Genomic DNA, 109,986 nt, shown 5'->3' on the forward strand with positions numbered 1-109,986 from the left:
GGCGGCTGTGTCGCGCCCCGCCAGTTCCGCCAGCGTCTCCAGCATGGCATCGAACACGCCGGTCGTAACCCATCGTCGATAGCGCCGGAAAACGCTGTTCCACTTGCCATACTCATCCGGCAGGTGACGCCACTGCGCTCCGGTCCGCGCGATCCACATCATGCCTTCGAAATAGGGGCGGTTGTCCTGCGCCGGACGGCAGCCACGACCCCGCTCAGGTGGCAGCAGCGGCCCGATCACTTCCCACTCTTCGTCCGTAACGCCAATCCGCTCGCCCAAGGCTGCCTCCAAAAGCCAGCCTTGAATCAAGGTCCGAGTCCACAGTCAAGCTTTGTCCACGAAACCTAGAACAGTGGGATCCCTCAACGAAGGTCTCCTGGCTGGTGGCGGGCGACGCGGTCAAAAGCTACAGATCGCGGCGTTCGGCGTCCTTCGCCTTCGGGCCTGGCGGCGATGCCGAAGCCTTCGACTTCCTGCCATCGACTTTCGGCGATTTCGGCACCGTAGTTCGGTCCGTTTCATCGGTCGTGCTCCAGGAGGGCGCAAAAGACGAGCGCGAGGAGGATGACCGCGACTACGATGCCGATCCGCGCGGACTGCCGCACCTGTACGCCGATGAGGCGGAGGGCATCACCTATCTCGATATCGGCCGCAGTTCGCCCGACGATATTCGTCTGAATCTGGGCGACATGAAGAAACCGCTCGAAGCGTTGAACCTCTGCATGGCCAATCTGGTCGAACATTGGGGCTTCGACGTGGATCGTCAGCGCGAGGTCGTTCGCCCTCCCAATTTCCTCAACCCGAAAAACGTCGTCGATCAGATCCTGCGCAGCTATCCATTGAAAGCGCTTAGTAGCGGTGCGCAAGCCGATTTCCATCTCCGCCTTACCGTTGGCGAGAATGGCAGCGTCGAAAAATGCGCCCTGATCAATCAGACCATAGCGGACAATTTCGACATGAGCCGCCATCCCTGTACAATCTTCAGCCGAAGCGCGCGGTTCGCCCCCGCCACCGATGCCACCGGGACGGCCGTGCCCAGCTATTATGTCACGCGAATCCTCTATCGCATGCCGGGCTGAGGGCGATGCAACGTAAAACGAAAGCTCATGTCATGCGGTCATGCTTCCTGACGCTGCTCTGCGTCGCTCCTCTTGTCGGCACGCCCGCTTCGGCGCAGGAAAGTTTGTCGCTCGCCCCGTCGAGCAAGTGGGTGCTCGAATACGAGAAGGAACGGTGCCGCATCGGGCGCTTCTTCGGCGAAGGCGATGAGCGGACGGTGCTGTTCTTCGAACAATATGCACCCGATTCGCAGCTGCGCTGGATCGTCGCCGGCAAACCGTTGAAGAACTTGCGGAAGAATTCCGAAGCCTCGTGGCGCTACGGCTCGACGGGGGAATGGACGCAGGTTTCGGTCCGTGGGATGTCTCTGGACGGGTATGGCACCGCGCTGACCAGCGATGGCGAAATCGCGGAGGAACGGACCGACCGCCCCCAGCCCGCAGTGGAAGATCGCGCACGCAAGCTCGGGCTCCCGAGCCTCGATCCCGAGCGGGTGGACGGCCTCACCTCGCTCGAAATCGACGCGCCCCGCATTGGCACAATCGCGCTTGAGACCGGCGCGCTCGCTCCGCTTTTCCGGTCGATGAATGCGTGCATGAACGATCTCGTCACCTCCTGGGGTGTCGATCTCGATCGGCATGCGAAACGGGCGGTCGGCCCGCGCCTCACGAACCTGCCGCTGATCGAGCGCATCCTGATCGACCAGTATCCGGATCGGGCGCTTCGCAACGGGGAACAGGCCGATCTGCATCTGCGGGTCATGGTGGATGCAAATGGCGCGGTCACGAATTGCGTGGTCACCAACATGACGGTGGCCCAAAGCTTCGGCGACGCGGCCTGCACGGACATACGGCAGCGCGCGATCTTCGAACCGGCGATCGACGAGGAAGGGCAGCCCATGGCGTCGTTCTACACGACCCGGCTGCGCTACACGATGCGTTCGGGGCCGATGTATACGTGGCCAGGCTGAGACAGACGGCCAAAATCGGTCAGAACAGCCCGCTCACCAGATGGATCGTCACGCCCACCAGCCCGCCGACCAGCGTGCCGTTGATGCGGATGAACTGAAGGTCGCGGCCGACGGCGCCTTCTACGCGATCGGTCAAAGTGCGCGCGTCCCAGCGGCGCACGGTTTCCGACACCAGCTGGACGATCTGATCGCCATAGCGCGTGGCGATGCCCACCGCCGTCCTGCGGGCGAAGCGATTGATCTGCTGCTGCAAACGCGGATCGTCGCGTAGGGCGGCGCCCAGCTCGCCCAGAGTCTGCCCGATATAGCCGCCGCTGCCGCCCGAAGAACGGATGCTGTCGATCAGGCGGGCCCGCACCCGCTCCCACACACCCTGCCACCATTCGCCCACTGCCGGATTGTTGATGAGCTCGGTTTTCATCCGCTCGACTCGTGCCTGCATTTCGGGATCGTGGCGCAGGCCGTGGGCCAGATCCTGCAGGCCTTCCTCGATCTTGTCGCGCAGCGGATGATCGGGATCGACCAGCACTTCGGCCAGAAGCTTGTAGAGGCCGTCGATCACCGAGGTCGCCAGTCTTTCGTCGAGACCGGTGAAGCGCAGCACTGCGTTGGCGCGTTTCGACACCATGTCGCGCACCAATTCCTCATTGTCTTCGAGGACCAGACCCGCCCAGCGAATGATCTTGTCGATCACGAGCTTGTGGCGTCCATCGGCGATCATGGCGTCGAGCATGCCGCCGATCAGCGGCGCGATGTCGAGCTTCTCAAGCTGGGCGGCGAGGCCAGCACGCACCTGCGTGCCCAGGCGTTCGGGATCGAGCGATTCGAGCACTTCCACGAAGAGTTCGCTCGCGCCCGCCCGGATGCGCGAATCGCGGCTCGACGTCGGATCGGACAGATAGCTGCCCACTGCGCCCGCCAGATTCATCGCGCCCATGCGGCGCGCCACGACCTGCGCAGTAAGGAAGTTTTCGCGCAGGAAGCCCGCCATCGTATCGGCGATGCGATCCTTGTTTTCGGGAATGATGGCAGTGTGCGGTATCGGCAGGCCGAGCGGATGGCGGAACAGGGCCGTCACGGCGAACCAGTCTGCAAGGCCGCCCACCATCGCCGCTTCCGAAAAGGCATGGACGAAGCCCCAGGCGGGATGCGCATCGAGATAACGGCCCGACAGCACGAACACGAACGCCATCAGGATAAGCAGCCCAGTCGCGGTCCAGCGCATCCTGCGCGCGCGGTCTTGCGTCACGATCTCGCCGCGCACCACGCGTCGCAGGCCTGAAGGCCCCGTTCGCCCGCCATTGGGGTCACTCGGCAGGAGCAGTCTCCGCCTCGGTTCCGCCGTCTCGCTGATCGTCACCGGGACGATAGGTCAGGAAGCGATTGCGCATCCACGGGCCGAGCCGGCGCTCGATTCCGTCAGCGAGGCTGAAGCCTGCGGGCACGATCAGCAGCGTCAGGAGCGTCGACATAATCAGCCCTCCGATCACCATCGTGCCCATCGGCGCGCGCGATGCTCCGTCGCCAGAGCCGATATAGCCCGACAGCGAAACCGGAACCATGCCCGCCGTCATGGCGACGGTAGTCATCACGATCGGCTGGGCACGCTTATGGCCCGCATCCATGATCGCTTCGAACTTGCGCTGTCCCGCAGCCATCGCTTCGATGGCGAAATCGATCAGCAGGATCGAGTTCTTGGACACGATCCCGAGCAAGAGCAGCGTGCCGATATAGACCGGCATGGATTGCGGCTGGCCGGTAATCCAGACGAGGAAGATGCCGCCCAGCGGTGCCAGCAAGAGCGAGGTCATATTGACCAGCGGGCTCATCACGCGCTTGTAGAGCAGGACCAGCACCGCGAAGACGAGGAAGAACCCGGCCACGATGGCGACGATGAGGCTGCTGATCATCTCTTGCTGCCACTGGTCCTCGCCCACCACGTCGCGGATCACGCCTTGGGGCAGATCCTGAAGGATCGGCAATTCGTCGATCAGTTTCTGCGCATCGCCCTTGATCACGCCCTGGCCGAGATCGGCCCCCACCAGCACGCGGCGATTCTGGTTGTAGCGCTGGATCGTCGTCGGCCCCGAACCGAAGCTGATATCCGCCACGCGCGCCAGCGGCACGCTGCCGCCATTGCGGGTCTGGACGGGCAGATTCTCGATCGTGGTCAGCGATTCGCGCGACTGTTCGGGCAGTTTGACGCGGATCGGAATCTGGCGATCGGACAGCGAGAAGCGCGCCGCGTTCTGCTCGATCTCGCCCAGCGTCGCGATGCGGATCGTCTGGCTGATCGCGGCAGTCGTAACGCCCAGCTCGGCGGCGAGATCGGGGCGCGGCTCGATGATCAGTTCGGGCCGGTTGATATCGGCATTGATACGCGGCGCGACTAGGAGGTCGATCCCCTTCATCTGCTCGACCAGCGTCGCCGCCGTTTGTTCGAGCAGTTCGGGATCGGAGCCCGCCAGCATCACCGTTATGTCGCGCCCGCTGCCGAAACCGCCCGATTGCGAGGCAAAGCGGACGCGCGCATCTGGGATCTGTGCCAAGGTCGGCGCGAGATCGCGTTCGAATTCGACCGACTTCTTCTCGCGATCTTCCTTCAGCGTGATGTAAATCGTCGCCTGGCCTTCGCGCACGCGTTCCAGCGCGATCTCTACCTCGGGCTGTTCGTAAAGCAGTTTTGCGACCCGATCGGCCACGCGCTCGGTCGTCTCCAGCGTGGTGCCGGGCACCATCTCGATTTCGATCCGGCTGTTGTCGCTATCGGTCAGCGGCTGGAATTGCGATGGCGTTATGACGAACAAGAGCCCGGTCAGCAAAAGCGCTACGAAGCCCACGCCCAGCATCCACACACGGTGATCGTGCAGCCGCGCCCAGAGGCGGCGCATCATGAATTTCGACCAGGCGAGAAAACCGGTGCTGGCGCTGCTGAGCGATCCCAATACGGACCCGATTAGCGCCGTCGCCAATAATCCCACGAAGAACGCCAGCGGCACGGCGATCAGCAGCGACAGCATGCCGAACATGAAGTTCAGCACCATGTCCCCGCCGTCCGCCATGAAGAAGGTCGTGATCACGAACCAGGCCGCTGCCAGCGCGGCGACGATCGACAGCGCGTAATAGGCAGGCTGCGCGGCGACATCGGCATAGGTTGCCCGCATCCGCTTGGCCTTGTCATGGTCGAGCGACCAGTTGAGCACGCGCATATAGCGGTCCATCATCGCGCCCTCGCCATGTTCGGCATGGCCGTGCGCTTTCAGGAAATAGGCCGCAAGCATCGGCGTGATCATACGCGCGACCGCGAGCGACATCAGCACCGCGATGACGACGGTGATGCCGAAATTCTTGAAGAACTGGCCTGGAATACCCGGCATCAGGCCGACGGGGAGGAACACCGCGACGATGCAGAAGCTGGTCGCCACCACGGGCAGGCCGATTTCGTCCGCGGCGTCGATACTGGCCTGATAGGCGCTCTTGCCCATGCGCATGTGGCGTACGATGTTCTCGATCTCGACAATGGCATCGTCGACCAGAACGCCCGCCACCAGGCCCAGGGCGAGCAAGGAAAGCGTGTTCAGATTGAATCCGAGGAGATCCATGAACCAGAAGGTCGGGATCGCGGACAGCGGGATCGCCACGGCGGAAATCGCCGTCGCCCGCCAGTCGCGCAGGAAGAAGAACACGACGACCACGGCCAGGATCGCGCCTTCGATCATCGCCCGCATCGAGCTGGTATATTGTTCTTCGGTGTATTCGACCGTGTTGAACAGCGGGATGAAGCGGATGCCGGGATTTTCCGCTTCGATCGCGGCGATTTCCTCTTCTGCGGCGGCGAAGACGGTGACGTCGGAGGCGCCCTTGGCGCGGCTCATGCCGAAATTGACGACCTCGCGATCGCGCACCTTGCTGATCGAGGTCCGCTCCGAATACCCGTCGCGCACGGTGGCGACATCGGCCAGACGCACCGACGTGCCGTTGCCGAGCTGAATCTGGCGCTGGCTCAGTTCATAGGCTGTTTCGGTGCTGCCGAGCACGCGAACCGACTGGCGCGTGCCTCCGACCTCGGTGGCGCCGCCCGCCGCATCGATATTGGTCTGGCGCAGGACCTGATTGATCTGGCTCGCTGTGATTCCGTAGGCCTGCATCCGCGGCAGATCGAGAATCACCTCGATCTCGCGATCAACGCCTGCGAAGCGATTGACCTCCGCCATGCCCTCGACCGAGAGCAGGCGCTTGGCGATCGTGTCGTCGATGAACCAGCTCAACTGCTCGATCGTCATATCGTCGGCTTCGACGGCATAGATCGCCAGGAAGCCGCCGGAAATTTCCTGCTTGGTGACGCGCGGTTCCAGAATGCCGTCCGGCAGGCTGCCGCGGATCGTGTCGATCGCATTCGCGACCTCGACCGCCGCGTCATTGGGATCGGTCCCGATTTCGAATTCGACGAAAGTGTTGGAATTGCCCTCGCTCGCCGTGGAATTGAGCGATTTGACTCCGTTGATCGAGCGGATCGCCGATTCGACGCGCTGGGTGATCTGGTTTTCGATTTCCGTCGGCGCGGCGCCCGGCTGCGAGATCGAGACGCTGACCGCGGGAAATTCGACGTCGGGATTATTCACGACGTCCATCTGCGCGAAGCTGAGGATGCCTGCGAGCAGCAGCGCGGTGAACGCCACCAGCGGGATCACGGGATTGCGGATCGACCAGGCGGAGATGTTGCGAAAGTTCATAACGTTACTCGATCGGGCTCGGTCTTGCCGGGCATCAGCGCGCCAGCTGCGGGCGAACGGTCTCGCCCTCGGTCAGGAAGCCGCCGGCGCGCAGCACGATGCGCTCGCGCCCCGTCAGGCCGCTATCGATGACGATTCCCTGCGGCGTGACCATGCCGGTTTCCACCCGGCGAATCTGCGCGGTATCGTCGGAATCGACGACATAGACATACGGGCCTTCGTCGTCGGACAGGACCGCGCTTTCGGGGAGGACCGGCGCGACCACCGTGCCGCTCTGCAATTCGGCGGTGGCGAAGCCGCCGGGGCGAAGGCCCTCGGCATAGGAAAGGGCGATGCGAACCGTGCCCTGACGGTTCTGGGGGTCGATCACGGGCGAAACCTGCCAGACCCGCCCGGTGAAGGAGCGGTCCGATCCTGTAGGTGTCACAGTCGCGGGTGCACCGACACCGATGCTCGCAAGCTGGGTTTCGCCGACGGAAGCCAGCATTTCCATCTCGCCGCCGCGCGCCAGCACGAACAGGGCGCCCGATCCCGCGCCGACCACGGCGCCGGGTTCGACATTGCGGTCCAGCACCAGGCCCGCTGCGGGCGCGACGATGTTCAACCGGTCGTTGCGCGCCTGCAATTCGCCGACCTGCGCTTCGGCCACGCGGAGCCGCGCGACCGCACTATCGCGCGTCGCAGTCAGCCGATCGACATCCGCTTTCGAGACGAAGCCGCGCTCCACCAGCTGAAGCGCGCGGTCGAGATTGGCCTGGGCCAGATTGGCTTCGGATCGTGCGACCTCGATCTGCGCGCGGCCGCTGCGGACCTGCTGATTCTGCACCGAACGGTCGATGGTTGCGAGGACCTGGCCCTGGCGTACCCAGTCGCCCGCTTCGACCGCGACCGAAACCACCCGACCCCCTTCGCCAACCACGCCGACCGGCGTTTCGCGCCGCGCGGCGAGCGTGCCTGTGGCGGTAATCGTCCCTTCAACGGTAGTCTGGCCGGGGGCGATGACAGTGACGGTCGGCAATTGCGAATTGGGATCCGACGGGGGCGCGCTGTCCGCACCGAAGCTGCGCCAGGCGAAAAAGCCCGCAATGGCGACGGCCACGATGAGAAGGACGATGATCAGGCGGCGACGGCTGCTCCGGCTTTCCGCCGTATCGTCCACATCCATCGCATCGGCTTCGCCGGCCTGGGCGGTCGCATACGGTCGGCTGTCGGAGCCCTTGACGGTGGTTTCGTAATTCATCGGATCGCTCGTCCAGCCTCGCTTCAATGGCGGGTGTGTTATACGGATAAGTCAGCCACCGCAAGCCATCGCCGTGGCTTCGGGAGCCGGGCATGCCGCTGCGTTAGTGCACAATGCCGTACTCCTCGCGCGAAGATAGGGCAATGCGATGCTCGACAGGGGGGCCATTCCTTCCTGCCAACGACAAACGCCCGATACGCGACTGGCACGCGAAAAAGGGCGGCGGTCCGCGAAGACCGCCGCCCTTTCATGAGCCGTATGGCGCGGGTGCGATTAGCGCACGCGACCGCGCTGGATCAGATTGACGATCGCAAGCAGCACGATCGCGCCGACAATGGCGATGATGAGGCCGGTCAGCGAGAATTCCTGAACGCTGCCGCCCACACCCAGAAGCGGACCCGCGATCGCGTTGCCGATGACCGAGCCGATGCAGCCGACGACGATATTCCAGAAGATACCCATCGAAGCATCGCGGTTCATCACCATGCTCGCGAGCCAGCCAGCGACGCCGCCGACGATAAGAGCGATAATCCAACCCATAACAATCCTCCTGTTCAAATCCGCCGCCGGATCGCACCACAATGTGCGTCTCGATCATGCGGTGATCCGCGGGGGAGCGCGGAAGTCATGCTTGAACAGGCTTCGAAACGACGAAAGGTTCCCCGAGCTCTCGCTCCGGAAACCTCTCGGACCGCGAAACGGCGGTTTTCGGTCAGTATTTCAATTGGCGTTCGTAGAGATCGCGATAGTGCTGGATCCGGGTTACTCTGAGGCCCTGCATTCCCGAACGATCGACGGCGCGCTGCCAGGAGGCGAATTCTTCCAGCGTGAGGTCATAGCGTTCGAGCACTTCGTCGATCGTCAGCAGGCCGCCATTGACCGCCGCAACCACTTCGGCCTTTCGCCTTACCACCCAGCGCTTGGTCTTGGGCGAGGGAAGATCCGCCAGCGAAAGCGGCTCGCCGAGCGGGCCGATTACCTGTGCGGGGCGGATATCCTGGTTCTGCATCATGTATCGTCTCTATCGCCAAGCGCCGCGTCGTTTGCGACTGCAACCGGTCTACGCCTGCTGAATTTGCCACGGCTTAAAACATCGTGGTTAACGCCCCGTTTGTCGTCACGATCCTTTCGCCCGGTCTCGCCCGCCGCTGGCTCACCGCACGGCGCTTCACCGAGATGGACGCTGAACGCGGTAAAGTTTGCGGGGCGGGGTCGCGACAATTCGCGTCGCAGCTCGCGAGTCGCTTCCAGCCGCGCGACCAGATCGGTCCAGCGCAGATGGCGGAGAACCGACGATTCCTGGGCTTCGTCCAGCCCGGATGGTTTGATGTGCCCCTCGAACATGGCCTCAGTCTATAGGGCCGCGTGGTAAACGATCCGTGAAACCTTTCTCGGTGCCGCGATTTGGCGTGCGGGCGGTTTCGCAAACCGGCTGCGACGTGTAAGGGCCGCCGGATCATGAACGCCCCGGTTTCCTTCCCTTCCCCAGCCCTCGCGCCTGAGCGCGCAGCCGCCCTGTTCGATCTTCCCCGCGCGCCCGCGGACTGCACGATCGTGGTCGCCATGTCGGGCGGAGTCGACAGTTCGGTCGTCGCTGCGCTGGCCGCCGCGAGCGGTGCACGCGTGATCGGCATCACCTTGCAGCTTTACGATTACGGCGCGGCGACGGGTCGCAAGGGCGCATGCTGCGCGGGCGACGATATCGCCGATGCGCGCGCCGTAGCCGACCGACTCGGCATCGCCCATTACGTCCACGACCATGAAAGCGCCTTCCGCGAGGATGTGGTCGAAACCTTTGCCGACGAATATCTCGCCGGGCGCACGCCGGTGCCCTGCATCCGCTGCAATATAGGCCCGAAATTCACCGATCTGTTCGCGATGGCGCGCGAGCTGGGGGCGGATTGCCTCGCCACCGGCCATTACGTGCGCCGCGTGGATAGCGAGGCCGGACCGGAATTGCACCGCGCACACGATCCGGCGCGCGACCAGTCCTATTTCCTCTATGCGACGACCGAGGATCAGCTCGCCTATCTGCGCTTCCCGCTCGGCGGCCTGCCCAAAAGCGAGGTGCGTGAACTGGCCGAGGCGGCAGGCCTGCGCAACGCGGCCAAGCCCGACAGTCAGGATATCTGCTTCGTGCCCGACGGCGATTATGCCAAGATCGTCAAGAAGATGCGCCCCGAAGGCGGCGTGGCGGGCGCGATCGTCCATGCGGAAACCGGCGAGACGCTGGGCGAGCACAGGGGCGTCGTCCATTACACGGTCGGCCAGCGCCGGGGCCTGGAGATCGGCGGCCAGCCCGAACCGCTCTACGTGGTCGGTATCGATGCGGAGCGGCGCGAGGTCCGCGTAGGCCCCAAACGCCTGCTCGCGGTTGGGTCCGCGCGGATCGTCGAGACGAATCGCATCGGCCCGCTGCCGACGGAGCACTTGACCGCCAAGGTCCGCAGTCTCGCCAAGCCGGTTCCGGTAATGCTCGAAGGCCCGCTGGGCGACGACGCGGCGGTCACGATCCGCTTCGCCAATCCAGAATACGGCGTTGCACCGGGCCAGGCCGCCGTCCTCTATCACGGTGAGCGCGTAGTCGGCGGCGGCTGGATCGATTCGACCGAGCCTGCATGAGCCGACGCGGCGCGCCGCGCGGCAAACCCATGCCGCCGCTTGCGCTGATCCTGCTAGCAGCTTTCATCGCGATACCCTTCGTCCTCTATTTCGTCCCCAATCGCTGGTGGTACGGCGAGTTCGGCCCGCCGCCGCGTTTGGTTGTGGAAATGCTTGTGCCGGGCGTGACGGCGGATGCGCCCCCGACAGTCGGGATGCGCCTGGAGCCTTCGGGATTCGGCACCGTCACCGACGCACCGAGAGTCTTGGCGGAACGTGCCCCTCCCGGCAGCATGATCGGACAGACCTCAGGCGATACCATCGCTCCCGACGTCGCGCGCTTCTTGCGCGGCGTACCTCGGGAGCGGTGGGAGAATGTCCCCGAAAAGCGGATTACGGTCTGTACCCTCGAAGGACCGCCATCCTATTCCGGCCGTATCGTGCTGATCGACGGCTGCCTGCGCTTTCAGGACGCAAGATCCGATCGGCCCGGCCCTTTGGTCCTCGGCATCCCCAGCGTCCACCGCGATCGCGCAGGCTATCTTGCCGTGGGGATGCGCAATGGTGGCGAGGAGTACGAAATGAGGGTCGGCGAACCGGAAGGCGTATATCTCGGCGTCGGCTGCTCCAGGGATCGGCCCGTTCAGGCCCCGCCTGAGATCGCTCGATCATGCGGAGTCGCCACGATGCGCCGCTTACAGACGATAAAGCGCAGGCCGATCTGTTCGGCGGAAGATCGAGCGCAAATCGAGCAATATCGAAGGGAAAGCGGCTTAACCGCGGAACTGAATGAAGCCGCAAAGCGTGCCTGCCGGGAACAAAGAACGCCCGAACGCCTCTGCCCCCTCCGATGCCGCCAATACCTCCGCCGCCGAATCTGTCCGACTGCCGCCTCGAACCGCCTCAGTCCTCCCAGGGGTCCAGCACGCAGCCATAGCCTTCCTTATATCGTGCGGTCGCGCTGGCCATCAGGGGGACGCTGGCCGTGACGCTGCGCGCCTCTTCGTCCTCGCTCAGCGAGATCATCTCCATCCCATCGAGCTTGTCCTTCTCGCAATCCTCAAGGCTGCGGCCTGCGACCTGGCGGCACGAGCAGGCGACGCGCGCGGCATAGGCGGTGCCGGCTTCGGCATTGCCGCTGAAACTGTCGCGCACATACCACCACCCCAGCGCCAGCAGCACGAGCGCTGCCAGAGCGATCCACGGCCAGGCGCGGCGCTTCTGCGTCATGCGGGATTTAGGCGTTGCCAAGCGGGAAATCTCCGTGCGAGTGACGCCGCATGTTCGTGCGGCCCAAGCCCCTTATCGCCTCCCTCGCCCTTGCCACAACCCTCGCCTTCGGCCTGACCGGGTGCGGCCATGCGGAGCCGGTGGGCGAGCCGCCGTTGAGCGAGGAAGCGCTTGGCGCGATCAAGGAAAATCCCGGCGCGCCGACTCGTCAGCTTGCCCGGCAGGTGGACGATCTGTTCACGATGGAGGGGTTGGGGGAAACGCGCGCCGTCGTCCTGATGCATGGCGGCGAAATCGCGGCCGAACGCTATGCGCCGGGTTACGACGCGGACACGCGCTTCGTCAGCTGGTCGATGGCGAAGACCATCACGGCGGTGATGATCGGGATGCTGGTGGCGGACGGGCGGTTGCGACTGGACGAGCCCGCCCCCGTTCCCGGCTGGCAGCGCCCCGGCGATCCGCGCAGCGAGATCACGCTGCGGCACTTGCTCCAGATGCGTTCGGGCCTTGATCATACCGAGGCGGGCCCGGTTCCGAACGAATCGAGCGAAGTCCGGATGCTCTTCCTCGACGGGCGCGACGATATGGCCGGCTGGGCGGAGGAACAGCCGCTCGAGGCCGAGCCGGGCAGCAAGTTCGAGTATTCGAGCAACACCACCGTCATCCTCGCCGATATTGCGGCGCGGGCGCTGACCGATAGCGAGGATCCCGATATCCGCCGCCGGGCAGTGGCGACCTATCTCCAGGCGCGGCTGTTCGAACCGCTGGCGATGACATCCATCGTGCCCGAATTCGACGCAGCGGGCACGCTGATCGGTGGAAGCCTGATGCATGCGACCGCGCGCGATTATGCCCGGTTCGGCGATTTCCTGCGCAACAAGGGCTCCTATCGCGGCACCCAGCTGGTCCCGCGCGCCTGGGTGGAAAAGATGGTGACGCCCAGTCCGGAGAGTCCTCAATACGGTTTCCAGACCTGGCTCAATCGCCCGGTGAAAGGCATGACCGGGGCCGAACACCCGCTCTTCCCCGACCGCGCGCCGCATTCGCTGTTCGCGATGATCGGCCATATGGGCCAATATGTCCTGATCTCGCCGAGCAAGAAGGTGACGATGGTGCGGCTGGGCCATTCCGACGCACCCCAACGCGAAGCGATGCTGCAACAGGCCGCCGATGTGATCGAGCTGTATCCGGAAAGCTGAGCGTTTCCCGTCAGGGTAGCAGGAAGCCCCCCTCCACCACCGTCACGCACTGGCCGCCCAGAATGGCGCGGTCGCCTTCGCGTCGGCATGTCGCATCGCCTCCGCGTCTTGAAGCCTGGTGCGCGGTGAAGCTGTCGCGTCGCAGCCGCTCGGTCCAGAAATGCGTCAGGCAAGCATGGGCGGACCCGGTGAAGCTGTCTTCATCAACACCGCCGCCAGGCACGAACACCCGGCTGACGACATCGGTCCGCTCGCCCGGTGCAGTGCAGATGAACTGATCGTCGCCCAGGCTTCCAAGCCCGCGCAGATCGGGATCGAGGGCACGGACCTGTTCCTCGCTTTCGAACAGGTATACGCCATATCCTTCGGGATTCAGCGATATTTGCCGAGGCTTCGATCCCAACAGGCCCACTGCTTCGGGCCATTCGCCGGGACTGGATTCGATCAGGGGCAGGCCGAGTTCATAGCCCGAATCGCTGCGCGCCACCTCCAGCACGCCCGCTTTGCGGGTGCGAAACGTGATTCTTTCGCCGCCGTCGCGTGCCAGCAGCACATGGCCGCTCGCCAGCGTGGCGTGACCGCACAGGCGGATCTCCATGGTGGGCGTGAACCAGCGCAGTTCCCAGTCCGCTTCCCCCGTCTCGTCCTTCACGAGGAAGGCGGTCTCGGCGAAATTGTTCTCTTCCGCGATCGCCAGCAGGGTCGCGTCGTCGAGCCATTGGTCGAGCGGCATTACCGCCGCCTGATTGCCGGCGAACGGGCGGTCGGCAAAGGCATCGACATGCCAATAGGGCAGGCGGATCATGGGCGCTTCTCCAGTTTCTCGAATTCATTGGCTTCGACGAGCGTGTTGCCCGGCGCATCGATCTGGCCGCGCGGATCGATATGAATGAACAGTTCGAGGCCGGGAAACGTCTGTTCCAGATCGTTCTCGACGCGCTCCAGCATGTCGTGCGCCTCGCGCACGGTCAGGTCCGGGTCCATCTCGATATGGAATTGCGCGATGTCGATATCGCCCGCAGTGCGCGTTCTGAGATCGTGGAGGCGCGAGAACCCGTCATGGCGCGCGACCACCTCGACCAGGCGGCGGCGTTTGTCCTCGGGCCATTCGGCGTCCATCAGATGCTCAATCGCCTCGCTGCCCGCGCGCCACGCGCTGCGCACCAGCCAGACCGCGATCAGCAGGCCGAATATCGGGTCCGCGCCGTTGAGGCCCAGAAGATCGTCGAGCACCAACGCTGCGATCACGGCGAGGTTCAGCAGCAGGTCCGACTGGTAATGCGCGAAATCGGCGCGGATCGCGACAGACCGGGTGCGCGAGATCACGTAACGTTGCCAGGCGAGCAGTCCGAACGTCGCCAGAATCGCGATGACCGAAACCGCGATGCCTTCCCCCGCCGCCTCGACCTCCTGTCCTCCGAGCAGATGTTCGCCCGCTCTCAGCGCGATACCCGCCGCCGACACCGCGATCAGCATAACCTGAACCATCGCGGCCACCGCTTCCGCCTTGCCGTGACCAAAACGGTGATTGTGATCGGCGGGCTTGCTGGCGAACCAGACCGCGAACAGCGTGATCCCGCTGGCGAGGAGGTCGAGAGTCGAATCGGCGAGGCTGCCGAGCATCGCGGTCGATCCCGTCCGCCAGCTCGCCCACGCCTTGAGCGCCACCAGGATCAGCGCGACCGTGATCGAGGCGATCGCGGCGCTGCGCGTCAGGAGCGCGCGATCGGGTGGCGTACTCTGCCTCACGGATAGAGCAGCGTGTCGGTCCAGCTCGCGTCTGCTCCCGCGCGCTCGAACACGCGACGATCGTGCAGGCGATTGGGCCGGTCGAGCCAGAATTCGATCCGGCGCGGGTTCAGACGAAAACCGGTCCAGTGTGCGGGGCGCGGCACATCGCCTTGTGGATATCGCTCCGCCAGATCCTCGATCCGGTCCAGATACGTCTGGCGATCGGGCAGAGGCCGGGACTGGTCGCTCGCCGCCGAACCGATCTGCGAATCGTGCGCGCGCGAATGGAAATAGGCGTCGGCCTCCTCGGCGTTCACTTCGCTCAACGGGCCTTCGATGCGGATCTGGCGACGCAGGCTTTTCCAGTGGAACAGCAATGCGGCCTGCATGTTGGTCCGGATTTCCCGGCCCTTGCGGCTTTCGGCATTGGTGTAGAAGGTGAAGCCGTCTTCCGAGCGATCCTTCAAAAGCACCATGCGTACCGACGGCGCACCATCGGGCGTCGCGGTGGCCAGCGCCATGGCGTTGGGATCGTTCGGCTCGCTCTCCTGCGCTTCGGCGAACCAGTCTTCGAACAGGGCGAAGGGATCGGTCTGCGGAATGGCACTGCGATCTCTATCCATCGCTCGATCCTTTTGCTGCGATGCCCGGCGCCCTAGCGGCAGCTTGCGCCTGTGAAAAGCTCTGGACGCTTGCCCTTGGGGCCCGCCCCACCTAGCTGACACACCATGGCCGATCCCTATTCCACCCTCGGTGTCGCGCGCACCGCCTCCGAAGCGGAGATCAAGAGCGCCTATCGCAAGCTCGCCAAGGAGCTGCATCCAGACCGCAACAAGGACAATCCGAAAGCGGCGGAACGATTCTCCGAAGTCACCAATGCCTATGATCTCCTGTCCGACAAGGACAAACGCGCCCGCTTCGACCGGGGCGAGATCGATGCCGACGGCAATCCCGCCAATCCGTTTGCGGGTATGGGTGGTGGCGGCATGGGAGGAGGCCGGGGCGGCTTCAATCCCGGCGGCCAGCGCGGTTTCCGCGCGGAAGACTTCCAGGGCTTCGGCGGTGGCGAGGAAGTCGATCTCGGCGACATTTTCGACGGGCTGTTCGGCGGTGGCCGTCAGCGGGGCAATCCGAATATGGGCGGCGGAAATCCGTTCGGGCAAGGACGCCGCGCGCCGCCCCAGCAGAAGGGCGCCGACATCGCCTATCGCCTGCGCGTCCCCTTCGTCGATGCCGCGACCTTGAAGCAGCAGCGGATTACTCTGTCCGATGGCAAGACAATCGATCTGAAGCTGCCGAAGGGCGTCGAAAGCGGCACGCAGATGCGCCTCAAGGGCAAGGGCCAGCAAGGCCCCGGCGGCGCGGGCGATGGATTGGTGACGATCGAGATCGAGAGCCACAAGCTCTACCGCCGCGAAGGCGACGATGTGCGCTTCGACCTGCCGATCACGCTCGATGAAGCGGTGAACGGCGGCAAGGTCCGCGTTCCCACGGTGGATGGCCCGGTGATGATGACGATCAAGCCGGGCACGAGCGGCGGCACCAAGCTGCGCCTAAAGGGCAAGGGCTTTACAAACAAATCCGGCACGCGCGGCGATCAGTTGGTCACGCTCGAAATCCAGCTGCCCGAGGATCTCGGCGAGCTGGCGAGCCGCCTCGAAGGATGGAAGGATACTGGCGACCCACGGGCCGGTCTCGGAGCGTAGGACTTGCCGCCCGGAAAACTTCCGCCCCCCGAGCACCGCGAGGTCCGGTCGCTTTCTCCCGAAGCGCGTCGCCAGCATGCCGAAACCCTGCAGGAACGCGTCGTCGACACAATCGGGCCCGGCACGCGCGCCTGGAATGTCGCCAAGCGTGCCGGGATCGGCACCTTCAACGACGGCTTCATCCATGCAGGCAACCTCGCCTATCTGGCGATGTTCTCGATCTTCCCCTTCTTCATTCTCGGCTCTGCGCTGTTTTCCCTGATCGGGGAGGAAAGCGAGCGGGCGGCAAGCATCAACGCGGTGCTCTATGCCCTCCCCCCGGTGGTCGGAAACGTGATCGAGCCGGTGGCGCGCGACGTGATCGAGGCGCGCAGCGGTTGGCTTCTGTGGTTCGGCGCCCTCGTCGCCCTGTGGACCGTGGGCAGCCTGATCGAGACGATCCGCGATATATTGCGCCGCGCCTATGGCACCGAACTGACCCATGCATTCTGGAAATACCGCTTGTTTTCGAGCGGCGTGATTCTCGGGGCAGTTCTGCTCTTGATGCTGTCGCTGATCGCGCAATTCGTGATCGGCGCGGCCCAGCAAGTCATCGACGCCTATTTCCCCGAACTGGTGGATCTGATCCAGGCGCTGCGCCTCTCGCGCATCGTGCCTGCGTTCGGCCTGTTCGGTTCGCTCTATCTCATTTTCTTCACGCTCACTCCGTCGCGCTATCGCCATCGCCGCTATCCCAAATGGCCCGGCGTCCTGTTCACGACTTTGTGGTGGGTGGCTGTGACGACCCTGCTGCCGATGGTGTTGCGCAGCTTCTTCACATACGATCTCACTTATGGAAGCCTTGCCGGAATCATGGTGGCGCTATTCTTCTTCTGGCTGGTCGGGCTCGGAGTGGTTATCGGAGCCGAATTGAACGCCGCGCTGGCGGAAACGCCCGAGGAAGAGATCAAATCCCTCGGCCATGACGACGATGATCGGCGCGCCGCGCTCGAACGGGACATGGCGGAGGAGCGCGAATTGGAAAAGGACGAAGCATGAGCGGATTGATGGCCGGAAAACGCGGCCTGATCATGGGCCTGGCCAACGACAAATCGCTGGCCTGGGGCATTGCCAAGGAATTGGCTGACCAGGGCGCGGAGATCGCGTTTTCCTATCAGGGCGAAGCGCTGAAGAAGCGCGTCGAACCGCTTGCCGCACAGCTCGGCAGCGATTTCGTCTTCGAATGCGACGTGTCGGACATGGATGCGCTGGACCGTGCCTTCGACAGTCTGAAAGAGCGGTGGGAGACGATCGATTTCGTCGTCCACGCGATCGGCTTTTCAGACAAGAACGAATTGCGCGGCAAATATGTCGACACCAGCCTCGACAATTTCCTGATGACGATGAACATCTCGGCCTACAGCCTCGTCGCGGTGGCCAAACGCGCGGCCGACATGATGCCAGAAGGCGGATCGATCCTGACCCTGACCTATTACGGTGCGGAAAAGGTCATTCCGCATTACAACGTGATGGGCGTCGCCAAGGCTGCGCTGGAAACGAGCGTCCAGTATCTCGCCAACGATTTGGGCCCCAAGAACATCCGCGTCAACGCGATCAGTGCGGGGCCCATCAAGACCCTCGCGGCAAGCGGCATCGGCGATTTCCGCTACATCCTGAAATGGAACGAGCTGAATTCGCCGCTGCGCCGCAATGTCACGATCGAGGACGTCGGTGGCGCCGGTCTGTACCTGCTTTCGCGCCTGTCATCCGGCGTGACGGGCGAAACGCATCATGTCGATGCCGGCTATCATGTGGTGGGCATGAAGCAGGAAGATGCGCCGGATATTGGATTGGTTTGAATTAGGAGTGTTTTTCGTTCATTTACCGCCTCATAGAATGCAGGTAGCGCTTTCGACTTTCCCGTCGAACGGTCTTGGTAAAAACAGTCGTGTCGAATATATCAAAAGTTGAAGCTTACGCGGGGCAGATATTTTCCTCCGCCGTCAGAGATCTTCTCGCGCTTGATCGCTGGAAAAAGCGTGCGCTCGTCTTGTCTGCCGACGCAGTGACCTGTGCGCTTTCTGCGTGGTTCGCCTTTTCGCTAAGGCTTAGCGAATGGATGCCTTGGTCGCCGCCTTTGGTGACTTTTACCGCTGTTACCCTGCTACTTTTTCCGATCATCTTCTTCGCGACCGGCGCATATCGCCACATCTTCCGGTTTGCCGGATCCGGCACCATTCTCCAATTGGCGCATGCGGTCGGCATTCTCGCCATCCCACTGATCCTGATTTTCACCTTCTTCCAGTTCGACGGAATTCCGCGAACTATCGCGATCCTGTTTCCAATCCTGTTTTTTCTCCTGACCGCGATCTCACGGATCATGGCGCGATATGTATTAGTCGAGCTTTTCGGAGCGAATGGTGGGATCGAGGTCAAGCGGTGCCTGATCTACGGGGCCGGGGCATCCGGACAGCAATTGGCTTCCTCCATCAGGCACGATCCGGGCTTCTCTCTGATCGCCTATGCCGACGACGACATTCGTTTGGACCGGCAGCGTCTCGACGGCCTGACCGTCCATCATTCGGAGCGGCTGGCCGCGCTGATCGAACGTCATGCCATCGACACAATCTTTCTCGCCATGCCATCCATTTCTCGGGAACGGCGCAAGGAGATTATCGGGACGCTCACCGGGCTGGACGTCAGCGTTCAATTGTTGCCGAGCGTGGCCGACCTCGTCGATGGAAAGGTGTCGGTTTCGGACCTGCGCGAGATCCGGATCGAAGACTTGCTTGGACGGACCTCGGTAGCGCCCAACGACTTGCTGCTGAGCCGCACCATTCGAGACAAGACGGTCCTCGTAACCGGAGCCGGAGGCTCGATCGGGAGCGAATTGTGCCGCCAGATAGTCCGTGCGCATCCCAAGCGACTGATCCTCGCCGAAGTAAGCGAACACAATCTGTATCTGATCGAGCGCGAGATGACCGGGTTTTCCGGTCTCGATGGGGTATCGGGACCCGAAATCGTCCCGCAGCTCATCAACATGGCCGACCGCCCCCAGGTCGATCGGCTCTTTTCGCGCTGGCGCCCAGACACCGTATTTCACGCCGCAGCTTACAAGCACGTGCCACTGGTGGAAGCCAATGTCGTCAGCGGACTTCGCAACAATATCGATGGCACGCTCAATGCAGGGCTTGCCGCAAAGGCCAATGGCGTCTCGCATTTCGTCCTGATCAGTACCGATAAGGCCGTACGCCCCACCAACGTCATGGGCGCGTCCAAGCGAGTGTGCGAACTCGTCCTTCAGGCGCTTGCCAAAACCCCGGACAAGACACGTTTCGCAATGGTGCGCTTTGGCAATGTGCTCGGATCGAGCGGTTCCGTCGTGCCGCAATTTGAGCGCCAGATCCGTGCCGGGGGGCCTGTCACGCTCACCCATCGCGACATAACCCGCTTCTTCATGACCATTCCGGAAGCGGCGCAGCTCGTCATCCAGGCTGGCGCGATGGCGGAAGGCGGCGAAGTCTTCCTGCTCGATATGGGTGCACCGATCCGCATCTACGATCTGGCGCGCAGCATGATCGAATTGTCGGGCCGTACGGTGCGAGACGAGAACAATCCCGACGGCGACATCGAGATCGTGGAGATCGGGCTGCGCCCCGGAGAGAAGCTTTACGAAGAATTGCTGATCGACAGCGAAAGCCGCCCCACGCGTCATCCGCGGATTATGCATGCGCACGAATACAGCCTGGAAGAAAGCGAGCTGATGCCTATGCTCGACAGGCTGCACGCGTGCTTTCTGGATGGCGACCGGGAGACCGCGCTCTCGATCCTGCGCCGCCTAGTTCCCGAATACGTCTCGGAATCCGGGCTCAATACGGCACAAATCCCGGCGAGTTGAACAAGGCTGGTAGCCCGTCCAGCCGGCATGCCACCGTTAAGCTAGCTCGGCCAAATCCCTCGCGTATCGTAAACGGCGGCCGCTGCGCGTTCCTCGGCCGGGATGGCCTTGAAGACGTCGTGATCCACCAGCACGATCAGCACGCCGCACTCTTCCAGAGCGTCATCGATATCGACCAGGCTGGCACCGCTGCCGTCGAATTCCGTCGGTAATTCGGCGGCAAAGGGTTCCACGATCTGGATGCGCTCGCCGTATTCGCGCGCCAGGTTCGCAGCCACGAAGCGCGCCGGGCTTTCGCGGAAATCGTCGATATTGGCTTTGAAAGCGAGGCCAAGGCACCCGATCTTTGCTTTCGAATGCTCGGCGATGAGCGCCCTTGCCCGGTCGAGCACGTGGTGCATCTTGGCATCGTTCGTCTCGCGCGCCTGGCGGATCAGCTTGGCTTCTTCGGGAGCTCCGTGGACGATGAACCATGGATCGACCGCGATGCAGTGGCCGCCCACGCCCGGCCCCGGCTGAAGGATGTTCACGCGCGGGTGGCGATTGGCGAGGCGGATCACTTCCCACACGTCGAGCCCCTGCCGGTCCGCGATCATCGAGAGTTCGTTGGCGAAGGCGATGTTGACGTCGCGGAAGGCATTTTCGACCAGCTTTGTCATTTCCGCGCTGCGCGCATCGGTGACCACGCATTCGCCCTTCACGAAACGCTTGTAGAAAGCGAGCGCCTTGCGCGCGCACCGCGGCGTGATCCCGCCGATCGAACGGTCGTTATGCGTCAGTTCTTCGAGGATCCTGCCGGGCAGGACACGTTCGGGGCAATAGGCGATCGAAACATCGGGCGTTCCCTCGCAGCGACCGGGCAAAGCGAGATCGGGCCGCTCCTGCGCGATCGCGTCCACCATCTCTTCTGTCGTGCCGACCGGCGAGGTCGATTCCAGAATGACCGTATCTCCCTTCTTCAGGACGCGCGCCAGCTTGCGCGTGGCATCCATCACATAGCTCGTATCCGGCGTGTGTGCTCCGTCCTTGGCGAAGGGTGTCGGCACGGCGACCACGAATACATCAGCCTCCGCCACCTCGGTCGAGGCTTTGAGCATACCGCGCTGGACCACGGCTTGAACCAGACCGTCGAGATCGACTTCCTCGATATGAATCTCGCCGCGATTGATCGTGTCGACCACGCTTTGCGTCACGTCGACGCCATGGACGGGACAGCCTGCCCGCGCGATGATTGCCGCCGTGGGCAGGCCGATATAGCCCAGCCCGATTACACACACAGTCGGTTTGGAATCGCCGCGCATTGTTGAAAGTCCCGTCTCGTTTGTGCTGCCCCTAGCCGGGGGCGGGTAAACATTGCAGTAACCGCAGCGATTTTTCATAGCGAGGCCGGATCGGCTCGAAGGGCGCGAATATGACGGTTCTGGTTACTGGGGCGGCGGGTTTCATCGGATCGGCGGTTGCCGAAACGCTCTGCGCGCGCGGAGAAAGCGTCATCGGGATCGACTCGTTCAACGCCTATTATTCCCCGAAGCTTAAGCGTGACCGGATCGCGCGGGTCGAGAATGCGGCGGGCGATGCCTTCACCTCGATCGAAGGCGATTTCGCCGATGCGGCCGCTCTGGAAAGCAAACTGGATGGGCTGAAATTCGACCGTATCGTCCATCTCGGCGCGCAGGCGGGCGTGCGCTATTCACTCGAAAATCCGCGTGCCTATGTCGAGGCGAATGTGGTGGGGCATTTGAACCTCCTCGAAATCGCGCGCCATCGCGAAATCGGGCATATGGTCTATGCCAGCTCCAGCTCGGTCTATGGCGGCAACGACAAGGTGCCCTTCAGCGTCGAGGACCGCGTCGATCATCCTTATTCGCTCTATGCCGCAACCAAGAAGGCGGACGAGCTAATGAGCGAGACCTACGCGCATCTCTACCGTATCCCACTGACCGGGCTGCGATTCTTTACAGTCTATGGTCCATGGGGGCGCCCGGACATGATGCCGTGGCTATTCACCGATGCGATCCTGTCGGGCCGCCCGATCAAGGTGTTCAACGAAGGGCAAATGCGGCGCGACTTCACTTTTATCGACGATATCGTCTCGGGCGTTCTCGCCTGCCTCTATTCACCTCCCGCAGACGATGGCGCCATCAAGCCGGGCGGCAGCGCGGCCCCCCACGCGCTCTATAATATCGGCAACAACCGGCCCGAACAGCTGATGGATGTCATCGCTATCATCGAGGAGGCATGCGGGCGCAAGGCAGAGCTTGAAATGCTCCCCATGCAGCCGGGGGACGTTCCGCAGACCTACGCCGATATCGATCCGATCCGCGACGATCTCGGCTTCGAGCCGACGGTATCGGCAGCCGAAGGCTTCCCGCGTTTCGTAGACTGGTTCAAGCGCTACCACGCGCTGGATTGAGACGCGCGTCTAGCCCGCCAGAAGGTCGGAGATTCGGTCTGCGGACTTGCCGTCGCCGAACGGATTGTGCGCGCGGGCCATCGCGGCGTAAGCGGCTTCGTCGTCGAGCAGACGAACCGTCTCTGCCACGATGCGATCGGGATCGGTCCCGACAAGCAGGGCGGTGCCCGCTTCGACACCCTCGGGCCGCTCGGTCGTCTCGCGCATGACGAGCACGGGCTTGCCGAGCGCAGGCGCTTCTTCCTGAACGCCGCCGCTGTCGCTGAGCATCAGATAGGATATGTCGAGCAGCCGCGCGAAATGGGGATAGTCGAGCGGTTCGATCAGAGCGACATTGTCGAGCCCGGAAAGCTCTGCATTCATGACTTCGCGCACATTCGGGTTGAGGTGGACCGGGAAGATCACCGCCACATCGGGCCGCGCCGCAATCCGCTTCACCGCGTCTGCAATCCCGCGCATCCCTTCGCCGAAATTTTCCCGCCGATGGCTGGTCATGCCGATGATCCGCTTGCCAGCGAAGCGCCGCTCCAGCTCTGCGAGGCCCGAGGCGAGATCGGGTTCGCGCTCGATACGCTGCGTCACCCAGTGAAGCGCGTCGATCACGGTGTTGCCGGTGACACGCACGCTCTCCGGATCGACATTCTCACGCCGAAGCGCCGCCGCCGCCGTCTCGGTCGGCGCGCAATGCAAGGCGGCGAAACTGCCGACGACCTTGCGATTGACCTCTTCGGGCCAGGGGTGGTGGATATCGCCCGAGCGCAGACCCGCCTCGACATGGCAGACCGGAATCTGGCGGTAATAGGCTGCAAGCGCGCCTGCCATAACGGTGGTGGTATCGCCTTGCACAACCACCCAGTCGGGCTTTTCCGTATCGAGAACGCGGCCGATCCCGGTCAGGGCGCGCGCGGTCAATTCGTCGAGCGTCTGGCCCGGCGTCATCAGGTCGAGATCGTGATCGGGCGCGATCTCCGCAATCGCAAGCACCTGATCCAGCATGCCGCGATGCTGCGCGGAAATGCAGGTTCGCGAGACGAAGCGATCGTCACGCTCCAACGCATGGATCAGCGGGAAGAGCTTGATGGCTTCAGGCCGCGTGCCGAAGACCGAGAGGATTTTGCGCGCCATGGCCGGTGCCTATAGCGCGCAAAGGTTAAAAGCTGGAGCGGATCTCAGCGCGGTCGCAATCGCCGGCTCATTACTGCGGATCGCGCGCCGGAACCTGAGCCCCGAGCGGTTGCGCCGTTTCGCTGTCATCGTCGAACGGCGTATCCTTGGACGGCGTGGCCGGCGGGCCGCGATCGGCGCCGTCGAGCGTTGGAAGTGAGGTATCGGCGGCAGTCGTCTCCGGCACCTCGGCATCGCGTTCCTGCTGCAGACGCTCCATATACGCATCCTCGATCGCTTCGACGCGCTCCTGCTCCGCAGCGGCATCCTCGTCGATCGTGGCGAGGCGTTCCTGGCGCGCGGCTTCGATCAGTTGTGCAAAGCGCACGGTCGATCCGCTGGCGCGGTCGGCATAGGCGGCTTCGATCATCGCCTGGGTGCAGCCGGTTTCGGAACCCGCTCCGGCGGCGGAGCAGGACAGAGTCCCGAAATCGCCGACGATATCGAGCCGTTCGACGCGCGAAGCCCAGGACTTGTTCGCGGGGTTGTCGCTGTAACGGAGCGTTTCAGGAATGCGGAATCGGTCCGCTTCGGGAAGGCGTGCGACGACGACGATCTCGTTGGCGACAGGCTCCGGCGCGGCATCGTCTCCATAGACGATGACCATGTTGACCTTGTCGCCCGCCTCGTCCTGCGCGGCAGCGGGGATCGCGGTCAGCGCGGCGGTGGCGGCCAGCAGGGATGCGGTAAGGCGGCGGATCATGAGAGTCGTCTCCGAAATCAGGTTCGCTCCGGTAGAGACGCGGAGCGGTGAACTGTGAATGAAGCGCGCGAAGGGGCGGCGCGGTTCCGGCCTCAGACGCGCTCGGAAATCTTGATCGCCGCGCGGCAACCCAGGCGGATCAGTCCGGACAGCACCGGATAGGCGGGCGCGCGTTCCGCCCCGGCGGCCAGCGCCGCATCGCGATGTTCGCGCTCGTCTTCGCGGAATTCCTCGATCATCGCGCTCAATTCCGGTTCGTCGCCCGTCTCCGCAAGGCGATCGAGCTGCTCGGAATAATGCCGGTCGATCTCTTCCTCGACTGCAGCGGTGCAGGCCATCGCGGCCTCCGGACCGAGCAGCGCCGTGCCCGCGCCGAGCGCATAGCCTGCGATCGACCAGAAGGGCTGGAGCGCGGTCGGCCGCACGCCGCGTTCGGCCATCATGGCATCGAAACGCGCGCGATGCCCTTCTTCCTGTTCGGCCATTCCGGCGATTTCTGCCGAGTGGGGCCCGCGATTGCCCATCACGGCGAGCTGGCCCTTATAGATGCGCGTCGCGCCGAATTCCCCGGCCTGATCGACGCGGATCATCCGTTCGATTTCGGGGCGCAACGGCTTGGGGTTCGAATTATCGCGAGACATTGGATCGGCTCCTTACGAGCAGAGAAAGGATCGCGAGCGCACTCGCGGTGGAGACGAGGAAATTCCATCCGGCGAGCGAGATCCCGAACAGGTCCCACGGCGCCTCGTCGCAGCGTATCATCGGCGCGTTCATGATCGCATCGAGCGCGCTGGTCCCCTCGCTCGCCACGATGGTGGCGCAGCCGGTGATGCCTTCCCACCAGCCATATTCGACGCCCGCATGGAACAGGCCGATCAGGCCCGACACCAGAATAGCGAGCGCTGCAAGCCCGGTAAAAAGCACTCGCAACGGCACTGCAAACGACAGGAGCGCCAGTCCGACGGCAGCGAAATGGGGCCAACGCTGCCACCAGCACATTTCGCACGGATGCAGTCCGAAAACGAATTCGGAAATATAGGCCCCACCCAGCAACAGCGCCGGGATCGCCAGCGCCAGCAATTGGGCCAGCTTCACCCGGCCGGGTACAGGGCGGACCGGCGCTGTCGAGATCGGCGCCACAGCTTTAATTTCGCTTCGCTGCAGATTTGCGCGGGGCACTCGCCATGGCGTTAGGGCTCGCCCGGCGCAGCGTGTCGACGGCGTAATGGAGCTGGAAATCCTCGATTCCCTGCTCCTTCAACTCCTCCGCCGTGAGCTTGAAGCGCGGATCGTCCCGCTTGTCGGTTTCGAGCGCGGAATCCTCCAGCCCCAATTCGTTCACCAGATGGCCGCGCAAATCCGATTCGCGCATGATGAAGCGCGAACGCTGCGCCAGATCGGGATCGGAGAGCTGCGGCACGGCGATGTCCGGCTTGATCCCGCCTTCCTGCACCGAATGTCCCGAGGGGGTATAATAGCGTGCCGTCGTCAGTTTGAGCGCGGCGTCGCTGCCGAGCGGGAGAAGCGACTGGACGCTGCCCTTGCCGAAGCTGCGATCGCCCATGACGACCGCGCGGCGATGATCCTGCAGGGCCCCGGCCACGATTTCGGACGCGGAGGCCGAACCCGCATCGATCAGGACCACGATCGGAATCCCTTCGGCAATGTCGCCACGGAACACGGTTTCGGCGTTGTAGACGATATTCTCGCCGCGGATGCGCCCGCGTTGCGACACGATCCGGCCATCGTCGAGGAACAGGTCCGACAGCGCGACCGCCTCGTCCAGCGAACCGCCGGGATTGGAGCGCATGTCGAGCACCAGGCCGTTCAACCGCCCGCTGGCCTCCTGCTGCAACGCTTCCCATGATGCCAGCACATCGGCGCCGACATCGCGTGAGAATTCGTTGACCATGATGTGGCCGATATTCCCGTCCATCAATTCGTGCGTCACCGGCTCCAGCTCGATCACGCCGCGCGTCACGGTGACGTCGAACGGTTCGTCACGACCGGGACGGAACACGGTTAGCCGGATCGCAGTGCCCGCAGGCCCGCGCATCTGCGCCACGGCATCGTCCAGCTCGCCGCCATAGATCAGCTTGCCGTCCAAATGCGTGATGAAATCGCCCGCCTTGATCCCGGCTTTGTCCGCCGGGCTGCCGCGGAAGGGCGAGATGATCTTGACCGCCCCGTCCTCCATGATCACCGACAGGCCGAGGCCCGAATAATTGCCGTCGATCATGGTTTCGAGCCGGTCCAGATCGGACCCGTCGAGATAGGCCGAATGCGGATCAAGCGCGGCCAGCATCCCATCGATCATGCCGTCGATCAGCGTCTGATCGTCGACTTCCTCGACATAGCTTGCCTTGATCCGTTGATAGACCGCGAAAACCTTGGAAAATTCCGGTCCCGCGCGCCCTTCGACCTGGGCGAGGCCCGCCGTCGTGGCGGGAATCAGCGCAAGCGCGGTGACGAGCGCGGCGCTGCGGGCGAGTTCGGCGAATTTCATCTGGGCGCGGTCCAATCCTGTTTGCTGACCGTATTATCGCTTCCGGGCCATGAACACCAGATTAGGATCGCCACGCGGTCCGGCCCGTCCGCTCGCCGGTTCAGTCGATGTAGTCGAGCGGATTGACCGGATCGCCGCCGCGCCGCAATTCGAGCGTAACCGTGGGATTTCCGGCCTCTGCCATGCCGACCGGCGATCCTGCGACCACGTCCTGCCCCACACGCGCCACCAGATTGCCGAGCCCGGTCACAAGGCTGGTCCAGCCATTGGCGTGTTCGATGATGACGATCCGTCCATAGCCGCGATAGGGACCGGCAAAGACCACCCGGCCCGCGCCCGGTGCCACGACCTGCGCCCCCGCACGCGGGATAAGGGACAGGCCGGTCGCGCGCACGCCCCCCTCGCCCGGCGCGCCGAAGGCTGCGGCCAATTGCCCATCGACCGGCAGGCGGTAATCGGATGGCGGCGCGGTGGCGGACGGCGTCGGCGTCGGCGGGGTAGCGCCCGCCCGATCACTCACGCGCGCGCTCGCAGATCCCGGCTCGGAAGGCCGTAAGACCGGTCCGGGCAAGGCCGCCAGCCGCTCGCGCAGCGATCCGACCGCTTCGAGCCGTTCCACCAGCCCATCGAGATCGCGCGCCTGTTCGCCCAGCGCCAGCGCGCGCAATTCCTCGCGATCGGCGGCCCCGCGGGCACGCCGGGCGGCAAGGCGTTCGCGCTGAGCCATGGCGACCAGCTCGGTTCGCCGTTCGGTCAGGCGCCGCTCGGCCCCGCGCCGGTTTGCAAGGGCCTCGCGTGCCTCGTTCTGCAATTCCAGCGACCGATCGAGCTCCGCGCGCAGATCGGCCGTGCTTTCGCGCACCAGCGGCACCGTGCTGTCGAGCACTGCGCCGAGATAGACGGTATCGCGCAGGGATCCCGGTGCCAGAACGCTGAACGACAGCGGGCGCCGCACCAGCGTCTGCAGGGCGCCGGTCAGCCGGACGATCGGTTCGCGCCGCTCGGCAAGCCGCAGGTCGATCCGGCGCCTTTCGGACTGGACCAGAGCGAGCTCCGCTTCCGCCACCCCGATCGCGGCTTCGGCCTGCTGGACCCGCGCGGCGAGCGCTGCGGCCTCGGCCTGCGCCTTGGCGGAAGCCTCGCTGGCGCTTGCCGCGCGCGCCTCGAAGCGAGCGGCCCGGTTCTGCGCCTGCGCGCTGCGCCGCTGCGCCCGGTCCAGTGCGCGCTGCGCATCGGGCGCATCGGAAAAGCGCGCGTCGAGCGCGGTCTGCGCCGTGATCGGGCTCGACACGATGGCCGCGCCGCTCAGTCCGGCGAGACCGAAAACGGTAACGGCAAAGGCGAGCCCCGGGCGCATCATGCTGCCAGATGCCGCAATCTACGCTTGGATGATAGGGGCTCAGTCGCGATGATAGGGATGACCGGCGACGATGGTGGTCGCGCGGTATAATTGTTCGGCCAGCATGGCGCGCGCCAGCAGATGCGGCCAGGTGGCCTTGCCGAAAGCGAGCAGCAGGTCTGCGTCCTCGCGCTCCTTACGCGAATGCCCGTCTGCCGCGCCGAGCACGAAGCGCGCTTCGCGCACGCCCTCGTCCCGCCAGCGTTCGAGAATGGTGGCGAATTCGCGCGAGGTCAGGTCCCTGCCGCGCTCGTCGAGAAGGACGGTGCGATGCGGGCTTGCCGGATCGGAGACCTTGCCCCCCGTCTCAGGCAGTTCGGTGAATTTGACCGGCCAGGCGATCCGCTTCTCGTAGCGCGCGACCAGCTCCGCCTCGGGCGAACGCGCGATCTTTCCGCGAGCGATGACGTGAAGGAGCATGGAGAACCCTTGTTTGCGCAGCCGCCTCCGCGGCTGCGATATCCTCACGCCTCACGGCGCTGCGGGCGGCCGGTCGGCCTTGCGGACCCTATCGGGTCCGAGCTCCGCGACCAAGCCAGCGCTATGGGCAGGGAACGGTCCGCGACCAGCGGACCGCAAGGGCACGCGCCCGCCCCGCAGGTGCCCGACCGAAGGGAGGAAAAGCACCGAGGACGAACCCGCGGAGGCGGGTTCGAAAAACCTACGCCATTCCTGCGACGGGCGGCGCGTCGCCGAAGGCCCACATGCGTTCGAGATTGTAGAAGCTGCGCACTTCGGGGCGGAACAGGTGCACCACCACGTCGCCCGCATCGAGCAGCACCCAGTCGGCGGCGGGCAGGCCTTCCAGCTTCACCGGACCGAACCCGGCCTGCTTGACCTTTTCGGCCAGCTTGTTGGCGATTGCGGCCACTTGGCGCGTCGAGCGGCCCGAAGCGATCACCATGTGATCGGCGATCGAGCTTTTGCCTTCGAGGTCGATCGTGACGATATCCTGCGCCTGATCGTCGTCGAGATGCTCGAGAACGAGCGCCAGCAGCGAATCGGTTTCGCTGCCGCTCATCGGGGGTGCCTTGGTGCGGGCTTCGCTCGCGGAAGAAGTGTGGGCTTGGGGCATGAAGGAATGGTGTGCTCCTCGAAGGATGGGAAGGCGCGCGTCATGGGCTTCATGAAACCGCGCGCGATGCTTGTGCGGGAATGGGGCGATGTGTCAGGCGGTCGCGCAATCGGTCGTATCCGGCGGTGTCTGCCATGCGGGCCGACCAATCGGGATCGGCGCGGCGAATGGCCGTTGCCGAGCGATGGTCGGGATCGAAACGCAGGATTACCAGTGCCGGAGCGCTCCATCGGGCCCTGTTCGCGAAACCGGCGGCGGGTGTGCGGTAGCGCCGCAGCCAGGCCATCGCGGGGCTCGCGAAGGCGGACGCATCATAACCCGGACGCGCGATGACCGCAATCGGCATCGTCCGCGCGATTTCGCGCCAGTCGCGCCAGCGGTGGAACTGGGCGAGATTGTCGGACCCCATCAGCCAGACGAATTCGCGTATGGGATAGCGCCGCACCAGCTTTTTCAGCGTGTCGACGGTGTAGCGCGTGCCCAATTCCCGCTCGATCGCCGTGGGCCGGATCGGTGCGCGGCGAGATTGACTCAGCGCCGAGGCATAGCGTGCGGCAAGCGGTGCCATCCCCTCCTTCGGCTTCAGGGGATTGCCGGGAGAGACCAGCCACCACACCTCGTCGAGACCGAGCGCGCGTGCCGCGAACAAAGAGACGCGGCGGTGGCCGCCATGAGCCGGATTGAAGCTGCCGCCCAAGAGACCGATACGGGGCAGGCCGGCGACGAGTGGAGCGTTCGGAACCATCGGACGGAGCGTATCACCTGCCCCGATCGCTGTCAGGACACGATTGGCGAGGCCAGACACAACGCAAAATTCGCGATTCGTTCCCGATTTTTTATCGATTTTTTCGGGAACCAAAACGCTTCATCCCGCGAACCCGTCGATTCGGCCATTTTCCGGGTCATGGATTCGCATTCCGGCAGATCGCTCGCTAGGCACCCCGGCGGATCGTATAAGACAACACAGGATGGGGTCGCTTTGAAAAAGAACGATACCGCTCGCGGTTGGACGCAGCGCATGCGCGCCTGGTTTCCGGAACGCGAGTTCTTCATGCGCTCGGACGGCAAGGTCCGCTTCGTCACCATTTCATCGCGCTTGCAGATCGGCGCCGCCGCGCTGATCGGTGCCGCCGTCATCGGCATGACCGGCAGCATGGGAGCGATGGCCTATGCGCAATACGAAGCTTCGGCCGAACGCGCCGCCTTGATGACGCGCGCCGCGAAGGTCGCCGATTCGGAAGAGCGGCTCGCGACCTATCGCGACGATATCGATACGGTCGCCGAAGACCTTCAGCGCCGCCAGGATTTCATCGAAGACATGGTCGCCGCGCTGCCGGAAGACGTGAAAGTCTCCGATCTCCATACGCAGGGCGGCAAGGCCGATGGCAAGGACACCGCCGAAACGCAGGCGATGGTCGGCAAGGTCAGCGCCGCCATTCCCGAAGCCGCAGCCCTCGCCCGGATCGAAGCGCGCCAGCTCGCTTTCGTCGACGGGATGACGCGCTTTGCAGATGCCCGGGCGGAACGCGCCGAAGCGGCGCTGCGCGAACTCGGCCTCAACCCCGCCACCGTGCTGCGCCAGGCCGAACGCGAGGCGATGGGTGGTCCCTTGGAGAAGTTCGTCAGCGCATCAGGCGGCCCGATCGATCCGCGTTTCGAACGCCTGGGCATCAGCCTTGCGCGGATGGGCGCGCTCGAACTGACGCTCGATTCCGTCCCGCAGGTGATGCCGGCTTCCGTCGTGCGCATGTCGTCCGGCTTCGGCCCACGCCGCGATCCCTTCACCGGCGGCGGCGCAATGCATAGCGGCCTCGATTTCGCCGGCCCCATCGGCACGCCGATCCAGGCCGCTGCCAATGGCCGGGTCAGCTTCGTCGGCGTGAAGTCGGGTTACGGCAAGGTGGTCGAAATCGATCACGGCAACGGCCTGATCACGCGCTATGCCCACCTGTCCGCCTTCAACGTCAAGCGCGGCGCTGAAATTCGCTCGGGCGAGCGCATCGCCGCCATGGGCAGCACCGGGCGTTCGACCGGATCGCACCTGCATTTCGAGGTTCGCCTGAACGGACGCGCCGTCAATCCCCGCACATTTCTGGAGAGAGCCCCCGATGTTCTCGAAAAAGCCCGCAGCGACGCTCCGCGCGCGCAGCAATAACGAGAGAGCCATGACCCCCCGCAACGGCAATTCCACCTTCTCGGTGCTCGGCACGGATATTTCCGTGAAGGGCGATATCACGGCTTCGGCCGATCTTCACGTCGACGGCAATGTCGAAGGCGACATCGCCTGTTCCGCCCTGGTCCAGGGCGAAGGCAGCACGATCAATGGCGGCGTGACGGCGGAAACCGCGCGTCTGGCGGGCCGCGTGACCGGTTCGATCACGGCGCGCGATCTCACCATTCTCAAGACCGCCCGCATCGATGGCGACGTGCATTACGACGCGCTGACCATCGAACAGGGCGCGCAGGTCGAGGGCCGTTTCGCTCCGCGCGGCGAGACCAAATCCGCCAAGCCCGCCGCAGGCTCCAAGGCCGACGAGCCGAAGCTGGCTGTCGCCAACTGAGCCGATTCAAGCGGGTGGAGACGATCTCCACCCGCGCTCTATTCTCTCAATTCGGGAGGACTTCGGCCCGCAACGCCTTGCGGTCCAGCTTACCGATCATGGTCTTGGGTAGATCGTCGCGCAGCACCACGCGAGCGACCCGCTCGTGCTTGCCGATGCGACCGTTGAGCCAGGCGGCCAGCTCTTCGCCGGTCGCACTCTCGCCTTCATTCAGGACTGCATAGGCTTCGGGCACTTCGCCGCGATACTCGTCGGGCACGCCGATCACGAGCACTTCCTTGATCGCGGGATGCTGCAACAGCACGTGCTCGACCTGGCTCGGGAAGACCTTGAAGCCGCCAACTGCGATCATGTCCTTGATCCGGTCGACGATGGCGAGGAAGCCGTCTTCGTCGATCGCGGCGACATCGCCGGTCCGCAGCCAGTCCTCGCCGTTGAAGCGCGCAAAGGCGTCGGCCTGCGTCTCCGGCTTGTTCCAGTATCCGCACATCACCTGCGGGCCGCGCACGGCTAGCTCGCCCGGCTCGCCATCGGGCGCGAGACGCGTCGGGTCTTCCTTGTCGAGCAGCAGGATCTGCGTCGCCGGGATCGGCAGTCCGATCGTGCCGGGCTTGCGCGTGCCTTCATACGGATTGGTGGAGACGACGCCCGCGCTTTCGGTCAGGCCGTAGCCTTCGACCAGCCGCACGCCGGTGCCCTTCTCGAATTTCTCGCGCACCGGGGCGGGCAGCGGCGCGCCGCCCGAGATGCAGATCTGCAGCGAAGAGAAATCGGTCTTCGCGAAATCGGGGTGGTCGAGAAGCGCCTGGAACATGGTCGGCACGCCGGGAAAGGCGCGCGGGCGGCTGTTCGTGATCGTCTTCAGCACTTGTCCCGCATCGAAGCGCGGCAGCATCACGATCCGTCCGCCCTTCACCACCGTGCGGTTCAAGACGCAGGTGTTGGCGAAAACGTGGAACAGCGGAAGAGCGCCGAGCACGCTGTCCGGCTCGTTGGGATCGAACGGGTCGATCATGTCGACCTGGATCGCATTGCTCGCCAGATTGGCGTGGCTCAGCATCGCGCCCTTGGGCGTGCCGGTGGTCCCGCCGGTATATTGCAGCAGAGCGAGATCGTCGGCGGAAAGGTCGGGAAATCCGCCGGTATCGCGGCCCAGCCAGTCACTCCACTGGCCGACATCGGACCGCGAGGGCACTGAGGCGATCTGCTTGCGGCCGAGCGTGCGCAGCGCAAGGCTCTTCATTTTCGGCAGCGCGTCCGCCAGCCGGGCAACGACCAGCGTTTCGAGCGAGGAGCGGTCGATCACATCCGCCGCAGTCGGCAGCAGCATCGGCGAATCGAGCGTGACCAGCAGGCGCGTGCCTGAATCCTCGACCTGCGCGGCCAGCTCTTCCGCCGTGTAGAGCGGCGAGAAATTGACGACCACCGCACCCGCCATCATCGCTCCGTAATAGGCAGCGACGTAAGCGGGCACATTGGGCAGGAACAGGCCGACGCGGTCCTTGGGCCCGATCCCGCGCTCGATCAGCCCGGCAGCAAAGCGGCGTGCCTCGGCGTAGAGTTCGGAATAGGTGAAGTCGCGCCCCATGAATTCGGCCAGCACCGCGTTCGGGCGTGCCTTCGCCTGCCGTTCGAAAATGATCGGCAGGGGTTCGGCATAGATCGCGCTGTTCCAGGGTTGCGCGTGGCCGTAAGTGCCGGACGGGATTGGGAAGCGCTTATTGACAGACATGTCAGTTGCATGGCGCAAGCCGGGGCCTGCTGACAAGCGAAAAGGGCGGAAAAGTGCTTACTTTCCCGCCCTTCGGTAATTTTCGAAACGTAAGTGTCAGCCTTCGGCTTCGGCCTCGCTCGCGCGCTTGTTTTCGAGCCAGGCGGCAGCTTCCGCTTCCTGCGCGGCTTCGGCGGCGGCCTTCTTCTCTTCGGCGCGTTCGGCGCGCAATTCCTCGATCAGACGCTCGCGATCGCTGGTGCCTTCGCCGATGGCGGGGGCTGCGGTTTCGCCGTCGTCTTCCTCGGTGCTCGCGACCTTCTTGGCCGCCTTGGCGACGACCGCGTCTAGCTCGCGCTGCGAACACAGGCCCAGTGTCACCGGATCCTTGGGCTGGATGTTCTGGATGTTCCAGTGCGTCCGGTCGCGGATCGCGCCGATGGTGGTGCGCGTCGTCCCGATCAGCTTGCCGATCTGCGCGTCCGAGATTTCCGGGTGGTTGCGCAGCAGCCAGGCGATGCCGTCCGGCTTGTCCTGACGCTTCGACACGGGCGTGTAGCGCGGGCCCTTGGTGCGGCTGACCGCGACGGGCGCGCGCTGCATCTTGAGCGAATAGGTGCTGTCCTGCTGGCCTTTCTCGATCTCGTCCTGCGTCAATTCGCCGGCGTGGACCGGATCGCGCCCGGTGTATTTCGCGCCTGCCAGATCGTCTGCCATGGCCTGGACTTCGAGAATGTGCAGGCCGCAGAATTCTGCGATCTGTTCGAAGCTGAGGCCAGTATTGTCGACCAGCCAGGTGGCGGTCGCATGCGGCATGAGGGGCTTGGGTTGGTCGGCCATTTTCGGCGCCTTTTCTGAAGACCTGAAATAGTAAGGGCCGCCCCTTGCGGAGCGGCCGTTGCCCGTATCCTGTAGGCCGAACCGGCTTTGTCCGCAAGCGCGGCGTGTTCGTGCCGCCCGGTTCAGGCCAGCGCGTATGCCTCGTCCGAAACTTCCAGCGAGGCGAGCCCGCTCAGGAATTGCGCGGTCGCGGCACCCCAGCTGAAACTCGCGCCGTATCGCGCGCAGACCCTGCGATCGCAGAACAGGGCCGCCGCTATCGCCCGGTCGAGATTCTCCGCCAGCGCGCCTACACGATCGGTCACGATATCGCACGGGCCGGGCACGGGATAGGCCGCCACGGGCGTTCCGCAGGCGAGCGCTTCGATCATGACGAGCCCGAACGTGTCGGTGCGGCTGGGAAAGACGAAGACGTCCGCCGCGGCATAACAGCCCGCCAGCTCCCGCCCGCTGCGTCGTCCGAGGAACAGCGCCTGCGGATAGCGAGCGCGCAGGCTTTCGAGCGCGGGTCCGTCACCCACCACGACCTTGCTGCCGGGATAGGAACCCTCAAGGAATGCTTCGAGGTTCTTTTCCGGCGCGACCCGTCCGACATAAAGCTGGATCGGCCCTTCCAATCCGGCATATTCCGGCGGCGGGGGCGCATCGGGCGTAAAGCACGCAAGATCGACACCCCGGCTCCAGCCGTGCAATTGGTCGAGGCCGTGGCTGCGAAGCTCCTCCGCAATGCTCGCGGTCGCGACCAGAATGCGACAGGCCGGCGCGTGGAACCAGCTGATGTAGCGCCAGAACCATTCGGCGGGCAGATGCGTGCGCTGGGCCACGTAATCGGGGAATTGCGTGTGGTAGGCGGTGGTGAAGGGCGTTGCGGTGCGCAGGCAATGGCGCCGCGCCGCAAGGCCCAGCGGCCCTTCGGTGGCGATATGGATCGCGTCCGGCGCGAAGCGGCGCAGCCTGTCGGCCACTGCGCCGGGCGCGGACAAAGCGAGGCGGATTTCCGGATAGGTCGGGCAGGGACAATTCGCGAACTGATCCGGCGAGATCGTCAGTACCTCGTGCCCGTGTTGGCGCAGAATGTCGCAGGTTGTAGTCAGGGTGCGGACCACGCCGTTCATCTGCGGCAGCCATGCATCGGTCACGATAGCGATGCGATTGGGGCCATCCGCCAGCATCGGGGACTGAGGTGAGGCCGCATCGGCAATGGTGAGGCGCTCCAGTGACGTCACGCAGCCGCCCGCGCAGCATCGCCCTTCGCAGCGACCGATGGCACAGAGTCGCGCCGCGCCACTTCTTCTGGCCAGTGGAGCAATTCCATCCGCCCGTCGAAATGTTCGACCAGCGCGTTGCACCCTTCGACCCAGTCGCCGTCATTGTAGTATTCGACCGTGCGCCCGTCCTGCGTGAAAGTGCGAATGTCGGCCGTATGGATGTGGCCGCAGACCACGCCGTCCACGCCCCGCTCGCCCGCAGCCCGCGCCACCACTTCCTCGTATTTCGAGATGAATTCGACCGCGTTCTTGACCTTGTGCTTGGCCGCCTTCGACAGCGACCAGTAGGGCAGGCCGAACCGGCGGCGCACCAGATTGACCCAGCGGTTCAATCCCATCGCCGCGTGGTAAAGCGCGTCGCCGAAGAAGGCGAGCCAGCGATGCGCGAGCATGATCGTGTCGAATTCATCGCCATGCAGCACCATCAGCCGCCGTCCGTCCGCCGTCGTGTGGAAAGCGGCGCGTGCGATCTCTACCCCGCCGAAATTCATGCCCGAAAACGGTCGCACCATCTCGTCGTGATTGCCGGGGACATAGACGATCCGCGTGCCGCGCTTGGCGCGTTTCAGGATGCGCCAGACGATGTCGTTGTGCGATGCGGGCCAATAAACCTTCTTCTTCAGCCGCCAGCCATCGATGATATCGCCGACCAGATACAGGGTCTCGCTGTCGGTATGGTCGAGAAAGTCGATCAGCAGCTCGGCATTGCAGCCCTTGGTGCCGAGATGGACGTCGCTGATCCAGATGGTGCGGAATTTGCGGCGTTCGCCCACGATCCGTTCGGGAACGGCGGGCTTGATCGCTGGGAAGCTGGCGATGTTGTCTCCCAGCTTCGCGAAGGTCTCGAAATCGGTCGGCAGTTCGGTCACGGCGTTTCTCCCACCATTCGGCAGGAAGCCTAGCGCCGTTATGTTACAGGCGATTCACAGCGCGGTGACCGAACGGGGACAGTAAGACGGTTCGAGGACTCCGCCGCCAGGGCTCAGTCGTCCGCGACCTTGAGCACGATCTTGCCGATATGATCGCCCGCTTCCATCCGCCTGTGCGCGTCCGCCACTCGGTCCAGCGGGAAGGTCTCGTCCATCACCGGGCGGATGGTTCCGTCTTCGAACAGGGGCCAGGCGTGGTTGTGGATTTCATCGGCCAGCAGCGCCTTGAATTCGTCGGATCGCGGGCGGAGGGTCGATCCGGTCATGGTCTGGCGGCGGCTCATCAGCTTGGCCATGTTGATTTCGGCCTGCATCCCGCCGAGGACCGCGATCGTGACGTGTCGACCGTCCTCCGCCAGGCAATCGAGATTGCGCTGCACATAATCGCCCGACACCATGTCGAGGATCACGTCCGCGCCGCGCCCATCGGTGGCCTTGCGCACCTCCTCGACGAAATCCTGCGTCTTGTAATTGATCGCCAGATCCGCGCCGACTTCGCGCGCTTCGGCACATTTTTCGTCGCTGCCCGCCGTGGTCAGCACCGTAAGGCCGAATTCCTTGGCCAGCATGATCGCCATCGTGCCGATCCCGCTGGTCCCGCCATGGACCAGCAGGGTTTCCCCATCCCGGGCCCAGCCGCGCTCGAATACGTTGTGCCACACGGTGAACAGCGTTTCGGGAATGGCGGCGGCTTCCGCCATCGACATGCCATCGGGCACGTGCAGGCAATGTGCCGCGTGTGCGAGGCAATATTCGGCATAGCCCCCGCCCGACACCAGCGCGCAGACCTGTTGATTGAGCAGTTCGGGCGGCGCGCCGGTCCCTATCGCGACCACAGTGCCGGAAATTTCCAGGCCCGGTATCGGCGAAGCGCCGGGAGGCGGCGGATAGAGCCCCTTGCGCTGGATCACGTCGGGCCGGTTGACTCCCGCATGGCTGACCCGGATCAGCACCTGATCCGCGCCCGGCTGCGGCACGGGGCAATCCTCGGCCCGCAGCACGTCCGGCCCGCCGGGCTCGTCGAAGCCCATCGCCGTCATCCGTTCGGGTAGGCTCGCACCCATTTCAATCCCCATTTTTGCCAATCCACTGCCCCCGGCGTCCTCGTCTATCGCGCGTTTCGTTTGACAGCAACCGACCTTGCTTGCGAGAACGATGCTCGATGGACGACGACGACCGGCCCAAGCGCAGAGGCGATGCCGCCTCCCTCCTCGCCAGCGAGGATCTGGCGCCCTATTCGCAGGACGAGCTGGCGGAACGGATCGTGCTGCTCGAAACCGAGATCGCTCGGGTGCGCCGCCACAGCGAGAGTGCCAGAGCGCACCGCGCCGCCGCCGACGCCCTGTTCGGTGCCAAGGATTGATCGGGAATGGGGCGCGGACTCACAATCGCCGCAATGCTTCCCATATTGGTTCCATCCGATACAGCGGCGGCTCATCTCGGTCGTCTAGCCTGTCCCCGTTCCGCGCTTCTTGCGGACTCGCACTGAAAGACCCCGAATGCCCAGTTTCGCCCAGAATCTCGAAAAGACCCTCCACCAGGCGCTCGCCGATGCGTCCGAGCGGCGACACGAATACGCTACGCTCGAACATCTTCTGCTGGCGCTTATCGACGATGAAGATGCCGCGCAGGTGCTGAATGCCTGTGGCGTCGATCTGAGCGAGCTGACCGCAGTGGTGCGCCAGTATCTGGAACAGGAATATCAGTCGCTGCGCAGCGACGACGATGCGGATCCCCAGCCCACCGCGGGCTTCCAGCGGGTGGTTCAGCGCGCGATCCTGCACGTCCAGTCGAGCGGCAAGGACACCGTGACCGGCGCCAACGTCCTGGTCGCGCTGTTTTCCGAACGCGACAGCTACGCGGTCTATTTTCTCCAGCAGCAGGATATGAGCCGGCTGGATGCAGTCAGCTTCATCAGCCACGGCATCGGCAAGGGCGGCCGCCAGGTCGATTCCCGCACGCCGCAGGGCAATGCCGAAGATTCGGCACCCGAAGCGGAAGCCGACAAGGGCAAGGACGGGAAGAAGGAAACCGCGCTCGACCAGTTCACCGTCGATCTCAACAAGAAGGCGGAAAACGGCAAGGTCGATCCGCTGATCGGTCGCGGGCCGGAAGTCGATCGCACGATCCAGATCCTGTGCCGCCGGTCCAAGAACAATCCGCTCTATGTTGGCGATCCCGGCGTGGGGAAGACCGCGATCGCGGAAGGCCTGGCGCGCAAGATCGTGGAAGGCGAAGTCCCCGAAGTGCTGGCCGAAGCCGTAATCTACTCGCTCGACATGGGCGCACTGCTCGCCGGAACCCGCTATCGCGGCGATTTCGAGGAGCGGTTGAAGCAGGTCGTCAGCGAATTGGAGAACATGCCGAACGCGGTTCTCTTCATCGACGAAATCCACACCGTGATCGGCGCTGGCGCGACCAGCGGCGGGGCGATGGACGCTTCGAACCTGCTGAAGCCGGCGCTTTCCAGCGGCGCGATCCGCTGCATCGGATCGACCACTTACAAGGAATTCCGCAATCACTTCGAAAAGGACCGCGCGCTGCTGCGCCGGTTCCAGAAGATCGACGTGAACGAGCCGACGGTGGAAGATACGATCAAGATCCTGAAGGGCCTGAAGAGCGCGTTCCAGGATCACCACAAGGTGACCTACACCGCCGACGCGCTGAAAACGGCGGTGGAGCTGAGCGCGCGCTACATTAACGATCGCAAGCTGCCCGACAAGGCGATCGACGTGATCGATGAAGTGGGTGCGATGCAGATGCTGGTGCAGCCGTCCAAGCGGAAGAAGAAGATCACCGCGCGCGAGATCGAGGCGGTGATTGCGACGATGGCGCGCATTCCGCCGAAATCGGTTTCGAAGGACGATAAGAAGGCGCTCGAAAATCTCGAACGCGATCTGAAGCATGTCGTGTTCGGACAGGATTCTGCGGTCAAGCGGCTGTCGACGGCCATGAAGTTGAGCCGTGCGGGCCTGCGCGATCCGGACAAGCCGATCGGCTCGTTCCTGTTTTCCGGCCCCACCGGCGTCGGCAAGACCGAGGTCGCGCGCCAGCTCGCCTCGATCATGGGGATCGAACTCAAGCGCTTCGACATGTCGGAATATATGGAGCGGCACAGCGTGTCGCGTCTCATCGGCGCGCCTCCGGGCTATGTCGGATACGATCAGGGCGGGCTGTTGACCGATGCGATCGACCAGAATCCGCATTGCGTGCTGCTGCTGGATGAGATCGAGAAGGCCCATCCGGACCTCTTCAACATCCTGCTGCAGGTGATGGATAATGGCCGCCTGACCGATCATCACGGCAAGACGGTCGATTTCCGCAATGTCGTCCTGATCATGACCACCAATGCCGGGGCCGCCGACATGGCACGCAGCGGCATCGGCTTCGGCGACGTATCCAAGGAGGATGCGAGCGAGGAAGCGGTGAAGCGCATGTTCACGCCCGAATTCCGCAACCGTCTCGATGCGATCGTGCCCTTCGCCTATCTCGGCAAGGACACGGTGGCCCGCGTGGTCGACAAGTTCATTCTCCAGCTCGAACTCCAGCTGTCGGAACAGAATGTCGACATCCAGTTCGACAAGGATTCGCGCGACTGGCTGGCGGACAAGGGCTACGATCGCCTCTACGGAGCGCGCCCGATGGGCCGTTTGATTCAGGACAAGATCAAGCAGCCGCTGGCCGAGGAATTGCTGTTCGGCAAACTGGCCGACGGGGGCGAAGTCCATGTCACGATCAAGGACGGCAAGCCCAGTTTCGAGCTGACGCCCGCGCCGCCCAAGACGAAAAAGGCGGCATCGAAAACCGGCGCGAAGAAGAAGAAAGCTCCCTCCGCCGATGCGAGCGGAAGCGGAAGCGGCACCGACACGGACGGCGAAAACTGATCCGCGATAGGCGGCCCGAGTCCGGGCCGGGAACCTGAACACATCGGGGGTCGACATTCGTCGGCCCCCGTTTGCATTTGAACGGGTTCGCGCCCGTATCCGGTTGCGCGCACCGCGTCACTGTCTTACGCCTCTGCCACGCAAGGGGGATGCGCCGATGTCGGTTCTGGAAGTCTCGAATCTCGTCAAACGCTTCGATGGCGTTCTGGCGGTGGACGATCTGTCGTTCTCGGTCGCGCCGGGGGAAATCTTCGGTTTTCTCGGGGGAAATGGCGCGGGCAAGACCACGACCCTGCGCATGGTGCTCGACATCATCCGCCCGACCTCGGGCAATATCCAGGTGTTCGGCAGCGCGCCCGGCCGCCGTAACACGCAGGCGATCGGTTTCCTGCCCGAAGAACGCGGCCTTTATGCCGGGATGAGCGCGATCGACACGATCATCTATTTCGGGCGCCTGAAGGGCATGGATACAGGTACCGCGCGCCGTCGCGGGATGGACTTGCTGGCGCGGTTCGATCTGGCGGACCGGGCGAAAAGCGATATCGGCGATATGTCCAAGGGCATGGCCCAGAAGGTCCAGCTCGCGACCTCGCTCGTCAACGATCCCGAGCTGCTGATGCTGGACGAGCCGTTTTCCGGCCTCGATCCGGTCAATCAGGGCCTCCTGGAAAACGAGATCCTGCGCGCATCCGAACGCGGCGCGGCAGTCATTTTCTCGACCCATGTGATGCAGCATGCCGAGCGGCTGTGCGACCGACTGCTGCTGCTGAAGAAAGGCAGCAAGCGGTTCGAAGGTACGCTGGAAGAAGCGCGAGCCGCTCTACCCGCGCGCCTTATCGCCAGCGCGAAAGAGGATCTGTCCCGCATTCCCGGTGTCGCCCGGGCGGCTTCGGGTGACGGCATCGAGGATGGCTGGCACGACTGGACGCTCTATCTCGAACCGGGCGTGCCTGCTGCCGACGTGCTGGAACATTGCACCGCCAACGGCATCGCGCTGCGCCGGTGGGATGAACACAAGCCAAGCCTGCATGACGTCTTCGTGCGGATGGTGGGCGAGGATCCTGCCGGCGCCGGGAAGGCAAATCAGGAGATCGCGGCATGAACCGGTCGGCTTCGATGAACGGCATTCTGCTCGTCGCCGCGCGCGAGATTCGCCAGATCCTGAAGATGAAGAGCTTTTGGCTGACGCTGCTGATCCTGCCGGTCGCCTTCGCTCTCGGTCCGATTTTCACCGAAACGCTAAACGATGACGAACCGACGCGGGTCGCCGTGGTCGATCGCTCGGGCGGCGGTGCCGCAGAGGCATTGGAAGCGCGCTTCGCCATGGAAGACACGCAATGGCTGCTGCGCGACCTCTCGCGCTACGTCCAGCGCTACGATCTCGAAAGCGCGGACCCCGAAGCGCCCTGGGCACAGTTCGACCGCTGGTATACCGGCGCCGATATCGCCGCCTTCGAAGCGGCGGGCGGCCTCGACGCGGCCTTGGCGAAGATCGACGCAGTGCGCCCCGAAGGCGTCCCCGAATTCGAAGCCGACGCGCCCGATTACGCGTTTGCGCCCGCTCCCGCAGCCCTCGCTTCCGCGCAAGGCGACGCGTTCGGCGACGAAGCGCGCGCTCTGTTCGATGCGGACGACGACACGGCGCCCGAAATCGTGGTGCTTATCGGCGAAACCTATCCCGAAGACCCGCGCATCCAATTGTTCTCCGCCGACCAGCCGCGCGGCAGCTTCGTATCGACCATGCAGGAAGTCCTGACCGTAGACCTGCGCGCGCGTCTGCTGGCGGCGCAGGGCGTCTCGCCCGCCGAGGCAGCGGCCGTGCAGAGCGCGGCGCCCGTGATCGCGGTCGATACCCCTCCGCCCGGCGGCGGCGCACGCGAAACCCTGCTGGTCCGCTCGATCGTGCCGCTGGCGCTTGCCTATATCCTGATGATGAGCCTGATGCTGTCGGGCAGCTGGATGTTGCAGGGTTCGGTCGAGGAGCGTTCGAATAAGCTCCTGGAATCGCTGCTCGCCTGCATTCGGCCCGAGGATCTGATGTATGGTAAGCTCTTGGGCTCGCTGACTGTCGGCCTGCTGATGATCCTCGTCTGGGGCGCCTGTGCGGGCGTGGCCGCCTATGCCACCCAGGGCGCGATCGCGGACCTGATCCGGCCCGCGCTGGAGCCCGTCTCCAGCCCCGGCATCATCGCGGCGATCCTGTTCTTCTTCATCGCGGGCTATATCCTGATCTCGGCCCTGTTCGTAGCGATCGGCGCGATGGTCGATTCGATGAGCGAGGCGCAGGGCTATCTGATGCCGGTCCTGCTCCTGATCCTGCTGCCGATCACCTTCCTGATCCAGGCGATCCTGGCGGGCAATTCGGGCTGGATGGTGCAGGTGCTGACCTGGGTGCCGCTATGGACGCCCTTCACCGTGATGGCGCGACTGGGCATGGGGATCGAGTGGTGGGAGATGGTCGGATCGGGCATTCTGCTCGCGGTGACGATCGTGCTGGAACTGGTGCTGATCGGTCGCCTTTTCCGCGCCAGCCTGCTCTCGACGGGCCAGAAGCCGAGCCTCAAGAAGATCGTCGAACGGTTTCGAGGGACGCCTGCGTAACCTCCTGACGGGAATGCGTTGTATGTCCGCGTAACCTCCTGACGGGAACGCTTGTGCCCGCCCGCGCTTGAATCGGGCATGCCCGCCCCATTCTCTTGGATCAGGCCCGAACCGTGGGGCATTCATGTCGTGCCTGCCGACGCCTGGGTCGATCCTTCGCGCCCGGTCGAGCGTGCCCTGGTCACCCACGGCCATGCCGATCACGCGCGCGGCGGGCACGGGCAGACCGTCGCCACGCCCGAAACGCTGGCGATCATGGAATTGCGCTATCGCACCGGGACGCAGGACGAGGCGGGCGACATTCCGCACAAGGCCGTTCCGGTCGAATATGGCGAGACGATAAAGCTGCCCGGCGATGTTCAGGCGACCTATTTTCCCGCCGGACACGTCCTCGGCAGCGCGCAAATCCTGCTGGAGCATGCGGGCGAGCGCATCGTCTGTACCGGCGATTACAAGCGCCGCGCCGATCCGACCTGCCCGCCATTCCAAATCGTGCCCTGCGATATCTTCATCACCGAAGCGACTTTCGGCCTGCCGCTGTTCACGCATCCTCCGATCGCGGAGGAAATGGCGAAACTGCTCGACAGGCTGGCCGCCCATCCCGACCGCTGCGTCCTCGTCGGGGCTTACGCGCTGGGCAAAGCGCAGCGGGTGATCGCCGAATTGCGTGCCGCCGGGCACCACGATCCGATCTATCTTCACGGCGCGATGGAGAAGATGTGTCGGCTCTACGAGGAACACGGTGTCGATCTGGGTGAATTGCGGCTGGTGTCCGACCATACGAAGGACGACATGCGTGGCAGCGTGGTGATATCCCCGCCCGGCGCGCTCAACGACCGCTGGAGCCGTCGCCTGCCCGATCCGATCACTGCCATGGCAAGCGGTTGGATGCGCGTGCGTCAGCGGGCGCGGCAGCGCAATGTCGAGCTGCCGCTGGTCATCTCCGATCATGCCGATTGGGGCGAGCTGACGCGCACCATCGAGGAAGTCGATCCAGTTGAAACCTGGATCACCCACGGCCGCGAGGATGCCTTGCTGCGGTGGTGCCAACTGCATCAGCGACGGGCGCGGGCACTGGCCATGGTCGGGTACGAGGACGAGGACGACTGAGGCGGTGGAGGAATTCGCCGCCCTGATCGACGCGCTGGTCTATACGCGCAGCCGCAACGAGAAATTGCGGCTGATCGCGGAATATCTGCGCGCCACACCCGATCCGGACCGCGGCTGGGCTTTGGCGGCCTTGTCCGACGGGCTGGACTTTCCTGCGGTCAAATCCTCCACCATCCGCAATCTTTTGAAGGATCGCGTCGATCCGGTGCTGTGGTCGCTGAGCCGCGATTTCGTGGGCGATACGGCGGAAACGGCAAGCCTGTTGTGGCCCGCCCCCGATCATCCGCCGTCTCCTCCCAGCGTCGGCGAGACCGTCGAGCTGCTCGAAGCGATGAATCGCAAGAGCGTGTTCGTCGAATTGCCCAAACTGCTCGACCGGCTGGACCCTTCGGGCCGCTACGCGCTGCTGAAGCTCGCCACCGGGGGCATGCGGATCGGGGTTTCCAGCCGCCTCGCCAAGACGGCGTTCGCCCAAGCCTTCGACGTGTCGGTCGAGGAGGTTGAGGAATATTGGCATGGGCTCGCCCCGCCTTTTGCCGAGCTTTTCGCCTGGGCTGCCGATGGGCAGGCTCCTCCCGACATGGCGAATCTGCCGACCTTCCGCCCCTTCATGCTGGCTCATCCGCTCGAGGAAACGGTGGTCGATCTCTCGGACTATGTTGCGGAGTGGAAATGGGATGGGATCCGGGTGCAACTGGTCCGCGCGGGGGACGAAACGAAACTGTTCTCGCGTTCGGGCGACGATATCTCGGCGACCTTCCCCGAACTGCTCGACGTGCTGCCCTTCCCAGCCGTGCTCGATGGCGAATTGCTCGTGCGCGGCTCGCATCAGGGGGGCGAGGCCAACGATGTCACGCAGGGGGGCGCGGCGAGTTTCAACGCCTTGCAGCAGCGCTTGGGCCGGAAGACCGTGTCGAAGAAGATGCTGGCCGAAGCGCCGGCTTTCGTGCGGCTCTACGATGCACTGTTGATCGACGGTGAGGATCTGCGCGCGCTGCCGTGGACCGAGCGCCGCCAACGCCTCGAAGCGCTGATGTCGCGCTTGCCCGACACGCATTTCGATTTGAGCCGCGTGGTCGAAGCGCGCGATTTCGACCACCTCGCCCAAATCCGCGAAGGCAGCCGCGACGATGCGATCGAGGGCCTGATGCTCAAGCGCAAGGACAGCCCCTATATCGCCGGGCGGCGCGTGGGATATTGGTACAAGTGGAAGCGCGACCCACTGCTCGTCGATTGCGTGCTGATGTATGCCCAGCGCGGCAGCGGCAAACGGTCGAGCTTCTATTCCGACTACACATTCGGCTGCTGGGACGGCGATCCCGACAAGGGCGCGGAACTGCTCCCCGTCGGCAAGGCCTATTCGGGCTTCACCGACGAGGAGCTGAAGAAGCTCGACCGCCATGTGCGCCAGAACACGGTCAACCGCTTCGGCCCGGTGCGCGAGACCGACAAAAGCCTCGTCTTCGAAGTCGCCTTCGACAGCGTGCATGAAAGCAAGCGCCACAAATCCGGCCTCGCCATGCGTTTCCCCCGCATCCACCGCATCCGCTGGGACAAACCGGTGCACGAGGCAGACCGGGTGGAAGCGTTGCGCGCGCTGGTGCGGGACTGAGTTGCCGCGATAAGCGATTGATCGCTGCGCCGCCGGATGCTTTGGCGGACATATGCCGCAAAACCGCCCTCCGCTGCGCACGCTCCAGCTCGGCCTGTCAGGCCTCGCCGGCCTGCTCGATGCGACCGGCTTCCTCATCGCCAACGGTTACTTCGTCAGCTTCATGTCGGGCAATACGACGCAGCTAGGCGTCAATGCGCTCGACGGGATCGGGTCGGTCCTGCTCCCCGCCGGACTGATCGCCTGTTTCCTCGGCGGGGTGACGACGGGTGCGGCCGTGGGCTGGACCAGCGAGAAACGGCCGCGCACCATCCTGCTGGCGATCTCGCTCGTGCTCGTCTCAGTGGCGGCGGCGGCCTATGCGCTCGGCAGCACGCTGGGTTTCCTGATTACGACCGCCTTCGCCATGGGCCTCGTCAACAATGTGTTTCTGCGCGACGATCGCTCTTCCGCAGGCGTCACTTACATGACCGGCGCGCTGGTGCGGATCGGGCAGAATTTCGCCGCCCACATGATGGGGCAGAGGGATCGGATCAAGCCGGGTTACGGCGCCCTGTGGCTCTGCCTGTTGGCAGGCGCAGTGCTGGGGACGTGGCTGCACACATTCGATGGCGCGATCGGCCCGATCGTCGCGGTGAGTGCGAATGCGCTGCTGCTGGCGCTCGCCTGGCGGACCGAAGCGAGCGACGACGTGCAAGGATAAGTCGCGCGGCGCGACTTCGCGTCAATCCTCCGCCGCGTCGATCGCCGCCGCGTGATCCTTCGCGTTCTGCGTATAATGCATCACGCCCGCGCGCATGCCCATGACCGCCGCATCGTCCAGATCGCGCAGCTTCTTCGCCGGGCGGCCCGCCCATAATTCACGCGCTCCCATCACCTTGTTCTCTGTCAGCATGGCGCCCGCCGCCAGCATGGCATCGCTGCCGATCACGGCCTTGTTCATCGCGATCGCGCCCAGCCCCACGAAGCCGCGATCGTGGATCACGCAGCCATGGACCATCGCCATGTGGCCGATCAGCACATCGTCCCCGATCACCAGCGGGCTGCCGTCAGGATCGCCGGGGCGCGGCGGATCGCAATGGAGGATGCTGCCGTCCTGCACATTGGTCCGTTCGCCGATGCGGATCGTGAAGACATCGGCGCGCAGCACGCAATTGTACCAGATCGAGCTGTCCGCTCCGATCTCGATATCGCCGATCAGCGTACAGCCGGGCGCGACGAAGGCGCTGTCATGGATTTTCGGTGTCTTCCCGTGGATCGGGATGATGCGAACGCCGGGTCTTGCTATCCTCATGGCCCTCTACCGAGCACATTCTGCCACTGGATGAAAGGCAGGATGCTGGCGAAATCGTCGGTCCAGACCTCTTGGGCGGGCGGCGGCAGGCGGTGCCAGGCAAGGTCGGGCCGCGCCGAAAGCAAGGCGGCGAGCGGCTTGGGGTCGCGCGCCATGACCACCCAGAGCGAAGGCGATATCCCGTCCGCGAAAGGCGGGTCCTGATGCGATCGCAGCACGCCGATCATTCCATGCCGCTGGGCCACAGCGGCCATCATCGGGCTTAGATCGATGAAGCGATTCGAAATATGGATCAGCAGCAGCCCGTCGTCCGCCAGTGTGCGGCGATAGATATCGAACGCCTCGTCGGTGACGAGGTGCAGGGGTATCGCGTCCGAGCTGAAAGCGTCGATCACCAACGCGTCGAAGCGGTCTTCCGGGCGCATCCGCTCGCGGAACCGGTCGAGGACGATGCGCGCGTCGCCCAGATGGATGTCGGCATCGGGCGCGCAATCGCTGACGAAGGTGAAGGTCTCGTCGCGCGAATAGGAGAGCACCGTGCGGTCGATTTCGAAGAAGTCCCAGCGCTGGCCGGGCTTGCGATAACAGGCCACCGTCCCCACGCCCAATCCGACCACGCCGACTCGCGCGCCCGGCCCGGCAATCGCCGGAAGCTGCGACAGCGCCGCGCCGACGCCCGAATCGCGCCCATAATAAGTCGTCGGTTCACGCCGTTTATCCGGCTCGGTAAACTGAAGCCCATGCAGCGTCGTGCCGCTGATCAGCGATCGTCTGCCCTCCTCAGGCAGATCGCGGACAGTGTAGACGCCGAAGTAGCTGCGGTCGCGCGAGCCTTCGACGGAGGTCTCCAGCGTCTGATATCCGCCCCGCCCCAGCATCAGGACGAACAGCACCGCCACCATCGCGCGCCGGTGTCCCAGCACCAGCACGCCGCAGGCCGCCGCCGCCAGCATGCCGAGCAGGACCAGCGTATCGTCCTGAAGCATCACCCAGCGATTGACGAGCATGGCGATGCCAGCCGCCGCCGCCAGCAGCGTCGCGACCATGATCCGCTTCTGCCGCCCGGTCAGCCCCAACCGGTCCATCCAGGCGACCAGGGGCCGGTCGGGCAAGAGAGCCGCAGCAGCGAGGACGAGGACCGGATGTTCCCACACCCAGTCGAACAGCAGCGGCGCGACCAGTGCCGTGAACACGCCGCCCAGCGCGCCGCCCGCGCTCATCGCCAGATAGAACAGAGTCAGGCGGCGCGGGCTTGGCCGTTCGAAATAGAGGCGACGGTGCAGCGCGGTCGCAAGCACGAACAGCATGAGGACAGTAGCGAGCCCGATCGAGAGGCTGGCCGCGTTCTGGCTCACCATCGCCATGCCGCCCGCCAGCAGCACGACGACCGGAGCCACGCGTGCGAGCGTATAGCCCAGGGCGCTGCGTTCGTTGAAAGCGAACACGAAGCTCAAGAGATAAAGCCCCAGCGGGATCACCCAGAGCAGCGGCATGGCAACGATGTCGGTGGTGAGATGCGTCGTGGTCGAGAGCATAAGGCCCGACGGAACGGCGGACAGAGCCAGCCACAAGACGATCCGTCGCCAGCCGATCGGCTCGGCATTCTCGTCAGACAGGGCCGCGTCGCTTTCGACCGGAGCGCCCCGGCGCGTCCACGCCGCTGCCGCCACCAGTGCGATCAGAAGGACATAGCCCGCGCTCCACGCCCAGCTCTGCGATCCCAGCGGCAGGTTCGGTTCGAGGAATAGCGGATAAGCGAGCAGGCCGGCGAAGCTGCCGAGATTGCTGGCGGCATAAAGCCAATAGGGATCACCCGCCTCCGGGTTCGCGGCATACCAGCGCTGCATCAGCGGCGCCTGCGCGGACACGGCGAAAAAGACCGGCCCGATGGTGAGCGCGAACAGTAGCGGCACCCACAGCGCTTCGAGCCCCTGCGATGCAGGCGGTGCCAGATCGGCAAGCCCGATGGGCAGGGTGAGGCCTGCGATTACAAGGACGATCAGATGGATGATCGCCTGCCGTTTCAGCGCAAGGCGCGCGATCGCATGCGCATAGGCGTATCCGGCCAGCAGCAGCGCCTGATAGACCAGCATCGCGCTGTTCCACACCGCCGGAGCCCCGCCCAATTGCGGCAGCGCAAGCCGTGCGACCAGCGGCTGGACGAGGAACAGCAGGAAGCTGCCCGTCAGGATCGTCGCGACGAACAGCGCGCGTGCTCTCATGCGGGAAGACGCCCCGCGTTCCACGCGTCTCTGGCAATCGAATAGACGATGATCCGCCCGGTTTCGGGATCGAATTCGCTGTTGTCGAAATCGAGATCCTCGCGCCGCTCCATGCCGAGGCGTTTCATCAGGCCCCAGCTCGGCCCATTGCCGGTCACCGTCAGCGCCACGACCTCCTCGGCCCCGAAGCGGTCGAACGCCAGATCGAGCGAGGCGCTGGCGGCCTCTTTCGCATAGCCCTGCCCCCAGACATCTTCGCGCAGCCGCCAGCCCACTTCCATCGCGCCGAGCGGGCCGCCTTTCTGATTGGTGCGCTTCAGCCCGCAAAAGCCGAGCAGCGCGCCATCCGACTTGCGTTCGACCACCCAGAAGGTGTGGCCGTGATGCTCGCGATAGCCGAGCAGGCGATCCTGCACTGCCGCGCGCTTGCTCTCGTCCGCGACTCCGCCCAGCCAGCGCATCACGGCAGGCGTGTTGGTCCCGGTCCAGAACGGTGCCCAATCCCCCTCGCGCCAGTCGCGCAGAACCAGCCGCTCGGTCTCGTAAAGGAAGTGGTCAGCCATTCAGCAGGCGCGCGGCATCAGCGGCGTAATAGGTCAGCACGCCGGTGCAGCCCGCGCGTTTGAAAGCAACCAGCTTTTCCATCACCAGCGCGTCGCGATCCCCCACGCCCGCCGCCGCGCCCGCTTCGATCAGCGCGTATTCGCCGCTCACCTGATAGGCGAAGACGGGCACGTCGAACCGTTCCTTCACGCGCCAGACGATGTCGAGATAGGCGAGGCCGGGCTTCACCATCACGCTGTCCGCCCCTTCTTGGATATCGAGCGCGACCTCGCGTAACGCCTCCTCGCCATTGGCGGGGTCCATCTGGTAGCTTTTCTTGTCGCCCTTCAGCAGCCCGCCCGAGCCGACCGCATCGCGGAACGGGCCGTAGAACGCGCTCGCATATTTGGCGGCGTAGCTCATGATCTGGACGTTCGGATGCCCGCCCATTTCCAGCGCCATGCGGATCGCGCGCACGCGCCCATCCATCATGTCGGACGGAGCGATGATGTCGGCACCCGCTTCGGCCTGATTGAGCGCCTGATCGACGAGGACTGCCACGGTGTCGTCGTTCGACACATAGCCTCGTCCGTCGAGCAGGCCGTCCTGCCCATGGGTCGTATAGGGATCGAGCGCCACATCGGTGAGAATGCCGATATCGTTGCCGCAGGCGTCGCGCACGGCCCTGATTGCGCGGCACATCAGATTGTCGGGATCGTAGGCCGCCGCGCCATCCTCGCTACGCTGGTCGGACGGCGTGTTGGGGAAGAGCGCGATGCAGGGAATACCGAGGTTGATCGCTTCTTTTGCGCGCGCCACGATCCCGTCGACCGACCAGCGCGAGACACCGGGCAGGCTGGCGATCGGCTCTTCCACGCCCTGCCCAGACGTCACGAACAGAGGCCAGATCAGGTCTGCTGGCGTGAGCATGGTTTCGCGGTGCATCGCCCTGCTCCAGGCATGGGCGCGGGCGCGGCGCAGGCGGGTGTTGGGATAGCTGCCGATCATGGCGGTGCGCTGTGCCGCAATCGCGCCCCTCACGCAATCGGGGGCGCAATTAGGGAGCGATCGGAGGCGCAATCGCGTCCGCGCCCTTAAAGAGTTAGCGCGCCTCGGCCGGTTTGGGGGCGGCCAGCCGGTCGATCTCGCGCAGCGGCGCTTCGGCGGCGCGTTCGCTCGCGGTCGGCTCCAGCGTGGCAAGCGCGGCGCCGGGTTCGACGGTCTTCAATTTCGCCAGCGTTTCACGGAATCGCGCCAGTTCGGCGCCGGTCAATTGCGCCCGCGTGACGAAGCGCACGCTGGCCGGATCGATCGCACGCCCGCCGCGATACATTTCGTAATGGAGATGCGGCCCGGTCGACAGGCCGGTGGAGCCGACATAGCCGATCACCTGGCCGCGCTTGACGCTTTGCCCGCGGCTCACCGCGATCCGGCTCATATGGCAGTATCGCGTGTCCGTCCCGCCTCCATGGCGCAGGCGCACAGCCTGGCCGCAGCCACCCATGCGGCCCGCGCCGGTCACTTGCCCATCGGTCACTGCCACGATCGGCGTGCCGCTGCGGGCACGGAAATCGACACCCGCATGCATCCGCTTGTATCCCAGGATCGGATGGCGGCGCATGCCGAAACGCGAACTCATCGGGCCCGGCACCGGCGCGACGAGGCCGCTGCGCTGTTCGCCGACGCCGCTGGCTTCGAAAAAGCGCCCTTCAGTGCCCCAGCGCATCAGCTGGACGCGCGGTTTGTCGCCGCGCTCGATTCCGGCATAGAGCAATTGGCCCGCCTGCCTTTCGCCTGTTGCGGCACGGCGATGGGACAGGATGATATCGAACGTGTCGTCCGCGCTGAGATCGCTCGTCACGTCCACCTGCTCGCCCAGCGCCTTGAGATAGGCCTGCACCGCGCTTGCCGGAGCGCCTGCCGCGCGGGCCGAGCGATAGAGGCTCGATCCGATCTTGCCGCGAATGCGCAGGGGCGTGTCGTCGACGCGGATCGCCTCGCGGCTGAGCGCGAGAGCGCGATCGTCCGATCGTGCCACCGCCAGTTCGAGGTCGAAACGCGCCCGAAAGCGCAGCTCTTCGAGGGGGCGGGGATTGCCTGCTATGGTGCGGCGGCCGAGCACGATATCGACCTGCGTGCCAGGCTCGATCTGGGAGAGCGGCATGGCACCGCCGATCAGCGCCACGATCCGCTGCGCATCGCCTGCCCCCACGCCGGAGCGGCGCAGCATGCGTTCGAAACTGTCTCCCGCAGCCAGAGTGGCCACCAGTTCGAGACGCGGACGTTCGGGCGCGGCAGCCAAGGGGCGAACCAGCGCGGTCGCGCCCATGCGGTGGCCGGTATCGGCCCCCAGAGCCAGCGGTGCGATCGTCTGGCTGCGCAATTCGTCCCGCTCTGCCTCGCTCAATCGCGCGGGCGGTGCCGCCTCCAGCGGCGCGAAGTCGGGCCAGAAAGCGATGGCGGCACTCGACAGGCCGATGAACGTGCCCACGCCGCGCAGCCAGCGCAGGCTCCCGATCCCGCGCCCGAGATCGGGAGCAAGATCCAGCGCGGAAAGTCGCCGTGAAAGGCGCTCGCGCCAGCCGGGCGCCGTGCGAAGCGGGGGTTTTGTCGGGGAAAGCGCGATCTGATCGTGCGCGAGCGCGGCGGCGGGCAGGCCTAAGCCTGTGCCCACCTCTTGCGGCGCATCGTCCTCGCGCGTTCTGAACACAGTCCCTCCGCCGCATCGGTGGCCCACATTTCGGCGATCCGGGCCGAAAGCGCGGCGCCAATGGCGAAAGCCTGTGCGCTTTTAAAGTTAAGTCCCGTTTAATCCGCGCCGGATGGCGCTGCACCTGCGACGAGCGGATGGGCTTACGCGCCAGACGGTTGTGCGCGGCTCGCACGCCTGCCATCTACTCCGGCGTGAGCGATCAAGCGATCAAGGCGGTCCTGGGGCCGACCAATACCGGCAAGACCCATCTCGCCATCGAGCGGATGTGCGGCCATTCGAGCGGAGCGATCGGCTTTCCGCTGCGGTTGCTGGCGCGCGAGGTCTATGACCGCGTGCGCGCCATCAAGGGTGACGATCAGGTGGCGCTGATTACCGGCGAACAGCGGATCGAGCCGAAGAACGCCCGCTATCTGTGCTGCACGGTCGAAGCCATGCCGCGCAGTCTCGACGTCAGTTTCGTCGGGCTGGACGAGGCGCAATTGGGTGCCGATCGCGAGCGCGGCCATGTCTTTACCGATCGCCTGCTCAATCTGCGCGGTCGGCAGGAGACGATGCTGCTGGGCGCGGCCACGCTGGAACCGGTGGTGAAGGCGCTGATCCCGAAGGTCGAGGTCAGCGAGCGGCCACGGTTTTCGACGCTGTCGCATATCGGCCCGCGCAAGCTCTCGCGCCTTCCGCCCAGAAGCGCGGTCGTGGCCTTCAGTGCCGAGCAGGTTTATGCCGTGGCCGAGATGCTGCGGCGGTTTCGCGGCGGCGCGGCGGTGGTGATGGGCGCGTTGAGCCCGGAGACGCGCAACCGCCAGGTCGAACTGTTCCAGAATGGCGAGGTCGATTACATCGTCGCCACCGACGCGATCGGCATGGGCCTCAATCTCGACGTCAACCACGTCGCCTTTGCAGGCCTCACCAAATTCGACGGGGTAAGGATGCGGCGGCTGTTTCCGGCGGAAATGGCCCAGATCGCCGGGCGTGCCGGTCGCCACCAGCGCGACGGAACTTTCGGCACGCTTTCCGGACAAGGCGGCAGAAACGCTGCACCGCCCGAATTCACCGAAGATGAAATCTACGCAATCGAGGAGCATCGCTTCGCGCCTCTGACGCATCTCTACTGGCGCGAGGCGGAGCCGCGGTTCGACAGTATCGCCACGCTGATCGGCGATCTCGAAAGCCCGCCGCAGCATGCGATGCTGCGCGCCGCGCCCGAAGCGATCGACCTTGCGACATTGAAGCGACTGGCGGAAGAACCCTTCGCCGCATCGATCCGGGGCGCGGGCCAGGTGCGGCGCTTCTGGGAAGCGTGCTCGCTGCCCGATTTCCGCGCGCGAGGGCCGGACGTCCATGCCCGCTTCGTCGCGCGGCTGTGGCAGGACTTGCAGGAAGGGTATCTCGGCGCGGATTATGCCGCGGCGCGGATATCCGAACTCGACAACATGGCGGGCGATATCGATACGCTGCAGGGCCGCATCGCGGCGATTCGCACCTGGGCCTATATCTGCCAGCGACCCGATTGGGTGCTGGCACGCGACGAGATGGCCGCGCGCGCCCACGCCGTCGAAGCCAAATTATCGGACGCGCTGCACGGTCGCCTGACCGAGCGCTTCGTCAATCGGAGGACTACGATCCTGATGAAATCGCTGGGACAGGATGCATCGGCGCTGCCGATCGAAATAGGCGAGGACGGCGCGGTGAGCGTCGACGGAGAGCATCTGGGCCGTGTCGAGGGGCTGCGCTTCACTGTCGATCCGAGCGCACGGCACGAGGACCGGCGCATGCTGCTCGCCGCCGCGGAAAAGGCGCTGCCGCGCCTGCTCGGCCAGCAGGTCGAGGCGCTGGTCGCAGCCGGTGTCGCGGATCGCGTCGAGCTGGCGAAGGGCGCGATCCGTTGGAACGGGCAGATTCTGGCCAATCTCGAAGCGAAAGAGGGGCAGGCACGGCCTTTGCTGGTACCCTCGCGCGAAGTCGCGGCCTTGCCCGAAGCGCCGCGCAAGGCGCTGCTCGCCGCGCTCGAAACCTGGCTCGATACCGTTCTCGCCCCGCTCGATCCGCTGGAGAAATTGCACCGGGCAGCGAGCGACCCCGAAGCCGGATCGCAGGCGCGCGCGCTCCTGCTCAATCTCCTCGCCGGGCATGGCTTCGTCACGCGCGAACAGGCGGGGATCGAACACCTGCCCAAGGAAATGCGCCCCTTCCTGCGGCGCATTGGCGTCACTTTCGGCGCGCTCGACATCTTTGCGCCTGCGCTGCTGAAGCCCGCGCCGCGCCGCCTGTTGAGCGCGATCGGGACCGATCGGCGCTCGCTGGAAGAGACGATGCTGCCGGTGGTCGCGGATCGCAAAAAGCTGCCCTCGGGCTATCGCCATGCGGGAAGCCAGGCGATCCGCATCGATCTCGCGGAGAAAATTTTCCGCGCCGCGCACGAAACGCGCGCCAAGGCGCAAGGGAGCGGCAAGCAGCAGGACAGGCGCAAGAAATTTGTGCTCGATCTGGCGCTGCCGATCTCGATCGGGCTGGAAGAGGACAATGCCGTCCGCCTGCTCGGCCAGGCAGGGTTCCGCGTCCAGCGCGCTCGCCCTTTGAAGGAAGGCGCGTTCGGTCCGCCACGGCCCGATCGCTGGGAATGGCGCCCGAAACCGAATGCGGGACGCCGCAAGCAGCAGCGCAACGAACCCATCCGCCCCCGCGAAGGCAGCGCCTTTGCCGCGCTCGCCGATCTGGTGCGCTAGGAATCGCCTCGTTTGAGCGGGATGCGGATAGACCGGCTGCTCTGTCACCTGCGGTTCGTACGCACCCGCAGCCGCGCCACCGCCCTCGTCGAAAGCGGCCATCTGCGCCGCAACGGGACGCGCGTCGCCCGTGTCAGCCAGCCGGTCGAACCGGGCGACGTGCTGACCGTGCCGCTCGGCAGCCGGGTCGCGCTGATCGAAATCATCAGCCTGCCGGACCGTCGCGGATCGCCGCGCGAAGCGCAGGCCTGTTACCGGATGCTCGATCCGGCTCTTGACCGCAAAGCCCAAATCCCCATAGGCCGGGCGTCAGACACACCCTGAAGGATGGCATTCCCATGACCTACGTCGTCACCGACGCCTGTATCAAATGCAAATACACCGACTGCGTCGAGGTCTGTCCGGTCGATTGCTTCTATGAAGGCGAGAACATGCTCGTCATCAATCCCAGCGAATGCATCGACTGCGGCGTGTGCGAGCCGGAATGCCCGGCTGAAGCGATCCTGCCCGATACCGAGGACAATCTGGAAAAGTGGCTGGAGCTGAACACCAAGTTCAGCGCCGAATGGCCCAACATCACGCAGAAGAAGGATCCGCCCGAGGACGCCGACGAGCACAAGGGCGAAGAGGACAAGTTCGAAGCCTATTTCAGCCCCGAACCCGGCGAAGGCGATTAAGCCTATCCTCCAGCGTTTTATCCAGGATGGTAAGGCGGCCTTCGCAGCCGGCGGTGACGACGAGATCGGCATCGTCGCTGCGGGGATAGCCTTCTATGCGCTCCTGGCAATCGTGCCGCTGCTGGCGACGGTGGTGCTGGCCTACGGTATCGTTGCCGATCCGGCGACCGTGGCCAAGCACATCTCCGCTCTCGCCCAGACATTGCCCCAATCCGCCGCCCAGCTGATCGGAGATCAATTGCAGCGGATGACCGAAGGCGAGAACGGCGGAAAGATCCTGAGCCTCCTGCTTGCCGTCGCGCTTTCGCTGTTCAGCGCGCGCAACGGCGCGAAATCGCTGATGACGGGCCTTGCCATTGCGCTGAATATCGAAGACCGGCGCGGGTTCCTGCGCGCCAATATCGTCGCGCTCGCACTGACGGCGGGCGCAGTCGTCGGCTTGGCGGTCATGGCCGGTGCCGTTGCGGCGTTGGGACTTCTTCCCGCCAGCGTTTCGGGTATTGTCAGCCCGCTCGTCGTTTTTCTGGCGGGCATGGGAGGCAGCGCCATGCTGCTCCGCTTCGCCCCTTATGGGCATCCCCTTCCCTGGGCCGCGATCAAGCCCGCCGCAGCGCTGTTCTCCCTGCTCTGGCTGGTCGCGACGATTGGTTTCGGGATCTATGCCGCCAATTTCGCCAGCTATGGCGCGACTTATGGTTCGCTCGGCGCGGTGGTGATCCTGCTGACCTGGTTTTACCTCACCGGGTATTTTCTGCTTTTGAGCGCCGAATATGCGGCGGTCCGGGCGAAAGCGGCCGCTTCCGACACTTGATTACACGGACTCGCAATAAAGGCGAGGACGTGCTATATAATGCAACAACCCCGCCGGTTTGCCGCCGGACGGGCGCATTTGATTGAAAGGGCAGGTACCCCTCCAAGCATTCCGATCCGGTTTTCGCCCGCGGCCATCGCGCCCGCGGCACGGACCTCTCGTAATGCTGCCCCTCCCAAACCCTGCCCGGGACGAAAGGATTTGCGCATGGCGAGCAAGGCCGATGATGCCTTCGATGTTGGCGATTACGTTGTCTATCCCAAGCACGGCGTTGGCCGTGTGATCGAACTGCAGAGCGAGGAAATCGCCGGCATGCAGCTCGATCTCTACGTTCTCCGGTTCGAAAAAGAGCGCATGACGCTGCGCGTTCCGGTCAACAAGGTGGAATCGATCGGCATGCGCAAGCTGTCGAGCGACAAGACCCTTAAGGAGGCGATGGAAACCCTGAAGGGCAAGCCCAAGGTCAAGCGCACCATGTGGAGCCGCCGCGCCCAGGAATACGAAGCCAAGATCAACTCTGGCGAAATCGTCCTGATCGCGGAAGTCACGCGCGATCTGTTCCGCCCTGACGACCAGCCCGAACAGAGCTATTCCGAGCGCCAGATCTTCGAAGCCGCCTCCAGCCGCCTCGCCCGCGAACTGGCCGCGATGGAGAAGACCGACGAGCCGACCGCGCTCGAAAAGATCCTCGACGTGCTGCGCGAACACGCGCCGCAATATTACGACAACCCCGAAGAGGGTTGATCCGATTTAAAACGGGGCGCTTCGGCGAACCGCTTACGACATTCGACGAAGGGGCCGTTTCCAAGCCGGAAGCGGCCCCTTTCGCATGGGCTCGCGCTTGCACGACGCACCAAGGTGTATTATTACACCAACACGGAACGCCGCTTTGCGCGAAAGGAAACTTCCATGCTGTACGATCTCGTGAAACGACTGGCTCCCGCCGCCAGCCTCGCCGCTGGTGCGCTGGCGGTTTCCGCGTGCGGCGGCAATATCCCCTTGGACGACAGGAACGGCGTGCCTCTCGCCGAACTAGACCGCAGCGGGCCTGCGCCGACGGAATTGGTCCTGGCCGGCCCCGATGGCGTCGAGGTGGTCGAAGGCGGTGCGCTCGATATCGCCGTGTCGGGCGATCCACGCGCGGTCGAAGCCCTGCGTTTCTCGCTCGAAGACGGATCGCTCGCGATCAGCCGGAAAAAGGATGCCGATGGCAATATCGGCAGAGCGCAGGTGCGCGTGACCACGCCAAGCCTCACCGCCATCGTCCTCGCCGGATCGGGTACTCTCGATGCGCAGCGGCTCTCCGGCAAGCCGGAGGTCACGATCGCGGGATCGGGCACGGCGCGTGCGCGCGAGATCGCGGCGGAAACCTTCGACCTGACCATCGCCGGATCGGGGGAATTCGAAGGCAGCGGCACGGTCGACAAGCTCGATCTCACCATTGCCGGATCGGGATCGGGCCGCATGGCCGATCTTCGGGCGGATCGTGCGGACGTGACGATCGTCGGTTCGGGCGATGCCGAATTCGCTTCGGACGGAACGGTCGAAGGCAGCGTCATGGGCTCGGGCGCCGTCACCGTGACCGGGAACGCGCAATGCGATGTCAGCAAGATGGGATCCGGCAGCGTGACGTGTCGCGGCGGCAATGGCCGCGCCGCTGAACGCGAAACAGCCGGTGACGCGTCCCAAGGGGCCTCGGGCGCAAATTAATCGGCATTTCATAGGATCGGCGTAAGATGGCGCGAAAGGTATCTCCCCCATGCGCCGAATCTCTGTCCTGTTTCCCGCTTCTTCGCTTCTGATCGCGTCCGTCGCTCTGTCGGGCTGCGTCGGTACGCTGGTCGACGTCGCGACGGCGCCGGTGAAGGTCGTAAGCAAGGGGGTCGACCTTGCCACGACAAGCCAGTCCGAACGCGACGAGAAGCGCGGCCGCGAAATCCGCCAGCGCGAAGAGCGCCTCGGCAAGCTCGAGCGCCGCTACGAAGACCGGATGGAGGATTGCCAGGACGGCGATCGCCGCGCCTGCGCTGAAGCGCGCGATATCTATGCGGAGATGCAATTGCTCATCCGCTCTCTCCCGGTCGAACCGGAACGTTAGTCGGGCGGAGTCGCTGCCCGGCGCAAGCGGTCGTTGATCGCAATTCCGATCCCCTCTTTCGGCACCGGTGCCACCGCTATGCGCGGCTTTTCCGAGCGCGCCGCTTCGTGCAGGCAGGCGTAGAGGCGCGCAGCAGCCTCGTTCAGATCGCCGCGCGCGGACAAGGTGCAATCGCCTTCAATGCTTCCGAACCCGATCGCGAAGTCGTCTGGCGCAACTTCCCGCACGTTAAGGCGCATCGGTTTTCCCGGCGCATAATGGCTGGCGAGCTGGCCGGGCGCTTCGATCCCGCCAGTGCCCTCGCCAATGGGTAGAGCGCTGTCCCAGTAATGGCGGTGCAATCGGTCGAGATCGACCGGGCCGGGCCGCAATTCCTCCCATTGGCCATCCGCGCGGATCGCCAGAATCGTCGATTCGAGGCCCTCAGCGCAAGGGCGCCCATCGTCGAGGATCAGGTCGATCCGCCCATCCAGCGTGGCGGCGACATGCGCGGCGCTGGTCGGGCTGACGAAACCGCTGCGATTGGCGGAGGGGGCGGCCAGCGGAAACGCGCATTCGGCCAGAAGGGCCTGCATCACCGGATGGTTCGGACTGCGCAGCGCGACGGTGTCGAGCCCTGCCGTCACTGCCGCGGCCAGCCTAGCATCCGGCTTGCGAGGCACGACAAGAGTAAGCGGCGCGGGCCAGTAAAGGTCGACGATGATGCCCGCATCGTGCGGCAATTCGGCATATTCGCGCGCCTGCGCCCCATCGCGCACATGAACGATCAGGGGATTGAAGCTCGGCCGCCCCTTCGCTTCGTAGATGCGCGCCACCGCCTCGTCGCTATCCGCGCGGGCGGCGAGGCCGTATACGGTCTCCGTCGGCACCGCCACCAGACCGCCATCGCGCAGCACCTGCGCCGCGCGCGCGATTCCCTCTGCGTTGGCGAGGATCGTTTCCGTAGCGTATTTGCCGCTCATGCGTTGGCGCTATATCTGTGCTCGCGACAAGCCAAGAGGACTTTACCCGTGACCTATTCGCCCGCCACTCAGGATCAATTGCTCGCCATCCGCGTCAACGCCGGAATAGGGGAGCTTGCGCAGAGCGAACGCTTCGCCGCGGCCGAGCCAGACATGGTCGAAGCGATCGTGGAAGGCGTCGGCCAGTTCGCCGCCGGGGAATGGGCGCCGCTCAACCGTACGGGCGATCTGGAGGGCGCGAAGCTCGAAAACGGCGTGGTGCGCCTGCCCGACGGGTTCGAGGAAGCGTACAAGCATTACGTCGAACAGGGATGGAACGCGATTGCATCACCCGGCGAATTCGGCGGTCAGGGCCTGCCCTTCACGCTCGCCTGCAACGTGCTCGAAAATCTCGGCACGGCGAATATGGCCTTCAATCTGCTTCCGATGCTGAGCGTCGGCGCGATCGAGGCGCTGGAGCATCACGGGTCGAGCGAGTTGCAACAGAAGTATCTTCCGCAATTGGTCAGCGGGGCATGGTCCGGCACCATGAACCTGACCGAGCCGCAGGCGGGCTCCGATGTCGGCGCTCTGCGGACCACCGCCCATTCGATCGAGGACGGCGAGCACGCCGGGAAATGGTCGATCAAGGGCCAGAAGATTTACATTACCTGGGGCGAGCACGAGCTGGCGGAGAATATCATCCACCTCGTCCTGGCACGAACGCCCAACGCGCCCGAAGGCAGCCGCGGCATATCGCTGTTCGTCGTGCCGAAGTTCCACGTGAAACCAGATGGATCGCTCGGCAGCCGCAATGATCTGCGCTGCGTCAGCATCGAGCACAAGCTCGGCATCAACGCCTCGCCCACCTGCGTCATGAGCTATGGCGACAATGGCGAATGCGTGGGCGAGCTGGTGGGTGCCGAAAATCGCGGGCTCGCGGCGATGTTCACGATGATGAACAATGCGCGCATCAATGTCGGCAATCAGGGCGTCCAGATCGGCGAGCGCGCGACGCAGCAGGCGACCGATTACGCTGCCGAGCGCATCCAGTCCGCGCGCGCAGGCTCGGGGGATAAGGAACCCGTGGCCATTCTCGAACACCCCGATGTGCGCCGCATGATCCTGCGCATGAAGGCGCTGACCGAAGGGATGCGGGCGCTGCTCTATTACACCGCCGGACAGACCGATCGCGGCACTCTGGGCGACGAAGCGGCCAAGGCGCGCGGCGATATCTGCGTGCCGCTGATCAAGGCTTGGGGCACCGATGCGGGCACCGAGGTCGCGAGCCTCGGCATCCAGGTCCATGGCGGCATGGGCTATGTCGAAGAGACAGGTGCCGCCCAGCACTGGCGCGATTCCCGGATCGCTCCGATCTACGAAGGCACGAACGGGATTCAGGCCGCCGATCTGGTGACGCGCAAGCTGGGCCTGGATGGTGGCGAAGCCCTGATCGGTTTCCTCGAAGGCATCGCGCGCGATTGTTCGGACGAGCCGACCCTGTTTGCGCTTGCCGGCGATTGCGCGGGCGTGGCGCGCTGGATGCGCGAAGAAGCCTCGCTCGACGATCGTTTGGCGGGGAGCGTTCCTTTCTGCACCATGATGGCAGTGCTCGTCGCCGGATGGCAGCTGGTGAAGCAGCGCGATGCGGTCGCGCAAGGCGCCGCGCCTGCGCTCGCGGCGACGAAACCCATCACCGTGCGCTTCTTCCTCGAACGGATCGTGCCCGAAGCGGCGGGGCTGAAGGCCAGCGCGATTGCGGGCGCGGACCTGCTCTATTCGCTGGAAAGCAGCGCCCTGCTGGCGTGACTTACTGCGCGGGTTCTTCCCGCGCGTAATCGTCATCCCCGAAGGTGGCGCGCAGATCGCCGGTCAGTTCGCGCTGCGGCGGAAGCGAGCGCGCCTGCCGCCGTTCGATCGCCGCGGCGGGCTGCGCATTCGGAGCGATCACGCGCCAGATGATCCCGGCCGTATCGTCGCTCACCAGCAGCGCCCCGTCCTCGGCCCAGTCGACCCAGGTGGGGCGGCCGCGCGTAGTGCCCTCGCCCGTCAGGAACCCGGTCAGGACCGGAACCGACTTGCCCTGCGGATTGCCGCGCGCATCGAAGGCGACATAGACCACGTCGTACCCCGAGGCAGGCTTGCGATTCCATGAGCCGTGCCGCGCGACGAACGCGCCCGAGCCGAATTGCGGACCCATGCGCGCGCCCTCTTCGCTGAAGACGAAACCGAGAGCCGCGACATGCGGGCCCATCGCATATTCGGGACGACGGGCATATTCGGTGAGGTAGGCCGGGATCGGCGCATCGACGCGCTCGTCGATATTGTCGCGCCAGTAAACCCACGGCCAGCCATATTGCGCGCCGACCGGCACGTTGGTGAGGTAATCGGGCACGAGGTCCGATCCAAGCATGTCGCGCTCGTTCACCGTGGTCCACAGCTCGCCCGACCACGGGCTGAAATCGAGACCGTTGGCGTTGCGCAGCCCCGCGCCGAACACGCGCTGGCGGTTCGTTTCCAGATCGTATTCCCAGATCAGAGCGCGGCCTTCTTCGGCCTCCATGCCCTTTTCACCGACATTCGAGGCCGATCCGACTGCGACATAGAGACGATCGCCATCGGGATGGAGGATCAGATTACGCATCCAGTGATTGCCGCCGGGCGCCAGATCCATCACCTTGCGAGGGCTTCCTAGGCTGGTCGCGCCCAACTCGTACGGGAAGGCCAGCACGGCATCGTGATTGGCGACGTAGAGCGTCCCGTCACCCCAGGCGATACCCGAAGGAGAGGCCAGCTCGTCGGTCAGCGTGGCACGCTGTTCGGCCCGCCCGTCGCCATCGGCATCGCGCAGCAATACCAGCTCGTCGGGCGAAACGCCTGCCGCCCCGGCCTGCTCGAACAACAGGCCCGCGATGAAATTGGTGATGGAGAACCCGCCCCCCTCGCTCGCCGGAGCGCGCGTCAGAGTGACGAGCACGTCGCCATTGGGAAGCGTATAAATCACACGCGGATGATCGAGCCCTTCGGCAAAGCGCCCCACGGTCAGGCCTTCCGCAGCGACCGGAACCTCGTTCGCGCCCCAGCCGACAGGCTCGGCGATCTTAACGGTCGGGATCGTCTCCGGATCGGGTTCCTGCAGAGTCGGATCGGTCCCCGCCACTTCGTCCACGCTCAGATCGGCCCGGTCGCCGCGCGTGACGTAGAAGATCGCCGCTGCGATCAGGAGGATGACGATGACGACGCCGATCAGGACTTTTGTGCGAGTTCTCATGGCCGACAGGTTTAGGCCGCTGCGCGCCTTGCGGCAATGGCGCGTGCATCCTAGCTAGCCGGGCATGTACGATTTCCGACCCGCAGACGGCACGCCGAAGCCCGATCTCTATCGCGACCTGCTCGCGGCTGCCGATGCGTTGACCGCCGATGAGGCGGACGGCGTCGCGAACATGGCCAATATCGCGGCGCTAATGTGGGAATTTCTGCCGGATGTGAACTGGACCGGCTTCTATCGCACCGATCCGAACTCGCCCGACGGCGAGCTGGTCCTCGGCCCGTTTGCCGGACGGCCCGCCTGTATCCGGATCCCGAAGGGCAAGGGCGTCTGCGGCGCGGCGGCTGAAAGCGCGGAGACTCAGCTTGTCCCCGACGTGCACGCGTTTCCGGGCCATATCGCCTGCGATTCGGAAACCGCTTCGGAACTGGTCGTACCGGTAATGCGCGACGACAAAGTGATCGCGGTTATCGATCTCGACAGCCCGAGCAGGGCGCGGTTCGACGAACAGGATCGTGACGGGATCGAGGCGCTCGCCCAAATGCTGGCTTCGCGGATTTGATTCGTACTTTCAGCGCGATCCGCCCCAAAGGGGGACAGCGCATCTCTGCCGGTTTTACGCACCTTCGACGATGGTGATATCATATGGATTTAACGCCGCATTAAACGGCGCAGACTCGCTTTAGCGAGAGGGAGATGATGATGTCCGTACGAACATTCGCCGCCGCACTCGCCACCGGAGCGGGTTTGCTTGCGAGCGCTGCGGGCGCGCAGACGATCTACTATGAAGACGGCGATTATCTCTACGCCGTGCCAGCGGAAACCGTTGCTACGCAGACGGTCGAACCGCAGGCGGACGGCCCAATCGTTCTACCGCCGCAGGACGTTACGCAGCCGGTCTTCGAGTATAATCCGGTTGTCCAGCCGGTCGATGGGACTGTTGTCGAGGCCGCTGCACCGCGTGGCGGCGTCCGCTCGATTCCTGCTCGCCAGGCGGGCGAGAGCTATCGCGAAACGTCGCAAATCGGCACACCCTATGCGGGCGCACCTGCTCCGGCTCAAAATTATCCGGTCTATCGCGGCGCTTACGCTTTTCAGGACGCGCCGCAATCGGGCTATCTTCCCGGGGGCGGACAATTGGTCAGTTTCGATCGCGAAGCGTGGCTCGCCGAATGTCGGGCGCGCGTCGGAACTTACGAGGAAAGCGATCGTGCACGCCTCATCGGGACCGTCGTGGGCGCGGCGGCAGGAGGCCTTATCGGCAATCGCGTTGCGGGAAGCGGGAATCGGCTTGGCGGCACCGTGATCGGTGCGGGGACCGGCGCGGTAGCCGGATCGGTCGTCGGCGATGCGATCGACGATCGTGAGGATGCGCGGCGCTATCGGGAAGGCTACGGCGAAGATGGCGGCTATTGCGCCGCCTATCTGGACGATTACCTCGCCCGCGCCAGTCAGACGGCGGGCACTGCCACCACGACCGTACCGGGCCAGCAATATTTCCTCGTACCGGTAACGGTCGAAGTGGCGCAGCAGCCTGTCTATGTCGACTGACTTGCCGCCAAGCGCCTGAAAAGTCAGATTTCTCCGCCGGTCAGGCGCTGGCAGACGAGATCGAGCTGGTCGAGTGTGCGGTAGCGGATGCTCACCGTGCCTTTGCCCGGCTCGTCTGGCTTGATACGGACCTGCAGGCCCAGAAACTCCTCCAGATGCGTCTGCACCGCTTCCAAATCGGCATCGACGGGCGATGAGCCGCTGGTACCGGGCTTGCGCTTCGGCTTCGCGGGCGCCTCGCCGCGGGCCATCCGCTCCACTTCCCGCACCGACAGATCCTGCCGCACCGCCTGCTCCGCGAGTCTAAGCGCCTGTTCGTTGCCGATCAGGGCACGTGCGTGGCCCATGGAGAGCTTGCCGACCTCGACCAAGTCGAGAACCTGCGAGGGAAGCGCCAGCAGGCGCATGGTGTTCGCCACATGGCTGCGCGATTTTTCGACCAACGCCGCGATCTCGGCCTGCGTCATGCCCTCGCCTTCCGAGAGGCGGCTGTAGGCGCGCGCTTCCTCGACGGCGTTGAGATCTTCGCGTTGGAGATTTTCGATCAGCGCCAGAGCCGTGATTTCACGCGGATCCAGCTCGCGCACGATGGCGGGAATATCGTGCAGGCGCGCCTTTTGCGCGGCACGCCAGCGTCGCTCGCCCGCAACAAGGCGGTAACGATTGTTACTTTCTGGCGTGACGATGATGGGCTGAATGACCCCGCGCGCGGCGATCGATGCAGCGAGTTCGGCGAGTGCGTCCTCATCGAAATGTGTGCGAGGCTGATTTGCTAGCGGCGAGATCGCCGAGATCGGGATGGAGCGCAGACCTTCGCGCGATTCGCCCGGAGCGGCATCTGCTTCGCTAGAGGTCGGTGTAGCATTCGAACTGCGCGCGGGCGCCGCGACCGGCTCCTCGCGGCGAGTCTCGCCCATCAAGGCGCCCAACCCGCGGCCAAGCTTCCGCTTGCGGATTGCGGCAGGCGATCCGGGCCGCTGATCGTCCTCGTTCCCGGCACTCATGCGGCTTTCCTTTCCTGCGGCAGGCGGCCGATCAATTCTCGCGCCAGAGCGATATAGGCGCGGCTGCCGGGGCATGCATGGTCGTAGATCAACGCCGGCAGGCCATGGCTGGGCGCTTCCGAGAGGCGAACATTGCGCGGGATGACCGCTTCGAAAACGAGGTTTCCGAGGCAATCGCGCACATCGTCCGCAACTTGGTCCGTCAGGCGATTTCGGCGGTCGAACATCGTAAGGACCACGCCGATGATGCCGAGATCGGGATTAAAACGCTCCTGCACCCGTTCGACGGTCTGAAGTAGCTGGCTGAGCCCTTCGAGAGCGAAGAATTCGCACTGGAGCGGTACCAGCAGCGTATCCGCCGCGCCAAGCGCGTTGAGCGTCAGAAGGCCCAGCGAAGGCGGGCAGTCGATGAAACAGATATCGTAGCCGTTCCGTTCCGACAGCGCCTGACCTAGGCGAGCGGTGCGATCGTCCACGCCCACAAGCTCGACTTCCGCGCCCGACAGATCCTGCGTGGCGGGTACGATATCGAGGCCGGGAACATCCGTCCCCTGCGCGGCCTGGGCGAGCGTCGCTTCCTGCAAGAGCAAATCATAGCTCGAAAATTCGCGTGCATTGGAGGCGATGCCCAGCCCGGTCGAAGCGTTTCCCTGCGGATCGAGATCGACGAGCAGAGTTTTCCAGCCGGTCGCGGCCATCGCAGTGGCGATGTTGATCGCGGTAGTCGTCTTGCCGACACCGCCCTTTTGATTGGCGATCGCGATTGTGATCATGGCCGTGCCTCTATCTGTCCGGATCCCACGATAATGCCCGCCTCACCGTCCGTCTTGGAATGTTCCACGTGGAACAGCGCATTTCGCTTTTTCGGAAGCGCATCGACTTCCTGCGCCGCCGACCGCCCCTTGGGCAAGATCCAGCGCGTTCCCTTTGTGGAGAAGCGTGCGGATAAGTCCAGCAGCTTCGGCAACGGGGCAAAGGCGCGCGCCGTGATAACATCGGCTTCGAAGCTCTCGACCTGCTCGAGGCGCGTTCCATGCAGCGTGCAATTGGAGAGACCGATAGTCTCGATGGCTTCAGCAAGCCATTCGACACGCCGCTTGCGCGATTCGACCAGATGAAAGCGGTGTTCCGGACGCGCTATCGCGAGCGCGAGACCGGGAAATCCGGCACCGGTGCCGAGATCCAGCCAGAGGGGCGTTTCATGCGAAACGTAATCCATCAGCTGGATCGAATCCGCAATGTGGCGCAGCCACACCTCGTCGAGGCTGCGTGCAGCCACCAAGTTCTGCCGCTCATTTTCCTCACGCAGCATCGCAATCAAATGCTCGAATCGATCGAGCACGCTCGCGTCGCAACGTGCGGCAACGAAGGCTCGCGCTTCTTCCTCTGTCGCGATCATGCTGCCTGGCTCTCGCGCCTGCGCGCCTGGACCAGCAGCGCAGCCAGCGCGGCGGGCGTGATACCCGGTACACGCGCCGCCGCAGCCAGTGTGTCGGGCCGCGCACGAGTAAGCCGCTCGATCATCTCGTTCGAGAGGCCGGCGACATCCGCATACGGAAATTCCGGTGCCAACGGGACATGATCATTGGCTCGCAAGTCGCGCAATTCCGCTTCCTGCCGCGCCAGATAGGGCGCGTAGGCGGCATCTTCGGTCGCTTCGGTCACGACCGGATCGGACCAGTCCCAGTCCTCGGGCATAAAAGATGACAGGTCATCCGCTTCGACCGATTGGTGCTGGAGCCACTCCGCAAATGTCCGCGGTGCGCCGGTTGGCTCGACCGAAATACCCGCCTCAGCAAGCTCCTTGGGAGCCAAGGAAGTCTCCAGCGTCGATCGGGCCTGTTCGAGACGCCGCTGCCGCTGCGCGAACCATGCTGCGCGCTCCTCGCCGACGCAGCCGATCGCTTGACCAAGCGGGGTGAGGCGCGTGTCCGCATTCGCGGCACGCAGACGCAATCGGTACTCTGCGCGCGATGTGAGCATCCGATAAGGCTCGCTCACACCATGAAGAGTCAGATCGTCGACCATGACTGCGATGTAGGAGTTCGCTCGATTGAGCGCAGGCGCTTCGCGGTCCAGACAGTCTGCAGCTGCGTTCATCCCAGCCACAAGGCCCTGCGCCGCCGCCTCTTCATATCCGGTGGTGCCATTGATCTGGCCCGCACAATAGAGGCCCGGGATCGCGCGGACCTGCAAATCGCGGGTCAAAGCACGCGGATCGATGTGGTCATATTCCACGGCGTAACCGGGGACGACCATCTCAACGCGTTGCAGCCCCTCCATGCTACGCAGCATGGCCAATTGAACGTCTTCGGGCAGCGATGTGCTGATCCCGTTTGGATAGATCAGATGGGTCCCCAAACCTTCCGGCTCGAGAAACACCTGATGGCCGTCACGATCGCCGAAGCGGTGAATCTTGTCTTCGATCGACGGACAATAGCGCGGCCCCTGCCCCGCAATCGCTCCGCTGAACAAGGGCGAGCGGTCCAGATTGGCCCGGATAATGTCGTGGCTCGATCGATTGGTCCGCGTAATCGCGCAGAAGATTTGCGGATTAATTCGCCCGCTGGAGAGAGAAGACATCGTCCAAGCTTCCCCATCCGAAGGTTGTTCTTCCAACCGCGCCCAATCGATCGTTCTTCCATCCAGGCGCGGGGGCGTCCCCGTCTTGAGGCGCGCCATCGGCAAGTCCGCGCCGCGCAATTGATCGGCCAGGCGATGGGCGGCATTTTCCCCGACGCGACCACCCTCTTGGCGAACCTCTCCGCGATAGAGAATGCCTCCCAGGAAGGTCCCGGTACACAGAATGACCTTCTGTGCTTCCATGGACATTCCATCGGCGAGATCGACGCCCACCACGCGTTCGCCAACGAAGCGGAGTGCAGCGACTTCCCCTGCCACGATCTCGAGCGTCGAAAGCGTGGCTAGCTGCGCCTGCACCGAACGCTTGAACAGATGGCGATCGGCCTGAACGCGCGGCCCCCAAACGGCACTGCCCTTTGAGCGATTGAGCATGCGATAATGGATCGCGCCGGCATCCGCCGCGCGGCCGATCACGCCGTCCAGCGCGTCGACCTCGCGCACGAGGTGGCCCTTGCCCAGTCCGCCGATCGCCGGATTGCAGCTCATCGCGCCGACCGTTTGAGGATCGAAGGTGACGAGCGCGACCCGCAATCCCATGCGCGCGCCTACCGCTGCGGCCTCTACGCCCGCATGCCCTCCACCGACGACGATGATATCGAATTGCGCCATGGGCCGCGCATTAGAGCCCCTCACGCGCAGGGTCAAAGCCGTTCGCGGCCTTGACGTTTCACGTGGAACATCATTTGCCGATGCAAAAACGCCCGAACAAGGCGTCAAGCATATCTTCGGTCGATGCACGTCCAAGCAAGGCGTCAAAGGCGCGCCGGGCGAGGCGCAATTCCTCACCCATGGCGAGAAAGTCCTGCCCTTGCTCAATTGCGGCAAGAGCATCGGTGGCCTCACTTATCGCCGCGCATTGCCGGGCATTCAGAGCCGCCTCGCCCGGCTTCGGAAGAATCGACCGCGCTCTCCGAGCGATGTCAGTCTCAAGCTCGCCCAAACCCGAACCGGTAACGACAGAAACCACATGCTGCGCCGCCTGCTTGGTCTCGAAATCCTCCGCATCCGCACGCGCCGCCACTTCGATAGCGCCTTCTGGCCCTTCCCCTTCCGGTCCGAGCCACAGGACGAGATCCGCACGCTCGAGCTGGGCCCCGGCTCTCTCGATACCGATCCGTTCGATCGCATCCGTGCTGTCGTCGCGCAGCCCGGCCGTGTCCACCAATACGAGAGGCACGCCATCGAGCGCAACAGGACGCTCGATGGCATCCCGTGTGGTGCCCGCGACAGGCGAGATGATTGCCGCCGCATCCCGAAGCAAAGCATTAAAAAGGCTCGACTTTCCGCTATTCGGCGGTCCTGCGAGAACCACGCGCACGCCTTCGCGCAAGCGCTCGACCGGGGGCCGTGACAGCCATTCGGTCATCTCCGCTCGTAATGCCGCAATCTCGTCGAAGATTTCGCCGGGCAGCTCCTCGACATCGTCCTCGTCGGAGAAATCGAGCACTGCCTCGACCTGCGCACCGAGTGTCAGCACCCGATCCCGCCAATTTTCCGCCTGGCGCGAAATCGCGCCGCCGAGCGCGCGCGTTGCCGCCTGACGCTGCAATTCGGTTTCGGCTGAAAGCAGATCGCCGAGCCCTTCGGCTTCCGCCAGGTCGAGCACACCATTGGCAAAAGCGCGGCGGGTGAATTCTCCCGCCTCGGCACGGCGCAGCCCGGAAACATTCGAAAGCCTATTCTCGATAGCCGCAATCACGGCGCGCCCACCATGACAGTGGAGTTCTACCAGATCCTCTCCCGTCGCAGTGCGGGGGCCGGGAAACCACAGAACCAGGGCACGATCGAGCACCCTGCCCTCTTCGTCTCGCAAGGTTCGCAGCGAAGCGCGCCGCGGATCGGGCAACTCGCCCGCCAGCATACTCAACGCCGCGCCCGCATCCGGCCCGCTGATCCGGATCACGGCAATCGCGCAGGGCGGCGCGCCGCTAGACAGGGCGAAAATCGTGTCGGGCATCGCAACCGCTTCAGTATTATGGTGTGCGCTCAGCCCGTCTTGCTATCGTCCGGCTTCGTCGAGCCGGGAGCGCGATTGGCCTGCGCCCCTTCCATGAAACTCTGGAACAGCTTGAAGCCGGCCTGGCCCATGGGCGCCAATTGGCGGGCATATTCCTGAAGCTTTTCGGTGTCGGAAACGCCGGTCATCGCCTTCGACATCATGTCGACATAGACGGCATTCGCCTTGCCCACGTCGGGCAGACCCATGAAGCTCCGGGCCTCTTCAGGCGTGCAATCGATTTCGACATGGACCTTCATCGCGCTTCCTCCGTTGGCATCACATGGCCTATTTGGGTCGCAAGCCGGCGGTGCGCAAGCCGCGTACCGGAGTTTCGGCCTTCAACCTTGCGGGAGATACCACACGATGAGCGAGAATATCAGCATTTCGACCCTGTCCGGCGACGGAGACTTCAAAGCCTATGTCGCGCGCCCGGCGGATGAGCCGAAAGCGGCAATCGTCGTCATTCAGGAAATCTTCGGTGTGAATGCCGGGATTCGCCGCAAATGCGACAAGCTGGCCGAACAGGGATATCTCGCCGTGGCGCCGGACCTGTTCTGGCGGATGCAGCCTGGCATCGAGCTCGATCCCGATATCGAGCCCGAAATGCAGGAGGCGCTCGACTGGATGGGCAAGTTCGACCAGGACGAAGGCGTTCGCGACATCGAAGCCACGATCAAATGGGCGCGCGAGGAAACCGGCGGCAAGAAGGTCGGCGCGGTCGGATACTGTCTCGGCGGACGGCTAGCCTATATGACGGCCGCGCGCACCGATTCCGATGCGACGGTGGGCTATTACGCGGTCGGCGTCGATGAATTGCTGCGCGAGAAGGACGCGATCGCCAATCCGCTGATTCTGCACATCCCGACCGAAGACGGCTTCGTCGACAAGGAAACGCAGAAGAAAATGCACGAAGGGCTCGATTCCCACCCCAAGGTGACGCTCTACGATTACGAAGGGATGGATCACGGTTTCGCGACCGAGTTCGGCCAGCGCCGTAACGAGGAGAATGCCGACCTTGCCGACAAGCGGACGGCGGAATTCTTCGAGAAACATCTCGGCGGGAAATAACCTAAGTCGATGCGCGATCTGGCGCATGACTGCGCCATAGCCGACGGTGCCGGGGCTCCACTGGGTCTCGGCACTGTCGGTGGACGTACGGCGCCTGACGATGCAAGGCTAGCATCGGCGCAGATGCACGTTTTCGGAGACGCAGAATGTCGGCAGTACAGGGTTTGGAGCGGTGGCATCGGGCGATGGCGGACGGAAACGATGCCGCCAGCCTCGGCCCGATGATCGCCGAGGATGCGGTGTTCCATTCGCCGGTCGTCCATACGCCGCAAAAGGGCCGTCCGATCGTGACCGCCTATCTCGCCGCCGCCGGGCAGACGCTCGCCAATGACAGCTTTCGCTATGTCCGCGAGCTGGTGGATGGCGACACCGCGATGCTCGAATTCGAGACCGAGATGGAGGGCATCCACGTCAACGGTGTCGATATCATCCGCTTCGATGCGGACGGCGCGATCCTGGATTTCAAAGTGATGGTGCGGCCCCTGAAGGCCGTGAACAAGGTCTGGGAAATGATGGCCGCACAGCTCGAGCGTGACCGCGCCAGCTGATCAGGCGGCCTTTCGCTGCGCTCCGAAACGTTCGATCTCGGCGCGCATTTCGTTGGGCAGATCCGCATGATAGATCGCCGCGAGTTCATCTTCGGCGCCCAGCCCCGCGCGGCGCATCTTCCACTTCGGGAACAGACGATCCTCGCGCTGGGCGCGATGCAGGATACGAACCGAATGGTGGCGATAATCCCCGCTCAACACGTTAAGCAGAGACTCGAGCGCCATCGCCGACCCTTCGATATATTGCAGGAATTCGCGACCGTCATAAATCAGGAATCCGGTCACTTGGCGTTGAGGATTGTTGCGGGCCGATTCCTCGATGATCGCAAACACATCGCCGCTGTCGACATGCGTTGAAGCGACGCTCGAATACAAAAGGCTGGAAATCATCCTCGACCCACCTCGTTACCCGTCCAAGCCGTTCATGGCCCGGAATGGTAACGAAGCGCTTAAGCGTGTCGTCTGACGACGACTTGCTAACCTATTGATTCATCGTCGCGAAGAAGTCTTCATTGGTCTTGGAATCCTTCATCTTGTCGAGGAGGAATTCCATCGCGTCGATCGTGCCCATCTGCATGAGAATGCGGCGCAGCACCCACATCTTCGACAGCTTGTCCTTCTCGACCAGCAGCTCTTCCTTGCGCGTGCCGGACTTGCCGACATCCAGGGCCGGGAAGATGCGCTTGTCGGCCACCTTGCGGTCGAGCACGATTTCGCTGTTGCCGGTGCCCTTGAACTCTTCGAAAATCACTTCGTCCATGCGGCTGCCGGTATCGATCAGCGCGGTGGCGATGATGGAGAGCGAGCCGCCCTCCTCGATATTGCGCGCCGCGCCGAAGAAGCGCTTGGGCCGCTGGAGCGCGTTGGCATCGACACCGCCCGTCAGCACCTTGCCGGAACTGGGCACGACAGTGTTGTAGGCGCGGCCGAGGCGCGTGATCGAATCCAGGAGGATCACGACGTCGTGCTTGTGCTCGACCAGGCGCTTGGCCTTTTCGATTACCATTTCGGCGACCTGGACGTGGCGATTGGCAGGCTCGTCGAAGGTGGAGGAAATCACCTCGCCCTTCACCGAACGCTGCATGTCGGTGACTTCCTCGGGCCGCTCGTCGACGAGCAGGACGAGGAGGAAAACCTCGGGGTGATTGTCCGTGATCGCTTTGGCGATGTTCTGGAGCAGCACCGTCTTACCCGTACGCGGCGGCGCGACGATCAGCGCGCGCTGGCCCTTGCCCTGCGGGCTGACGATATCGATCACCCGCGCGCTCTTGTCCTTCACCGTCGGATCGAGCGTATCGAGCGACAGCTTCTGTTCGGGATAAAGGGGCGTCAGATTGTCGAAATTGGTGCGCATCCGCACCGCGTCGGGCTCGTCGAAATTGACCTTGTAGAGCGTGGTCAGCGCGAAATAGCGTTCGCCTTCCTTGGGCGCGCGGATTTCGCCTTCGACCGTGTCCCCGGTCCGGAGGCCCCATTTGCGGACCTGATTGGGCGAGACGTAGATATCGTCCGGCCCGGCAAGGTAATTGGCTTCGGGGCTGCGCAGGAAGCCGAAGCCGTCCTGCATCACCTCGATGGTGCCGATCCCCATGATCTTTTCTTCGTATTCCTCGTCCTCGGCCAGTTCGCGCAGGATGCAGAACATGAGGTCCTGCCGCCGCATCGTGCTCGCGCCCTCGACGCCGAGTTCTTCGGCCATCGACACGAGGTCGGCCGGGGTTTTTTCTTTCAAGTCCTTGAGATGCATTAGTTTTCTCGAATTATAAAAAGTCTTGGAATGGCCCGGGAGGTCGTGAGTCCGCAGTTTGGATCGCGAACAGGCTTGGGGAAAGCAGACCCGGCCGGCGCGATCGTATCGCGCAAGCCTCAGCCGAAAGGAGACATCGGATTACGGGCGGCTCAACCGCCCGTCAATCGGGAACAGAGAAATCAGAACGGTTTGACGATCACCAGCACCACGATCAGCGCCAGAAGGATCGCAGGCACTTCGCCGAACAGCTTCAGCTGCTTCTCGCTCAAGGGCCGTGCGCCCCCGATCATCTTCTTCGCCTGGACGACCATATACATGTGATAGCCCGTCATCAGCAGCACCAGCAGCAGCTTGGCGTGGAACCACCCTTGCGAAAACGCGCCGATCGTCCCGGCCAGCGCGAAACCGAGCACCCAGACCACAATCAGGCTCGGCGTCAGGATGATATGACGCAATTTGCCGATCCGGTCCTTCCACACCGCGGTTTCGGGCGCATCCGCATCGTAGGGATACAGATACAGCATCTGGCGCGGAAGGATGAACAGGCCCGCCATCCAGAACACCATGAAAATGATATGGCCGGCCTTGAGCCAGAGATAGGTCATGGAAAACACATCCTGCATCGCCAGCCCATCTAGGACCGTGCCGGGCCCGCGCCAAGGGTGAGTTTGGCGATCAACCGCGAATGGCCGCAAGCAGACGTTCGACATGCTCTATCGGCGTGCGGCGATCTATCCCGTGGCCGAGATTGAACACGTGCGGCCGATCGCCCAGCGCATCGAGGATGAATCGGGCGCGCTTTTCGAGATCGTCGCTTCCCGCCAGCAGCAGGAGCGGATCGAGATTGCCCTGCACCGGCATCCCTTCGGGCAGAGCGCGCGCCGCCCAGACGGGATCGAGCGTTTCGTCGAGGCCGACCGCATCGACGCCGGTTTCGCGCGCATATCCGGGCAGTTTCTCGCCCGCGCCCTTGGGGAAACCGATCACCGGCGTATCGGGATGCGACTGCTTCAGCGCCGCCACGATCGCCGCGTTAGGCGCGATCACCTGTTTTTCGAACTGGTCGGGCGCCAGGCTTCCCGCCCAGCTGTCGAAGATCTGCACCGCTTCGGCACCGGCATCGATCTGGCCGCGCAGATACGTCACGGTCTGATCGACGATCCGTTCGAGAATCGCCTTGAGGCGCGCAGGATCGCGATAAGCCAGCGCGCGGGCATCGTGCTGGTCCCGGCTGCCCTCGCCCGCGATCATGTAGGTCGCGACCGTCCAGGGCGATCCGGCAAAGCCCAGCATGGTGGTTTCCGGCCCCAGTCTCGCCCGGCAGCGGCGCACCGTCTCGTAGATCGGCTCGTAGCGTTCTGGATGGGGCTCCAGAGCGTCGAGAGAGGTCTCCAGAAGCGTTGGCGAGAGTTTGGGCCCCTCACCTGCCAGAAACTCCAGATGCTGCCCCAGAGCGTGCGGAACGATCAGGATGTCGGAAAACAGGATCGCTCCGTCGAACCCGAAGCGTTCGATCGGTTGCAAGGTCACTTCGCAGGCCGCTTCGCTATCGTAGGCGAGTTCGAGGAAGCCGCCCTTCTCAGCGCGCAGTTCGCGATATTCGGGCAGGTAGCGCCCCGCCTGGCGCATGAGCCAGACGGGCGCACGGGGCCCGCGTTTTCCGTTCAGAGTATCGAGCAGGAGACCGGGCATCGGGTAGGTCCAATCCAATAATACAATATTATTATAGAGTCTGATGGAGTCTGTTGGCCCTGTGGAAAGCGGGCATATCCCGCCCCTGCCCGATTTCTCCCGCTCATGCCAGAGCGAGGCGGCGTGCGACTCGTGGTCGGATTTGAGTCAAACGCGAACTCTCCCCGCTATCCCCAGCCTGTCGACATCCCTGCTTGCCTGTCGGCAAGTGACGGGGCGGATCGGCCGGTAGCGGGGAGCGAATCCCCTCCCCAACTTGTCGCCAGCTTCGTCCCGTGGTTTATGCCGGGGTTCTCCACAGGGCGGCAGAGACGAAACCGACACCAAACAGGGGCGACAAGGCAGTGAACCGCATCCATCTCCATCTCGTTTCGGACTCCACGGGAGAGACGCTGGAGATGATCGCCAAGGCCGCGCTCGCCCAGTTTGAGGACGCCGATGTGGTCCGCCATTTCTGGCCAATGGTCCGCTCGCGCCAGCATCTCGACCGGATCGTGCCCGATCTCTCCGCCGATCCGGGCCTCGTCCTTTACACGCTCGTCAATCCCGAAACCAGAGAACGGCTGGAGGAACGGTGCCGCACGCTGGGGCTTTCGGCGGTGCCGGTGCTGGATGGCGTGACTGCTGCGTTGGAATCGGCGCTGGGTCAGGAAGCGCGCGGCAAGCCCGGCCGCCAGCACCTGATGGACAAGGCCTATTTCGACCGGGTCGAAGCGATCCAGTTCACGATCGCGCATGATGACGGAGTCGGCTGGGAGGATTGGGAAGAGGCCGATATCGTGCTGGCGGGCGTTTCGCGCAGCTCCAAGACGCCGACCAGCATCTATCTCGCCAATCGCGGCTACAAGGTGGCGAATATCCCGCTGGTCGTGGAAAGCCCGCCCCCGTCCTCGCTGTTCCAGTTGAAGAAGCCTCTCGTCGTCGGTCTGACCAGCGCGCCGGAACGCCTGGTGCAGATCCGGCGCAACCGGCTGCTCAGCCTCAACGAAGGCACCACGACCGATTATGTCGATCACGAGCGGGTGAAGGAGGAAATCCTGTTCGCGCGGCGCATGTTCGCGGACAAGGGCTGGCCGATCATCGACGTGACGCGCCGCTCGATCGAGGAAACGGCGGCGGCGGTCATCAAGCTGCTGGGCGAACGCAGCCGACGGGCTGACGATGGGCAATTCGAAGGGTTGAAGCCGATATGAGCGATTCGATGGTCTCCGGTCGCGGGATGGTTTCACGTGAAACAATCGTGCTCGCCTCGAACAGCGCCTCGCGCAAGGCGATGCTGAGCGCTGCGGCAGTCGAATTCGACGCGATAGCGGCGGATGTGGATGAGCGGGCGCTGGAAGCCGAGATGGACAATGCCGAACCCCCCGAAATTGCGCAGGCTCTGGCCGCGGCGAAGGCAGCGGCGGTTTCGGCCCTGCATCCCGATCGGCTGGTGCTGGGAAGCGATTCGCTGGTCGAGGTGGACGGACGGCGATTCGACAAGCCGACAAGCCGCGAGCAGGCCGAAGATCATCTGCGCTTCTTTTCCGGCAGAGCGATGACCTTGCACAGCGCCGCCGCGCTCGCCCGCGAAGGTCGGATCGTGTGGATCGGCAGCGATTTCGCGCGGCTGGCGGTCCGCGATCTCTCCGATGACTTCATCGCCGCCTATCTCGACCTCGAATGGCCCGCCGTGTCGCACTGTGTCGGCGTATTCCGGATCGAGGGGCCGGGCGTCCATCTGTTCGAACGGATCATGGGGGATCAGTTCACGATCCTCGGCATGCCGCTCCTGCCGGTGCTGGACGCGCTGCGCGTAGAAGGCGCGCTGACCGCATGAGCGTTCCTTACGCAGAAGTGATCGGCGATCCGATCGCCCAATCCAAATCGCCCGCCATCCACGGCTTCTGGCTGAAAAAGCTCGGTATCGAAGCGGACTACCGTGCCACATGTGTCAACGCCGCAGGGCTCGAAGCCTATCTGGCGGAACGGCGCGCCGACCGAGATTGGCGCGGCTGCAACGTGACCATGCCTCACAAGCAGGCAGTACAGCCCTATCTCGATACGGTGGCGGAACCTGCCGCCGCTATCGGCGCGGCGAACACGATCCACTCGACCGAGACGACGCTTACCGGCCACAATACCGACGCTGCCGGGTTCCTCGAGCCGCTGCGGCCCATGCTGAACCGCCAGCATTATTTCCGCATGGCGCGCATTCTGGGCACGGGCGGCGCGGCGCGCGCGATCGTGGCGGCGCTGGCGGGGGAAGGGTTCACTCTCGTCCTCGCCGGGCGCAATCCCGACAAGGCGCGCGCTCTGCTGGACGAGCTGGCCCCCGAATGCGAACACCACGCCGTCGACCTCGCTCACTTCGCGCAAGCTACTGCTTTTGCCTTCGACGATCGCGAGGGCTGCCTCGATCTGATCGTCAATGCCAGCCCGCTGGGTATGCGCGGCCAGCCGCCACTTCTTTTCGACTGGAGCCATGCCCCACCCGGCTCGATCGCCTACGACATCGTCACCGATCCGGTCGAAACCGAGTTTCTGGCGAACGCCCGCGCAGCCGGGTTCAAAACGATCGACGGGCTTTCCATGCTGATCGGCCAGGCGGCGGCGGCGTTCGCGCTGTTTTTCGGCCAGCCCGCGCCGCGCGAGCACGATGCCGAATTGCGGGACCTGCTGACGCGATGACTAGACCGCTCATCGTCGGGCTCACCGGGTCGATCGGGATGGGCAAGTCCACCGTCGCGGCGATGTTCGCAGGCGCGGGCGTGCCCGTGTTCGACGCCGATCACGAAGTGCGCGCGATGCAGGGGCCCGGCGGTGCGCTGGTGCCCACGATCGAGGCGGCCTTTCCCGGCAGCACCGGGCCAGAGGGCGTGTTGCGGGAAAAGCTCGGCGCGCTGGTGTTCGGCGACAAGCACGCCCTCGCCCGGCTTGAAGCCATCGTCCATCCCGCCGTGGCGGAGCGGCGGGCATCGTTCCTCGAGCGGCATGCGGAAGCACCACTGGTCGTGTTCGACATCCCGCTCCTGTTCGAAAAGGGCGGTGCGGACGCAGTGGACCGGGTTGTGGTGGTGTCCGCTCCCGCAGCGGTCCAGCGTGAACGCGTGCTGGCACGAGCCGGAATGACCGAAGCGAAATTCGCCGACATCCTCGCTTTGCAGACTCCCGACGCTGAAAAGCGCGCCCGTGCCGATCACATCGTCGATACCGGTGTGTCGATCGAGGAGACCGAGGCGGAGGTGCTGGCCCTGATCGAGCGCCTGAAGGCGATATCCGACCCCTTGTAATCCGGTCCGCCCCGTCCGATAGGTATCGCAATGCGCGAAATCGTCTTCGACACCGAAACCACCGGCCTCGACCCCAAGACGGGGGATCGCATGGTGGAAATCGGGTGCGTCGAGATCGTCAATCTCATGCCCACGGGCCGCACCTTCCACGCCTATTACAATCCCGAACGGGACATGCCTGCAGGGGCCGAAGCGGTCCACGGCCTGTCCGCCGCCTTCCTGTCGGACAAGCCGCTGTTCAAGGACGGAGCCAAGGGTCTGCTCGACTTTATCGGCGAAGATCCGTTGGTGGCGCACAATGCGGGCTTCGATTTCGGGTTTCTCAACGCCGAACTGGAATTGTGCGGGCTGGCGGCGGTCTGCACCAGCCGGATGGTCGATACCGTGGCGCTGGCGCGCAAGCGGCATCCGGGGGCGAAGCTCTCGCTCGATGCGCTGTGTAGCCGCTACGGGATCGATCGCAGCCACCGGGTCAAGCACGGCGCGCTGCTCGATGCGGAATTGCTGGCGCAGGTCTATGTCGAATTGCGCGGCGGGCGGCAGATCGGGCTGGAACTGGCGGCGGATGCGGCGCCCGCACAGGGGCGCGACGAGCTCATGCCCGCCTCGATCCAGCTGCGCACGGCTTCCGTCGGCGCGCGCCGCGAACCGCGCCCCCACGCTCCATCCGCCGCCGAACTGGCGCGCCATGCCGAATTCGTCGGGCGGATGCAGGCACCATTGTGGTTGAAGTGATTTAGGGAATGCCGGTGCGCTTCGGGACGGCGGAGCGCGGCGGACGAGCCAGGCCGGGATCGGCATCGACGACGTTAAACAAGGAGAACGATTTTTATGGATATCCGCGTCTCGGGCCATCAGATCGACACCGGCGCCGCCTTGCAGGACTATGTGTCCGACAAGCTGCAGGCCATGGTGGAAAAATACTTCAGCCGTGCGCTCAGCTCGCACGTCACCTTCGGCAAGGCCGGGTCCGGCGCTTATTCCAGCGACATCGTCACGCACGTCAACAAGGGCCTGATCCTCAAGAGCCATGGCGAAGCGCATGACGTTCACCAGAGCTTCGATCAGGCGCTGAGCAAGATCGAAAAGCAGCTGCGCCGCTACAAGCGCCGCGTACAGGACCGCCACAGCCAGGCCGCCCACGCGCTGGCGGAGGAAGAGGCCGCGTACACGATCTTCGCCGCGCCCGAGCCCGAACAGGCCGAAGAGCGCGAGGAAGATAGCGCGCCCCCCATCGTGGCGGAAACCACCGCCGACATTCCCGAAGCCACCGTGGCCGACGCAGTCATGATGCTCGACCTGCGCGATACCAGCGCGCTGTTCTTCAAGAATGCGGGCTCCGGGCGGCACAACATGGTCTATCGCCGCCGCGACGGGACGATCGGCTGGGTCGAACCGCGCCGCGCCGACTGACGCGCCGATTGATGCGCAGAGCGGCTTGCACCCGGTAGGCGATCCGGGGCACGGGGAGAGGGAAATGGACGAGACTGCACCGCCCTCCCCCGCTCCGCCAACCGCTGCAGGCGCCGAATCGCATTACCGCGCGCTCGAACGCCTCTACGCTTCGGCCCCCGTCAACGCCCTGTTCGCCTCGGAACTGACGATCGAAGGCGAAGGGCGCGCCCGGATCGGGTTCGACATCACGCAAGACGTTTTCCATGCTGCGGGCGCAGCGCATGGGACGATCTATTTCAAAATGCTCGACGATGCGGCCTTTTATGCAGCCAACACGCTGGCGACCGATCGATTCCTGCTGACGACCTCGTTCAACTTGCATTTCACCAAGCCCGTGCGTGGCGGGCGCGTGGTGGCAGAGGGGCGCTGGGTCAGCGGGCGCCGGCGCGTGTTCGTCGCCGAATCGCGTCTGGTCGATGCGGAAGGCGAGGAAGTGGGGCGCGGTACGGGCACTTTCATGCGCTCGCGCATCGCGCTGTCCGGCCTGCCCGGCTATTCGCAGTGATCCGATGAGCGATAATCGCCTGCCCACCCATCTCGAAATCGCGGGTATGATCCGGTCGGTCCAGGCGGCCGGGGGCTTTGCGACCGTGCTTCACAAGGGCGAGCGGGACGCGGGCTCGATTTGCGTGATTGCGACGCATAATGGCCACAATTCAACGCTTTGGGAGCGTATGCCGCAGCTCGATGGCTCAAGGAAATTCGTGGCGACGAAATTACAAGATACTGAAAATAAAACTGATTTCGAAGAATATCTGGCGCGGCGCCTCCGCCAGGATCCCGATTCCTGGCAGATCGAACTGGATATCGAAAACGCCGAACGCTTCATCGCTGTTTGAGCACCATATCGAACGCACGGGTTGACTCGGTTTCGAATGTGACTAGTTGGCCGCCGACTTCGCTTGCGTAGGCGGCTGTTGGACATGGGGTTCGGTAGCTAGCACGCAGTCGGGGAATGGCCGGCAGGCCCGTTACGGATCGCTCAACGACGCTATCAAGGCGCGAAAGATCCCAGCCTGCGACAGGTATTCACCGCCGAATGTATCGGTTTCATGTTCAAACGATCGCTTACCGCGGGTGCGGGTATCACTGCCGCCGCCCTTCTTACTTTTGCCGGGATACAAAGTTCCGGTGCCGTTGCGCAGGAATCGGATTCCGCCCCGGCGATCACTCTCGAAAACCCGGACGTGACGGACGAGATCGTCCCCGCAACCGCCCCGGTCTTCATCGAGAAGGAAGTGGCCCAGCCCCTTCCCGAACAGCCGGCGGACGCCGTGCTCGAACTTTCCTCCGACGACGATGCCCCCCGCGCCGCTAGCTTGCGCGAACTCGTCGCCGCAACTCCCACCGACGGCGCGCTTTCCGAAGAGCTGCAATGCCTTGCCGGTGCGGTCTATTTCGAATCGCGCGGCGAACCGCTCGACGGCCAGCTCGCCGTGGCCAAGGTTATCATCAATCGAGCCGAATCGGGCCAGTTTCCCGAAAGCTACTGCTCGGTCGTGCACCAGCGCTCGCAATTCTCCTTCGTGAAGAACGGCCGCATGCCGCAGCCGCGTACGTCCAGCGCCGCCTGGACCCGCGCCAAGGCCATCGCCCGGATCGCGCATCGCGACCTGTGGGATAGCGAAGCCGACGACGCGCTCTATTTCCACGCCAAATACGTCCGCCCCAGCTGGAGCCGGACCAAAGTGGCGCGGGCCACGATCGATTCGCATATTTTCTACAGGTGACCCTCAAGCCCCGGGCGCGAGCCGTTCGGCTCGCTTGGCTACGGCCTAACGGTCGGCACGCGGTCGCTGATGCGACCGACCGCAATCAGTGTTCGTCTTGGAATTCCACCCAGACGGGCGTGTGATCGCTCGATTTCTCGCGCCCGCGATATTCCTTGTCGATACCCGCCGCCGTCATTCTGTCGGCGAGTTCGGGCGACAGGAGCAGGTGATCGATCCGGAACCCGTGGTCGCGTTGCCAGGCGCCTGCCTGATAGTCCCAGAAGGTCCATACGCCGCCGCGCGGGTTGAGTGTGTCGATCGCGTCGGTCCACCCGTCCGCCAGCATACGGGCGTAGGCGTTGCGCGATTCGGGCTGCATCAGCGCATCGCTCGCCATGGCCTTGGGCGACCAGACATCCTTGTCCTCGGGAATGACATTGTAATCGCCGACCAGCGCGGTGGGAATTTCCTGTCTCCAGAGCGAGGCGGCATGCGTTCTCAGCCGCTCCATCCAGCGCAATTTGTAATCGAATTTGGGGCCGGGAAGCGGATTGCCGTTGGGCAGGTAGATGCAGCCCACGCGGACTCCATTTACCTCGGCTTCGAGATACCGGGCGTGATCGTCCTCGGCATCTTCGGGGAAGAGTTCGGGCAGGCCGCGCCGGGTCTCAACCGGCTTTACTCCATCGGCCAGGATCGCCACGCCATTGAAGCTTTTCTGCCCGTGCCAGATCGCGTGATAGCCGATCTCTTCAAATTCGGCTGCCGGGAAGCCTTCGTCCTGCGTCTTGATCTCCTGCAGGCAGGCGACCGTGGGCCGCGTCTCCGCGAGCCATTCCTTGAGACGCGGCAGTCGCGCCTTGATCCCGTTGATGTTGAAGCTGGCAATGCGCATCGGGACCGTCTGCCCGAAACCGGCCTACGCGTCTAATTCAAATGCCGAAGCTGGTCCCGCAACCACAGCCGGCAGCCGCTTGCGGATTTTCGACGCGGAACGCCGCCCCACCCAACGATTCGACGAAATCCACCGTGCTGCCTGCAACGAGGTCGAGGCTGACCGGATCGACGATCAACCGCACGTCGCCCGTTTCGCTGACGCTGTCATCGCTCTCGGCTTCGGGGGCGAGGCCGAACTTGTACTGGAAGCCAGAACACCCCCCGCCTTCCACGGAAAGGCGCAGGATCGCGGGCGCGCCCTGCTTGGCGGCGATGGCCGCGACGCGGTCGGCGGCAGCTTGGGTCAGGGAGAGCGGTTCGGACATAGTCCCGATGTAGGGAGCCGAAGCCCTCCCCTCAAGCGCATCTCAGGCGGTCTGGATATATTGCCGCATCTGCGCCGCTTCGTGTTCGACCTGATCTATCTTCGATTTGACCAGATCGCCGATGGAAATGAAGCCGCACAGGGTTTCTCCGTCGAGGACGGGAAGATGCCTGATACGCCGCCTGGTCATCAGCGAAAGCGCTTCGTCCACATCCGTGGCGCGCTCGACCGTGATGGCGGGCGCGGTCATGGCTTCGCGCACCGGCCGGTCGAGCGCGGCGGCACCTTCCTTGGCGAGGCAATACAAGACGTCGCGTTCCGAGAAAATGCCCGCGACCCGGCCTTCCTCCATCACCGGCAGAGCCCCGATGCGCCGGTCCGCCAACAGCGCGACTACATCGCGCATGGGCCTGTCCACCGTGCAGCTCACGATTTCCGAACTCGCCCGTCCCTCGATCAAATTCGCGATATTCATTGCCGCTCTCCTCACCCGCTTCGGGCGTGAGAATGCCACGATTGTCTACGAAACGCGAATCGCGGCAAATCCGGCCGGTCTTGCGCGCATTCGGAGGAACGCGCATTGAAGCGTCCATGGCTCGCAAGTCTCCCCTCGAAGATCCCGAAACCGCTGCCTTCGCCTGGGCGCGCTATCGCCGCATCATGTGGTTCATGCTTGCGATCACGATTGGCGTGGTCGCGGTGGCGATCGCCTTTCTCTACGATGGCGAGAGCGAGGCGTCGGTACATTACTATATCGCGGTGGCACTCGGCATCGGATTCACCATGCTGCTGGCGAGTGCGCTGATGGGGCTGGTGTTCCTGTCGGCCGGAACCGGCCACGACGATTCGATCGACGAATAAAAGGCGTCAGATCAGTCCCGCCAGCGGACTGGAGGGATCGGCGTATTTGCGCGTCCCCATCCGGCCCGAAAGATAGGCGTGGCGGCCCGCTTCGACTGCCAGCTTCATGGCTTGGGCCATGCGGACCGGATCCTTTGCTTCGGCGATGGCGGTGTTCATCAGCACTCCGTCGCAGCCCAGCTCCATCGCCACTGCCGCATCGCTCGCCGTGCCCACACCCGCATCGACGAGGACGGGCACACTGGCCCCTTCCTTGATCAGGCGAATGGTCACGCGGTTCTGGATGCCGAGGCCCGATCCGATAGGCGCGCCCAGCGGCATGACTGCAACGGCGCCCGCCTCTTCCAGCTGCTTCGCCGCGATCGGATCGTCGACGCAATAGACCATGGGGAGGAAGCCCTCCTTCGCCAGCACCTCGGTCGCTTTCAGCGTTTCGCGCATATCGGGATACAGCGTACGCGCTTCGCCCAAGACTTCGAGTTTGACGAGATCCCAGCCCCCCGCCTCGCGCGCGAGACGAAGCGTGCGGATCGCATCGTCGGCGGTGAAGCATCCTGCGGTGTTGGGGAGGTAGGTCACCTTCTTGGGATCGATGAAATCGGTCAGCATCGGCGCCTTGGGATCGCTGACATTGACGCGCCGCACCGCCACGGTGACGATCTCCGCCCCCGAGGCTTCGAGCGCGGCGGCGTTCTGGGCGAAATCCTTGTACTTGCCGGTGCCGACGATCAGGCGCGACCGGAAGGTTCGGCCCGCGACGGTCCAGCTGTCATCCTGCACGTCATGGTCGCCGCCGCCGACAAAATGGACGATCTCCAACGTGTCGCCTTCTGCCAAGGTGTGCTGCTCGAGTTCGCTGCGTGGCGCGATGGTGCCATTGCGTTCGACCGCTACCTTGGCAGGGTCGAGATCGAGTTCGCGGACGAGATCGGCGACGGTGGTGGCTGAGGTGCGGCGAGTCTCGCCGTTGACGGTAAGGGATAGGGGCGCGGTCATGGTCCGCGCGACATAAGCCTCAATGCGAATGGCGCAAGTTGAGGATATGGCCGAGCGAGACCAGCGCGACGCCGATGATCGTCAAAATCGCCTCTTTCTCCCCATGCGGCACGGCCAGAGCGCCCCCCATGAAGGTCAGCCCGGTCATCGCGATCACGAAAGGCGCGGCCTTGCGATGGCGCAACGCACCCCAGCCGATGGCCACTGCGGCGATCAGAACTGCAAAGACGAGGCCGATGCGATGGATATCGGGGTTGAGGAACAATTCGCCGCCGATGCCGAGCCCTGCGCCCAGCCCCGCGACGATCATGATGCTGACCACGCAATGCAGCGCGCACAGGCCCGAAAGCGCAATGCCGGCGCGATCGAGCCGACGCCGAAACGGAGAGATCGGGCGTTCCACCATGAGCGATCATGTATGTGACGGTGTAACATGATGCAAGGGGTGCCGACGATTTCGATGGCGAGGCATCGGGACGGCTCTTGCACCTAAGAGAGCGATTGGTGCTGCAAATGCACTTGCGATGCGTCGCCGCGCGCAGCAAACAGCGCCCATGTCGATTTCATCGCGTTCCATTTCGCCTGCGCGCCCGATCGCGATCGCCAATTGGTTGCTGGTGGTCGCTGCCCTGGTGGTTCTGATGGTGGCAGTCGGCGGCATCACGCGCCTGACCGAAAGCGGACTGTCGATCACCCAGTGGAAACCGATCACCGGGGCGATCCCACCGCTGAGCGAGGCGGCTTGGCAGGCCGAGTTCGACCTGTATCGCCGCACCGGGGAATACATCAATGTGACCGGCCCGGCGGGCATGGATCTGGCGGCGTTCAAATTCATCTATTTCTGGGAATGGTTCCACCGGCTGCTGGGCCGAGTGATCGGTATCGCCTTCGCCGTGCCGCTCGCCTGGTTTTGGGTAAGGGGCGCTATTCCGAAAGGGTATAAGCACCGGCTCGTTGCGCTGCTTGCGCTGGGCGGTCTGCAGGGTGTGTTCGGTTGGTTCATGGTCAAGAGCGGGCTGGCGGGCACGATGACCGATGTGAGCCACTTCTGGCTGTCCATCCATTTGCTGACGGCATTCTTCACTCTGGGCGGACTGGTGTGGACCGCGCTCGATCTCCGGCAATTGGCCAACCGCAGCGCGCCGCGCTCGCTCTGGACTGTCACGGCGAGCTGGGTGGGCGCGATCCTGTTCGTTCAGCTCCTGCTCGGCGCTTGGGTCGCCGGCCTCAATGCCGGGCTTGCTTCCGACACCTGGCCTTTGATGCAGGGTCGGTTGGTAACGGAATTCGACGCGTCGGGGGGCGTGTTTCATGCGATCACGCACGATCCTTTCCTGATCCATTTCCTCCACCGCTGGTGGGCATGGGTGGCGTTCGTGGCGCTGATCGTGATGGCGCGGCGCGTGAAGCCGATCGCCCGGCCCGCTTCGATCGCGATGAATGCGCTACTGGGGACGCAGATTCTGCTCGGTATCGCGACGGTCATCAGCGGGGTCGATCTCTGGCTGGCCGTGGCGCATCAGGTCGTGGGCGCATTGCTGACCGCCACCTTCGCATGGAACGCGCACGCATTGGGCCGCCCAGCCTGATCGCAAGTCGTGGGGTATTATTATACCCCACCCGGCATCCCCGGATTTGCTTGACTTGCGCGTGATCCAGAGCCATTTGCGCGCCGCATCGCGATATTCGGCTGGCCCGGACTCGCTGCTCAACGGATTCGGCTTCGCGCCGGGGCCAAGCAACATCAAGGACGGAACAGCGCCATGAAGGCTCTCACCAAGGCCACCCGGTCGATCAAACCGGCAGAGGTCGAAAAGAAATGGCACCTGATCGACGCCGAAGGGCTCGTCGTCGGGCGCCTCGCGGCGATCATCGCCAATCACCTGCGCGGCAAGCACAAGCCGAGCTTCACGCCCCATGTCGATTGCGGCGATCACGTCATCGTCATCAACGCGGACAAGGTGAAGTTCACCGGCCGCAAGATGACCGACAAGATCTATTACAAGCACACCGGCCACCCGGGCGGCATCAAGGAAACGACTCCGGCCAAGGTGCTGGAAGGCCGCTTCCCCGAGCGCGTGCTGGAAAAGGCCGTGCAGCGCATGATCCCGCGCGGGCCGCTGGGCCGGGCGCAGATGAAGGCGCTCCACCTCTATGCCGGGACCGAACACCCGCATGACGGACAGCAGCCGCAGACGCTCGACGTCGCTTCGTTGAACCGCAAGAACAAGGCTGCCGCATAATGGCCGACGACAACACCACGCCCGACACCACGGCAGCTGAAAACGCCGCCGACACGCCCGCAGACGCCGCGACCAAGGGCGCGACGAGCGAGAACGAAGGCGCCGATGCGAAGAGCAGCGTCTCCGACCTCGCGGATCTCAAGGACATCGCCGGCGATACGCCGCAGGGCGATTCCGCTGAAATCGCGCAGCGCGCCGACGTTCCCCTGCGCGAGCAGGAGCTCGACAAGCAGGGCCGCGCCTACGCTACCGGCCGCCGCAAGGACGCCACCGCGCGAGTCTGGCTGAAGCCGGGCAGCGGCAAGGTCATCGTCAACGGCAAGGACCAGGAAGTCTACTTCGCGCGTCCGACCTTGCGCCTGATCATTAACCAACCCTTCTCGATCACCGAGCGTGAAGGCCAGTACGACGTGATCGCCACTGTACGCGGCGGCGGTCTGTCCGGCCAGGCCGGTGCAGTGAAGCACGGCATCAGCCAGGCGCTGACCAAGTACGAGCCGACGCTGCGTGGCACCGTCAAGGCCGCCGGCTTCCTCACCCGCGACAGCCGCGTGGTGGAGCGCAAGAAGTATGGCCGGGCCAAGGCTCGCCGCAGCTTCCAGTTCTCGAAGCGCTAAGCCAGCGATCTATCGATCACCGAGGAAGGGCGGTCCCGAAAGGGGCCGCCCTTTTTCGTGGGCTATCGAGAGTCGGCGTGAATCCTGTCGCTACGCGGCGTCAGTTCTGGATCGCCATGATGCCCCAAGCGAGCGCGGTCCCGCCAAGGAAAATGGGCCAGGACCAGAAGAAGGACTGGTCCATGATCTGCATCTGTTCGATCGCGAGCGTTCCGCCCATGCCGCCGCCGTGCCCGATGAACAGGGCGGTGATCCACGCCAGAAGCGCGCCGCAGGGCAATGCCTTGATGAGTTCCGTCATGTCCGGCCTCCGTGATTACGGACGCCTACCATGCCTCGGAATGGTTACGATTCGATTGAGCCGACAGGCTTCAATGCACCGGCGGATCGGTGCGGGGGACCTGATTGACCGGAGCGACCGGCTCGTCCGGCTGGCGCGGCGGCATCGCATCTTCGGGCACATCGTCGATCTGCATGTCGCGCGTGCTGACATCGCCCAGATTGCGAGCGCGCACGGTCAATGTTTCGCCATCCCAGCGCAATTCGTTGAAGCTCGGCGGAGTGGAGCGCACGCGTTGGGACAGCGTGCCCGCTCCGATCATCCGCACCGGGCCGTGGACGGTCTCCTGCGTCAGGTCGAAGGGATCGTGGACATGGCCGCTCAGCACGCCGAGAACCGGTCGCTGGGCAAGAGCGGTCAGAGCCTTCTGCCCCCCATGCGTCAGCGCCGTGCCCTTCGTACCGACCTCGCGCAGCGGATGGTGGACGGCGACCAGGGCCTTCACGCCCTCGGGAAGGGCATCGATGGCGTCGAGACACTTCGTCAGCGCCGCATCGGTGATCCAGCCTTTCGACCAGTTGAAACGCGGTTGGGCGCGCACGGCGGTCTTGAGCGGCACGATCGCCAGACCGGGCAGGTCGAGCTCCTTTTCGACCACCGATTCGACGCCTTTGAAGCGCTTGTACGGGGTGAAGAAGCGCTCGATCAGATTGAAATAGGGCAGGTCGTGATTGCCGACCTCAACCGTGATCGGCACATCGAGCGAGCGGATCCATCGCGTGGCCGCCTCGAATTCGCGGTGCCGGGCGCGCATGGTTAGATCGCCGGTGATTGCCACGGCATCGGGCCGCTTTTCCGCGATCTCCCGCTTGACCCAGGCGATCGCATCGGTGTCTTCCAGCCCGAAATGCACATCGGAGACATGGAAAACGAGCGTTTCGCGGCGGTTTCGGGCGGGCGAGGGATCAGTAGCCATGGGCGGTCGCTAGCAGATCGACTTCGCACGCGGCCACGGAAAACGTGGCGCGCGATCCAAGGGTTGCGGGTTCGCCGTCGAGCAGGACTCCGATCGGAGCGTCCTCGCAATTCTCCAATTCCAATTCGTCGAACAGGCCGAGCCGTTCATGCGGCCCTTCCCGGAAACGGCGGCGCAACAGGGCCCAGCCCTGACGCAGGAAATCGCCGGGATCTTGCGCGCGATAGGCATCGAGTTGCAGGCCGCGATGGCTGGGCGTGAATTCGATCATCGGATAACCCTCGCGCGAGCCCAATTCGGGATTTCTGAGACGCACGAACGCCCCGCCCGTCGTCTCGGCCAGTGCCTCGCCGGTTTCCTCCGCGAGCGCGGCGATATCGAAATCGCGCATCGCTTCGCGCACGCTCGCCCATGACGTCCCCGGACCGCTCAACAGACCCGCCAAAGCATCGCCTGCCTCGCACCGAGCGATCTGCGGGCGAACCTTCCGGAAAGCGCCGCTTGCGATCCGGTCGAGGATTTCTTCGCACTCGGCCTCGCCATGCATTCTCCGGCTGAGCAGGTTCATCGTTCCGCCGGGCAGCACCAGGATAGATCCGGACCAACCGTAAAGCCCGGTGATCGCCGCATTCAGCGTCCCGTCTCCGGTGAAGACGGCCAGACAGTCTATCCCCGCCGCGTCCAGTTCGCTCGCTGTCGGCAGATCCTCGTCGGGAAAGCAGATTTCGCGCGCCAGCGAGAGGTTGCGGCGCTCGCAGTGTTCGCGCAGCTCCGCAATCGCGCCGTCTTCATTGCTGCCGCTGCGTGCGTTGAGGACCAGCCAGATGGTGTCGATCGGAGCCATAGAAGCCAAGCGCTTCATTCACGCGCCGGTTCCGGGCGCAGAGGCGATAACCCTCTGAATTAGATCGAACGCTCGGTCACATCCGGCCTGTCAGCAGCGCCCAGGCGCTGCCGATATTGCACAGGCTATAGATCGCGTAGACCCAACCGATCCCTCCATACCCCTCCGCCAAGAACAGCAGCGTCGCCAGCAGGACCGCGAATTCCACGATCAGCGAGGGCGGTCCGAACCGCCCCGGTCGCAACCATGCCATTCGCTCCAGGATCGGATGGCCGCTTTCCAGCACCGCCTTGTGGGCGGCGAAATTGGCAATCCCCAACAGAAAGACGAGCGCGAACAGCATCGACGAAGGGGATAGGCGCGTCGTTGGCGGATCGCCAGAGGTCGTTCGTCCGCGATCATGCGCAACCGATCGGAAGACAGCCGCACCCGTCGATAGCGAGATGCGACTACGATCGTAAACGCCCATTACTCGGTCTGCGGCGCGCCTCCCCCCCCTACGTTCCGGGCGCGCCGCAACCCAGGAGGATAGTATGAAAACGCAATTCGTCCCTCTCGCATCCGCAATCGCAGCGTTCGGCTTGGCTCTTACGGCCAGCTCTACCCCCGTTGTGGCGCAGAGCATTAGCATCGGTGTCCAATATTCCGATCTCGATCTGACGAGCCCGCAAGGCCAAGCGACGCTCGATAAGAGAATCGCCGGTGCTGCGCACAAGATCTGCGGCCATGATGAGCAGCGCAGCGGCACGCGGATCGCCAAGAATTCCACAATGCGCGCATGCGTAGCAGAAGTGAAAGCCAAGACGGCGAAGCAGGTCGCCGCCGCCACCCAGGAGCGGCAATTGGGCGGCTGATTCACCGGTGCGCCGATCGCCTTTTCAGCCACGTCAGACCTACCGCAACAGGATATCTCGCTTCTTTTTCTCATGCGAAAAGTTTGCTCGCGCGATCGGGAGAGCCGAATTATCTTAAGCGACGGCGACACGCGATCAGCCGTGATCTAACCCTCGGTATTGTTGGTGATCGATGGTTCAAAGTCGGAAGAAAGCAAGCAGCCAAGGAACCCTTGTCAGGCCATTACTATACGCTTATGCCGCGCGGAAATTTCTTCGCATGTCCGCGTCCGCCGCATTTGGGCATTGGCTCCTTGCTTTTTTCGGGAATAAAAATGATTAAGTTTGGTGTCGTAGGTTGTGGCCGCATTTCGAAGCGCCATCTTGATTTGCTTGGGGGCGGTGAGATCGACGGCGCGCAACTTGTCGCCATATGCGATATTGATAGCCAGAGGCTGGCCGAGGCTAAGGCGAAGTATGATGTGGCCGCCTATGACAGCCTAGAGCAAATGTTGGGTGACCCGAATGTCGAGGTGGTGGTCGTGCTTACTCCCAGCGGAATGCACGCCGAACATGCCATCCTCTCCGCCCGTGCTGGGAAGCATGTCATTGTCGAAAAGCCGATGGCGTTGCGGCTGGATGATGCCGATGCGATGATCGCAGCGTGTGACCAAGCGCGTGTGAAGCTTTTTGTCGTTAAGCAGAATCGACTGAACGTACCGGTCGTAAAGGCGCGTGAAGCGCTCGAGGCGGGCCGCTTCGGGAAACTGGTTCTCGGCACCGTCAGGGTACGCTGGCGCCGCGACCAGAGTTATTATGATCAGGATAGCTGGCGCGGAACTTGGGCGCAGGACGGCGGAGTCCTTGCTAACCAAGCGAGCCATCACGTTGATTTGTTGGAATATTTTATGGGCAATGTGGTTTCGGTTCACGCCCGCGCCAGTCGGACACTTGTGGATATCGAAGCGGAAGACACCGCGATCGCCACTTTGCAATTCGCTAATGGCGCACTGGGCATCGTCGAGGCGACCAATGCCGCGCGTCCGCGAGATCTCGAAGGCTCATTGTCAATTTTGGGTGAGGGTGGAACAGTCGTGATCGGCGGTTTCGCGGTCAACAAGATGGTGACGTGGGATTTTGTGGAGCCGCAGCCGGATGATGCCGAGGTGCTGGACAAGTACTCCGTCAATCCACCGAATGTGTACGGATATGGGCATCAAGCCTATTACGAACATGTCCTCGATTGCCTGAAAAACGACGCCGCAGCATTGGTTGATGGGCTGGAGGGGCGGCGCAGTCTTGAGTTGATTACCGCGCTTTACGAATCAATCGAGACTGGGCTTGAGGTACCGATTCAATTCCGTTCGCGGCATGCTCGTCTGGGCGGTTAAATTATGGCCGGTAAAGTGAGGCTCATTGAGGCTGCCGTTCGTGACATTGCCACCGGTAGTGGTGTGACCGTGGTGGAGCCGGGCAATCTCTATGAATGCGAACTCGGTGACGGCGTTTTCGTCGGTCCTTTTTGCGAAGTGCAGCGCGGAGTTACCATCGGTGCGCGGACCCGCGTCCAAAGTCACAGTTTCGTTTGTGAGCTTGTGACCATCGGCGCCGATTGCTTCATCGGACACGGAGTGATGTTCGTTAACGACCGTTTTTCCGGAGGTGGTCCCGCCCGGGGCGATACGAGCAAATGGGAAGCGACCGTAATTGGCGATAGAGTTTCGATCGGTTCCAATGCCACCATCATGCCGGTCACAATCTGCGATGACGTCGTCATCGGTGCCGGTTCCGTCGTGACCAAGTCGATCGACGTGCCCGGCAGCTATGCCGGCAACCCAGCGCGTCTCTTGCGCCGCGCCTGATCCTTCAGATTCGGAGACCTTTCATGCCTGTGCCCTTCGTCGACCTTTATGCGCAATACAGTTCGCTGAAGGATGAGATCGACGCCGCTATCGCGCGGACCATCGCCAACAGCAGCTTCGTGCGCGGCCCCGATGTCGAGGCCTTCGAGGCCGAATACGCCGAACTGATGCAGGCGAAGCACTGCGTGTCGGCCGCAAACGGTACCGATTCTCTCTACATCGCGATGCATGCGTTGGGCTTGAAGCCGGGGGACGAGGTTATCGTGCCCGCACAGACCTGGATTTCGACTAGCGAGACCGTCGGACAGCACGGAGCCAAAGCGGTGTTCGTCGATATCGATCCCACCACTTCGACGATCGATCCGAATCTGATCGAGGAGGCAATTACCGACCGAACCGTCGGCATCATCCCTGTTCATCTGTATGGCCAAGCAGCCGACATGGATCCGATTATGGAGATCGCAAAGCGACGTGCCTTGTGGGTGATCGAGGATTGCGCGCAAGCACACCTCGCGACCTATCGGGGCCAGCAGGTCGGTACATTCGGCGAGATTTCTTCTTGGTCTTTCTATCCTGGCAAGAATCTTGGCGCGATGGGCGATGCGGGTGCGGCGACGACGAGCAGCGACGACCTGGCGCGAAAGATGGCGCGGTTCGCGCGGCATGGCGGGATTAACAAGGGCGACCACGAGATCGAGGGCATTAACAGCCGTCTTGACGGCCTTCAGGCGGCCATACTTAGAGTAAAACTGCCACATCTTGCCGACTGGACCGAGGCTCGGCGTGCTGTTGCGGCACGCTACGACAAGCTGCTCGCCGACGTCCCAGGCATCACGACCCCGACTGAGGTCGAGGGGCGGGGACATGTCTACCACCTTTATGTGATCGAAACGGAAAATCGCGATGCACTTCAAGCCGCGCTGAAAGCTCACGGAATCCCTACGGTAATAAACTACCGCCGCGCGCTACCATTTTTGCCCGCCTATTCCGATCGTGGGCACACTGCCAACGATTTCCCCGTCGCATACCGATTGCAAAAGCGGATACTTTCGCTGCCGATCTATGCGGAATTGAGCGAGATTCATCAGGACGAGGTCATTGCCGCGGTCCGAGAAGAAGCGACCGGCGTAAAATGAGGGAGCGAAAAATTTACGCGATTCCAGTCCTAGGCCGATATGGCTTGGCGCACGGATTGCTAGCATGGGCGCGCTGCCGCCTGTGGTGCGAGCAGACCGGAGCGACAATGCTTGCGCCGTTCTGGCTGAAGCCGAGAATAGGTCCGTATCTGCGCCGCGAGCGCGACAAGCGTAATTACTTTCGACTATTCCGCAGCGGAAGCGCGGTCGCGGGTCTGCGGCGGCTCACGATATTGACTAGGGCACGTCGGGTCCAGATCGGCACCGAATGGCCGGGATCGGTTTCCGAACATGTTGGATCGGGAGCTAAACCGGTCCTTGTTTGCGTGCATAATGCGGTCAAAGACAATGAGAAGAAGTCCTTCGCGCAAGTGATTGGTCATGGGACCTTTTTGCGCGAGGAACTCCTGGCCATGACGCGCCCCCAATATCGCCCTGAAAGACAACACGCCCCGTTCATCGCGGTTCATGTCCGGTTGGGGGATTTTAAGAAGCCGTCAGGTGACGTGGATGCTGCAGCGACGAATACACGCTTGCCGATCGATTGGTATGGCGACCGACTCGAAGCGCTGCGCAATGCATTGAAAGAAGACGTTCCTGCACTTGTCTTTTCCGATGGCTCCAGCGCAGATCTCGCGCCTCTGCTTGCGCACAAGAGTGTCACGCAGGTTCCCCGGCAGGCTTCCGTGACCGATCTGCTCCAAATCGGGCAGGGCGCAGCATTGATTGCTTCGGGCTCGGGCTTCAGCCTTTGGGGAGCATTTTTGGGGAACGCGCCGCGTATCTCATATCCGGGGCAGTCGATCGTTCCAATTGACGAAGATCCTTCGCGCGACATCGAGTCCGGTTTCGGCGCCGAAATTCCTGCCAATTTCGTCGAGCATGTACGCGCGCGTATGGATTTATCTGAAGTCAAGTCGGCATGATTCGTAATATCGTCACAGTGATGCGCGGCACCGTCATCGCGCAGGCTGTGGCGGTCCTGATCCTGCCGGTCCTCACGCGTTTATTCGACCCGGCCGCTTTCGGTCATCTTCAGCTGTATCTTTCTGTGCTGACGATGTTGATCGTATTGCCAAGCCTCCGTTACGATATCGCGATCCTACGTGCCGAGGATAACGAGCTTCCCTCGCTTCTGAGACTGTGCCTGCGCGCAAATGTTATTGTGGCTGCCTTGATTCTGGCGATTGCCTATGTGGGGGCAGCACTTTTTCCGGAGAGCTGGCTGAGCCAATCGCCGTTTCCTCTCTGGACGCCGATTGCCGCAATGGTGGCAACGAGCGTCGGTCAGGTGCTACTCTACGTCGCGATCCGCGATGAACGCTTTTCGGTGAATGCCAACAGCAAAGTGGCACAAGCCGTCAGCTATGCTGCGATAGGTGTGGCACTTGGCGTGGCGCGCATTGGCAATAGTGGTCTCGTCATCGCCGACCTTTTGGGGCGCATTACAAGCCTCGCCTGGCTTTATCGTTGGATGCGCAAACGTACCCCGATGAGCCAGGTCGGTCGCGTGTCGATCCTTAAGGTCGCAAGCCGATATCGCGAATATCCGCTCGTCGCGTTGCCGGGCTTCATAATCAATTCCGCAGGCGTCACGATCACTCCGATCATGATCTACGCAACCTTTGATGCAAATGCGGCGGGTCAATATGCGCTTGTCGATCGGGTCATGTCGCTTCCTGTCGCGGTAGTTGCGACATCGGTATCGCAAGCATTCATGGGGCAACTTGCCACGGCGATGCGCACCGGAACCGAAGCGAGGACGCAATTCATCAGTATCCTGCGGTGGCTCGCCCTTATCGGGATCGTCCCGACAATATTGGTCATCCTGCTTGCTCCGACGGCTTTCGTGCTGCTTTTCGGGAGCGAATGGGAGCTAGCCGGAACGCTGGCACAAGTCTTGGCTCCGGCCACGTTCGTCGGGCTGGTTACGGGCGGCGTCAACATGACGCTGAGCGTGGTGGGTCGACAAAAAACCCAGATGGTTTGGGACGTGACGCGGCTGACGGCGTTGATCGGACTCTGGGCTGCTGTCCCGATCCTCAACCTCTCGGTAGTACTTTCCGTCGCGTTGCACAGCGCATTGCTGGTGATTGCCAATATTGTCTTCCTCATTCTATGCGCAAATGCGCTGAAACATCCGCTGAGTGCCCCCGCGATCGCAACCGATACGCTGCTTGTGGAGAGCGACCCTAGATGATCCGTATCGTCGATTATGGCGTTGGTAACATTGCCAGCCTCGTCAACATGTTCGGCCATTTAGGCTTCGACGCGGTACCCACCGACGATGCGGCGGCAATCGCGCGCGCGGATCATCTGGTCCTTCCGGGGGTGGGCGCGTTCGATCATGCGATGCGCCAACTCGCCGCGCGTGATCTCGTAGCGCCGCTACACGACGCCGCGGCGCGTGGGGCCCATATGCTCGGTGTCTGCCTCGGCATGCAGCTGCTCGGTCGATCAAGCGAGGAGGGCAAGTTACCCGGCTTGGGTCTCATAGACGCGGTGACCGTGCGGCTTCCTGCAATCGGGCGCGATGGCAAGAAACTTTCGGTGCCGAACATCGGCTGGCACATGCTCGAAAAGCCGCGCATGTCCCCGCTCCTCGATAATGCCACAAGGCCGGAGCGCTTCTATTTCGTACATAGCTACCATATGATCTGCGCAGAACCGAACGATGTCGCGGGCACGATTTTGCGCGGCGGCGACCAAGTGACCGTCGCAGTCTCACGCGATACGCTGCACGGAGTGCAATTCCATCCCGAGAAGAGTCACCGCCACGGCATGTCCCTTCTCGAAGCGTTTGCCCGACTATGAGTGACATCGAGCGCCCCCGCTATATCCCTGTTCTGCTGCTCGATCGCCAGCGGCGGCTAGTAAAGACGGTTGCCTTCGGTGAGCGTACGTACGTCGGCGATCCCTTCAACGTCATTCGCTTGTTCAACGAGAAGGAGGTGGACGAGCTTTGCATCCTCGACATCGATGCAGGGCGGGATGGGTACGAGATCGATCACGGCTTCGTCGCCGAGCTTGCGGGCGAATGCTTCATGCCTCTTGCCTATGGTGGAGGGCTTCGTGACGTCAGGCAATGCGCGCCGCTGGTGCGAAACGGGGTCGAGAAGTTCGTGCTGGGTGCCGGCACGACCAACCCCGCCCTGATCGGCGCGCTGGCGGGCGTATATGGTTCGTCCTCCGTGGTCGCATGTGTCGATTATCGAGGCGGGCATGCTTTCGTTGATGGCGGGCAGCGCGATACGGGCCTTTCTCCGCTCGCGCTGGCGAAAGCCGCTGTCGCAGCGGGAGCAGGAGAGGTGATTATACAATCGATCGAGCGCGATGGAGCGCGAACGGGTATGGACCTGGCCATGATCGGCACAGTCGCTGCCGAGCTCCCTGTACCGGTGATCGCGCTAGGTGGAGCGGGCGAGGTGGCGCACCTCGCCGAAGCTATCGACGCGGGCGCCGCTGCAGCCGCTTCGGGCAGCACATTCAGTTTTATCGGGCGGCTTCGCGCCGTTCTTGTCACCTACCCGGAAGATCTAACGGATAAGACAGGTGGCGCCCCATGATTTCAGAAGCAGACATTCAAATCGACGTGGGCGCAGTTACAACGCCGCTTGGCAACGCGGCAATCTGCAACTTCTGCGTCATGACCGAGGGTGTCGATGGCGTGTCCATCGACCCGGACGGGCAATGCAATTGCTGCAAGGATGCGCTCGCGCGCATGCCGACTGAGTGGTGGCCAGGGGCGGAGGGGGAGCGGCGCATGGCCGCGCTCGTTGCGCAACTTAAGGAAGAGGGCCAAGGAAGCCGGTACGACGCACTGGTCGGACTGAGCGGCGGGATCGATAGCGCCTATCTCGCGCATTTGATGGCAACTCGGCACGGGCTGCGCCTCTTGGCGGTACATGTCGATGCCGGGTGGAACAGCGAACCTGCAGTAAACAATATCGAGAAGTTGGTCCGCGCGCTCGACCTCGATCTTGTGACCGAAGTCATCGAATGGAGCGAAGTGCGTGACGTGCAGCGCGCGTTCCTGCGAGCCAATGTCCTCAACCAAGACTTCCCACAGGATCACGCGTTCTTCGCGACCCTCCTGCGTGTCGCGCGGCAATACGACGTGAAAAGTTTCTTGTCGGGCGTAAATTTTTCGTCGGAAAATCTCCATATTCCGCATGACGGGCCGAGCTCTACTGACGGGAAGCATGTGCGGGCGGTCCATGCGGCATTGGGTGAAGAGTCTCTAGCTGCCTATCCGATCATGACGATGGCCGAATACCTCTGGACGACAAGAATACGCGGTCTGCCTAAACGCTACCGCCCGCTCGATTTCATCGATTACGACAAAGAGGCGGCGCGATGCGAGCTTGAAGACCATTATGCTTGGCGCGACTACGGACCCAAGCACAGCGAGTCGCGATTTACCAAATTCTATCAGGAAGTTTACCTTCCACGGAAACTGCGTTTCGACAAACGGCGGCTGTTCTATTCGTCGCTCATCGTCGCGGGACAGATGACACGCGACGAGGCAATCGCGGAATTAGCGAAGCCAATCACCACGGCGCGACAGGCGGAACGCGACACGCGTTTTGTCGCCAAGAAACTGGGCATGGACCCGGCCGAGCTTGCCGCGCTAATCGACGCGCCTACGATGCCGCACGATGCTTTCGATAGCGACAAAAGAATGAGCGACCGGATGATGCGCCTTCGCAGTGCTCTGCGACGATTGATGGGGTGGATCCGGCGATGACGGCGGCCAACTCGGATCAGGGGCTACCCATACCGCTGAGGCACCTGCTGAATGGAGGGGTCGCGGCCTTTTACGGGTTCTTCCTGATCCTCACCTATCGCGAGCTTTCCAAAATATGGGGGTATCTGGGATTCTGGTACACGCCGCCAGAACCGTCGGTCACGGCGCTGTCGGTGGCGGCGGCGGGATTGCTGGGGGCAATGTTGCCGGCGCGCAGCTGGACAGTCGTCGGATTTGCCAAATGGGTGCTCTGCTTCCTTCTGTTCATTCCAACGGTTACCATACCACCGCAGCAGGGAACCCTGCTTACCGACGACCTTCTGCTGCTCGAGACGCTGGCGCTGGGATCCGCGGTCGTGTTCATCGCTTTTCTGCGTGATGGAGCGCCATTTCCGCCATTGCGCTTATCGCGGCAGGCATTGTGGCAGGGCGTGATCGTCTGCTGGATACTCGGCAATCTCTCCATCTTGGCGGTTTTTGGCGGTTCCTTGAGCCTCGCAAGCATCGAAGAAGTTTACGACCAGCGAAGCAGCACGTCCGGTCTGGGTGGAGCTGCCATAGTTTACGTCATGGGGTTCATGAGCGGCGCGGTAAATCCATTCCTGCTGGTCATCGGTCTGGCACAGCGGCGCTGGTCTCTGGTAGCTATGGCGCTAGCCGGACAGGTGCTAATCTATTCCACCCTGGCGGCCAAGGTGGTGCTCGGGTCGACGCTGCTTACGGTCGGAACATTTCTGGCGTTTCGCCATGGCCGCGTCGCATTCACGCGCATCAGGGCCGCAATCCTGCTCTTCGCTATTCTGGGACCGTGGATAACTGCGCCGAGAGTAATAATGGGCGGGCTCATAGGCGCGCTATCGGACCTCATCTATTTTCGCATCCTCGTCTTGCCCGGTGCGCTAGTCGGTATCTACAGCGAGTTTTTCCTGAATTATCCGGTTACGAAACTATCACACTCGCTCGTAGGGCGTGCGTTCTCGACTTACCCGTATGGCAGCGAATCCGTCGGCCAAGTGATCGGTCGGTATGTGACGCCGACACTCGGCGCCGCAAATAATTATAACGCGAATTTCATCGCTGCGGATGGTATTGCCGGCTTCAGCACCTGGGGCGTGCCAGTGATCTTTGTTTTCGCCGCTGCGTGGCTATGGTTCGCGTCGCGGTTGGTAGGACAGGGCAATCGCCAAATCGTCTGTGCAATGTTGATGCCTTTTATCACATCTCTCGCCGACGCCTCTCTCTTCACCGCCATTCTGACAAACGGCGGCGCTGCGGCAGCCTTGCTGCTCTACTTCTACCGTTCAGCAGAAGATACCAAGTCCTACGGGGTCGCCTCGCCAAGGGTTCGATAGGCGTGCCCGGTCCGCTCGTGAGCCGAAGCCGTTATTATCGAACGTAAAGCGGATCTGGATAGATACGTTGCGACCAGCGTCGTAATTACGTTTTTGAAAGTCGAACAGGTCAATCCTGTCACAAGATGGCGCTATTGCCGAGGCTTGGAGAAAAAATAGCAACCGTTATCAACACTACTCAGAAATGCTTGTACGCCGCGCATCTCCAAGAACTCGTCGACGGCTCTGCGACATCCCTCATAAGAGCCGTAATCATCGATAATCACGATGCCGCCAGGAACGACCAAGTCGTAAAGATTGTCCAAGCAAACTTTGGTCGATGAATACCAGTCGCCATCCAGGCGCAAGAGCGCGATCTGCCCGATAGTATCACGTACCGCCGGCAACGTGTTTTCGAACCAACCAGGATGGAAACATACGTTCGCCATGGGATAGCCGACGCCGCGGTCGAGAAGCTCACGACACAGATCGACCGTTCCGTGCCCACCGACTGAATCGTAGAAACCCGTCATCGGTTTCTGAGCGGCTCCGATCTCAGAGAGATGGTGTCCCGCCTCCTCCACCGCTCGCGCACCATCGACACTTGGATCGGGGGGGCAGATATCGGTAAAGCTGTCGAAAAGATGAAGCTTGCGTTCGCTTGCTTCACAGTCGCGCAGGGTGGCAGCCATCATGCCCACTCCGCCGCCTTTCCAGACACCACACTCGACCAACGCACCTGGAATGCGATGCTTTGCAATCCAAGCAACTTGGTCCGCAAGGCTCACCAGGCGTGGGCGTGGCAACATCGTATTGCCCCGGACGAGGCGGATGTTCTTCTCAGTGGCAGACGGATCAGCATAAATCGGCTGCACTTCACGTGTTATCTGATAGCCAGCGCGACCGGCCAATTTTTGTAGCTTGGCTTTCAAACTCACGGTGCTGTTGTCCTTTCCGCCAATTCAGCCGCCAGCGGCATAATGCAGGGCGCCTCATATGCAATTCGGTTTCGTTCAAAATGTATTGCTTGCGCGATTGTTTCATGTCGCGCGTCTTCGTGTAGAGCACCGATTCTAGCTTTTTTCGGTTCCGGTCGCTTGTCAGACGCGGCAAGTCAGCTCGCCAATTCGGCGAACCGCTCCCACTGCCGATCTTTGCTGTAGAGGGATCTTATCATCGTATTCCCTCTGGTCGCAAGTTGGCTTGTTGCAGTTTGATCGGCAACCATCTCCAAAAGGAGTTTGCGCAAGTTCTCCGTCGTACCGTAGGTTTGAAAATGGATGCCCTCATCCATGCCGGGGGGATAGATCCCTTGATCGCTCACTAGCGCAGCTCTGCAACCCAACGATTCCCATACTCGCATATTTCCGCGATCGTGACCGGCCATGTCTATAGCGCCGTTCACAACGATTTTCGCGCCTCCGAGGACTGCCAAAAGGTCGCGACCGAACACGGGCGGTCTGCTTACGGCGCGAAGATCGCGGTTGCGTCGATCCTTTCGCAACGGCCCCACCCAACCGAGCGGCGTTTCCGCGAGACGTGTGTAGCGCGATACATCAAGGCACATGGCGACGGTCATGTCTTTACGTAAGGATGCAATCGTCTGTAGCATCGCGGCTCGGTTGCGATGGTGGCGCGAATAAGTGCCGACGAATAGCACGTCGATCGGGCGGTCCGCCGTGGTTGCATAAGCGTCCATAGCCGGATCATGCGCCGGTGCGAAAAATTCCGCGCGCGCTCCCGAGGCGCGATAACCCTCGAGCAAAGACGGGAAGTTATTCACGATCAAATCGTACTTCAAAAACGCCCCTCTGTCGGATGGAGCGGCGCGCCACGCGATCGTCTTTCTTACCGAGCCCGGCAGTCGGGCAAGGAATGCATCGCCATAGCGCATCGGGTCCAAATTGTAGAACACCTCGGTCCGATGATCTTCGATCTGGGCAAGGAGAATGTCCTCCAGTGACGTACCCGACGACAGTCCGTTTTCATCAGCCCACATTCGCTGAACGACTTCGTCATCGCCATTGGTAAAAAACGCGTCTCGCGAGCCGTCCAGCACCGGGCGCAAAAAGTGAGGAGCTCCAAACCGGTCGTCGAGAAACGCTGCGATCGCCTCGTCGAAGCTTTTGGCGCCCGCGGTAAGGGCACGCAGGCGTAGGCGGTATGACGGATAGACACTACTATTCTGGAAGATACGCATTTTAAGCCTGCTCACCATGGCGCGGTCGCGGATTAGGCGAGCCCATAAAAATTAGCCGTATAAGACGGATCAAACATAAGCGATCCTATGAGCTCAGCTCAGTCGCTCCCATAACGAAATCAATCACGTTCGCAATATTTGGATGACCAGTGAAGTTTTCAAATTGGCGTGGGTCGATCTAGCCACCGCCGCGATTGCCCAATTTTTCAAACGCCGCCGCCATTGACGCTAATCAGCGTGGGGTCGCCGCATCCGTTAGGGTAATTGTTTTTCACGATCCACCAGCGAAAGTTTCAAGATCGCAGCTTGGATGATTGATGTAATCGTCTTCGAAAACGCAGTTCGTTGCCGACGGAAATATAGGAAAATCCTGGTTTGCCGGATCAATTGTCGATTAATCGATGTTGGGCGAGGTAGAGGACGGACTGGCCCGTTTGCTCAGCTCTCGGCCAGTTCCCTCAGATATCTGCCATAATCGCTGTTGGGCATTTTTGCAGCCTCGCGACGCACTTCTGCGGCGTCGATCCAGCCGGCGCCGAGAGCGATCTCTTCCGGGCACGCGATCATCAGCCCTTGGGTCCGCTGCACCGTAGCGATGAATTGGCCAGCGCTGAGCAGGCTGTCGGGCGTACCGGTGTCGAGCCAGGCGTATCCGCGTCCCATGATGCGCACGCTGGCTTGCCCCGCCTCCAGATACACGCGGTTGAGATCGGTGATCTCGAGCTCGCCGCGCGGCGAGGGCTTGAGATCGCGCGCGATGGCCGGCGCCTGCGCGTCGTAGAAGTACAGGCCGGTAACAGCATAATTGGAACGCGGCTCTACCGGCTTCTCCTCGAGCGAAAGCGCGTTATAGTCGGTGTCGAACTCAACGACGCCGAAGCGCTGGGGATCGGGCACATGATAGGCGAAAAGCGAGCAGCCTTGCTCGCGGGCGTCCGCCTGCGCCAAGAGCGCGCCGAACTGGTGCCCATAGAAGATGTTATCTCCCAAGACCAAGGCCGATGGACCGTCGGCAACGAAATCCGCGCCGATGACATAAGCCTGCGCCAAGCCTTCGGGCTTCGGCTGCACTGCATATTGGATATCGAGCCCCCACTGCTCGCCGCTGCCGAGCAATTGGCGATACAGCGCGGTGTCGTCGGGAGTGGAGATCACCAGTATCTCGCGGATACCCGCCAACATCAAGGTGGTCAGCGGATAGTAGATCATCGGTTTATCGTAGATCGGCAGGAGCTGCTTCGACGCGACCCGGGTCATCGGATAGAGACGTGTACCGCTTCCCCCCGCTAGGATGATGCCTTTGCGATCAGTCATGATGGCTGCACTCTTGTTATCGTTTGAAAAAATGTACGACGCTGTGCGCAATGCGCTCGGCCTCGTCTTCGCCAAGTTCAGCGAATAAAGGCAGTCGCACAAGCGTGTGCGAGAAGCGGTCGGCATGGGGGGTGTCAGGGCCAGCCTGATCCGCAAAGAACGGGCTTGATCGAAGGGCTTGGTAATGAAAGGCGGCGTAAATACCGTCCGCCTTCAAATGTTCCAGCAATGCGGTGCGTGTCTCTAAATCGGGACAGAGCAAGAAGAACATATGCGCATTGTTGGTCGCATACGCGGGAATGGTCGGCAGCTCGATCGCGCCCTCTTGCGCCAGCGGCTCCAGAATGGCGGCGTAGCGATACCACGCGGCCAGCCGCCGCGCCTGGATGGCGTCTATATCCTCCAGTTGCGCGAGCAGGAAGGCGGCGATCATTTCCGACGGCAGATAGGATGAGCCAAGCGATACCCAGCCGTATTTGTCTACTTCGCCCCGAAAGAAGGCCGATCGGTCGGTGCCCTTCTCGCGAACGATCTCTGCTTGCCGGACGCGATCGGCTCGATTGACATGGAGAGCGCCGCCTTCGCCCGCGATGATGTTCTTCGTCTCGTGAAACGAGAAGGCTCCGTAATCGCCCAATGTCCCGAGCGGCCGACCTTTATATGACGATGCGATACCCTGCGCTGCATCTTCGACGATCTGTGCACTGTTGTGTTCGGCGAGTTCGGCGAGCGCATCCATATCGCACGCGACACCTGCATAATGGACCGGTACAATCGCTTTGGTCTGAGGCCCGATGAGCGCAGCGACGGAGGCGGGGTCCATATTTGGATGATTCGCGTAGCTATCGGCGAAACGTATTATGGCGCCACGCAGTGCGAAGGCATTAGCGGTCGAAACGAACGTGTAGCTCGGGACGATCACCTCATCGCCCGGCTCTATCTCACAAAGTAGTGCTGCGGCCTCGAGCGCATCGGTGCAAGAAGTGGTGAGAAAAGTTCTACCCGACCCCAGCAATCCTTCGAGCATCGCCTGACACCGTTTGGTGAATGGGCCGTCGCCCGAAAGCTTACGCGCGGCCAGCGCTTCTGCGATATTGGGCGCTTCGCGTCCGGTGAGATAGGGTTTGTTGAAGGGCGTCACGTTTAGATCCAGAAATGAAAAGTGTCCGAAATCCGCTCGATACTGAAGTCGGCGGAATCGTAGGCGGCGAGTGCACCAGCATTTTCGCCCTGCGTGGTCACTTGAACGGCGGATCCCCGATGCTCCGCTGTCCACACGACTGCGCCACGCAGCAACTCGCTGCCGAGGCCGCGGCCACGATGCGCGGCATGGACTGCAAATAATCCGATGACGCCAACGCCATCCTTCATGGAGATGGATATCATGCCACCGACCGTGCCTGCTACCCGAGTGACCAACACGGCTTGGTCGTGCCCTTCGGCCATGCTGTTTTCGATCCAAATGTCGTAAAGAGCCGTGAATTGCTGGTCGGTAATGCCAGGATCGATCCGGAAACGCGATAGTTCCCCACTTGCGAGCGCGAGCGACCGTACCATGCGGCGATCCGCCTCATCAGGATTGTGGCTGAGTTCTTCGACGCCTTCCGGCATCAATCTGTCGAGTTGGTGTGTAACCAACTCCACTCGCCGTCCGACGAAACGCCCGCCAAGCTTTTCCGCCTTCTCGCGCAGACTCGTATGGTCTGCGTCCACGTCGAGATAGGCCAGTCGCGTCTTGGAGACCCTAAGTTCGGCTATGGCGTCATCAAGCGTCAATTTACCGTGGAAGGTCAGACGAGCGACTGGGAAGCCGAAGAAATCGCTGTCCCACTCAAGCGGTTCGATCGCGATGTCCTGAGCGGTCATGCTGGGCGTTCCTGGCGTTCGTCGCTCAATGCCAATCGGGCGAGCGCTTTCGCTTGGGCTGTCGGAGAGCATCGCGATAATCCGATCTCCCTCGCGCGCATCGTCGCATGTTTTTTCTTGTCCGCGCTCCAATCGAGCACGTGCGTCATCGCAGCGGCGAGTGCATCCGCGTTGCGGCGGGACGCAATAACGCCGGTTGCTCCAGGCTCGATCAAGTCGATTGCGACGCCGACATCGAAGGCAATTACGGGCGTTCCGCTCATCACCGCCTCATTGATCATCATTGGTCCTGAGTCCTCCACGGAAGGGCTGACATATAGATCGGCAGCGGCATAAGCCTGCGCCAATCCTTCGGGGGGCAACATCCCGAGCTGGCGCACCACATAGCCCTCCCCTGCGAGCGCCTCGAACGGCGCGCCGTTGCCCGCGACAAGTAGCGTGGGCAGCAATCCGGGTCCACGGAGCGATGCCAGCTTTTTCAGCGCCTCTTCTAGGATGCTCATTCCCTTACGCGCGTCGCCATGATCGCGTGCACCAAAAAATACGACTGGGCGGGATGCATCCAACCCCAATTCCGATCGTACTGCGACTGAATCGCGTGGTGCGAATGTTTCCGGCGAGACGCTGAGCGGTACGATTTCGATCGGAGTATCGCAGAAGAGCGCAGAAGCGCGAGCTTGATCCGCCAGCCAGGTAGAGGCGGCAACAACCGTCGTGCGCATCTGCGCCAAAGCCGATCTCTTTTCGTTCAATGTCTTCGCGGACCAATCTTTCGGCCCACTACCGAAACGCAGCGCAGGGCAATCACCACACCCTGTCGTATAGCCTTCGCAGCCCCACGCGTAGTGACAGCCTCCCGTAAAGCTCGCCATATCCATCAACGACCAGAGTACACGTGCGTCGAAGCGCCGCGCTAATCGCTTTACCGATGCGAATGAGATCAGGTCGGTCAGCGCGTGCGCGACTATCGCGTCGGGTTTTAATTGTATTTGAGCAGCAACCGATTCGACGGTTTTGGCTATGGAGGGCAAGCCATAGCGCTGGTTTCGGAAGTAGTATCGCGGCCACGTTATCGATCGAAACAGAGCCTTGGAAGCGATGCGCGGGAGAGAAGCAGCCGGCCCTCCACAGACCGTGATTCCATCGCCCCCGATACCGTCTCCCACCACCATATGCGAATGAAAGCCACTGTTTGCTAAGGCACGGTGAATGCGCACCGCTGCCATTCCTGCCCCGCCGCGATCAGTCGTAGTGAGGTGAAGAAAGGCAGGATTGCTCTCGATCATTGGCAGCGCTTTAGCTGAAAGGTTTACGTGGTCCACGCAAAATACCTGCACAACAATTCTGGCCCGGCGCTGTGGGCTCACCATTCCGGTGTATCGCCTTCCGGGATGTGCGCGGATACTCCCGGCCTGGTCCGCGCTAGGTGGAGTGCATGGAGGGGAGGGCGATGCACGTTCTAGACACTACAGTTCTGGAACAAGCGCAGTCTGCCTGCTAGGCGCCTACGGAAAGAAAATGAGAATAAGCTTTCCGTTGGGAACATCGGGAAACCGCTATCCAGATTACAAGGCAAGGGCACAATGCGTATTCTAGTGACTGGCGGGGCTGGCTTCATCGGCTCGGCGCTGGTGCGCCATCTGATTGAGAACACCGCTCATGAAGTCCTCAATTTCGACAAGTTGACCTATGCGGGCTTGCTTTCGACCCTGGACAGCGTGGCCTGCTCATCCCGGTACCGCTTCGTGCAGGGCGACGTTTGCGACGCGGCGTCGGTGAGAGCGGCGCTCGACGATTTCCGACCCGACATCGTGACCCACCTCGCGGCCGAAAGCCATGTCGATCGCTCGATCGATGAGCCGGGCGCGTTCATCCAGACCAATATCGTGGGCACTTACACCATGCTGGCCGAGGCGCGCCGCTACTGGTCGACGCTAGGAAGCACAGAGCAAGCCGCTTTCCGCTTCCATCACATTTCTACCGACGAGGTCTACGGATCGCTCGGCGATACCGGCCTCTTTACCGAGAGCACGCCTTACGATCCGCGATCGCCCTATTCGGCGTCCAAGGCGGGCTCCGATCATCTCGTCCAGGCATGGGGCCATACGTACGGCTTGCCGGTTCTCGTAACGAATTGTTCGAACAATTACGGCCCGTATCACTATCCTGAGAAATTAATCCCTCTGATGATCGCCAAGGCGCTCGATGGCGAAGCGCTACCGGTGTACGGCAAAGGCGATCAGGTGCGCGACTGGCTTTATGTCGACGACCACGTTCGCGCATTGCAAGCGGTGTTTGAACGCGGCGAACCCGGACGCCGCTACAATGTCGGCGGCCATAACGAAAAACAGAACATCGAGGTCGTTCGTACTTTGTGCGCGACTCTCGACCGTCTTGCCCCGCGCGCCGATGGGATCCCCTATGCCGAGCAGATCACCTTCGTGGTCGATCGGCCCGGCCACGACCGGCGCTATGCGATTGACGCCTCTCGCATCGGTCGCGAACTCGGCTGGAAGCCGCGGGAGACCTTCGAGACGGGAATCGAGAAGACGGTTCGCTGGTATCTTGAGCATGAAGAATGGTGGCGGCCGTTGGTTGCGGCAAAGGCGGCGGAGCGGCGTGGAGTATGCGAACCGGAGGGCTGATTGCCAGGAGCGGGGGCCTACAATTAGCGTTCGAGGCGCCCCTCCGAGTCGGATAACAAGGCGCGATATTGATCCAGTACATGCGGCAGTGTGTAGCCGCGGCTAAGCGCGGCGCGAGCGTTTTGTCCTCGCCGGGCAGCCTCGCTTCGTCCGGCCGGAGTTGCGATGTCGCGGACGAGCCGCTCCAAAGCATCCGCATCGCCGGGCGCGATGTGCCATCCCGCTCTATTCTCGGTAATTGTCAGCGACACTTCCGCATCCGCTTCGGCGACGGCGGCGATCGGCACACCGGCGGCCATCACGTTGTACATGCGGCTCGGCACCGACACGCCTTTCATTGCATCCTTGAAGGCGATCACCGTGAGGTTCGAACAGGCCAGCATCTGATTCAGCCGGTCGCGCGGCTGACGCGGCAGATAGAGAATATTCGCAGCCTTGTGCTCGACGACCGAGGCGGCTTGGCCACCATATCCCACGAACAGGAAAACGACCTCCGTCAAATCCTCGACGCGTTTCGCGACTTCCAGCAGAAGCGCGATGTCGTGGGTGCGACCGATATTTCCGGAGAATTGAATCACGACCTTGTCGGCCAGTCCGTTTTCGATCGCAAATGGATTGGCAGTCCGCTCGATCGAAGCAATCTCGTCAATATCACCCCAGTTCGGGATGATCTCCACCGGGCGATCGGCACCGATCGCACGCAGCTTGCGCTTGATCAGCGCTTGCATATCGCGGCCGAGCACCGCGATCCGGTCGAATCCTGCCAGGGTCCGGTTGAAAAAGGCCGATGCCAGCGAAAACGCCGTGCCGTCGCTGCGCATCATCTTGGTCGCAACCAGCACTTCGGGGTAAACATCGTGAACCAGCAACACGCTCGACACACCTTTGAACCGCGCGATCAGGCCGAGGATCGGCGGTAGCGTTGGAGGATTCGTTACGACAAGCATTCTGTCGCCCCGCTGGAAGTGGCGCAGTGCGAACACGGTCGCGGTGAACGCGAGAGTGAGGGCGTTGAGCGCCCGGAGCACGAGGCGGTCCTTGTTGAAATGAGTCGCGCGCATCCGGTGGATCGTCGTGCCATTGCGATCCTCGCGCCGCCGGGTAACGACACCGCGCTCGCTGTAGCTCGGTTTGCCGCAGATCACTTGCACGTCGAAAGCGTCGGTCAGCCCTTCCGCTATCCTCGTCAGAAAATATCCGGTCGAAGTCTGCTCCGGGTAATAGAGCTCGGACACGACCCACAAGCGAGGTTTTGGCATCAAATTTTCCGAACGAGGGGGTAATTTAGGAAAGGTCGGCCGCAGCGATATCATGGTAGAGCCGCGAGCCAAGCCCATAGCGGATGGCGAGGTTGTCGTCATCCGCGAGCCGACTGTCCGCAAACAGCCTGCCACCGACCGAGGGCGCCAAGCGTTCGACCAGGTCGGCGAACCCGCGCGGTACGGGAAAGCGACGAAGCGCGTTCTTGCCGTTACGTGCGCGCGCAGCGTCCGCATAGGTGAAAGGCCGCGGGTCGGCTGCGAACACGATTTTCGACGCGTCTACCGGCTGCGTCGCGATCCGAGCGATCACCTCCGCCGATAATTCTACGCCGATCATGGCCCGCCGGACATCGCCGGTCGGGACGGGGAGCACACGCGTCCTGGCCCACAAGCGCAAAAGCTGGGCGAGCTTGCCTGCTACATCGTCTCCGTAAATCAACGGGAGGCGTAGGACCGTCACCGCAAAGCGATCGCTCTCAAGCGCGAGGAGGGCTTCATCCGCTGCAAGTTTGGAACGGCCATAATCCCCCGTCGGTGCGGTGGGCGTGGCTCGGCCAATCTCATCAGCCCTGCCGTAGACGGAGAAGGAGGAGATATGAATGAAGT

At 63.3% G+C, this 109,986-nt stretch carries 114 protein-coding genes; 54 read left to right on the plus strand and 60 right to left on the minus strand.

From position 1 onward, the window contains the following. Positions 1-279, minus strand: a 279-nt coding sequence (locus tag A3736_RS15460) for a transposase (protein WP_197465634.1), incomplete at its 3' end; no start/stop codon positions are given. A gap of 104 nt (positions 280-383) precedes the next feature. Here A3736_RS15460 and A3736_RS17740 point away from each other — a divergent pair. Together A3736_RS17740 and A3736_RS15470 are read left to right on the plus strand one after the other, a co-directional pair. Beyond that, the gene (locus tag A3736_RS17740; protein WP_067684783.1) at positions 384-1,079 is read left to right on the plus strand and encodes a hypothetical protein; all 696 of its coding nucleotides are present in this window, start codon (positions 384-386) and stop codon (positions 1,077-1,079) included. Positions 1,080-1,111: 32 nt separating this feature from the next. After that, positions 1,112-2,029 (plus strand): TonB family protein, encoded by a 918-nt coding sequence (locus tag A3736_RS15470; RefSeq protein WP_067684785.1) that lies wholly within the window; start codon positions 1,112-1,114, stop codon positions 2,027-2,029. Positions 2,030-2,048: 19 nt separating this feature from the next. Here A3736_RS15470 and A3736_RS15475 read toward each other — a convergent pair whose 3' ends face one another. The 6 genes from A3736_RS15475 to A3736_RS17745 all read right to left on the minus strand — a co-directional run bounded on the left by A3736_RS15475 (position 2,049) and on the right by A3736_RS17745 (position 9,346). Beyond that, entirely contained in the window at positions 2,049-3,254 is a 1,206-nt protein-coding gene (locus tag A3736_RS15475; RefSeq protein WP_067684990.1) for a DUF445 domain-containing protein, read from the minus strand. An 82-nt stretch (positions 3,255-3,336) separates the two neighbouring features. Continuing rightward, a complete protein-coding gene (locus A3736_RS15480) occupies positions 3,337-6,762 on the minus strand; it encodes an efflux RND transporter permease subunit (RefSeq protein WP_067684787.1) in 3,426 nt (1,141 codons plus the stop codon). A gap of 34 nt (positions 6,763-6,796) precedes the next feature. Continuing rightward, the gene (locus A3736_RS15485; RefSeq protein ID WP_067684789.1) at positions 6,797-8,002 is read right to left on the minus strand and encodes an efflux RND transporter periplasmic adaptor subunit; all 1,206 of its coding nucleotides are present in this window, start codon (positions 8,000-8,002) and stop codon (positions 6,797-6,799) included. Between the two features lie 273 nt (positions 8,003-8,275). Further along, positions 8,276-8,542, minus strand: coding sequence for a GlsB/YeaQ/YmgE family stress response membrane protein (locus A3736_RS15490; RefSeq protein WP_067684790.1), 267 nt, complete (start codon positions 8,540-8,542; stop codon positions 8,276-8,278). A gap of 172 nt (positions 8,543-8,714) precedes the next feature. Further along, the gene (locus A3736_RS15495) at positions 8,715-9,014 is read right to left on the minus strand and encodes a DUF1153 domain-containing protein (protein WP_067684792.1); all 300 of its coding nucleotides are present in this window, start codon (positions 9,012-9,014) and stop codon (positions 8,715-8,717) included. Beyond that, positions 9,011-9,346, minus strand: a complete 336-nt coding sequence (locus A3736_RS17745; protein WP_197465635.1) for a hypothetical protein — start codon at positions 9,344-9,346, stop codon at positions 9,011-9,013. The genes A3736_RS15495 and A3736_RS17745 overlap by 4 nt, the downstream gene beginning before the upstream one ends. A 114-nt stretch (positions 9,347-9,460) precedes the next feature. Between A3736_RS17745 and mnmA the strand changes: the two genes are divergently transcribed. Beyond that, positions 9,461-10,624: a tRNA 2-thiouridine(34) synthase MnmA gene (mnmA, locus tag A3736_RS15505; protein WP_067684796.1), complete on the plus strand. Its 1,164-nt coding sequence runs from the start codon at positions 9,461-9,463 to the stop codon at positions 10,622-10,624. 882 nt (positions 10,625-11,506) lie between these two features. Here mnmA and A3736_RS15515 read toward each other — a convergent pair. Next, positions 11,507-11,854, minus strand: coding sequence for a hypothetical protein (locus A3736_RS15515; protein ID WP_082851548.1), 348 nt, complete (start codon positions 11,852-11,854; stop codon positions 11,507-11,509). Positions 11,855-11,883: 29 nt separating this feature from the next. On the opposite strand from A3736_RS15515, the gene A3736_RS15520 reads away from it, so the two are divergent. Further along, positions 11,884-13,032, plus strand: a complete 1,149-nt coding sequence (locus A3736_RS15520) for a serine hydrolase (protein WP_067684802.1) — start codon at positions 11,884-11,886, stop codon at positions 13,030-13,032. Between the two features lie 10 nt (positions 13,033-13,042). Here the strand turns inward: A3736_RS15520 and A3736_RS15525 are convergent, their stop codons facing one another. Genes A3736_RS15525 through pdxH form a run of 3 tightly spaced genes read right to left on the minus strand, consistent with a single transcriptional unit; the run spans position 13,043 to position 15,386 of the window. After that, on the minus strand, positions 13,043-13,837 hold the full coding sequence (locus A3736_RS15525) for a PhzF family phenazine biosynthesis protein (protein WP_067684804.1): 795 nt from the start codon (positions 13,835-13,837) through the stop codon (positions 13,043-13,045). Next, positions 13,834-14,781, minus strand: a complete 948-nt coding sequence (locus A3736_RS15530; protein ID WP_067684806.1) for a cation diffusion facilitator family transporter — start codon at positions 14,779-14,781, stop codon at positions 13,834-13,836. The genes A3736_RS15525 and A3736_RS15530 overlap by 4 nt, the downstream gene beginning before the upstream one ends. Continuing rightward, entirely contained in the window at positions 14,778-15,386 is a 609-nt protein-coding gene (gene pdxH / locus A3736_RS15535) for a pyridoxamine 5'-phosphate oxidase (protein WP_067684809.1), read from the minus strand. The genes A3736_RS15530 and pdxH overlap by 4 nt, the downstream gene beginning before the upstream one ends. A gap of 105 nt (positions 15,387-15,491) precedes the next feature. Between pdxH and A3736_RS15540 the strand changes: the two genes are divergently transcribed. The 4 genes from A3736_RS15540 to A3736_RS15555 all read left to right on the plus strand — a co-directional run bounded on the left by A3736_RS15540 (position 15,492) and on the right by A3736_RS15555 (position 20,346). Then, positions 15,492-16,469, plus strand: coding sequence for a DnaJ C-terminal domain-containing protein (locus A3736_RS15540; protein WP_067684811.1), 978 nt, complete (start codon positions 15,492-15,494; stop codon positions 16,467-16,469). Between the two features lie 3 nt (positions 16,470-16,472). Next, the gene (locus A3736_RS15545; RefSeq protein ID WP_067684813.1) at positions 16,473-17,507 is read left to right on the plus strand and encodes a YihY/virulence factor BrkB family protein; all 1,035 of its coding nucleotides are present in this window, start codon (positions 16,473-16,475) and stop codon (positions 17,505-17,507) included. Next, complete coding sequence (fabI, locus tag A3736_RS15550; protein ID WP_067684815.1) at positions 17,504-18,307, plus strand: enoyl-ACP reductase FabI; 804 nt, start codon at positions 17,504-17,506, stop codon at positions 18,305-18,307. The genes A3736_RS15545 and fabI overlap by 4 nt, the downstream gene beginning before the upstream one ends. A gap of 281 nt (positions 18,308-18,588) precedes the next feature. Then, entirely contained in the window at positions 18,589-20,346 is a 1,758-nt protein-coding gene (locus tag A3736_RS15555) for a nucleoside-diphosphate sugar epimerase/dehydratase (protein WP_233999446.1), read from the plus strand. A gap of 41 nt (positions 20,347-20,387) precedes the next feature. Here the strand turns inward: A3736_RS15555 and wecC are convergent, their stop codons facing one another. Next, the gene (gene wecC, locus A3736_RS15560; RefSeq protein ID WP_067684817.1) at positions 20,388-21,647 is read right to left on the minus strand and encodes a UDP-N-acetyl-D-mannosamine dehydrogenase; all 1,260 of its coding nucleotides are present in this window, start codon (positions 21,645-21,647) and stop codon (positions 20,388-20,390) included. 110 nt (positions 21,648-21,757) lie between these two features. On the opposite strand from wecC, the gene A3736_RS15565 reads away from it, so the two are divergent. Beyond that, positions 21,758-22,759 (plus strand): GDP-mannose 4,6-dehydratase, encoded by a 1,002-nt coding sequence (locus A3736_RS15565; protein ID WP_067684819.1) that lies wholly within the window; start codon positions 21,758-21,760, stop codon positions 22,757-22,759. A 9-nt stretch (positions 22,760-22,768) separates the two neighbouring features. On the opposite strand, the gene wecB is transcribed toward A3736_RS15565, so the two are convergent. From wecB to A3736_RS15610, 9 genes are all read right to left on the minus strand, one after another. Then, on the minus strand, positions 22,769-23,884 hold the full coding sequence (gene wecB, locus A3736_RS15570; protein WP_067684821.1) for a non-hydrolyzing UDP-N-acetylglucosamine 2-epimerase: 1,116 nt from the start codon (positions 23,882-23,884) through the stop codon (positions 22,769-22,771). 70 nt (positions 23,885-23,954) lie between these two features. Continuing rightward, positions 23,955-24,626 (minus strand): hypothetical protein, encoded by a 672-nt coding sequence (locus tag A3736_RS15575; protein WP_067684823.1) that lies wholly within the window; start codon positions 24,624-24,626, stop codon positions 23,955-23,957. A gap of 92 nt (positions 24,627-24,718) precedes the next feature. Beyond that, entirely contained in the window at positions 24,719-25,267 is a 549-nt protein-coding gene (locus A3736_RS15580; protein ID WP_067684824.1) for a demethoxyubiquinone hydroxylase family protein, read from the minus strand. Beyond that, positions 25,254-25,766, minus strand: a complete 513-nt coding sequence (locus A3736_RS15585) for a disulfide bond formation protein B (protein WP_233999448.1) — start codon at positions 25,764-25,766, stop codon at positions 25,254-25,256. The genes A3736_RS15580 and A3736_RS15585 overlap by 14 nt, the downstream gene beginning before the upstream one ends. Before the next feature lie 4 nt (positions 25,767-25,770). Continuing rightward, positions 25,771-27,132, minus strand: coding sequence for a S41 family peptidase (locus tag A3736_RS15590; RefSeq protein ID WP_067684826.1), 1,362 nt, complete (start codon positions 27,130-27,132; stop codon positions 25,771-25,773). A gap of 100 nt (positions 27,133-27,232) precedes the next feature. Beyond that, on the minus strand, positions 27,233-28,492 hold the full coding sequence (locus A3736_RS15595; RefSeq protein WP_082851549.1) for a murein hydrolase activator EnvC: 1,260 nt from the start codon (positions 28,490-28,492) through the stop codon (positions 27,233-27,235). A gap of 39 nt (positions 28,493-28,531) precedes the next feature. Further along, the gene (locus A3736_RS15600; protein WP_067684827.1) at positions 28,532-28,951 is read right to left on the minus strand and encodes a 23S rRNA (pseudouridine(1915)-N(3))-methyltransferase RlmH; all 420 of its coding nucleotides are present in this window, start codon (positions 28,949-28,951) and stop codon (positions 28,532-28,534) included. A 241-nt stretch (positions 28,952-29,192) separates the two neighbouring features. Continuing rightward, complete coding sequence (gene rsfS / locus A3736_RS15605) at positions 29,193-29,552, minus strand: ribosome silencing factor (RefSeq protein ID WP_067684829.1); 360 nt, start codon at positions 29,550-29,552, stop codon at positions 29,193-29,195. A gap of 103 nt (positions 29,553-29,655) precedes the next feature. Then, the gene (locus A3736_RS15610; RefSeq protein ID WP_067684999.1) at positions 29,656-30,351 is read right to left on the minus strand and encodes a nicotinate-nucleotide adenylyltransferase; all 696 of its coding nucleotides are present in this window, start codon (positions 30,349-30,351) and stop codon (positions 29,656-29,658) included. A 273-nt stretch (positions 30,352-30,624) separates the two neighbouring features. Here A3736_RS15610 and A3736_RS15615 point away from each other — a divergent pair, with 273 nt between their 5' ends. Then, on the plus strand, positions 30,625-31,761 hold the full coding sequence (locus tag A3736_RS15615) for a M23 family metallopeptidase (protein WP_067685000.1): 1,137 nt from the start codon (positions 30,625-30,627) through the stop codon (positions 31,759-31,761). 10 nt (positions 31,762-31,771) lie between these two features. After that, on the plus strand, positions 31,772-32,167 hold the full coding sequence (locus A3736_RS15620; RefSeq protein WP_082851550.1) for a polymer-forming cytoskeletal protein: 396 nt from the start codon (positions 31,772-31,774) through the stop codon (positions 32,165-32,167). Between the two features lie 46 nt (positions 32,168-32,213). Here A3736_RS15620 and A3736_RS15625 read toward each other — a convergent pair whose 3' ends face one another. From A3736_RS15625 to A3736_RS15645, 5 genes are all read right to left on the minus strand, one after another. Beyond that, positions 32,214-33,899: a long-chain fatty acid--CoA ligase gene (locus A3736_RS15625; protein WP_067684833.1), complete on the minus strand. Its 1,686-nt coding sequence runs from the start codon at positions 33,897-33,899 to the stop codon at positions 32,214-32,216. A 96-nt stretch (positions 33,900-33,995) separates the two neighbouring features. Then, complete coding sequence (locus tag A3736_RS15630) at positions 33,996-34,718, minus strand: DUF1013 domain-containing protein (RefSeq protein ID WP_067684835.1); 723 nt, start codon at positions 34,716-34,718, stop codon at positions 33,996-33,998. 122 nt (positions 34,719-34,840) lie between these two features. After that, a complete protein-coding gene (locus tag A3736_RS15635; RefSeq protein WP_067685002.1) occupies positions 34,841-35,890 on the minus strand; it encodes a glycosyltransferase family 1 protein in 1,050 nt (349 codons plus the stop codon). A 50-nt stretch (positions 35,891-35,940) separates the two neighbouring features. Continuing rightward, positions 35,941-36,855 carry a UDP-2,3-diacylglucosamine diphosphatase gene (locus tag A3736_RS15640; RefSeq protein WP_082851551.1) on the minus strand — a complete coding sequence of 305 codons (915 nt, stop codon included), beginning with the start codon at positions 36,853-36,855 and terminating at the stop codon, positions 35,941-35,943. Positions 36,856-36,968: 113 nt separating this feature from the next. Next, positions 36,969-37,979, minus strand: a complete 1,011-nt coding sequence (locus A3736_RS15645; protein WP_067685004.1) for an NAD(P)H-quinone oxidoreductase — start codon at positions 37,977-37,979, stop codon at positions 36,969-36,971. A gap of 98 nt (positions 37,980-38,077) precedes the next feature. Between A3736_RS15645 and A3736_RS15650 the strand changes: the two genes are divergently transcribed. From A3736_RS15650 to A3736_RS15680, 7 genes are all read left to right on the plus strand, one after another. Further along, entirely contained in the window at positions 38,078-38,278 is a 201-nt protein-coding gene (locus tag A3736_RS15650; protein ID WP_067684839.1) for a DUF1192 family protein, read from the plus strand. Between the two features lie 136 nt (positions 38,279-38,414). Then, positions 38,415-40,799: an ATP-dependent Clp protease ATP-binding subunit ClpA gene (gene clpA, locus A3736_RS15655; RefSeq protein ID WP_067684841.1), complete on the plus strand. Its 2,385-nt coding sequence runs from the start codon at positions 38,415-38,417 to the stop codon at positions 40,797-40,799. Positions 40,800-40,956: 157 nt separating this feature from the next. Then, positions 40,957-41,901: an ABC transporter ATP-binding protein gene (locus A3736_RS15660; RefSeq protein ID WP_067684843.1), complete on the plus strand. Its 945-nt coding sequence runs from the start codon at positions 40,957-40,959 to the stop codon at positions 41,899-41,901. Further along, positions 41,898-43,400 (plus strand): ABC transporter permease, encoded by a 1,503-nt coding sequence (locus A3736_RS15665; RefSeq protein ID WP_067684845.1) that lies wholly within the window; start codon positions 41,898-41,900, stop codon positions 43,398-43,400. Before A3736_RS15660 ends, A3736_RS15665 begins: the two co-directional genes overlap by 4 nt. 78 nt (positions 43,401-43,478) lie before the next feature. Then, the gene (locus A3736_RS15670) at positions 43,479-44,510 is read left to right on the plus strand and encodes a ligase-associated DNA damage response exonuclease (RefSeq protein WP_067684849.1); all 1,032 of its coding nucleotides are present in this window, start codon (positions 43,479-43,481) and stop codon (positions 44,508-44,510) included. A gap of 4 nt (positions 44,511-44,514) precedes the next feature. Continuing rightward, positions 44,515-46,122, plus strand: a complete 1,608-nt coding sequence (locus A3736_RS15675) for a cisplatin damage response ATP-dependent DNA ligase (RefSeq protein ID WP_067684851.1) — start codon at positions 44,515-44,517, stop codon at positions 46,120-46,122. A gap of 52 nt (positions 46,123-46,174) precedes the next feature. Further along, positions 46,175-46,825 carry a YoaK family protein gene (locus A3736_RS15680; protein ID WP_067684853.1) on the plus strand — a complete coding sequence of 217 codons (651 nt, stop codon included), beginning with the start codon at positions 46,175-46,177 and terminating at the stop codon, positions 46,823-46,825. 21 nt (positions 46,826-46,846) lie between these two features. Here A3736_RS15680 and A3736_RS15685 read toward each other — a convergent pair whose 3' ends face one another. The 5 genes from A3736_RS15685 to A3736_RS15705 form a co-directional block, all read right to left on the minus strand. Then, positions 46,847-47,416 carry a gamma carbonic anhydrase family protein gene (locus A3736_RS15685; protein WP_067684855.1) on the minus strand — a complete coding sequence of 190 codons (570 nt, stop codon included), beginning with the start codon at positions 47,414-47,416 and terminating at the stop codon, positions 46,847-46,849. Further along, on the minus strand, positions 47,413-49,638 hold the full coding sequence (locus A3736_RS15690; RefSeq protein ID WP_067684857.1) for a fused MFS/spermidine synthase: 2,226 nt from the start codon (positions 49,636-49,638) through the stop codon (positions 47,413-47,415). Before A3736_RS15690 ends, A3736_RS15685 begins: the two co-directional genes overlap by 4 nt. After that, positions 49,635-50,201, minus strand: a complete 567-nt coding sequence (locus A3736_RS15695; protein ID WP_067684859.1) for a GNAT family N-acetyltransferase — start codon at positions 50,199-50,201, stop codon at positions 49,635-49,637. Before A3736_RS15695 ends, A3736_RS15690 begins: the two co-directional genes overlap by 4 nt. After that, positions 50,194-51,189, minus strand: a complete 996-nt coding sequence (gene hemB, locus A3736_RS15700; RefSeq protein WP_067684861.1) for a porphobilinogen synthase — start codon at positions 51,187-51,189, stop codon at positions 50,194-50,196. The genes A3736_RS15695 and hemB overlap by 8 nt, the downstream gene beginning before the upstream one ends. A gap of 94 nt (positions 51,190-51,283) precedes the next feature. Then, positions 51,284-52,891, minus strand: coding sequence for a M23 family metallopeptidase (locus tag A3736_RS15705; RefSeq protein WP_067684863.1), 1,608 nt, complete (start codon positions 52,889-52,891; stop codon positions 51,284-51,286). Positions 52,892-53,085: 194 nt separating this feature from the next. On the opposite strand from A3736_RS15705, the gene A3736_RS15710 reads away from it, so the two are divergent. From A3736_RS15710 to A3736_RS15740, 7 genes are all read left to right on the plus strand, one after another. After that, entirely contained in the window at positions 53,086-55,617 is a 2,532-nt protein-coding gene (locus A3736_RS15710) for a helicase-related protein (protein ID WP_067684865.1), read from the plus strand. 21 nt (positions 55,618-55,638) lie between these two features. Beyond that, positions 55,639-55,941 carry an RNA-binding S4 domain-containing protein gene (locus A3736_RS15715; protein WP_067684867.1) on the plus strand — a complete coding sequence of 101 codons (303 nt, stop codon included), beginning with the start codon at positions 55,639-55,641 and terminating at the stop codon, positions 55,939-55,941. Positions 55,942-55,955: 14 nt separating this feature from the next. After that, the gene (gene fdxA / locus A3736_RS15720) at positions 55,956-56,294 is read left to right on the plus strand and encodes a ferredoxin FdxA (protein ID WP_067684869.1); all 339 of its coding nucleotides are present in this window, start codon (positions 55,956-55,958) and stop codon (positions 56,292-56,294) included. 70 nt (positions 56,295-56,364) lie between these two features. Beyond that, complete coding sequence (locus tag A3736_RS15725; RefSeq protein WP_255363013.1) at positions 56,365-57,105, plus strand: YihY/virulence factor BrkB family protein; 741 nt, start codon at positions 56,365-56,367, stop codon at positions 57,103-57,105. Positions 57,106-57,312: 207 nt separating this feature from the next. Beyond that, positions 57,313-57,849 (plus strand): CarD family transcriptional regulator, encoded by a 537-nt coding sequence (locus tag A3736_RS15730; protein ID WP_067684874.1) that lies wholly within the window; start codon positions 57,313-57,315, stop codon positions 57,847-57,849. A 165-nt stretch (positions 57,850-58,014) separates the two neighbouring features. Further along, the gene (locus A3736_RS15735) at positions 58,015-58,815 is read left to right on the plus strand and encodes a head GIN domain-containing protein (protein ID WP_067685006.1); all 801 of its coding nucleotides are present in this window, start codon (positions 58,015-58,017) and stop codon (positions 58,813-58,815) included. Between the two features lie 49 nt (positions 58,816-58,864). Then, positions 58,865-59,203: a hypothetical protein gene (locus A3736_RS15740; protein ID WP_067684876.1), complete on the plus strand. Its 339-nt coding sequence runs from the start codon at positions 58,865-58,867 to the stop codon at positions 59,201-59,203. On the opposite strand, the gene A3736_RS15745 is transcribed toward A3736_RS15740, so the two are convergent. Next, positions 59,200-60,165, minus strand: a complete 966-nt coding sequence (locus A3736_RS15745) for an L-threonylcarbamoyladenylate synthase (RefSeq protein ID WP_067684878.1) — start codon at positions 60,163-60,165, stop codon at positions 59,200-59,202. The two genes, A3736_RS15740 and A3736_RS15745, sit on opposite strands and share 4 nt — an antisense overlap. A 48-nt stretch (positions 60,166-60,213) precedes the next feature. On the opposite strand from A3736_RS15745, the gene A3736_RS15750 reads away from it, so the two are divergent. Continuing rightward, positions 60,214-61,953, plus strand: coding sequence for an acyl-CoA dehydrogenase (locus A3736_RS15750; RefSeq protein WP_067684880.1), 1,740 nt, complete (start codon positions 60,214-60,216; stop codon positions 61,951-61,953). 1 nt (position 61,954) lies between these two features. On the opposite strand, the gene A3736_RS15755 is transcribed toward A3736_RS15750, so the two are convergent. Next, positions 61,955-63,415 carry a sorbosone dehydrogenase family protein gene (locus A3736_RS15755; protein WP_067684882.1) on the minus strand — a complete coding sequence of 487 codons (1,461 nt, stop codon included), beginning with the start codon at positions 63,413-63,415 and terminating at the stop codon, positions 61,955-61,957. A 64-nt stretch (positions 63,416-63,479) separates the two neighbouring features. Between A3736_RS15755 and A3736_RS15760 the strand changes: the two genes are divergently transcribed. Both A3736_RS15760 and A3736_RS15765 read left to right on the plus strand, forming a co-directional pair. Then, positions 63,480-63,974, plus strand: coding sequence for a GAF domain-containing protein (locus A3736_RS15760; RefSeq protein ID WP_067684884.1), 495 nt, complete (start codon positions 63,480-63,482; stop codon positions 63,972-63,974). 134 nt (positions 63,975-64,108) lie between these two features. Continuing rightward, a complete protein-coding gene (locus tag A3736_RS15765; RefSeq protein ID WP_067684885.1) occupies positions 64,109-64,963 on the plus strand; it encodes a glycine zipper 2TM domain-containing protein in 855 nt (284 codons plus the stop codon). A gap of 23 nt (positions 64,964-64,986) precedes the next feature. Here A3736_RS15765 and A3736_RS15770 read toward each other — a convergent pair whose 3' ends face one another. The 6 genes from A3736_RS15770 to A3736_RS15795 form a co-directional block, all read right to left on the minus strand. Then, the gene (locus A3736_RS15770) at positions 64,987-65,967 is read right to left on the minus strand and encodes a ParB/RepB/Spo0J family partition protein (protein ID WP_067684886.1); all 981 of its coding nucleotides are present in this window, start codon (positions 65,965-65,967) and stop codon (positions 64,987-64,989) included. Continuing rightward, a complete protein-coding gene (locus A3736_RS15775; RefSeq protein ID WP_067684889.1) occupies positions 65,964-66,740 on the minus strand; it encodes a ParA family protein in 777 nt (258 codons plus the stop codon). The genes A3736_RS15770 and A3736_RS15775 overlap by 4 nt, the downstream gene beginning before the upstream one ends. Beyond that, the gene (gene rsmG / locus A3736_RS15780; protein ID WP_067684891.1) at positions 66,737-67,366 is read right to left on the minus strand and encodes a 16S rRNA (guanine(527)-N(7))-methyltransferase RsmG; all 630 of its coding nucleotides are present in this window, start codon (positions 67,364-67,366) and stop codon (positions 66,737-66,739) included. Before rsmG ends, A3736_RS15775 begins: the two co-directional genes overlap by 4 nt. Next, positions 67,363-69,219 carry a tRNA uridine-5-carboxymethylaminomethyl(34) synthesis enzyme MnmG gene (mnmG, locus tag A3736_RS15785; RefSeq protein ID WP_067684893.1) on the minus strand — a complete coding sequence of 619 codons (1,857 nt, stop codon included), beginning with the start codon at positions 69,217-69,219 and terminating at the stop codon, positions 67,363-67,365. Before mnmG ends, rsmG begins: the two co-directional genes overlap by 4 nt. 70 nt (positions 69,220-69,289) lie before the next feature. Beyond that, positions 69,290-70,567 (minus strand): tRNA uridine-5-carboxymethylaminomethyl(34) synthesis GTPase MnmE, encoded by a 1,278-nt coding sequence (gene mnmE / locus A3736_RS15790; RefSeq protein ID WP_067684895.1) that lies wholly within the window; start codon positions 70,565-70,567, stop codon positions 69,290-69,292. Positions 70,568-70,596: 29 nt separating this feature from the next. Beyond that, on the minus strand, positions 70,597-70,866 hold the full coding sequence (locus A3736_RS15795; protein WP_067684897.1) for a DUF6489 family protein: 270 nt from the start codon (positions 70,864-70,866) through the stop codon (positions 70,597-70,599). Positions 70,867-70,972: 106 nt separating this feature from the next. Here A3736_RS15795 and A3736_RS15800 point away from each other — a divergent pair, with 106 nt between their 5' ends. Beyond that, positions 70,973-71,677, plus strand: a complete 705-nt coding sequence (locus A3736_RS15800) for a dienelactone hydrolase family protein (protein WP_067684899.1) — start codon at positions 70,973-70,975, stop codon at positions 71,675-71,677. Between the two features lie 146 nt (positions 71,678-71,823). Then, positions 71,824-72,225: a nuclear transport factor 2 family protein gene (locus tag A3736_RS15805; RefSeq protein ID WP_067684901.1), complete on the plus strand. Its 402-nt coding sequence runs from the start codon at positions 71,824-71,826 to the stop codon at positions 72,223-72,225. Here A3736_RS15805 and A3736_RS15810 read toward each other — a convergent pair whose 3' ends face one another. The 4 genes from A3736_RS15810 to hemE all read right to left on the minus strand — a co-directional run bounded on the left by A3736_RS15810 (position 72,226) and on the right by hemE (position 75,667). After that, entirely contained in the window at positions 72,226-72,615 is a 390-nt protein-coding gene (locus A3736_RS15810; RefSeq protein ID WP_067684903.1) for a BLUF domain-containing protein, read from the minus strand. It abuts the gene before it with no gap. Between the two features lie 91 nt (positions 72,616-72,706). Continuing rightward, positions 72,707-73,972, minus strand: a complete 1,266-nt coding sequence (gene rho / locus A3736_RS15815; protein ID WP_067684904.1) for a transcription termination factor Rho — start codon at positions 73,970-73,972, stop codon at positions 72,707-72,709. A 182-nt stretch (positions 73,973-74,154) separates the two neighbouring features. Continuing rightward, complete coding sequence (locus A3736_RS15820) at positions 74,155-74,598, minus strand: CopD family protein (RefSeq protein WP_067684906.1); 444 nt, start codon at positions 74,596-74,598, stop codon at positions 74,155-74,157. 52 nt (positions 74,599-74,650) lie between these two features. Continuing rightward, the gene (gene hemE, locus A3736_RS15825; RefSeq protein ID WP_067684910.1) at positions 74,651-75,667 is read right to left on the minus strand and encodes a uroporphyrinogen decarboxylase; all 1,017 of its coding nucleotides are present in this window, start codon (positions 75,665-75,667) and stop codon (positions 74,651-74,653) included. Between the two features lie 344 nt (positions 75,668-76,011). Here hemE and A3736_RS15830 point away from each other — a divergent pair, with 344 nt between their 5' ends. The 9 genes from A3736_RS15830 (at position 76,012) to A3736_RS15870 (ending at position 82,124) form a co-directional block, all read left to right on the plus strand. Next, a complete protein-coding gene (locus A3736_RS15830) occupies positions 76,012-76,860 on the plus strand; it encodes a pyruvate, water dikinase regulatory protein (RefSeq protein ID WP_067684912.1) in 849 nt (282 codons plus the stop codon). Further along, positions 76,857-77,486 carry a nucleoside triphosphate pyrophosphatase gene (locus A3736_RS15835; RefSeq protein ID WP_233999451.1) on the plus strand — a complete coding sequence of 210 codons (630 nt, stop codon included), beginning with the start codon at positions 76,857-76,859 and terminating at the stop codon, positions 77,484-77,486. The genes A3736_RS15830 and A3736_RS15835 overlap by 4 nt, the downstream gene beginning before the upstream one ends. Then, positions 77,483-78,337 carry a shikimate dehydrogenase gene (locus A3736_RS15840; protein ID WP_067684915.1) on the plus strand — a complete coding sequence of 285 codons (855 nt, stop codon included), beginning with the start codon at positions 77,483-77,485 and terminating at the stop codon, positions 78,335-78,337. The genes A3736_RS15835 and A3736_RS15840 overlap by 4 nt, the downstream gene beginning before the upstream one ends. Further along, positions 78,334-78,939: a dephospho-CoA kinase gene (gene coaE / locus A3736_RS15845; protein ID WP_067684918.1), complete on the plus strand. Its 606-nt coding sequence runs from the start codon at positions 78,334-78,336 to the stop codon at positions 78,937-78,939. Before A3736_RS15840 ends, coaE begins: the two co-directional genes overlap by 4 nt. A gap of 30 nt (positions 78,940-78,969) precedes the next feature. Further along, positions 78,970-79,674 carry a DNA polymerase III subunit epsilon gene (dnaQ, locus tag A3736_RS15850; RefSeq protein WP_067684920.1) on the plus strand — a complete coding sequence of 235 codons (705 nt, stop codon included), beginning with the start codon at positions 78,970-78,972 and terminating at the stop codon, positions 79,672-79,674. A 96-nt stretch (positions 79,675-79,770) separates the two neighbouring features. Next, a complete protein-coding gene (gene hpf / locus A3736_RS15855; RefSeq protein WP_067684922.1) occupies positions 79,771-80,352 on the plus strand; it encodes a ribosome hibernation-promoting factor, HPF/YfiA family in 582 nt (193 codons plus the stop codon). A 64-nt stretch (positions 80,353-80,416) separates the two neighbouring features. Further along, positions 80,417-80,899, plus strand: a complete 483-nt coding sequence (locus tag A3736_RS15860) for a PaaI family thioesterase (RefSeq protein WP_067684924.1) — start codon at positions 80,417-80,419, stop codon at positions 80,897-80,899. 4 nt (positions 80,900-80,903) lie between these two features. Then, positions 80,904-81,233, plus strand: a complete 330-nt coding sequence (locus tag A3736_RS15865) for a DUF1491 family protein (RefSeq protein WP_067684927.1) — start codon at positions 80,904-80,906, stop codon at positions 81,231-81,233. A gap of 213 nt (positions 81,234-81,446) precedes the next feature. Further along, positions 81,447-82,124, plus strand: coding sequence for a cell wall hydrolase (locus tag A3736_RS15870; protein ID WP_067684929.1), 678 nt, complete (start codon positions 81,447-81,449; stop codon positions 82,122-82,124). A gap of 85 nt (positions 82,125-82,209) precedes the next feature. On the opposite strand, the gene xth is transcribed toward A3736_RS15870, so the two are convergent. From xth to A3736_RS15885, 3 genes are read right to left on the minus strand one after another with little or no spacing between them, the layout of a single operon-like run. Next, positions 82,210-83,001 carry an exodeoxyribonuclease III gene (gene xth, locus A3736_RS15875; protein WP_067684932.1) on the minus strand — a complete coding sequence of 264 codons (792 nt, stop codon included), beginning with the start codon at positions 82,999-83,001 and terminating at the stop codon, positions 82,210-82,212. A 37-nt stretch (positions 83,002-83,038) separates the two neighbouring features. Then, positions 83,039-83,368, minus strand: coding sequence for an iron-sulfur cluster assembly accessory protein (locus A3736_RS15880; RefSeq protein ID WP_067684934.1), 330 nt, complete (start codon positions 83,366-83,368; stop codon positions 83,039-83,041). Between the two features lie 42 nt (positions 83,369-83,410). Then, a complete protein-coding gene (locus tag A3736_RS15885; RefSeq protein WP_067684936.1) occupies positions 83,411-83,842 on the minus strand; it encodes a CBS domain-containing protein in 432 nt (143 codons plus the stop codon). 116 nt (positions 83,843-83,958) lie between these two features. Between A3736_RS15885 and A3736_RS15890 the strand changes: the two genes are divergently transcribed. Then, positions 83,959-84,228, plus strand: a complete 270-nt coding sequence (locus A3736_RS15890) for a hypothetical protein (RefSeq protein WP_067684938.1) — start codon at positions 83,959-83,961, stop codon at positions 84,226-84,228. Between the two features lie 6 nt (positions 84,229-84,234). Here A3736_RS15890 and thiS read toward each other — a convergent pair whose 3' ends face one another. Continuing rightward, entirely contained in the window at positions 84,235-85,224 is a 990-nt protein-coding gene (gene thiS, locus A3736_RS15895; RefSeq protein ID WP_067684940.1) for a sulfur carrier protein ThiS, read from the minus strand. Between the two features lie 19 nt (positions 85,225-85,243). After that, a complete protein-coding gene (locus A3736_RS15900; RefSeq protein ID WP_067684943.1) occupies positions 85,244-85,630 on the minus strand; it encodes a MerC domain-containing protein in 387 nt (128 codons plus the stop codon). A gap of 148 nt (positions 85,631-85,778) precedes the next feature. Between A3736_RS15900 and A3736_RS15905 the strand changes: the two genes are divergently transcribed. The 3 genes from A3736_RS15905 to rpsI all read left to right on the plus strand — a co-directional run bounded on the left by A3736_RS15905 (position 85,779) and on the right by rpsI (position 88,084). Next, positions 85,779-86,813 carry a COX15/CtaA family protein gene (locus A3736_RS15905; protein ID WP_067685010.1) on the plus strand — a complete coding sequence of 345 codons (1,035 nt, stop codon included), beginning with the start codon at positions 85,779-85,781 and terminating at the stop codon, positions 86,811-86,813. 174 nt (positions 86,814-86,987) lie between these two features. Next, the gene (gene rplM, locus A3736_RS15910; protein WP_067684944.1) at positions 86,988-87,467 is read left to right on the plus strand and encodes a 50S ribosomal protein L13; all 480 of its coding nucleotides are present in this window, start codon (positions 86,988-86,990) and stop codon (positions 87,465-87,467) included. Continuing rightward, positions 87,467-88,084 carry a 30S ribosomal protein S9 gene (gene rpsI, locus A3736_RS15915; RefSeq protein ID WP_082851553.1) on the plus strand — a complete coding sequence of 206 codons (618 nt, stop codon included), beginning with the start codon at positions 87,467-87,469 and terminating at the stop codon, positions 88,082-88,084. Before rplM ends, rpsI begins: the two co-directional genes overlap by 1 nt. 100 nt (positions 88,085-88,184) lie before the next feature. Here the strand turns inward: rpsI and A3736_RS15920 are convergent, their stop codons facing one another. The 4 genes from A3736_RS15920 to A3736_RS15935 all read right to left on the minus strand — a co-directional run bounded on the left by A3736_RS15920 (position 88,185) and on the right by A3736_RS15935 (position 90,527). After that, entirely contained in the window at positions 88,185-88,385 is a 201-nt protein-coding gene (locus A3736_RS15920) for a hypothetical protein (protein ID WP_067684946.1), read from the minus strand. Positions 88,386-88,455: 70 nt separating this feature from the next. Then, positions 88,456-89,340 (minus strand): metallophosphoesterase, encoded by an 885-nt coding sequence (locus A3736_RS15925; RefSeq protein WP_067684948.1) that lies wholly within the window; start codon positions 89,338-89,340, stop codon positions 88,456-88,458. Further along, positions 89,330-90,184 carry a diacylglycerol kinase family protein gene (locus tag A3736_RS15930; protein ID WP_067684950.1) on the minus strand — a complete coding sequence of 285 codons (855 nt, stop codon included), beginning with the start codon at positions 90,182-90,184 and terminating at the stop codon, positions 89,330-89,332. The genes A3736_RS15925 and A3736_RS15930 overlap by 11 nt, the downstream gene beginning before the upstream one ends. Before the next feature lie 76 nt (positions 90,185-90,260). Further along, positions 90,261-90,527 (minus strand): hypothetical protein, encoded by a 267-nt coding sequence (locus A3736_RS15935; RefSeq protein ID WP_067684952.1) that lies wholly within the window; start codon positions 90,525-90,527, stop codon positions 90,261-90,263. Positions 90,528-90,717: 190 nt separating this feature from the next. On the opposite strand from A3736_RS15935, the gene A3736_RS15940 reads away from it, so the two are divergent. The 10 genes from A3736_RS15940 (at position 90,718) to A3736_RS15985 (ending at position 100,114) form a co-directional block, all read left to right on the plus strand. Further along, complete coding sequence (locus A3736_RS15940) at positions 90,718-91,038, plus strand: UrcA family protein (RefSeq protein WP_067684954.1); 321 nt, start codon at positions 90,718-90,720, stop codon at positions 91,036-91,038. A 314-nt stretch (positions 91,039-91,352) separates the two neighbouring features. After that, a complete protein-coding gene (locus A3736_RS15945; RefSeq protein WP_067684956.1) occupies positions 91,353-92,408 on the plus strand; it encodes a Gfo/Idh/MocA family protein in 1,056 nt (351 codons plus the stop codon). Positions 92,409-92,411: 3 nt separating this feature from the next. After that, a complete protein-coding gene (locus A3736_RS15950; RefSeq protein ID WP_067684958.1) occupies positions 92,412-92,879 on the plus strand; it encodes an acyltransferase in 468 nt (155 codons plus the stop codon). A 23-nt stretch (positions 92,880-92,902) separates the two neighbouring features. Beyond that, positions 92,903-94,015 (plus strand): DegT/DnrJ/EryC1/StrS aminotransferase family protein, encoded by a 1,113-nt coding sequence (locus A3736_RS15955; RefSeq protein WP_067684960.1) that lies wholly within the window; start codon positions 92,903-92,905, stop codon positions 94,013-94,015. Between the two features lie 107 nt (positions 94,016-94,122). Then, complete coding sequence (locus A3736_RS17230; RefSeq protein WP_156502171.1) at positions 94,123-94,941, plus strand: hypothetical protein; 819 nt, start codon at positions 94,123-94,125, stop codon at positions 94,939-94,941. After that, on the plus strand, positions 94,938-96,215 hold the full coding sequence (locus tag A3736_RS15965) for a lipopolysaccharide biosynthesis protein (RefSeq protein WP_067684964.1): 1,278 nt from the start codon (positions 94,938-94,940) through the stop codon (positions 96,213-96,215). Before A3736_RS17230 ends, A3736_RS15965 begins: the two co-directional genes overlap by 4 nt. Further along, positions 96,212-96,829, plus strand: a complete 618-nt coding sequence (hisH, locus tag A3736_RS15970) for an imidazole glycerol phosphate synthase subunit HisH (protein ID WP_067684966.1) — start codon at positions 96,212-96,214, stop codon at positions 96,827-96,829. Before A3736_RS15965 ends, hisH begins: the two co-directional genes overlap by 4 nt. Further along, on the plus strand, positions 96,826-97,581 hold the full coding sequence (locus tag A3736_RS15975; protein ID WP_197465638.1) for a HisA/HisF-related TIM barrel protein: 756 nt from the start codon (positions 96,826-96,828) through the stop codon (positions 97,579-97,581). The genes hisH and A3736_RS15975 overlap by 4 nt, the downstream gene beginning before the upstream one ends. Beyond that, on the plus strand, positions 97,578-98,762 hold the full coding sequence (locus A3736_RS15980) for an N-acetyl sugar amidotransferase (protein WP_082851554.1): 1,185 nt from the start codon (positions 97,578-97,580) through the stop codon (positions 98,760-98,762). Before A3736_RS15975 ends, A3736_RS15980 begins: the two co-directional genes overlap by 4 nt. Further along, a complete protein-coding gene (locus A3736_RS15985; RefSeq protein ID WP_067684968.1) occupies positions 98,759-100,114 on the plus strand; it encodes a hypothetical protein in 1,356 nt (451 codons plus the stop codon). Before A3736_RS15980 ends, A3736_RS15985 begins: the two co-directional genes overlap by 4 nt. Positions 100,115-100,245: 131 nt before the next feature. Here A3736_RS15985 and A3736_RS16815 read toward each other — a convergent pair whose 3' ends face one another. The 6 genes from A3736_RS16815 to A3736_RS16820 all read right to left on the minus strand — a co-directional run bounded on the left by A3736_RS16815 (position 100,246) and on the right by A3736_RS16820 (position 106,759). Then, positions 100,246-101,031: a TylF/MycF/NovP-related O-methyltransferase gene (locus tag A3736_RS16815; RefSeq protein ID WP_082851555.1), complete on the minus strand. Its 786-nt coding sequence runs from the start codon at positions 101,029-101,031 to the stop codon at positions 100,246-100,248. A 176-nt stretch (positions 101,032-101,207) separates the two neighbouring features. Then, positions 101,208-102,293: a glycosyltransferase gene (locus tag A3736_RS16000; protein WP_067685018.1), complete on the minus strand. Its 1,086-nt coding sequence runs from the start codon at positions 102,291-102,293 to the stop codon at positions 101,208-101,210. A 438-nt stretch (positions 102,294-102,731) separates the two neighbouring features. Further along, entirely contained in the window at positions 102,732-103,607 is an 876-nt protein-coding gene (gene rfbA / locus A3736_RS16005; protein WP_067684974.1) for a glucose-1-phosphate thymidylyltransferase RfbA, read from the minus strand. A 16-nt stretch (positions 103,608-103,623) separates the two neighbouring features. Further along, positions 103,624-104,748, minus strand: a complete 1,125-nt coding sequence (rffA, locus tag A3736_RS16010) for a dTDP-4-amino-4,6-dideoxygalactose transaminase (protein ID WP_067684976.1) — start codon at positions 104,746-104,748, stop codon at positions 103,624-103,626. Between the two features lie 2 nt (positions 104,749-104,750). Next, complete coding sequence (locus tag A3736_RS16015; RefSeq protein WP_067684978.1) at positions 104,751-105,473, minus strand: GNAT family N-acetyltransferase; 723 nt, start codon at positions 105,471-105,473, stop codon at positions 104,751-104,753. Further along, complete coding sequence (locus A3736_RS16820) at positions 105,470-106,759, minus strand: glycosyltransferase (RefSeq protein ID WP_197465639.1); 1,290 nt, start codon at positions 106,757-106,759, stop codon at positions 105,470-105,472. Before A3736_RS16820 ends, A3736_RS16015 begins: the two co-directional genes overlap by 4 nt. 297 nt (positions 106,760-107,056) lie before the next feature. Between A3736_RS16820 and rfbB the strand changes: the two genes are divergently transcribed. Continuing rightward, entirely contained in the window at positions 107,057-108,118 is a 1,062-nt protein-coding gene (gene rfbB, locus A3736_RS16025; protein WP_067684982.1) for a dTDP-glucose 4,6-dehydratase, read from the plus strand. A gap of 23 nt (positions 108,119-108,141) precedes the next feature. Here the strand turns inward: rfbB and A3736_RS16030 are convergent, their stop codons facing one another. Next, complete coding sequence (locus tag A3736_RS16030) at positions 108,142-109,431, minus strand: glycosyltransferase family 4 protein (protein ID WP_197465640.1); 1,290 nt, start codon at positions 109,429-109,431, stop codon at positions 108,142-108,144. Further along, the coding region (locus tag A3736_RS16825; protein ID WP_156502172.1) for an NAD-dependent epimerase/dehydratase family protein at positions 109,403-109,986 on the minus strand (584 nt) is incomplete at its 5' end. The genes A3736_RS16825 and A3736_RS16030, both read right to left, overlap by 29 nt.

This window comes from Erythrobacter sp. HI0063 (assembly GCF_001635685.1).
Classification (GTDB): domain Bacteria; phylum Pseudomonadota; class Alphaproteobacteria; order Sphingomonadales; family Sphingomonadaceae; genus Qipengyuania.

Coding starts and splice junctions, on each gene's coding strand:
- A3736_RS15470 (WP_067684785.1), top strand. CDS start 1,112: ATGCGGTCATGCTTCCTGACGCTGCTCTGCGTCGCTCCTCTTGTCGGC.
- A3736_RS15475 (WP_067684990.1), bottom strand. CDS start 3,254: ATGCGCTGGACCGCGACTGGGCTGCTTATCCTGATGGCGTTCGTGTTC.
- A3736_RS15480 (WP_067684787.1), bottom strand. CDS start 6,762: ATGAACTTTCGCAACATCTCCGCCTGGTCGATCCGCAATCCCGTGATC.
- A3736_RS15485 (WP_067684789.1), bottom strand. CDS start 8,002: ATGAATTACGAAACCACCGTCAAGGGCTCCGACAGCCGACCGTATGCG.
- A3736_RS15490 (WP_067684790.1), bottom strand. CDS start 8,542: ATGGGTTGGATTATCGCTCTTATCGTCGGCGGCGTCGCTGGCTGGCTC.
- A3736_RS15495 (WP_067684792.1), bottom strand. CDS start 9,014: ATGATGCAGAACCAGGATATCCGCCCCGCACAGGTAATCGGCCCGCTC.
- A3736_RS17745 (WP_197465635.1), bottom strand. CDS start 9,346: ATGTTCGAGGGGCACATCAAACCATCCGGGCTGGACGAAGCCCAGGAA.
- mnmA (WP_067684796.1), top strand. CDS start 9,461: ATGAACGCCCCGGTTTCCTTCCCTTCCCCAGCCCTCGCGCCTGAGCGC.
- A3736_RS15520 (WP_067684802.1), top strand. CDS start 11,884: ATGTTCGTGCGGCCCAAGCCCCTTATCGCCTCCCTCGCCCTTGCCACA.
- A3736_RS15525 (WP_067684804.1), bottom strand. CDS start 13,837: ATGATCCGCCTGCCCTATTGGCATGTCGATGCCTTTGCCGACCGCCCG.
- pdxH (WP_067684809.1), bottom strand. CDS start 15,386: ATGGATAGAGATCGCAGTGCCATTCCGCAGACCGATCCCTTCGCCCTG.
- A3736_RS15540 (WP_067684811.1), top strand. CDS start 15,492: ATGGCCGATCCCTATTCCACCCTCGGTGTCGCGCGCACCGCCTCCGAA.
- fabI (WP_067684815.1), top strand. CDS start 17,504: ATGAGCGGATTGATGGCCGGAAAACGCGGCCTGATCATGGGCCTGGCC.
- wecC (WP_067684817.1), bottom strand. CDS start 21,647: ATGCGCGGCGATTCCAAACCGACTGTGTGTGTAATCGGGCTGGGCTAT.
- A3736_RS15565 (WP_067684819.1), top strand. CDS start 21,758: ATGACGGTTCTGGTTACTGGGGCGGCGGGTTTCATCGGATCGGCGGTT.
- wecB (WP_067684821.1), bottom strand. CDS start 23,884: ATGGCGCGCAAAATCCTCTCGGTCTTCGGCACGCGGCCTGAAGCCATC.
- A3736_RS15575 (WP_067684823.1), bottom strand. CDS start 24,626: ATGATCCGCCGCCTTACCGCATCCCTGCTGGCCGCCACCGCCGCGCTG.
- A3736_RS15580 (WP_067684824.1), bottom strand. CDS start 25,267: ATGTCTCGCGATAATTCGAACCCCAAGCCGTTGCGCCCCGAAATCGAA.
- A3736_RS15590 (WP_067684826.1), bottom strand. CDS start 27,132: ATGAAATTCGCCGAACTCGCCCGCAGCGCCGCGCTCGTCACCGCGCTT.
- A3736_RS15595 (WP_082851549.1), bottom strand. CDS start 28,492: ATGATGCGCCCGGGGCTCGCCTTTGCCGTTACCGTTTTCGGTCTCGCC.
- A3736_RS15600 (WP_067684827.1), bottom strand. CDS start 28,951: ATGCTCCTTCACGTCATCGCTCGCGGAAAGATCGCGCGTTCGCCCGAG.
- rsfS (WP_067684829.1), bottom strand. CDS start 29,552: ATGAGCGGCAGCGAAACCGATTCGCTGCTGGCGCTCGTTCTCGAGCAT.
- A3736_RS15610 (WP_067684999.1), bottom strand. CDS start 30,351: ATGGTTCCGAACGCTCCACTCGTCGCCGGCCTGCCCCGTATCGGTCTC.
- A3736_RS15615 (WP_067685000.1), top strand. CDS start 30,625: ATGCGCGCCTGGTTTCCGGAACGCGAGTTCTTCATGCGCTCGGACGGC.
- A3736_RS15620 (WP_082851550.1), top strand. CDS start 31,772: ATGACCCCCCGCAACGGCAATTCCACCTTCTCGGTGCTCGGCACGGAT.
- A3736_RS15625 (WP_067684833.1), bottom strand. CDS start 33,899: ATGTCTGTCAATAAGCGCTTCCCAATCCCGTCCGGCACTTACGGCCAC.
- A3736_RS15630 (WP_067684835.1), bottom strand. CDS start 34,718: ATGGCCGACCAACCCAAGCCCCTCATGCCGCATGCGACCGCCACCTGG.
- A3736_RS15635 (WP_067685002.1), bottom strand. CDS start 35,890: ATGCTGGCGGATGGCCCCAATCGCATCGCTATCGTGACCGATGCATGG.
- A3736_RS15645 (WP_067685004.1), bottom strand. CDS start 37,979: ATGGGTGCGAGCCTACCCGAACGGATGACGGCGATGGGCTTCGACGAG.
- A3736_RS15650 (WP_067684839.1), top strand. CDS start 38,078: ATGGACGACGACGACCGGCCCAAGCGCAGAGGCGATGCCGCCTCCCTC.
- clpA (WP_067684841.1), top strand. CDS start 38,415: ATGCCCAGTTTCGCCCAGAATCTCGAAAAGACCCTCCACCAGGCGCTC.
- A3736_RS15660 (WP_067684843.1), top strand. CDS start 40,957: ATGTCGGTTCTGGAAGTCTCGAATCTCGTCAAACGCTTCGATGGCGTT.
- A3736_RS15665 (WP_067684845.1), top strand. CDS start 41,898: ATGAACCGGTCGGCTTCGATGAACGGCATTCTGCTCGTCGCCGCGCGC.
- A3736_RS15670 (WP_067684849.1), top strand. CDS start 43,479: ATGCCCGCCCCATTCTCTTGGATCAGGCCCGAACCGTGGGGCATTCAT.
- A3736_RS15680 (WP_067684853.1), top strand. CDS start 46,175: ATGCCGCAAAACCGCCCTCCGCTGCGCACGCTCCAGCTCGGCCTGTCA.
- A3736_RS15685 (WP_067684855.1), bottom strand. CDS start 47,416: ATGAGGATAGCAAGACCCGGCGTTCGCATCATCCCGATCCACGGGAAG.
- A3736_RS15690 (WP_067684857.1), bottom strand. CDS start 49,638: ATGAGAGCACGCGCGCTGTTCGTCGCGACGATCCTGACGGGCAGCTTC.
- A3736_RS15695 (WP_067684859.1), bottom strand. CDS start 50,201: ATGGCTGACCACTTCCTTTACGAGACCGAGCGGCTGGTTCTGCGCGAC.
- hemB (WP_067684861.1), bottom strand. CDS start 51,189: ATGATCGGCAGCTATCCCAACACCCGCCTGCGCCGCGCCCGCGCCCAT.
- A3736_RS15715 (WP_067684867.1), top strand. CDS start 55,639: ATGCGGATAGACCGGCTGCTCTGTCACCTGCGGTTCGTACGCACCCGC.
- fdxA (WP_067684869.1), top strand. CDS start 55,956: ATGACCTACGTCGTCACCGACGCCTGTATCAAATGCAAATACACCGAC.
- A3736_RS15730 (WP_067684874.1), top strand. CDS start 57,313: ATGGCGAGCAAGGCCGATGATGCCTTCGATGTTGGCGATTACGTTGTC.
- A3736_RS15735 (WP_067685006.1), top strand. CDS start 58,015: ATGCTGTACGATCTCGTGAAACGACTGGCTCCCGCCGCCAGCCTCGCC.
- A3736_RS15740 (WP_067684876.1), top strand. CDS start 58,865: ATGCGCCGAATCTCTGTCCTGTTTCCCGCTTCTTCGCTTCTGATCGCG.
- A3736_RS15745 (WP_067684878.1), bottom strand. CDS start 60,165: ATGAGCGGCAAATACGCTACGGAAACGATCCTCGCCAACGCAGAGGGA.
- A3736_RS15755 (WP_067684882.1), bottom strand. CDS start 63,415: ATGAGAACTCGCACAAAAGTCCTGATCGGCGTCGTCATCGTCATCCTC.
- A3736_RS15760 (WP_067684884.1), top strand. CDS start 63,480: ATGTACGATTTCCGACCCGCAGACGGCACGCCGAAGCCCGATCTCTAT.
- A3736_RS15765 (WP_067684885.1), top strand. CDS start 64,109: ATGATGATGTCCGTACGAACATTCGCCGCCGCACTCGCCACCGGAGCG.
- A3736_RS15770 (WP_067684886.1), bottom strand. CDS start 65,967: ATGAGTGCCGGGAACGAGGACGATCAGCGGCCCGGATCGCCTGCCGCA.
- A3736_RS15775 (WP_067684889.1), bottom strand. CDS start 66,740: ATGATCACAATCGCGATCGCCAATCAAAAGGGCGGTGTCGGCAAGACG.
- rsmG (WP_067684891.1), bottom strand. CDS start 67,366: ATGATCGCGACAGAGGAAGAAGCGCGAGCCTTCGTTGCCGCACGTTGC.
- mnmG (WP_067684893.1), bottom strand. CDS start 69,219: ATGGCGCAATTCGATATCATCGTCGTCGGTGGAGGGCATGCGGGCGTA.
- mnmE (WP_067684895.1), bottom strand. CDS start 70,567: ATGCCCGACACGATTTTCGCCCTGTCTAGCGGCGCGCCGCCCTGCGCG.
- A3736_RS15795 (WP_067684897.1), bottom strand. CDS start 70,866: ATGAAGGTCCATGTCGAAATCGATTGCACGCCTGAAGAGGCCCGGAGC.
- A3736_RS15800 (WP_067684899.1), top strand. CDS start 70,973: ATGAGCGAGAATATCAGCATTTCGACCCTGTCCGGCGACGGAGACTTC.
- A3736_RS15805 (WP_067684901.1), top strand. CDS start 71,824: ATGTCGGCAGTACAGGGTTTGGAGCGGTGGCATCGGGCGATGGCGGAC.
- A3736_RS15810 (WP_067684903.1), bottom strand. CDS start 72,615: ATGATTTCCAGCCTTTTGTATTCGAGCGTCGCTTCAACGCATGTCGAC.
- rho (WP_067684904.1), bottom strand. CDS start 73,972: ATGCATCTCAAGGACTTGAAAGAAAAAACCCCGGCCGACCTCGTGTCG.
- A3736_RS15820 (WP_067684906.1), bottom strand. CDS start 74,598: ATGCAGGATGTGTTTTCCATGACCTATCTCTGGCTCAAGGCCGGCCAT.
- hemE (WP_067684910.1), bottom strand. CDS start 75,667: ATGCCCGGTCTCCTGCTCGATACTCTGAACGGAAAACGCGGGCCCCGT.
- A3736_RS15835 (WP_233999451.1), top strand. CDS start 76,857: ATGAGCGATTCGATGGTCTCCGGTCGCGGGATGGTTTCACGTGAAACA.
- A3736_RS15840 (WP_067684915.1), top strand. CDS start 77,483: ATGAGCGTTCCTTACGCAGAAGTGATCGGCGATCCGATCGCCCAATCC.
- coaE (WP_067684918.1), top strand. CDS start 78,334: ATGACTAGACCGCTCATCGTCGGGCTCACCGGGTCGATCGGGATGGGC.
- dnaQ (WP_067684920.1), top strand. CDS start 78,970: ATGCGCGAAATCGTCTTCGACACCGAAACCACCGGCCTCGACCCCAAG.
- hpf (WP_067684922.1), top strand. CDS start 79,771: ATGGATATCCGCGTCTCGGGCCATCAGATCGACACCGGCGCCGCCTTG.
- A3736_RS15860 (WP_067684924.1), top strand. CDS start 80,417: ATGGACGAGACTGCACCGCCCTCCCCCGCTCCGCCAACCGCTGCAGGC.
- A3736_RS15865 (WP_067684927.1), top strand. CDS start 80,904: ATGAGCGATAATCGCCTGCCCACCCATCTCGAAATCGCGGGTATGATC.
- A3736_RS15870 (WP_067684929.1), top strand. CDS start 81,447: ATGTTCAAACGATCGCTTACCGCGGGTGCGGGTATCACTGCCGCCGCC.
- xth (WP_067684932.1), bottom strand. CDS start 83,001: ATGCGCATTGCCAGCTTCAACATCAACGGGATCAAGGCGCGACTGCCG.
- A3736_RS15880 (WP_067684934.1), bottom strand. CDS start 83,368: ATGTCCGAACCGCTCTCCCTGACCCAAGCTGCCGCCGACCGCGTCGCG.
- A3736_RS15885 (WP_067684936.1), bottom strand. CDS start 83,842: ATGAATATCGCGAATTTGATCGAGGGACGGGCGAGTTCGGAAATCGTG.
- A3736_RS15890 (WP_067684938.1), top strand. CDS start 83,959: ATGGCTCGCAAGTCTCCCCTCGAAGATCCCGAAACCGCTGCCTTCGCC.
- thiS (WP_067684940.1), bottom strand. CDS start 85,224: ATGACCGCGCCCCTATCCCTTACCGTCAACGGCGAGACTCGCCGCACC.
- A3736_RS15900 (WP_067684943.1), bottom strand. CDS start 85,630: ATGGTGGAACGCCCGATCTCTCCGTTTCGGCGTCGGCTCGATCGCGCC.
- A3736_RS15905 (WP_067685010.1), top strand. CDS start 85,779: ATGTCGATTTCATCGCGTTCCATTTCGCCTGCGCGCCCGATCGCGATC.
- rplM (WP_067684944.1), top strand. CDS start 86,988: ATGAAGGCTCTCACCAAGGCCACCCGGTCGATCAAACCGGCAGAGGTC.
- rpsI (WP_082851553.1), top strand. CDS start 87,467: ATGGCCGACGACAACACCACGCCCGACACCACGGCAGCTGAAAACGCC.
- A3736_RS15920 (WP_067684946.1), bottom strand. CDS start 88,385: ATGACGGAACTCATCAAGGCATTGCCCTGCGGCGCGCTTCTGGCGTGG.
- A3736_RS15925 (WP_067684948.1), bottom strand. CDS start 89,340: ATGGCTACTGATCCCTCGCCCGCCCGAAACCGCCGCGAAACGCTCGTT.
- A3736_RS15930 (WP_067684950.1), bottom strand. CDS start 90,184: ATGGCTCCGATCGACACCATCTGGCTGGTCCTCAACGCACGCAGCGGC.
- A3736_RS15935 (WP_067684952.1), bottom strand. CDS start 90,527: ATGCTGTTCGCGCTCGTCTTTCTGTTGGGGATTGCCAATTTCGCCGCC.
- A3736_RS15940 (WP_067684954.1), top strand. CDS start 90,718: ATGAAAACGCAATTCGTCCCTCTCGCATCCGCAATCGCAGCGTTCGGC.
- A3736_RS15945 (WP_067684956.1), top strand. CDS start 91,353: ATGATTAAGTTTGGTGTCGTAGGTTGTGGCCGCATTTCGAAGCGCCAT.
- A3736_RS15950 (WP_067684958.1), top strand. CDS start 92,412: ATGGCCGGTAAAGTGAGGCTCATTGAGGCTGCCGTTCGTGACATTGCC.
- A3736_RS15955 (WP_067684960.1), top strand. CDS start 92,903: ATGCCTGTGCCCTTCGTCGACCTTTATGCGCAATACAGTTCGCTGAAG.
- A3736_RS17230 (WP_156502171.1), top strand. CDS start 94,123: ATGCTTGCGCCGTTCTGGCTGAAGCCGAGAATAGGTCCGTATCTGCGC.
- A3736_RS15965 (WP_067684964.1), top strand. CDS start 94,938: ATGATTCGTAATATCGTCACAGTGATGCGCGGCACCGTCATCGCGCAG.
- hisH (WP_067684966.1), top strand. CDS start 96,212: ATGATCCGTATCGTCGATTATGGCGTTGGTAACATTGCCAGCCTCGTC.
- A3736_RS15975 (WP_197465638.1), top strand. CDS start 96,826: ATGAGTGACATCGAGCGCCCCCGCTATATCCCTGTTCTGCTGCTCGAT.
- A3736_RS15980 (WP_082851554.1), top strand. CDS start 97,578: ATGATTTCAGAAGCAGACATTCAAATCGACGTGGGCGCAGTTACAACG.
- A3736_RS15985 (WP_067684968.1), top strand. CDS start 98,759: ATGACGGCGGCCAACTCGGATCAGGGGCTACCCATACCGCTGAGGCAC.
- A3736_RS16000 (WP_067685018.1), bottom strand. CDS start 102,293: ATGCGTATCTTCCAGAATAGTAGTGTCTATCCGTCATACCGCCTACGC.
- rfbA (WP_067684974.1), bottom strand. CDS start 103,607: ATGACTGATCGCAAAGGCATCATCCTAGCGGGGGGAAGCGGTACACGT.
- A3736_RS16015 (WP_067684978.1), bottom strand. CDS start 105,473: ATGACCGCTCAGGACATCGCGATCGAACCGCTTGAGTGGGACAGCGAT.
- A3736_RS16820 (WP_197465639.1), bottom strand. CDS start 106,759: ATGATCGAGAGCAATCCTGCCTTTCTTCACCTCACTACGACTGATCGC.
- rfbB (WP_067684982.1), top strand. CDS start 107,057: ATGCGTATTCTAGTGACTGGCGGGGCTGGCTTCATCGGCTCGGCGCTG.
- A3736_RS16030 (WP_197465640.1), bottom strand. CDS start 109,431: ATGATATCGCTGCGGCCGACCTTTCCTAAATTACCCCCTCGTTCGGAA.